97 protein-coding genes, 1 tRNA gene and 1 pseudogene (2 of these 99 running past the window's edge) are annotated in these 115,343 nt (G+C 63.5%); 52 read left to right on the forward strand and 47 right to left on the reverse strand.

Annotated elements, in window-relative coordinates:
• Positions 1-653 carry the 3' portion of a glycosyltransferase family 2 protein gene (locus tag B0G77_RS00310; RefSeq protein WP_243750881.1) on the forward strand. Its footprint begins 136 nt before the window's first position, so only the last 653 of its 789 coding nucleotides appear in the window; its start codon lies beyond the left edge, outside the window; the stop codon is at positions 651-653.
• Between the two features lie 107 nt (positions 654-760).
• Entirely contained in the window at positions 761-1,603 is an 843-nt protein-coding gene (locus tag B0G77_RS00315; RefSeq protein WP_133660341.1) for a glycosyltransferase family 2 protein, read from the forward strand.
• Between the two features lie 198 nt (positions 1,604-1,801).
• On the opposite strand, the gene B0G77_RS00320 is transcribed toward B0G77_RS00315, so the two are convergent.
• From B0G77_RS00320 to dnaE, 3 genes are all read right to left on the reverse strand, one after another.
• The gene (locus B0G77_RS00320; RefSeq protein WP_133660342.1) at positions 1,802-3,073 is read right to left on the reverse strand and encodes an O-antigen ligase family protein; all 1,272 of its coding nucleotides are present in this window, start codon (positions 3,071-3,073) and stop codon (positions 1,802-1,804) included.
• Positions 3,074-3,388: 315 nt separating this feature from the next.
• Complete coding sequence (locus B0G77_RS00325; RefSeq protein ID WP_133660343.1) at positions 3,389-4,585, reverse strand: glycosyltransferase family 9 protein; 1,197 nt, start codon at positions 4,583-4,585, stop codon at positions 3,389-3,391.
• Between the two features lie 10 nt (positions 4,586-4,595).
• Positions 4,596-8,168: a DNA polymerase III subunit alpha gene (gene dnaE, locus B0G77_RS00330; protein WP_133660344.1), complete on the reverse strand. Its 3,573-nt coding sequence runs from the start codon at positions 8,166-8,168 to the stop codon at positions 4,596-4,598.
• 228 nt (positions 8,169-8,396) lie between these two features.
• Here dnaE and B0G77_RS00335 point away from each other — a divergent pair, with 228 nt between their 5' ends.
• The gene (locus tag B0G77_RS00335; protein ID WP_133660345.1) at positions 8,397-9,260 is read left to right on the forward strand and encodes a sulfurtransferase; all 864 of its coding nucleotides are present in this window, start codon (positions 8,397-8,399) and stop codon (positions 9,258-9,260) included.
• Positions 9,261-9,348: 88 nt separating this feature from the next.
• Positions 9,349-10,257 carry a tRNA glutamyl-Q(34) synthetase GluQRS gene (gene gluQRS / locus B0G77_RS00340; RefSeq protein ID WP_133660346.1) on the forward strand — a complete coding sequence of 303 codons (909 nt, stop codon included), beginning with the start codon at positions 9,349-9,351 and terminating at the stop codon, positions 10,255-10,257.
• A 104-nt stretch (positions 10,258-10,361) separates the two neighbouring features.
• Here gluQRS and B0G77_RS00345 read toward each other — a convergent pair whose 3' ends face one another.
• The 6 genes from B0G77_RS00345 to purT all read right to left on the reverse strand — a co-directional run bounded on the left by B0G77_RS00345 (position 10,362) and on the right by purT (position 17,591).
• Positions 10,362-11,819, reverse strand: coding sequence for a DEAD/DEAH box helicase (locus B0G77_RS00345; protein WP_133660347.1), 1,458 nt, complete (start codon positions 11,817-11,819; stop codon positions 10,362-10,364).
• Between the two features lie 361 nt (positions 11,820-12,180).
• Positions 12,181-13,617 (reverse strand): aldehyde dehydrogenase family protein, encoded by a 1,437-nt coding sequence (locus B0G77_RS00355; protein WP_133660348.1) that lies wholly within the window; start codon positions 13,615-13,617, stop codon positions 12,181-12,183.
• An 81-nt stretch (positions 13,618-13,698) separates the two neighbouring features.
• Positions 13,699-15,351, reverse strand: a complete 1,653-nt coding sequence (locus B0G77_RS00360; RefSeq protein WP_133660349.1) for an acetolactate synthase large subunit — start codon at positions 15,349-15,351, stop codon at positions 13,699-13,701.
• Positions 15,352-15,631: 280 nt separating this feature from the next.
• On the reverse strand, positions 15,632-16,000 hold the full coding sequence (locus tag B0G77_RS00365; protein WP_133660350.1) for an MliC family protein: 369 nt from the start codon (positions 15,998-16,000) through the stop codon (positions 15,632-15,634).
• A gap of 59 nt (positions 16,001-16,059) precedes the next feature.
• The gene (locus B0G77_RS00370) at positions 16,060-16,245 is read right to left on the reverse strand and encodes a DUF6726 family protein (protein WP_133663975.1); all 186 of its coding nucleotides are present in this window, start codon (positions 16,243-16,245) and stop codon (positions 16,060-16,062) included.
• Between the two features lie 131 nt (positions 16,246-16,376).
• Positions 16,377-17,591 carry a formate-dependent phosphoribosylglycinamide formyltransferase gene (gene purT, locus B0G77_RS00375; RefSeq protein ID WP_133660351.1) on the reverse strand — a complete coding sequence of 405 codons (1,215 nt, stop codon included), beginning with the start codon at positions 17,589-17,591 and terminating at the stop codon, positions 16,377-16,379.
• Between the two features lie 119 nt (positions 17,592-17,710).
• Between purT and B0G77_RS00380 the strand changes: the two genes are divergently transcribed.
• Together B0G77_RS00380 and B0G77_RS00385 are read left to right on the forward strand one after the other, a co-directional pair.
• A complete protein-coding gene (locus B0G77_RS00380; protein WP_133660352.1) occupies positions 17,711-18,310 on the forward strand; it encodes an META domain-containing protein in 600 nt (199 codons plus the stop codon).
• 192 nt (positions 18,311-18,502) lie between these two features.
• Positions 18,503-22,216, forward strand: coding sequence for a DNA translocase FtsK (locus B0G77_RS00385; protein WP_133660353.1), 3,714 nt, complete (start codon positions 18,503-18,505; stop codon positions 22,214-22,216).
• A gap of 65 nt (positions 22,217-22,281) precedes the next feature.
• Here B0G77_RS00385 and B0G77_RS00390 read toward each other — a convergent pair whose 3' ends face one another.
• Positions 22,282-23,541, reverse strand: coding sequence for a lactonase family protein (locus tag B0G77_RS00390; protein WP_208116374.1), 1,260 nt, complete (start codon positions 23,539-23,541; stop codon positions 22,282-22,284).
• A 228-nt stretch (positions 23,542-23,769) separates the two neighbouring features.
• On the opposite strand from B0G77_RS00390, the gene B0G77_RS00395 reads away from it, so the two are divergent.
• Complete coding sequence (locus B0G77_RS00395; protein ID WP_133660355.1) at positions 23,770-23,922, forward strand: DUF3096 domain-containing protein; 153 nt, start codon at positions 23,770-23,772, stop codon at positions 23,920-23,922.
• 298 nt (positions 23,923-24,220) lie between these two features.
• Here B0G77_RS00395 and B0G77_RS00400 read toward each other — a convergent pair whose 3' ends face one another.
• Positions 24,221-24,466, reverse strand: coding sequence for a hypothetical protein (locus B0G77_RS00400; protein ID WP_133663976.1), 246 nt, complete (start codon positions 24,464-24,466; stop codon positions 24,221-24,223).
• A 234-nt stretch (positions 24,467-24,700) separates the two neighbouring features.
• Here B0G77_RS00400 and B0G77_RS00405 point away from each other — a divergent pair, with 234 nt between their 5' ends.
• Together B0G77_RS00405 and phaZ are read left to right on the forward strand one after the other, a co-directional pair.
• Positions 24,701-26,599, forward strand: coding sequence for a glycoside hydrolase family 15 protein (locus B0G77_RS00405; RefSeq protein WP_279571252.1), 1,899 nt, complete (start codon positions 24,701-24,703; stop codon positions 26,597-26,599).
• A 215-nt stretch (positions 26,600-26,814) separates the two neighbouring features.
• Positions 26,815-28,098 (forward strand): polyhydroxyalkanoate depolymerase, encoded by a 1,284-nt coding sequence (phaZ, locus tag B0G77_RS00410; RefSeq protein ID WP_133660357.1) that lies wholly within the window; start codon positions 26,815-26,817, stop codon positions 28,096-28,098.
• A 162-nt stretch (positions 28,099-28,260) separates the two neighbouring features.
• Here the strand turns inward: phaZ and B0G77_RS00415 are convergent, their stop codons facing one another.
• Positions 28,261-28,893 carry a TetR/AcrR family transcriptional regulator gene (locus B0G77_RS00415; protein ID WP_133660358.1) on the reverse strand — a complete coding sequence of 211 codons (633 nt, stop codon included), beginning with the start codon at positions 28,891-28,893 and terminating at the stop codon, positions 28,261-28,263.
• 288 nt (positions 28,894-29,181) lie between these two features.
• On the opposite strand from B0G77_RS00415, the gene rsxB reads away from it, so the two are divergent.
• The 3 genes from rsxB to B0G77_RS00430 all read left to right on the forward strand — a co-directional run bounded on the left by rsxB (position 29,182) and on the right by B0G77_RS00430 (position 31,328).
• Positions 29,182-30,072, forward strand: a complete 891-nt coding sequence (gene rsxB, locus B0G77_RS00420) for an electron transport complex subunit RsxB (RefSeq protein ID WP_208116444.1) — start codon at positions 29,182-29,184, stop codon at positions 30,070-30,072.
• 9 nt (positions 30,073-30,081) lie between these two features.
• Positions 30,082-30,726 (forward strand): endonuclease III, encoded by a 645-nt coding sequence (nth, locus tag B0G77_RS00425; protein ID WP_133660360.1) that lies wholly within the window; start codon positions 30,082-30,084, stop codon positions 30,724-30,726.
• A gap of 167 nt (positions 30,727-30,893) precedes the next feature.
• Positions 30,894-31,328: a DUF1841 family protein gene (locus B0G77_RS00430; protein WP_133660361.1), complete on the forward strand. Its 435-nt coding sequence runs from the start codon at positions 30,894-30,896 to the stop codon at positions 31,326-31,328.
• Positions 31,329-31,469: 141 nt separating this feature from the next.
• Here B0G77_RS00430 and B0G77_RS00435 read toward each other — a convergent pair whose 3' ends face one another.
• The gene (locus B0G77_RS00435; RefSeq protein WP_133660362.1) at positions 31,470-31,853 is read right to left on the reverse strand and encodes a cytochrome c; all 384 of its coding nucleotides are present in this window, start codon (positions 31,851-31,853) and stop codon (positions 31,470-31,472) included.
• A 46-nt stretch (positions 31,854-31,899) separates the two neighbouring features.
• Positions 31,900-32,268, reverse strand: coding sequence for a c-type cytochrome (locus B0G77_RS00440; protein WP_133660363.1), 369 nt, complete (start codon positions 32,266-32,268; stop codon positions 31,900-31,902).
• Positions 32,269-32,566: 298 nt separating this feature from the next.
• On the opposite strand from B0G77_RS00440, the gene B0G77_RS00445 reads away from it, so the two are divergent.
• From B0G77_RS00445 to yjdN, 6 genes are all read left to right on the forward strand, one after another.
• Positions 32,567-33,409: a MoxR family ATPase gene (locus B0G77_RS00445; protein ID WP_133660364.1), complete on the forward strand. Its 843-nt coding sequence runs from the start codon at positions 32,567-32,569 to the stop codon at positions 33,407-33,409.
• 99 nt (positions 33,410-33,508) lie between these two features.
• Positions 33,509-34,099, forward strand: a complete 591-nt coding sequence (locus B0G77_RS00450) for a GNAT family protein (protein WP_133660365.1) — start codon at positions 33,509-33,511, stop codon at positions 34,097-34,099.
• A gap of 120 nt (positions 34,100-34,219) precedes the next feature.
• Entirely contained in the window at positions 34,220-35,395 is a 1,176-nt protein-coding gene (locus tag B0G77_RS00455; protein WP_133660366.1) for a VWA domain-containing protein, read from the forward strand.
• 57 nt (positions 35,396-35,452) lie between these two features.
• On the forward strand, positions 35,453-36,658 hold the full coding sequence (locus B0G77_RS00460) for a benzoate/H(+) symporter BenE family transporter (protein ID WP_243751083.1): 1,206 nt from the start codon (positions 35,453-35,455) through the stop codon (positions 36,656-36,658).
• 196 nt (positions 36,659-36,854) lie between these two features.
• A complete protein-coding gene (gene tal / locus B0G77_RS00465) occupies positions 36,855-37,808 on the forward strand; it encodes a transaldolase (protein ID WP_133660368.1) in 954 nt (317 codons plus the stop codon).
• Between the two features lie 261 nt (positions 37,809-38,069).
• Entirely contained in the window at positions 38,070-38,498 is a 429-nt protein-coding gene (gene yjdN / locus B0G77_RS00470; RefSeq protein WP_133660369.1) for a VOC family metalloprotein YjdN, read from the forward strand.
• 37 nt (positions 38,499-38,535) lie between these two features.
• On the opposite strand, the gene B0G77_RS00475 is transcribed toward yjdN, so the two are convergent.
• The 8 genes from B0G77_RS00475 to B0G77_RS00510 all read right to left on the reverse strand — a co-directional run bounded on the left by B0G77_RS00475 (position 38,536) and on the right by B0G77_RS00510 (position 47,678).
• On the reverse strand, positions 38,536-39,669 hold the full coding sequence (locus B0G77_RS00475; protein WP_133660370.1) for an FUSC family protein: 1,134 nt from the start codon (positions 39,667-39,669) through the stop codon (positions 38,536-38,538).
• Positions 39,670-39,797: 128 nt separating this feature from the next.
• Positions 39,798-41,348 carry a sodium:solute symporter gene (locus B0G77_RS00480; protein WP_133660371.1) on the reverse strand — a complete coding sequence of 517 codons (1,551 nt, stop codon included), beginning with the start codon at positions 41,346-41,348 and terminating at the stop codon, positions 39,798-39,800.
• A complete protein-coding gene (locus B0G77_RS00485) occupies positions 41,345-41,575 on the reverse strand; it encodes a DUF3311 domain-containing protein (RefSeq protein WP_133660372.1) in 231 nt (76 codons plus the stop codon). Before B0G77_RS00485 ends, B0G77_RS00480 begins: the two co-directional genes overlap by 4 nt.
• 354 nt (positions 41,576-41,929) lie before the next feature.
• A complete protein-coding gene (locus B0G77_RS00490; protein ID WP_133660373.1) occupies positions 41,930-42,841 on the reverse strand; it encodes a spermidine synthase in 912 nt (303 codons plus the stop codon).
• Positions 42,838-43,311 carry a DNA-deoxyinosine glycosylase gene (locus B0G77_RS00495; RefSeq protein ID WP_133660374.1) on the reverse strand — a complete coding sequence of 158 codons (474 nt, stop codon included), beginning with the start codon at positions 43,309-43,311 and terminating at the stop codon, positions 42,838-42,840. The genes B0G77_RS00490 and B0G77_RS00495 overlap by 4 nt, the downstream gene beginning before the upstream one ends.
• Positions 43,311-44,000: a chorismate lyase gene (locus B0G77_RS00500; protein WP_133660375.1), complete on the reverse strand. Its 690-nt coding sequence runs from the start codon at positions 43,998-44,000 to the stop codon at positions 43,311-43,313. The genes B0G77_RS00495 and B0G77_RS00500 overlap by 1 nt, the downstream gene beginning before the upstream one ends.
• Positions 44,001-44,127: 127 nt before the next feature.
• Entirely contained in the window at positions 44,128-46,026 is a 1,899-nt protein-coding gene (gene htpG / locus B0G77_RS00505; protein ID WP_133660376.1) for a molecular chaperone HtpG, read from the reverse strand.
• Positions 46,027-46,223: 197 nt separating this feature from the next.
• Positions 46,224-47,678, reverse strand: a complete 1,455-nt coding sequence (locus B0G77_RS00510; RefSeq protein WP_133660377.1) for a PLP-dependent aminotransferase family protein — start codon at positions 47,676-47,678, stop codon at positions 46,224-46,226.
• 276 nt (positions 47,679-47,954) lie between these two features.
• Between B0G77_RS00510 and B0G77_RS00515 the strand changes: the two genes are divergently transcribed.
• The 6 genes from B0G77_RS00515 (at position 47,955) to B0G77_RS00540 (ending at position 55,912) form a co-directional block, all read left to right on the forward strand.
• Entirely contained in the window at positions 47,955-48,656 is a 702-nt protein-coding gene (locus B0G77_RS00515; RefSeq protein WP_133660378.1) for a VOC family protein, read from the forward strand.
• Between the two features lie 207 nt (positions 48,657-48,863).
• Positions 48,864-50,060: a PLP-dependent aminotransferase family protein gene (locus B0G77_RS00520; protein ID WP_133660379.1), complete on the forward strand. Its 1,197-nt coding sequence runs from the start codon at positions 48,864-48,866 to the stop codon at positions 50,058-50,060.
• A gap of 99 nt (positions 50,061-50,159) precedes the next feature.
• Complete coding sequence (locus B0G77_RS00525) at positions 50,160-50,624, forward strand: RidA family protein (protein ID WP_133660380.1); 465 nt, start codon at positions 50,160-50,162, stop codon at positions 50,622-50,624.
• A 248-nt stretch (positions 50,625-50,872) separates the two neighbouring features.
• Positions 50,873-51,748, forward strand: a complete 876-nt coding sequence (locus B0G77_RS00530) for a PhzF family phenazine biosynthesis protein (protein WP_133660381.1) — start codon at positions 50,873-50,875, stop codon at positions 51,746-51,748.
• A gap of 444 nt (positions 51,749-52,192) precedes the next feature.
• Positions 52,193-54,562 (forward strand): EAL domain-containing protein, encoded by a 2,370-nt coding sequence (locus tag B0G77_RS00535; protein WP_133660382.1) that lies wholly within the window; start codon positions 52,193-52,195, stop codon positions 54,560-54,562.
• Positions 54,563-54,703: 141 nt separating this feature from the next.
• A complete protein-coding gene (locus B0G77_RS00540; RefSeq protein WP_133660383.1) occupies positions 54,704-55,912 on the forward strand; it encodes a chromate transporter in 1,209 nt (402 codons plus the stop codon).
• A 37-nt stretch (positions 55,913-55,949) separates the two neighbouring features.
• On the opposite strand, the gene B0G77_RS00545 is transcribed toward B0G77_RS00540, so the two are convergent.
• The 5 genes from B0G77_RS00545 to B0G77_RS00565 all read right to left on the reverse strand — a co-directional run bounded on the left by B0G77_RS00545 (position 55,950) and on the right by B0G77_RS00565 (position 63,879).
• Positions 55,950-56,414, reverse strand: a complete 465-nt coding sequence (locus B0G77_RS00545) for a CopD family protein (protein WP_133660384.1) — start codon at positions 56,412-56,414, stop codon at positions 55,950-55,952.
• 284 nt (positions 56,415-56,698) lie between these two features.
• The gene (gene parC, locus B0G77_RS00550) at positions 56,699-59,017 is read right to left on the reverse strand and encodes a DNA topoisomerase IV subunit A (RefSeq protein ID WP_133660385.1); all 2,319 of its coding nucleotides are present in this window, start codon (positions 59,015-59,017) and stop codon (positions 56,699-56,701) included.
• A gap of 59 nt (positions 59,018-59,076) precedes the next feature.
• On the reverse strand, positions 59,077-61,062 hold the full coding sequence (locus tag B0G77_RS00555; protein WP_133660386.1) for a DNA topoisomerase IV subunit B: 1,986 nt from the start codon (positions 61,060-61,062) through the stop codon (positions 59,077-59,079).
• A 275-nt stretch (positions 61,063-61,337) separates the two neighbouring features.
• On the reverse strand, positions 61,338-63,263 hold the full coding sequence (locus B0G77_RS00560) for an ATP-binding cassette domain-containing protein (RefSeq protein ID WP_133660387.1): 1,926 nt from the start codon (positions 63,261-63,263) through the stop codon (positions 61,338-61,340).
• Positions 63,264-63,477: 214 nt separating this feature from the next.
• Positions 63,478-63,879, reverse strand: a complete 402-nt coding sequence (locus B0G77_RS00565) for a DUF4399 domain-containing protein (protein ID WP_133660388.1) — start codon at positions 63,877-63,879, stop codon at positions 63,478-63,480.
• 347 nt (positions 63,880-64,226) lie between these two features.
• Between B0G77_RS00565 and B0G77_RS00570 the strand changes: the two genes are divergently transcribed.
• From B0G77_RS00570 to B0G77_RS00610, 9 genes are all read left to right on the forward strand, one after another.
• Complete coding sequence (locus B0G77_RS00570) at positions 64,227-64,412, forward strand: rubredoxin (protein WP_133660389.1); 186 nt, start codon at positions 64,227-64,229, stop codon at positions 64,410-64,412.
• Between the two features lie 480 nt (positions 64,413-64,892).
• Positions 64,893-64,967, forward strand: a tRNA-Arg gene (locus tag B0G77_RS00575).
• Between the two features lie 290 nt (positions 64,968-65,257).
• The gene (locus B0G77_RS43990) at positions 65,258-65,605 is read left to right on the forward strand and encodes a hypothetical protein (RefSeq protein WP_243751084.1); all 348 of its coding nucleotides are present in this window, start codon (positions 65,258-65,260) and stop codon (positions 65,603-65,605) included.
• A 278-nt stretch (positions 65,606-65,883) separates the two neighbouring features.
• Positions 65,884-66,162 carry a hypothetical protein gene (locus B0G77_RS00585; protein ID WP_133660390.1) on the forward strand — a complete coding sequence of 93 codons (279 nt, stop codon included), beginning with the start codon at positions 65,884-65,886 and terminating at the stop codon, positions 66,160-66,162.
• 207 nt (positions 66,163-66,369) lie between these two features.
• Complete coding sequence (locus B0G77_RS00590; RefSeq protein WP_133660391.1) at positions 66,370-66,681, forward strand: hypothetical protein; 312 nt, start codon at positions 66,370-66,372, stop codon at positions 66,679-66,681.
• Between the two features lie 413 nt (positions 66,682-67,094).
• The gene (gene dcm / locus B0G77_RS00595; RefSeq protein ID WP_133660392.1) at positions 67,095-68,381 is read left to right on the forward strand and encodes a DNA (cytosine-5-)-methyltransferase; all 1,287 of its coding nucleotides are present in this window, start codon (positions 67,095-67,097) and stop codon (positions 68,379-68,381) included.
• Positions 68,381-68,827 carry a very short patch repair endonuclease gene (locus B0G77_RS00600; RefSeq protein WP_133660393.1) on the forward strand — a complete coding sequence of 149 codons (447 nt, stop codon included), beginning with the start codon at positions 68,381-68,383 and terminating at the stop codon, positions 68,825-68,827. The genes dcm and B0G77_RS00600 overlap by 1 nt, the downstream gene beginning before the upstream one ends.
• Before the next feature lie 126 nt (positions 68,828-68,953).
• Positions 68,954-69,457 (forward strand): YbhB/YbcL family Raf kinase inhibitor-like protein, encoded by a 504-nt coding sequence (locus B0G77_RS00605; protein ID WP_133660394.1) that lies wholly within the window; start codon positions 68,954-68,956, stop codon positions 69,455-69,457.
• Between the two features lie 125 nt (positions 69,458-69,582).
• On the forward strand, positions 69,583-71,022 hold the full coding sequence (locus tag B0G77_RS00610) for an MFS transporter (RefSeq protein WP_133660395.1): 1,440 nt from the start codon (positions 69,583-69,585) through the stop codon (positions 71,020-71,022).
• 67 nt (positions 71,023-71,089) lie between these two features.
• Here B0G77_RS00610 and otsA read toward each other — a convergent pair whose 3' ends face one another.
• The 6 genes and pseudogenes from otsA to B0G77_RS00640 all read right to left on the reverse strand — a co-directional run bounded on the left by otsA (position 71,090) and on the right by B0G77_RS00640 (position 75,783).
• A complete protein-coding gene (gene otsA, locus B0G77_RS00615) occupies positions 71,090-72,514 on the reverse strand; it encodes an alpha,alpha-trehalose-phosphate synthase (UDP-forming) (RefSeq protein ID WP_133660396.1) in 1,425 nt (474 codons plus the stop codon).
• A gap of 191 nt (positions 72,515-72,705) precedes the next feature.
• Positions 72,706-72,918: a hypothetical protein gene (locus tag B0G77_RS00620; RefSeq protein WP_133660397.1), complete on the reverse strand. Its 213-nt coding sequence runs from the start codon at positions 72,916-72,918 to the stop codon at positions 72,706-72,708.
• 170 nt (positions 72,919-73,088) lie between these two features.
• Positions 73,089-73,295, reverse strand: a pseudogene (locus tag B0G77_RS43995) (hypothetical protein); the annotation flags it as partial.
• Positions 73,296-73,406: 111 nt separating this feature from the next.
• The gene (locus B0G77_RS00630) at positions 73,407-74,813 is read right to left on the reverse strand and encodes a sigma-54 dependent transcriptional regulator (protein WP_133660398.1); all 1,407 of its coding nucleotides are present in this window, start codon (positions 74,811-74,813) and stop codon (positions 73,407-73,409) included.
• Between the two features lie 341 nt (positions 74,814-75,154).
• Positions 75,155-75,427 (reverse strand): hypothetical protein, encoded by a 273-nt coding sequence (locus tag B0G77_RS00635; protein WP_133660399.1) that lies wholly within the window; start codon positions 75,425-75,427, stop codon positions 75,155-75,157.
• 38 nt (positions 75,428-75,465) lie between these two features.
• A complete protein-coding gene (locus B0G77_RS00640; RefSeq protein WP_133660400.1) occupies positions 75,466-75,783 on the reverse strand; it encodes a DUF883 family protein in 318 nt (105 codons plus the stop codon).
• 416 nt (positions 75,784-76,199) lie between these two features.
• Here B0G77_RS00640 and B0G77_RS00645 point away from each other — a divergent pair, with 416 nt between their 5' ends.
• From B0G77_RS00645 to B0G77_RS00655, 3 genes are all read left to right on the forward strand, one after another.
• Positions 76,200-77,258, forward strand: coding sequence for a sigma-54 dependent transcriptional regulator (locus B0G77_RS00645; protein WP_133660401.1), 1,059 nt, complete (start codon positions 76,200-76,202; stop codon positions 77,256-77,258).
• A 354-nt stretch (positions 77,259-77,612) separates the two neighbouring features.
• Positions 77,613-78,173 (forward strand): hypothetical protein, encoded by a 561-nt coding sequence (locus B0G77_RS00650; protein ID WP_243750882.1) that lies wholly within the window; start codon positions 77,613-77,615, stop codon positions 78,171-78,173.
• Complete coding sequence (locus B0G77_RS00655; RefSeq protein WP_133660403.1) at positions 78,170-78,685, forward strand: hypothetical protein; 516 nt, start codon at positions 78,170-78,172, stop codon at positions 78,683-78,685. Before B0G77_RS00650 ends, B0G77_RS00655 begins: the two co-directional genes overlap by 4 nt.
• A gap of 94 nt (positions 78,686-78,779) precedes the next feature.
• Here B0G77_RS00655 and B0G77_RS00660 read toward each other — a convergent pair whose 3' ends face one another.
• Entirely contained in the window at positions 78,780-80,123 is a 1,344-nt protein-coding gene (locus B0G77_RS00660) for a nitrate/sulfonate/bicarbonate ABC transporter ATP-binding protein (RefSeq protein WP_133660404.1), read from the reverse strand.
• Between the two features lie 23 nt (positions 80,124-80,146).
• Positions 80,147-81,898 carry an ABC transporter permease subunit gene (locus tag B0G77_RS00665; protein ID WP_133660405.1) on the reverse strand — a complete coding sequence of 584 codons (1,752 nt, stop codon included), beginning with the start codon at positions 81,896-81,898 and terminating at the stop codon, positions 80,147-80,149.
• A 658-nt stretch (positions 81,899-82,556) separates the two neighbouring features.
• Here B0G77_RS00665 and B0G77_RS00670 point away from each other — a divergent pair.
• Together B0G77_RS00670 and B0G77_RS00675 are read left to right on the forward strand one after the other, a co-directional pair.
• Positions 82,557-84,236, forward strand: coding sequence for a sensor domain-containing diguanylate cyclase (locus B0G77_RS00670; RefSeq protein WP_133660406.1), 1,680 nt, complete (start codon positions 82,557-82,559; stop codon positions 84,234-84,236).
• Between the two features lie 145 nt (positions 84,237-84,381).
• Positions 84,382-84,648, forward strand: a complete 267-nt coding sequence (locus B0G77_RS00675) for a hypothetical protein (RefSeq protein WP_133660407.1) — start codon at positions 84,382-84,384, stop codon at positions 84,646-84,648.
• A 125-nt stretch (positions 84,649-84,773) separates the two neighbouring features.
• On the opposite strand, the gene B0G77_RS00680 is transcribed toward B0G77_RS00675, so the two are convergent.
• Positions 84,774-86,096 carry an ATP-binding protein gene (locus B0G77_RS00680; RefSeq protein ID WP_133660408.1) on the reverse strand — a complete coding sequence of 441 codons (1,323 nt, stop codon included), beginning with the start codon at positions 86,094-86,096 and terminating at the stop codon, positions 84,774-84,776.
• Positions 86,080-86,805 (reverse strand): response regulator, encoded by a 726-nt coding sequence (locus B0G77_RS00685; protein ID WP_133660409.1) that lies wholly within the window; start codon positions 86,803-86,805, stop codon positions 86,080-86,082. The genes B0G77_RS00680 and B0G77_RS00685 overlap by 17 nt, the downstream gene beginning before the upstream one ends.
• 239 nt (positions 86,806-87,044) lie before the next feature.
• Here B0G77_RS00685 and B0G77_RS00690 point away from each other — a divergent pair, with 239 nt between their 5' ends.
• A complete protein-coding gene (locus tag B0G77_RS00690; protein ID WP_133660410.1) occupies positions 87,045-87,587 on the forward strand; it encodes a periplasmic heavy metal sensor in 543 nt (180 codons plus the stop codon).
• Positions 87,588-87,747: 160 nt separating this feature from the next.
• Here B0G77_RS00690 and B0G77_RS00695 read toward each other — a convergent pair whose 3' ends face one another.
• Entirely contained in the window at positions 87,748-88,446 is a 699-nt protein-coding gene (locus tag B0G77_RS00695; RefSeq protein WP_133660411.1) for a pirin family protein, read from the reverse strand.
• Between the two features lie 763 nt (positions 88,447-89,209).
• Here B0G77_RS00695 and hisQ point away from each other — a divergent pair.
• From hisQ to B0G77_RS00715, 4 genes are all read left to right on the forward strand, one after another.
• Entirely contained in the window at positions 89,210-89,899 is a 690-nt protein-coding gene (gene hisQ / locus B0G77_RS00700) for a histidine ABC transporter permease HisQ (RefSeq protein ID WP_133660412.1), read from the forward strand.
• Positions 89,896-90,609 (forward strand): ABC transporter permease, encoded by a 714-nt coding sequence (locus tag B0G77_RS00705; protein WP_133660413.1) that lies wholly within the window; start codon positions 89,896-89,898, stop codon positions 90,607-90,609. Before hisQ ends, B0G77_RS00705 begins: the two co-directional genes overlap by 4 nt.
• A gap of 17 nt (positions 90,610-90,626) precedes the next feature.
• Positions 90,627-91,415, forward strand: coding sequence for an ATP-binding cassette domain-containing protein (locus B0G77_RS00710; protein ID WP_133660414.1), 789 nt, complete (start codon positions 90,627-90,629; stop codon positions 91,413-91,415).
• A gap of 558 nt (positions 91,416-91,973) precedes the next feature.
• The gene (locus tag B0G77_RS00715) at positions 91,974-93,083 is read left to right on the forward strand and encodes a porin (protein ID WP_133660415.1); all 1,110 of its coding nucleotides are present in this window, start codon (positions 91,974-91,976) and stop codon (positions 93,081-93,083) included.
• A 220-nt stretch (positions 93,084-93,303) separates the two neighbouring features.
• Here B0G77_RS00715 and glnK read toward each other — a convergent pair whose 3' ends face one another.
• Both glnK and B0G77_RS00725 read right to left on the reverse strand, forming a co-directional pair.
• Entirely contained in the window at positions 93,304-93,642 is a 339-nt protein-coding gene (gene glnK / locus B0G77_RS00720; protein WP_007587958.1) for a P-II family nitrogen regulator, read from the reverse strand.
• A gap of 120 nt (positions 93,643-93,762) precedes the next feature.
• Positions 93,763-95,451 (reverse strand): NAD+ synthase, encoded by a 1,689-nt coding sequence (locus B0G77_RS00725; RefSeq protein WP_133660416.1) that lies wholly within the window; start codon positions 95,449-95,451, stop codon positions 93,763-93,765.
• A gap of 144 nt (positions 95,452-95,595) precedes the next feature.
• Here B0G77_RS00725 and B0G77_RS00730 point away from each other — a divergent pair, with 144 nt between their 5' ends.
• Together B0G77_RS00730 and B0G77_RS00735 are read left to right on the forward strand one after the other, a co-directional pair.
• Entirely contained in the window at positions 95,596-96,765 is a 1,170-nt protein-coding gene (locus B0G77_RS00730; protein WP_133660417.1) for a GNAT family N-acetyltransferase, read from the forward strand.
• Positions 96,766-96,934: 169 nt separating this feature from the next.
• Entirely contained in the window at positions 96,935-97,285 is a 351-nt protein-coding gene (locus tag B0G77_RS00735) for a GIY-YIG nuclease family protein (protein ID WP_133660418.1), read from the forward strand.
• Between the two features lie 94 nt (positions 97,286-97,379).
• Here the strand turns inward: B0G77_RS00735 and ppa are convergent, their stop codons facing one another.
• A complete protein-coding gene (gene ppa / locus B0G77_RS00740; RefSeq protein ID WP_133660419.1) occupies positions 97,380-97,907 on the reverse strand; it encodes an inorganic diphosphatase in 528 nt (175 codons plus the stop codon).
• Between the two features lie 338 nt (positions 97,908-98,245).
• On the opposite strand from ppa, the gene B0G77_RS00745 reads away from it, so the two are divergent.
• The 3 genes from B0G77_RS00745 (at position 98,246) to B0G77_RS00755 (ending at position 102,005) form a co-directional block, all read left to right on the forward strand.
• Complete coding sequence (locus tag B0G77_RS00745; RefSeq protein WP_133660420.1) at positions 98,246-99,685, forward strand: aldehyde dehydrogenase family protein; 1,440 nt, start codon at positions 98,246-98,248, stop codon at positions 99,683-99,685.
• A gap of 55 nt (positions 99,686-99,740) precedes the next feature.
• Entirely contained in the window at positions 99,741-100,499 is a 759-nt protein-coding gene (locus B0G77_RS00750) for an SDR family oxidoreductase (protein WP_133660421.1), read from the forward strand.
• Between the two features lie 186 nt (positions 100,500-100,685).
• A complete protein-coding gene (locus B0G77_RS00755) occupies positions 100,686-102,005 on the forward strand; it encodes an MFS transporter (protein ID WP_133660422.1) in 1,320 nt (439 codons plus the stop codon).
• 160 nt (positions 102,006-102,165) lie between these two features.
• Here B0G77_RS00755 and B0G77_RS00760 read toward each other — a convergent pair whose 3' ends face one another.
• From B0G77_RS00760 to hemC, 3 genes are read right to left on the reverse strand one after another with little or no spacing between them, the layout of a single operon-like run.
• Complete coding sequence (locus B0G77_RS00760) at positions 102,166-103,356, reverse strand: heme biosynthesis protein HemY (protein WP_133660423.1); 1,191 nt, start codon at positions 103,354-103,356, stop codon at positions 102,166-102,168.
• 2 nt (positions 103,357-103,358) lie between these two features.
• Entirely contained in the window at positions 103,359-105,386 is a 2,028-nt protein-coding gene (hemDX, locus tag B0G77_RS00765; RefSeq protein WP_133663977.1) for a fused uroporphyrinogen-III synthase HemD/membrane protein HemX, read from the reverse strand.
• Positions 105,386-106,366, reverse strand: a complete 981-nt coding sequence (gene hemC, locus B0G77_RS00770) for a hydroxymethylbilane synthase (protein ID WP_133660424.1) — start codon at positions 106,364-106,366, stop codon at positions 105,386-105,388. The genes hemDX and hemC overlap by 1 nt, the downstream gene beginning before the upstream one ends.
• A 387-nt stretch (positions 106,367-106,753) precedes the next feature.
• On the opposite strand from hemC, the gene ppc reads away from it, so the two are divergent.
• On the forward strand, positions 106,754-109,894 hold the full coding sequence (ppc, locus tag B0G77_RS00775; RefSeq protein WP_133660425.1) for a phosphoenolpyruvate carboxylase: 3,141 nt from the start codon (positions 106,754-106,756) through the stop codon (positions 109,892-109,894).
• Positions 109,895-110,004: 110 nt separating this feature from the next.
• Here the strand turns inward: ppc and B0G77_RS00780 are convergent, their stop codons facing one another.
• Entirely contained in the window at positions 110,005-110,757 is a 753-nt protein-coding gene (locus tag B0G77_RS00780) for a class I SAM-dependent methyltransferase (RefSeq protein WP_133660426.1), read from the reverse strand.
• Positions 110,758-110,912: 155 nt separating this feature from the next.
• On the opposite strand from B0G77_RS00780, the gene B0G77_RS00785 reads away from it, so the two are divergent.
• From B0G77_RS00785 to B0G77_RS00795, 3 genes are all read left to right on the forward strand, one after another.
• Entirely contained in the window at positions 110,913-111,728 is an 816-nt protein-coding gene (locus B0G77_RS00785) for a helix-turn-helix transcriptional regulator (protein WP_133660427.1), read from the forward strand.
• Positions 111,729-111,874: 146 nt separating this feature from the next.
• Entirely contained in the window at positions 111,875-113,281 is a 1,407-nt protein-coding gene (gene argH, locus B0G77_RS00790; RefSeq protein ID WP_133660428.1) for an argininosuccinate lyase, read from the forward strand.
• A gap of 357 nt (positions 113,282-113,638) precedes the next feature.
• The gene (locus B0G77_RS00795; RefSeq protein WP_133660429.1) at positions 113,639-114,571 is read left to right on the forward strand and encodes a bestrophin family ion channel; all 933 of its coding nucleotides are present in this window, start codon (positions 113,639-113,641) and stop codon (positions 114,569-114,571) included.
• Positions 114,572-114,618: 47 nt separating this feature from the next.
• Here B0G77_RS00795 and B0G77_RS00800 read toward each other — a convergent pair whose 3' ends face one another.
• Together B0G77_RS00800 and B0G77_RS00805 are read right to left on the reverse strand one after the other, a co-directional pair.
• Positions 114,619-115,338, reverse strand: a complete 720-nt coding sequence (locus tag B0G77_RS00800; protein ID WP_133660430.1) for a lysozyme inhibitor LprI family protein — start codon at positions 115,336-115,338, stop codon at positions 114,619-114,621.
• Positions 115,338-115,343, reverse strand: the 3' end of a protein-coding gene (locus B0G77_RS00805; protein ID WP_133660431.1) for an arginine/lysine/ornithine decarboxylase. 2,280 nt of this gene lie beyond the right edge of the window; only the last 6 of its 2,286 coding nucleotides appear in the window; the start codon falls outside the window, past its right edge; the stop codon is at positions 115,338-115,340. The genes B0G77_RS00800 and B0G77_RS00805 overlap by 1 nt, the downstream gene beginning before the upstream one ends.

Raw genomic sequence — 115,343 nt, forward strand, 5'->3', positions numbered from 1 at the left:
GCAGCACCGACGAGACGGTATCGATCGCGCAGGCGCACGGCGCACGTGTGATCGTTCACACCGACTGGCCAGGCTTCGGCCCGCAAAAGAACCGGGCCGTCGAGGCGCTGTCGGCAGACTGGATTCTGTCGATCGATACCGACGAGATAGTCTCGCCTGAGCTGGCGGCGTCGATCCAGGCCGCGATTCGCGCGCCACGCGCCGAAGTCTACGCGCTCGACCGTCTTTCCAGCTTCTGCGGACAGTGGGTCCGCCATAGCGGCTGGTATCCCGACTGGGTGCCGCGTCTCTTCAAGCGCGGGGCCGCACGCTTCTCGGACGATCTCGTACACGAATGTCTCGTCTTCGAGACGCCTGCCGCGCGTCTCGAAGGCAAGCTGATTCACTACTCGTATGAGGACTTCGAGACCGTGCTGCGCAAACTCGACGACTATTCGAGCGCCGGGGCCCAGCAGCGCCACGCGGCCGGCAAGCGCGGCGGCTTTGGCAAGGCACTTGGGCGCGGCGCGTGGGCGTTCATTCGCACTTACCTGCTGCGGCGCGGCTTCCTGGACGGCCGCACGGGTTTCATGATCGCTGTCTTCAATGCGGAGACGGTCTATTACCGGTTCCTGAAGCTCGATGCAGCGAACCGGCATCACGATGGCGAATAGGCGCCGAGGCGTCTGCGTCGGCGCAACGGGTGGCGGTACAATGCAGCCAGTTTTTTTGCCGGCGCTTTAAATGTGCGCCGTGTCAACGACAACCAATCCCGATCTCGATGTTCTCAATCATCATTCCGACCTGGAACAATCTCGCCTACCTGCAATGGGTGGTCGAGAGCATTCGTCGAAACTCGACACACGAGCATCAGATCATCGTCCACGTCAACGACGGCTCGGACGGCACGCTCGCATGGGTGCACAATGAAGGTATCGAACATACGGCCTCGCCGGCCAATATCGGCATCTGCCACGCGGTCAATCTTGCGGCGGCACGCGCGACGCGCGACTACGTCGTCTACATGAACGACGACATGTACTGTTGCCCCGGCTGGGACGACGCGCTTGCGCGACGCATTCCGCAGATGCCGTCCGACCTGTTCATGCTGTCGGGAACGATGATTGAGCCGGTCGATACAGGCAATCCGTGCGTCGTCGTGAGCGACTTCGGCCGCGATGCGCAATCGTTCCGGGCCGAAGATCTGATCGCCGCCACGCGGCAACTCCAACGCGCCGACTGGCGTGGCGCCACCTGGCCACCGACGCTGGTCCCTCGCGACTGGTGGAACAAGGTCGGCGGCTACAGCAGTGAACTCAGCCCCGGGATGAGCAGCGACAACGACTTCTCGATGAAGATGTGGGATGCCGGTTGCCGTGTCTTTCTCGGAGTGGGCGATAGCCTCGTCTATCACTTCCAGCAGAAAAGTACGGGCAAGATCGTCAAAAACAACGGACGCCGGCAGTTCCTGAACAAATGGGGAATGACGCAGGCGACGTTCGATCGCTTCTATCTGCGCCGCGGGCAACCGGTTGGCGAGCGGCTCGATGTGCCTGAGCCGGAAACGACCGGAGCATTGCGGCGAGCGCTCCTCAAGTCCCGCATCAAACGGGCATTCAGTTAGCGGCGCCAGAGAGCTCGCGGCGCGTCTGCGCCGTCGCACTCGTTGGGGAAAGACGTAGAACGCTGCGCGGGTAAACTGGGCTCCCCTGCTTTGAGATCGCGAGTGGGCACCGGCGTGAAAGACAGGCTCATACGTATAACGCGAGCGTGATCCGACCTGCAAACCACGTGGCACAGGTCCGCCATACTTTCGACCGCGCTAGCCCACCGTGGCTACGTTTGACGTATCGCGTCTGGCAACAGTCTGCGTGCGATAGCCACAGCCAAGGAGAATCCCCGCGAGCAGTACCAGCAGATGACCTTCGGCGAAATCGAGCAGCAGCGAATTGGCGAGGCAGCTGATAGCGAACGCGGCAAGCCAGGCCAATAGCAACTGACGCGAACGCGGGTCCAGTGAGCGCGCGTCGCGTCCGATCTGGATCAGCAGATTCACGAACAGCACAAAGCCGATCGCACCCAACTGCACTGCCATCAGCAGATATTCGTTATGCGGATTCTGGGTCAACTGACCTTCCGCTTCCGTTTTGCCCTGGGTCAACTTTTTGAATTCGACGCCGAGCCCACCTGCCCCGTAGCCGATCAGCGGACGTTCGCGGATCAGCTCAAAACACTTCCGGTACCATTCGAGTCGCAGCCCGGTCGAAGTGATCGCATTGCTTTGCCGGTATTCGTGCACTTCGGTTGCAACCTGGAGCAGGCGTCCTCCCTGCATGGTGCAGGCGACCGCAACCAGCAGGCCCGCGGCAGCGAGGACCGCGCTGACGGACAAACCCGCGCGCAGCGGCGACTGGTCGTGCTTACGCCATGCGAATCGCACCGCAACGGCCAGCATGAACAGCAACGCGATCACCTGACCCGTCCGGCCCTGCATCATCACGAATACGTTGATCAACGCGAGCACTGCGATCGCCGCAAACGCGATCCGCGCCCGGCTGTGGCGCGTCACCATCGCGAGATCCGCGGCTTGATAGAACAGTAGCGCGCCGAACAGGCCCGCCGCAATGTGGTTCTTGAACACCCACGCACGCGACAGCGGCAATTCAGCTGCATGAGCCGGTCCGATCGCGGTCAGTCCGAGATAGTTCGTCGTCGACAGTAGCAGGATTACGCACAGGGTCGCAAACCAGCTCCAGCGCACGACGCCGGCCCAGTCCGAATCCTTGAATGCAACGATCGCGAGCGGCAACAGCAGCAACTTGTCGTACTTGCCGATCCACGACCATGCGTCGCTATGCGGCGCGACGGTATAGGCAACGCTCACGATCAGCGCGACGAGCAGTAGCAGCGCGGAGACCGCAGTCCGGTTTCGGAACATCGACGGCAGATTGCGCCAGAATTCGGGTGCGCTCAGCAAAGCGATGACAAACAGGGCACAGGCTATGTTGGTGAGCGCGGTCGAGACCGGCACCAGACACAGTGCGACAACGGCGAAGATGCGCGAGGCGGTCAATCGGTGCGAAACGTTATACATAGGTAAGAACGCTGAAGTTCGGTGAAGCAGAGGTTGGCTGGACCAGCGCCGCGCGCGGGGCACGATAGCTTTCGTACGACGGTTTCGCTGACCAGCAAGGGGCGAAGTATATCAACTGGCTGCGGGTCCCTGTCCTGGTCGGCGCCGTCAGGCGGAGTTGTATGGGGTCAGTACACGGGATGGAAGGTGCTCATGAAAAAGCAGACTGTCGGAAAAACCCACAACCAGTTTTCGCCAACGAGGCGCATATCACGGCGAAATGCAACGAACGCTTCGTCACGTTAGCAATGTCGTCCGATTCGTCAATGCAACCACCTACGTGCCGTCGCCCAGCCTTAGCAGCGACGTATCGACGATCGACTGGATAACCGCCGGATTCGCGACCGATGGAGCCGGCAAGCCGAGCAGTTCGGCCGCTGCGCCGATAACACGGCTGGCACCGAGATTCGCCAGGCAATCGCTACGGCTTTCGACATGCCCCTCGCAACCTTCGCCCCGGCACGGCACACAGTCGCCCTCTCCCTGGAGCAGATAAACATTGCTATGACGGCCCGACCCGCGCAGAGGCCAGGGATCGACTCCGGCCGGCCATCCGCACGGCCACGGCCCCCAGCGAACTGGGTCAGACGGGCCGAATAACGCGATCGTCGGCGTACCGGTGGCCGCGGCAATGTGCGTGGCGCCCGTGTCCGGACCCACGTAGAGCCTGGCCTGCCGAATCATTTCCGCGCTTTCGCCAAGCGACAATTGCCCGACCATATTGAGCACCGGGCCGCCAGCCGCGGCAGCAACCCGCTCCGCGTACTCCCGTTCCTCCGCAGCCGGGCCGCCGCTCAACGCAATCGCGAAACCAAGCGAACGCAGCCAGGCGATCAACTCGACCCAGCCTTCGAGGTGCCAGCGCTTGTACGCAAACATCGGGTACGGGTGTAACACCACGAACGGCTGGCCGGCAAGTACGGCGGGCGGCGCGTGAATGCGTGCATCGAACTCCGCGCGCCGCACAGGGTCGTCGCCAATGCCGGGCGCAACGACCTCGGCGCGCGGCTCGATCCCCAAAAGCGGCGTCAGCGCGAGGCTGCTGTTGACCGTATGGACCGACTCGTGGTGATTGATGGCAATGCCGTGCAGCATCAGCCGGGTCAGCAGTGTGACGCGGTTGGGATCGACGAGTCCGATGCGCTTCTTGCCCGCGAACCAGCAATAGAAACGCGGACGATCTGAACTGACGGCGGCGCAAGCGAGATCGTAGCGGCGCCAGATCTTCGCTGCATCAGCAATCCGTTCCCGCAGCCTGGCGCGCTGTGCGACGACAATCACGCGGCGCACGTCAGGATTGTGTTCGAGTATCCCTTCGGTGCCGCGGAACACGAGCATGTCGATCGGAGTATCGGGCCATTGAGCCTTCAGTGACCGGACGAACGGCGTCGTGAGCAGCACATCGCCGATGCGGCGGGTGCAGACGACGAGGATGCTGCGCGGCGGACGGGAAGTCGAAAATAATGCAGCCACGGTCGGGGACTCAATAAACGATCTCAATCGCGCTTCCCGCGAACTCGCCGCGCAAAGCGTTCAGCAATTCGTCGGTCGGTTTTACGCGCCACTGGTCGCCGAGCCGCACCTCGCCTTCCGCATGTTCGCTGCGATAGATGATCTGCACCGCAAGACCATTCGGTATCTGCACAGGCGCGCGCTGCCGGCCGCCATCGCCCCCGTAACCGCCATTGCCGCCGCGCCCGCCACCGCCGCGCGATGGGGCGGGTGCGGGTGCGGCCTGCGCCGTCTCCTGCGGACCGGCGCAATGCGCCTCGAGCACGCGACGCAACGCCTGCGCATCGGTATTGCCGTTCATCTGCACCTTGACAGCCTGTGCGTAGCGACTGCGTGCCCGTTCGAGGTCCATGACCGTATCGACGGTAAAGCGGATCCCGCCCGTGAACGCGTCGTTACGCGCCTGCCCTTGCACGACGAGAAGCTCATCTTCCTTGAAGAGCTGCTTGTGTGCCTCGAACTGCTCGTTGAAAACGGTGACTTCGCACTGACCCGTGCCGTCGTCGAGCAATGCGATCAGCATCTTGCCGCGCTGGGTCATCTGCGTGCGCAGCGACGCGATCACGCCCGCAACCAGCTTGTCGCGCCCTTCCTTCAGTTCGCCGATCTTCTGGCGAACGAAGCGGCGCACTTCGCCCTTGTACGCGTCGAACAGATGCCCGGACAGGTAAAAACCAAGTGCGGCTTTCTCTTCCTGAAGCTTCTTCTTTTCCGGCCATGCCGGTTCGTCGACGAGTTCGTGGCCTTGCGACGGCTCATCGCCCATGTCGAAGAGGCCCGCCTGCAACGCATTGGCGCTGGCCTGATCGGCTGCTTCCATCGCGAGCGAAACGGACGCGATCAATTGCGCGCGGTTCTCGTGCAATTGATCGAACGCGCCTGCGCGAATGAGTGCCTCGACGGTCCGACGGTTCACTACCCGGCGGTCGATGCGGTTGCAGAAGTCGAAGATATCAATGAACAGCCCTTCTTCGCGTGCACGGAGGATTTCCTCGATCGCGTTCTGGCCACTGCCCTTGATTGCGCCGAGACCATAGCGGATCGTCTTCGACCGCTTGCCGTCGGCTTCGGCGACAGGCTCGAAGCGATATGCCGACTGGTTGACGTCCGGCGGCAACACCTTCATCCCGTTCGTGATGCAGTCTTCGAACAGGATCTTGACCTTGTCGGTGTCATCCATGGCGAGCGACATATTCGCTGCCATGAATTCAGCCGGATGGTGCGCCTTCAGCCACGCGGTAAAGTACGCGAGCAGCGCGTAGGCCGCCGCGTGCGACTTGTTGAAGCCGTAGCCTGCGAACTTCTCCATCAAGTCGAAGATTTCGTCGGCCTTTTCGGCCGTTAGGCCGTTCTTCGCCGCACCTTCGCGGAACAACGCGCGGTGCTCGGCCATTTCCTCGGCCTTCTTCTTACCCATCGCGCGGCGCAGCAGGTCGGCGCCACCGAGCGAGTATCCGCCGATGATCTGCGCCATCTGCATCACCTGCTCCTGATAGACCATGATGCCGTAGGTCTCTTTCAGGATGGGCTCGACGCGCGGATCCGGATAGTCCACCACTTCGCGGCCGTGCTTACGCGCGCAGAAGCTCGGAATCAGGTCCATCGGGCCCGGACGGTACAGCGCCACGAGCGCAATGATGTCCTCGAAACGGTCAGGCTGCGCGTCCTTCAGCATGCCCTGCATGCCGCGGCTTTCCAGCTGGAACACGGCGACCGTATTCGCTTTCTTGAGGATCGAGAACGACGCGGGGTCGTCGAGCGGCACCTGGGCAAGCGACCAGTCTTTCTTCGACGGATCGAGCCGGCGAATATAACGCTCGGCCCAGTCGAGGATCGTCAGCGTGGTCAGGCCCAGAAAGTCGAACTTCACGAGGCCGACGGCTTCGACGTCGTCCTTGTCGTACTGGCTCACGACGCCGCTATCGTCGCCCTGCGTGTAGAGCGGGCAAAAATCGGTCAGCTTGCCGGGCGCGATCAACACGCCGCCCGCATGCATGCCGACGTTACGCGTCAGCCCTTCGACACGCTGCGCGAGTTCGAGCAACTGATGGACTTCGTCTTCGTTGTCGAAGCGCTCCTGCAGAAGCGGCTCTTCCTTCATCGCGTCGGCAATCGTCACGTGCTTGCCGGGCTTGAACGGAATAAGCTTCGCGATGCCATCCGTGAACATGTAGCCCAGATCGAGCACACGGCCGATGTCGCGCACCGCGGCCTTCGCCGCCATCGTGCCGAAGGTCGCGATCTGCGAGACGGCGTCCGCGCCATACTTCTGCTTCACGTACTGAATGACGCGGTCGCGCCCTTCCTGACAAAAGTCGATATCGAAGTCGGGCATCGACACCCGCTCCGGATTCAGGAAACGTTCGAACAGCAGGTTGTAGCGCAGTGGATCGAGGTCGGTCACGCCGAGCGCATAGGCGACGAGCGAACCCGCACCCGAGCCCCGGCCCGGCCCTACCGGCACGCCGTTGTTCTTGGCCCAGTTGATAAAGTCCGCAACGATCAGGAAGTAGCCCGGAAAGCCCATCTTGATGATCGTGCCGCACTCGAATTCGAGCCGCTGGTAATACGTTTCGCGCTGCGCGTCGCGTTCGGCCTGGTCCGGATACAGCTGCTCGAGCCGCTTCTCCAGCCCTTCCTTCGATAGCTGTACGAGGTAGTCGTCGAGCGACATGCCGTCGGGCGTCGGGAACAGCGGCAGCTTCGGCTTGCCGAGTTCGAGCGTGAGGTTGCAGCGTTTGGCGATCTCGACCGTGTTGGCCAGCGCCGACGGAATGTCAGCAAAAAGCGCCGCCATCTCGTCTTGCGACTGGAAATACTGATCGGTCGTGAAACGCTTCTGGCGACGCGGATTCGCGAGAATATCGCCTTCTGAGATACACACACGCGCTTCGTGCGCGGTGAAGTCGTCCGGCGTCATGAACTGCAGCGGATGCGTGGCGACGACCGGCAGTTTCAGCGCAGCGGCCAGCGCGACGGCCTGCTGGACGTAGGCTTCACCGCCCGGCTGCCCGCAACGCTGCAACTCGATATAGAAACCATTGGGAAACAGCGCGGCCCAGCGCTGCGCATTGCGCCTTGCGGCCTCTTCATTGCCGGCGGCCAGCGCCATGCCGACGTCGCCCTGTTGCGCACCAGAGAGCGCGAGCAGGCCTTCGCCAAGACCCGCTTCGAGCCAGCCGATCTCGACCTCCGCGCGGCCGCGATATTGATTCGTGAGCCACGCCTTCGTCAGTAGCTCGCACAGATTCAGGTAGCCGCGCCGGTCTTTGACCAGCAGCAAAAGCCGCGAAGGCTTGTCGCGATCATCGGGATTCGTGATCCAGACGTCGCAGCCGGCGACGGGTTTGACCCCTTTGCCACGAGCTTCCTTGTAGAAACGGACGAGACCGAACGCGTTGCCGAGGTCGGTGAGTGCGAGCGCGCCCTGACCGTCTTTGGCGGCGGCCTTGACGATGTCGTCAAGGCGCACGATGCCATCGGCAATCGAGAATTCGGAGTGGACGCGAAGATGAACGAAGCGGGGATCTGACATGGGCGACATTGTAACTCTACCCTCCCGAAGATTTGCGCCGAAAGCAAAGCGTTAGCCATTCGCCCAGGAGCGCCTGCGCCGGTTGCCGCGACCCTATGCCATCCGGCCGAATGCGGGCGTATCGGCGGGATGAGGGATAATACGGCTTTGAACCATTCTGCCGTGGCCGCACCGCGCGCCAGCGCGTTGCCAGGGCGCGATTTAGCGCCGCCCGCCACCTCTTGCTGCTGGACCATCATGAGTATCGTCAACCTCGCTGCCTATCAATTCGCGACCCTCGAAGCCATCGTCGAGTGGCGCCCGCTCGTCACCGAACGCTGCAACGCGCTCGGCCTGCGCGGCACCATCCTGCTCGCGCCGGAGGGCATCAACCTGTTCGTCGCCGGCACGCCCGAGGCCGCGCGTAATTTCATCGATTACATTCGCCACGATCCGCTCTTCGAGCGAAAATTTGCGGGCCTTCAGTTCAAGGAAAGCTTCTCGGAAAAGCAGCCATTCCGTCGCATGCTCGTCAAGCTGAAGCGCGAGATCATCACAATGAAAAAGCCGGCTATTCGCCCGGAACAGGGCCGTGCTCCATTCGTCGATGCACCCACGCTGAAAACATGGCTCGACCGCGGTCACGACGATGAAGGGCGCCCTGTCGTGATGCTCGATACGCGCAATGCGTTCGAGGTAGACGTCGGCACTTTCGAGCATGCGCTGGACTATCGGATCACGAAGTTCAGCGAATTTCCCGAGGTCGTCGAACAAAACCGCTCGGACCTCGAGGGCAAGACGGTCGTCTCGTTCTGCACGGGCGGGATTCGTTGCGAGAAGGCGGCGATCCATATGAAGGAAGTCGGCATCGAGAACGTCTACCAGCTCGAAGGCGGCATCCTGAAGTATTTCGAGGAAGTGGGCGGTGCGCACTATCAAGGCGACTGCTTCGTGTTCGACTACCGGACCGCGCTGAACCCGCAACTGGAGCCGACTTCGACAGTGCAATGCTTCGGCTGCCGTGCGGTGGTGAATGCAGAGGCGCAAGAGTCGCCGCTGTACACGCCGGGCAAGACCTGTCCTGAATGCCATCCGCAAAGGGACGGCGCACGCGCCGCGTGATGGCAGCGCCCGGTTTCGAGTCTGAACGGTCGCACGCGCAACCCGACATCGCGGCCGGCATAGCAGGCGCTCGCCAGACGCCTTGCCGATGACCGTGCCGACCTATCGCGGACGCTTCGCGCCGTCGCCCACCGGACCGCTGCATTTCGGCTCGCTCGTCAGCGCACTCGCAAGCTGGCTGGATGCGCGCGCACATGGCGGCGCATGGCTGGTGCGCATCGAAGACATCGACGCGCCACGCACGGTAGCCGGCGCCGCCGAGGATATTCTCGCGACACTCATGCGTTTCGGCATGCATCCTGACGAACCGCCGATGTGGCAAAGCCGGCGCACCGACGGCTATCAGCGGGCACTCGAGCAACTCGAGGCCAACGGATTGATCTATCCGTGCGGCTGCACGCGCAAGGAAATCGCCGATTCACTGCTGCAGGCACACGAACGCAACACGACCCTCGCCTACCCCGGCACGTGTCGTGGCGGCCTGCATGGCAAACCAGCACGCGCGTGGCGTCTGAGGGTCCCGGACGGCGACGCGGCCGTGATCACATTCGAGGATCGCTGGCAGGGACAGCAGACACAGGATCTGGCCACGGAAGTCGGCGACTTCGTACTGAAACGCGCCGATGGCCAATGGGCCTACCAGCTGGCGGTGGTGGTCGATGATGCGGATGCGGGCATTACGCACGTAGTGCGCGGCGCGGACCTGCTCGATTCGACCGCGCGGCAGATCTATCTGCAGCGTTGCCTCGATGTGCCGACGCCGTCATATCTGCACGTCCCGGTGGTCACGAACGAGGCAGGCGAAAAACTCAGCAAGCAGACTGGAGCAACCGCGCTCGATCACGCAGCGCCGTTAAGGACGCTTCACGCGGCGGCCACGCATCTGGGACTTGACCTGGGCTCAAGCATCAGCGGATCGCTGGACACTTTTTACGAGGCCGCAACGATGGCGTGGTCCCGGCGCATGGCGCAGATCGAAAAGCGCGGGCACCAGTAGCCCATTGTGCCGTGATGGCGGCGAACGCAAGATAAACCTGCGCCGCTGCCAGGCCCCCTCTCAGGCAGCAAGCAGGAGAGAGGCAAACACAGCAGCGAGGATGATCAGGAAGAGGTAGGCGTCTTGCGCGGCATCCCGAAGCCGCCGAGCAGGGCGGCGAGCGGTTGCCTCGAAGCCGGTTTCTGCGCAGCGGCGGGCGCTTCGTCTTCCTGCTTTGTCGAGGAAGGCGACGGCTCGTAAGGCTTAAGGAAGAAATCGTCGACAGGCGGCTGCGTGTGACGATGATGATGCGGCCGATCGAACGACGCCCCACCCGTCGGGCGACGACGTCCCGGACGCTCATCGCGCTCACGCCGGCCAACGCGTTCTTCGTGGTGATGGCGCACCGGCACATCGACAGTCAGACGCTGCACATCGAGCGGACGCTTGATCAGCTTTTCGATGTCTGCAAGCTGCTTGCGCTCGTTCGGGCTGCACAGCGAGAGTGCGTCACCCGACGCGCCTGCGCGGCCCGTACGGCCGATCCGGTGCACATAGTCTTCCGCGCTAAACGGCAGATCGAAGTTGATCACCGCCGGCAGTTCCACGATATCCAGACCGCGCGCAGCCACATCGGTCGCCACCAGTGCCTCGATCTCGCCGCGCTTGAACGCGTCGAGCGCCTGCATCCGCTCGTTCTGAGTCCGGTCGCCGTGAATGGCCGTAGCCACCACGCCGTCGCGCTCGAGCTGCCGCGCAAGACGGCTCGCGCCGATCTTGCTGTTGCAGAACACGATCACCTGCTTGAGGCTGCGCTCGCGGATCAGTTGCACCACCGCACCGGTCTTGTCCCCTTCCGCGACCTCGTAAACGATCTGCGTGACGTTCGTCGCGGTCGAATTGCTGCGCGCGACTTCGATCGTCTGCGGATTGCGCAGATAGGTCGCCGCCAGCTTCTTGATTTCGCCGGAGAACGTCGCCGAGAAGAGCAGCGTCTGACGCTCCTTCGGCAGCAGGTTCAGGATGCGCTGCAGGTCCGGCAGGAAGCCCATGTCGAGCATCCGGTCGGCTTCGTCGAGCACGAGAATCTGCACCTGGCCGAGATTCGCCGTCTTTTGCTGTACGTGGTCGAGCAGGCGCCCCGGCGTCGCGATCAGGATTTCCACGCCGCGCCGCAATTCGGCGGACTGCGGGTTCATGTCGACACCGCCAAATACCACCGCGCTGCGCAGCGGCGTGTGCTTCGCGTACGCCTGCACGTTTGCGGCAACCTGGTCGGCGAGTTCGCGCGTGGGCGTGAGGATCAGCGCGCGCACCGGGTGTCGCGCGGGCGAGGCGCTCGTGCTGGCCTGCGGCAACAGGCGCTGGATGATCGGCAGCGAGAAACTGGCGGTCTTGCCGGTGCCGGTCTGGGCGGCGCCCATGACGTCGCGGCCGGCGAGGACGACGGGGATGGCCTGGGACTGGATCGGCGTCGGCGTCGTGTAGCCCGAGTCCGTGACAGCCCTCAGAATGTCGGCGGAAAGGCCGAACTGGTCGAAGGTGGGTGTATCAGTGCTGGGCGTGACGGCTGTGTCGGACATGGTGGCTTTCGCTAAAAATGCGCCTGCGCGGTACGCGTGGCAGCGGACAAGGCCGCGGAGGGCATCAGGATGAAGGCGGAGCCACGGCGTGCCGCACGGGACCCGAATGAACTATGGGAAAGAATGCAGCCGGCTCCGGCCGACGGAAACATCCGCCGGAAAGGGCGGTATTGTAGCACTTCAGCAAAATCGCTCATGGCGCACGCACCCGCTTTCTGCTCCAGCCCCCTGCGACCGGCTTTCCGGGCGCGCGGCGGATTTGGCCCCAGGCAGCGTACGACACGTAGACGACATCTGCGTGACGGCGCTTCCAGCCAGTAGAAACAGCCTGGAAACGGGACGCGCCGCCACCCTGCCCCCGTCACCAGGTTTCGCGCATCACCATCAGCCGGAGTTCAGTCATATCCTCGATCGCGTAGCGGATACCTTCGCGGCCCAGCCCGGATTCCTTCACGCCGCCATATGGCATGTTGTCCACGCGGAACGACGGCACGTCGTTGATCACGACGCCGCCCACTTCCAGCCGATCCCACGCGCGATGCGCATGCGCGAGCGAATCGGTAAAGACGCCTGCCTGCAGCCCGAAGTCGCTGTCGTTGACCGTGTCCAGTGCCTGATCGAAATTGTCGAAGCGCTCGAGAATCGCCACCGGCCCGAACGCCTCCTTGCGATACAGGTCCTGATCGCGCCCGACGTTCTCCAGCACCGTCGCCTCGAACATCGCGCCGTCCACCCTGCCGCCCGCGACGATCTTCGCGCCCGCCTTGACCGCGGTTTCCATCCAGCCGGCGAGCCGGTTCGATTCCGATTCGGAGATCATCGGACCGACGAAGGTCGTCTCGTCCTTCGGGTCGCCCATTTTCAGCGACTTCGTTTTTGTGATCAGCCTGTCGCGTAGCGCGTCATAGAGGCTCGAGTGGATCAGGATCCGCTGCACGCCAATGCAGCTCTGCCCCGACTGATAGAACGCGCCGAAAGCGAGGCGGTCGACGACGTAATCGAGCTTGTTTTGCTGGTCGCCGTCGACGATCGCCGCCGCGTTGCCGCCCAGTTCCAGAATGACCTTTTTCTTGCCGGCCTTTTTCTTCAGGTCCCAGCCGACCGCGGGCGAACCGGTGAATGAAAGCAGCTTGAAGCGCTCGTCGGTGGTGAACAGATCGGCGCCGTCGCGGTGAGCAGGCAGGATCGAGAACGCGCCCTTCGGCAGGTCCGTTTCCGCGAGAATTTCGCCGATGATCAGCGCGCCGACCGGCGTGCGGCTGGCGGGCTTCAGCACAAACGGCACACCCGCTGCGAGACCCGGGGCCACCTTGTGTGCAGCCAGGTTGAGCGGAAAGTTGAACGGCGAGATGAACGAGCACGGCCCGATCGGCACGCGCTTCGTATAACCGTGGTAGCCCTTCGCCCGCGGGGAAATCTCCAGGTTGACGATCGCACCGTCGATGCGCACCGACTCTTCCGCCGCCACCTTGAACGTATCGATCAGCCGCGTGACTTCGCCGCGCGAATCGTTGATCGGTTTGCCGGCCTCGATGCACAGCGCCATCGCCAGTTCGTCGTAGCGTTCGCGAAAGCGCTTCACGCAATGCTCGAGCACGGCCTGGCGCTTGAAAGGCGGATAGTCGCGCAGCGCCGGCAGCGCGTCGACGGCCGCGCCGATTGCGCGGTCGATGGCCTTCGCGTCGGCAAGCGCGACGCGCGTCGCCACTTCGCCGCTGAATTTATCGGTGACTTCGAGATCGGTGTTCGCCGCGACCGGCTCGTTGGCGAGGTAGTACGGGTAAGAATTCTTCAGCATGACACGTTCTCCTTGAAGCGCAGCGACGGACGGGCGCGACCCGCACGACCACCGCGCGATCTGAACAGACCCGCTGCGGCCTCAGAGCTGGGCGCTCAGCCGTTTGATCTCCCGGTTCAAAACCCGCTCGTTATCCGAGTAATCGATCGGCAGATCGATCACGTGCACACCCGGGCTCGCGAAGCACTCGCGCAACAGCGGCGCGAATTCCGCCGCCGACGTGATCCGGTGGCCTTGCGCGCCATAGCTCTTCGCGTAGTCGACGAAATCCGGGTTGCGCAAGGTCATCCCGTAGTCGGGGAAGTTCATGTTTTCCTGCTTCCAGCGGATCATGCCGAACGCATCGTCGCGCAGTATCAGCACGACCAGATCGAGTTTGAGACGCACTGCCGTCTCCAGTTCCTGCGAATTCATCATGAAGCCGCCGTCGCCGCACACGGCCATCACCTTGCGCTCCGGATGCACGATCTTCGTCGCGATCGCCGACGGCAGCCCCGCGCCCATTGAAGCAAGCGCGTTGTCGAGCAGCAGCGAATTCGGTTCGTGCGCGCGGTAATAGCGCGCGAACCAGATCTTGTACATGCCGTTGTCGAGACAGACGATGCCGTCGACGGGCGTCGTCTCGTACACGTCGTTGACGATGCGCACGGGATACATCGGGAAGCGGTCGTCGAGTTGCCCTTTCACGAGATGCGCTTCGAAATGCGCCTTGATCTCCTTGAAGCGCGTGAAGTCCCAGTGCTCCTGGCGCGCCTTCAGGCTCTCCTTCAGTTGCCACACCGCGTTCGCGATATCGCCGACCACTTCGATCTGCGGGAAGTAAACCGTATCCACTTCCGCGCCGAGAAAATTCACGTGGATCACGGTCTTCTCGCCTGCATCGGCGCTGCGCATGAAGAACGGCGGCTTCTCGATCACGTCGTGGCCGACATTGATGATGCAGTCCGCGTGCTCGATCGCGCGATGCACGAAGTCGCCATCGGAAAGCGTCGCGTTGCCGAGCCACAACGGGTGCGATTCGTCGATCACGCCCTTGCCCATCTGCGTTGTGAAGAAGGGAATGCCGATCTGGTCGACGAATTCGCGCAGCATGGGCGTCGTCGTTTTGCGGTTACCGCCCGCACCGATCATCAGAAGTGGATGCTTTGCCTTCGTGATCGCGTCGACCGCGCGCGCAACCGCCTTTTCCTCGGCGACCGGACGCCGGCTGTAGCTCTTCGGAATCGGCTTGCCGTCGCCCTCTTCGTGCGCGACGTCTTCGGGCAGTTCGAGGTGCGTCGCGCCCGGCCGCTCTTCTTCAGCCTGGCGGAACGCTTCGCGCACCGACGCCGGAATGTTGGCAATCGACACGATCTGTCGCGTGTACTTCGTGAGCGGCTCCATCATTCGCACGACGTCGACAATCTGGAAGTGCCCCTGCTTGCTCGACTTGATCGGCTTCTGGCCGGTCACCATCAGCATCGGCATGCCACCGAGCTGCGAATACGCGGCAGCGGTGACGAAGTTGGTGGCGCCCGGGCCAAGCGTCGCCAGGCAGACGCCGGTGCGTCCTGTGAGGCGCCCGTACGTGGCCGCCATAAAACCCGCCGCCTGTTCGTGACGTGTCAGGATCAGCCTGACTTTCGAGCGGCGCAGCGATTCGAGGAGATCGAGATTTTCTTCGCCGGGAATGCCGAACACATATTCGACACCTTCTGCTTCCAGCGACTTGACGAACAGATCCGAAGCTTTCATTGAGAGTCTCGCTTGACGAACGGGCGCGGGCAAGCCCGCGCGATGTGATTCGGGGACGGACAATCGACGACGAACTCACGCGCCACGCACGGCACGGCGAGGCGCGCGAGTCAGACAGCTTACTACCGAGGGAGAAAAGATGTTCGCTGACCGGCACGCCGGCGCGGTCCGCGACAGTGGGAGACAACGATGAAGGAGAGGACGGCGGCAGGGGTTGGCACGCCACCGCATGGCGGCGAACCAGCGGACCCATAGAGCGACGGACTAGCGGACCAGCTGACTACCCAACAATGGTGACGCAATCGGCCAGGATCGGCGGCGTGTTCTCGCCCGCGGTGGCGTCGTAAAGATCGGCGCGCGGGCCCTTGGTCCACCAGATATAGCTGCCCGCCTGATACCTCACGCCCGACGCGGCGATCGTGTTGACAAACAGCAGTTGCTGCCCCTTGACTGGCACGAGCGCGAAACTTTGCCCGTTGGCGGCGTTCCAGTAGGTCACCTGCCGGATCTTGCCGGTCGCACAGGTGTATTTGCTCGTCTGACGGGTTTTCGTCTGGATTTCAGTCAGACGCAGCGGCGCAGCTAAAGCCGCGTTGCACAACAGGGAAACGCCCAGTACACCCGATATGACAAAGAGCCCGTTTTTCATCGAACTGCTCACTCCTGACAACGGATAACCACGGCGAACCACGATGGTGCAACGCTCTGTCATGGATCGATCACGTCCGCGCATGCATCGGTCGGGGCAGCCGCGACATGACCGACCACCGGCACGATCTTCAGGCCGGCCGAAGCAATCCGGCATGGCGCGGCCGCGAGGCCGCAGCCGGCAAGCCCCGCACACAGCGCGACGAGCACGCTCCCGCGGGCAATGCGGCTGCGTCGGTGAGGCACACGATGTTGCGTGCCCTGTTGCGTGCCCTGTTGCGCGCTTTCGCCTGACTTCACAGCGGGGTCCATGCTCGTATCTCCTGCGTCTCCTGGCACCGCAAACGCCCGCGACGGGCGGCTGCGCCATCAACTGCCTACTTTGCCGACACCGGCCGCACCGCCGCTGCCGCCTGTTTCGCCCGCGCGCGCGCCTCGTCGGTGGTCGCGCCGGTGGCGAGCGCCACGCCCATGCGGCGCTTCGTGAAGCTCTCAGGCTTGCCGAACAGGCGCAGATCGGCATTCGGCACTGCCAGCGCCTGCGCGACGCCTTCGAACGCGATACCCGCTTCTTCGAGGCCGCCATAAATCACCGCCGATGCGCCCGGCTCCCGCAGCGACGTATCCACCGGCAAACCGAGAATCGCACGCGCATGCAGTTCGAACTCGGAAAAGCGCTGCGAACACAGCGTGACGAGTCCCGTATCGTGCGGACGCGGGCTGACTTCGGAAAACCACACGTCGTCGCCACGCACAAAAAGTTCCACGCCGAAGAGGCCGCGCCCGCCCAGCGCCGTCGTCACCTTGTTTGCGATATCGCGCGAACGCTGCAGCGCGACCGGGCTCATCGGCTGCGGTTGCCACGATTCGACGTAGTCGCCCGCAACCTGCACGTGGCCGATCGGGTCGCAGAAATACGTGCTGATCTGGCCGGTCGCAGGATCGACGGCCCGCACGGTCAACTGGGTGATCTCGTAGTCGAAGTTGATGAAGCCTTCGACGATCACCCGCCCGCCTTTCACACGGCCACCCGCCATCGCGTACTGCCAGGCAGGTTCAATGTCGGCATCGCTTTTCAGCACCGACTGGCCCTTGCCGGACGACGACATCACCGGTTTCACCACGCACGGATAGCCCACTTTCGCGATGCCGGCTTTCAGATCGTCGAGCGAATCGGCGAATGCGTACGGCGAAGTCGCGAGTCCGAGTTCTTCGGCCGCAAGGCGGCGGATGCCTTCGCGGTTCATCGTCAGTTGCGTGGCACGCGCGGTCGGGATCACTTCGGCAAGCCCATCGGCTTCGATGGCGGCGAGCGCGTCGGTCGCGATGGCCTCGATTTCCGGCACGATCAGATGCGGCTTCTCGGCTTCGACAAGCGCGCGCAACGCGGCGCCGTCGGTCATGTCGATCACATGCGCACGGTGCGCAACCTGATGGCCAGGCGCATCGGCATAGCGGTCGACCGCAATCACTTCGATGCCGAGCCGCTGCAGCGCGATGATGACTTCCTTGCCCAGTTCGCCAGCGCCAAGCAGCATGACGCGTGTTGCGGATGTCGACAGCGGGGTGCCGATCCGTTGACCGATCTGCATGGGGTCTCCAGAAAATATCGAGATAAAAAAAGGGAACAGCGGATGTTAACATGCGCTCGCGTGCGGACTGGGGAGTGCGTTACCCTTACGCCTTCGCCAGTTTGAAGAGGAACGACGCCATGGCCCTTAAGTTTTTCGCACGACGTATTGCGCGTTGCATTGCTCCGTTCCACGACCGCTTTCATAGCCGCGTTCGCAGCCGCTCTATCAGCCCATTTTCCGTCCGGTGGCGCACACCGCTTGCCGCCCTGACCTTCGCTTCGCTGCTCACCGCCTGCGCGATTCCCGTCCATACCGACGCCTCCGCCGAAGCGCCCGATCCGTTCAACCCGGCCGCGACGCAGCTGCTCGACGACACGAAGTGGGAACTGACCAGCTGGAAACAGGCGGACGGCACGATGCGCGACGTACCGCACGGCGACACCGGCGAGCCGGTGTCGCTCGATCTGTCGACAGCTAGCGGCCAGCGCCGCGCGAGCGGCTTCTCGGGCTGCAACCGGTTTATGGGCGCCTATATGCTAAAAGACGGCAAGCTGTCGTTCGGACCGCTGGCGGGCACGCGCATGGCCTGCATGACACCGGGCGGCAAGATCGAAGGCGCCTTTCTCGACGCGCTCGGCCATATCGACCGTACCGGTGTCCAGATGCGCGCACCGCAACAGCTGCAGCTGATCCTCGAGAACGGCGACACGCTCGTCTTCGCTCAGCGCGGCCAATGATCGAAGGGGCCTCGATAGCTGCGCCGGCTGTCGGGATAGCCTGCGCGGCAGCCACTGGCTGCTGCGGATTGCGCACCCAAGGCCGCCGCTATTGGCCCCGGCATTCGCCCGCCTGTCTTAGAAGCGTCCCGCTTCACCGGTTAAACTCGACGGATTGCGTTTCTGAGCTTCCGTCATTCGTTGATGTCTAGCATGCACACGGTAGTTTTCAGCTGGTTCGGCGCCTCGGCCGTCTGGCTTCTTCCTCTTTTGTGGCGCCTCGCGAAATCCGTCCTGCCGGGTGGCACCGGCCTGCGCGGTCCGGGCACGATCCGGCTGTGGCTTGGCTTCGTCTGCGTGATGGTCGCGAGTTGCACGCTGGAGACGTCACTGGTTCATATCGCTGGCGTCGACGGTCTGGGGCACGCGCTCGCGACGGGCTTCGGTCATCTGTTCGGACCAATCGCCACGCCGCTCGTGATGGCCGCGCTGCTGCTGGTGAGCCTGCCGTGGCTCGTCGGCTTTCGCTGGTCGCAAGTGGCGTTGTGGGCTGACGGCGCGTTCGGCCTCGGGCTCTCGCGCACGTTCGCGAAGCGCGACGAAGAGGCTCGCCCGCGCCGCGCCGCCGCCGATGACGCACTGCCGTCGCACGCGGCCACGTCCACCTCCATCAATACGATGGCGCCGAAGTCGAACGGTCGCTATGCGCGGCCGACCGTATGGCGTCCGCCCTCGGTTGCGCGGGGGGCGGCGACGGGCGTTGCCGGTGGCGTAGCGGCAGCGGGTGATACACGCGGCGCCTCGCCGCAAGGCAACGCGAGCTGGGGTGGCAGCGCACGTGTTCAGGCGTCGCAGGCTGCCGAGGCTGCGCGCGGACGGGTCAACCCGCCGCAACGGCAGGATGGACGCGCATCGTGGACCCCGTCCGAACCCGTGGCGCCAGCCGAATGGCTTCGAGAGCCGGGCGCGACGACACGCTCATCCGGGCCGTCACGCGATACAACAACGGCGAACGACGCACGACGCAAGGGCGCGACACCCCGTCCGATGGAGGATGCCGGTCCGGGCGCGGCTTCGTGGACTCCCGGTACGGCAGGGACAGCCGGCTCAGCCCAGACTCCGCACCCGGCTCCCCGGCCCACGCAACCGTACGTTCGACCGCCTGCGCCTGGCAGCGTGCGCGCCCCGGCCTATTCGCGGCCAGCGGTCGGCACGCCACGCGTCCCCCCGACCGCGAGCGTGCAGGAAACGCTGCGCAGCATCGAGGAAAACGCTGCGCGCTGGACAACACTCGCCGGCGCCGGCCTCGCCCGTATCAGCGGGACGGAGGCAATGGACAGCGCGCGTAAGGCGTCGGTAGATGTTCCGGCGGAACTTCCCGAGGCGAATGCACCTGTCGAAAACGCTGGCATCGTTGCACCGGTGCCTGCGTCGGCGAGTGCGTCGGCCGACGAGCCTGTTGCGTCCGGGCGGGACCACGCGCCCGATGCGCGCGCTGCAGCTTCGTCTATCGACACACCACTCGCCACGTTCATTTCAGCTTCGCCAGGCAAACAGGCCGACATGGGGGAGGCCCTACCGCCCGTCCCGGTTACGCACATAGGTTCCCCAGACGCCGCGCCGTCCACCCCGACCACCGGCACCGAATCACAAGCACCCGCGCTGATCAGTGAGGTCGCCGCGGTCGCGCTAGCCAATGCCCCTACGGAACCGGCCGCCATCGTTACCGTTGCGCCGTCGCCTGCGACCGCCGGCGTGGAGGCGCAAGCGGATACCTTGCCGCAGCAAACCGACACCCCCCAAGCCTCCAGCGAAGCCACCCGCGAACCGGCAACGCCCGGCGCGTCTTCGGCCGCACACGTGTCGTCGGCGGCACCCTCGCCAGCTCTCGAAGCAGAAAAACCGGCAGCATCCGCTGCGACCGCTGCGACCGCTGAGGCCATGCAGTCGATCATGACTCACCTCGCCGACGTGACGCCCATACACGCGCCCTCGGCCGCCGCGCCGCTGGATGCGCGGGTCGCGCCATGGGAAATGGCAGACGCTGACGTAGCCGAATTCCGCACGGGCTCATCGATGACGTCGCATCATCACGCCCAGCCGCCGACGCATGCCATGGAACCGTCTGCCCGAGTTTCCGCACCGGCGCTCCATGTTGTGGCCGCACCGGCAGAAACCGCCGCGCCAGCCCAGCCGCCAGAAGCTGAAGCCGAATCAGAAGCCGAAACCGACGACACCCCTGCCCTGTCGAACATTGTCCGCTTCCCGGGTGCGCCGCTCGCAGCCGTCGCAACCCTGATCGAACCCACGCGGGCACAGGAACCGGAACTGCAAGACGACGTGCCGTACAACGCACATGACACGTCCGCCGCCCGGCCCGTGATCACGCCGCCGCCACCTCGTGGCCATGCGCCAACCGGCTTCGAATTCCACGCGCCGGCCGCGTCGATGGTCGAACTGCCGTCGCTCGATCTGCTCGAACGCGCGTCGGCGGACGCCGAGCCGATCCCCGAAGAGCGGCTCGCCGAAACCGGCCAGCTGATCGAGCAGCGCCTCCAGGAATTCAAGGTGCCCGTAACCGTCGTCGGCGCCTCGGCGGGCCCGGTCATCACGCGCTTCGAAGTCGAGCCGGCGCTCGGCGTGCGTGGCAGCCAGATCGTCGGCCTGATGAAGGACCTGTCGCGCGGCCTCGGCCTCACGTCGATTCGCGTCGTCGAGACGATTCCCGGCAAGACCTGCATGGGTCTCGAACTGCCGAATGCCAAACGCCAGATGATCCGTCTGTCCGAGATCCTCGAAGCAAACGTCTACCAGAACTCGCGCTCGAATCTGACGCTCGCGATGGGCAAGGACATCACGGGTCATCCCGTCGTCGCGGACCTCGCGAAGGCGCCGCACATGCTGGTCGCGGGCACGACCGGTTCGGGCAAATCGGTGGCGATCAACGCGATGATCGTGTCGCTGCTCTACAAGGCGACGCCCGAGGAAGTGCGCCTCATCATGATCGACCCGAAGATGCTCGAGCTGTCGGTCTACGAGGGCATCCCGCATCTGCTCGCACCGGTCGTCACCGACATGAAGCTCGCCGCGAACGCGCTCAACTGGTGTGTCGGCGAGATGGAAAAGCGCTACCGGCTGATGTCCGCCGTCGGCGTGCGCAACCTTGCGGGCTTCAACCAGAAGATCCGCGATGCCGAGGCCGCCGGCAAGAAGCTCGGCAACCCGTTCTCGCTGACCCCTGAAGCGCCCGAGCCGCTTGCCCCGCTGCCGCTCATCGTCGTTGTGATCGACGAGCTTGCCGACCTGATGATGGTGGCCGGCAAGAAGATCGAAGAACTGATCGCGCGCCTCGCGCAGAAGGCGCGCGCAGCCGGCATCCATCTGATTCTCGCGACGCAGCGGCCGTCGGTGGACGTGATCACCGGCCTCATCAAGGCGAACATTCCGACACGCGTCGCCTTCCAGGTGTCGTCGAAGATCGACTCGCGCACGATTCTCGACCAGATGGGCGCGGAATCGCTGCTCGGCCAGGGTGACATGCTGTTCCTGCCGCCCGGTACCGGTTATCCGCAGCGCGTACACGGTGCATTTGTCGAAGACGAGGAAGTGCACCGAATCGTCGAATATCTGAAGCAGTTCGGCGAGCCGCAGTACGAAGAAGGCATCCTCGACGGCCCGGCGACCGAAGGCGCGGCGCCGGATCTCTTCGGCGACGCGCCGGATGCCGAGGCCGATCCGCTCTACGACGAAGCCGTCGCGTTCGTCGTGCGTACGCGGCGCGCGTCGATCTCTTCTGTGCAGCGGCAGTTGCGCATCGGCTACAACCGCGCGGCGCGCCTGGTCGAACAGATGGAGACCGCAGGCCTCGTCTCGCCGATGGGCATCAACGGCAGTCGCGAAGTGCTCGCGCCCGGGTCGGCAGAATAAACGCGGTTCCTTTCAAACAAGCCGAACCCGGAGGCGCTGCCTCCGGGTCATGCCCCGCCCCGCCGTCAGGACGGTGACACCAGCTTGAAGTCGACCGGCGAACCGATATCGATACGTTTCGGGTTCGGGTCCAGCAGACCGCTCTGCTGATCGCGCCGGAACACGTACGCCGTATCGCTGTTCTGGTTGCCCACGATCAGCCACTGTCCGCTCGGATCGATCGCGAACTCGCGCGGCGCCTCACCCAGGCTCGACTGGTGCCCCACCAGCTTCAGATGACCGTTCGCCGGGTCGACCGAAAAGATCACGATTTCGTTCGCGTCGCCGCGGTTGGTGGCGTAGAGGAAACGGCCGTCCGGCGACAGATGGAGCGCCGCCGCGCCGACCTCGCCCTTGAACCCCGGCTGGGTGAGCGGCAGCGACTGGAGCAGCGTGAGATTGCCGTCGTCGTAGCGAAAGGTGCTGACCGTCGCCGTTAGTTCGCTCGTCAGATACGCATATTTGCCGTCGGAGCCGAAGACGAGATGGCGCGGGCCCGAGCCGGCCTTCGTCTTGGTGTAGCGCGTGTCGGTCGGTCCGAGCAGGCCGCGGCTGCCGTCAGGGGTGTAGCGGTACGCGTACAGCTTGTCGGCGCCGAGATCCTGCGCGAACAGATAACGGCCATCCGGCGAAAAGACCGTCGAATGCACGTGGGCGCTGTCTTGCCGTCCTTTCACCGGCCCGCTGCCTTCGTGATGAACCGTGAGAACGGCTGTACCGATCTGGCCGTCGGCCTCGAGCGGGAAGATCGCAAAGCTCCCGCCGGGATCGGGAGCGACAGAATAGTTGGCCGTCGTCAGATATCTGTCATCGGGCGACAGGCTCAGATAGCACGGATCGTTGCCTTCGGAAGAAACCTTGTTCAGGAAGGTCAACTGGCCGCTCTTCGCATCGAAGCTGAATGCGCTGATGCCGCCGCGCTGGCCGGCAGGGCCGTTGTCGCCAGGCGACTCGTTCACCGCATACACGTGGCGACGATCGGGCGTGACGACGAGATATGACGGGTTCACCGTCCTCGTCGCGGACACCCGGGTGGCTTCACCGGTCTTCGTGTCGAAACGGTAGACGTAGATGCCTTCGCTCTTACCCCCAGTGTAGGTACCGACGATCAGGTCATAGACGCCATCGGCGGGAGGAGCGGCACTTCCCTCAGCAACGGCATGCGTAGCAACGATAGAGACCATGAGTGCGAAACCCCTTATTATCGAGCGACCGGTACGGAGTGGTGCCGCTTGCGGCACGGACGCTGGCACGGCGAATGCTGCCCGGCAGACAGTGCGATGCATGAACCTCCTTCGACATCGGGCTGGTTCGGTTATGGTGTCGCTGGTCTGCCACGCGCGCTGCGGATTTGTTTTCTTGTCGCGCAAGTATAGGGTGGTTGCGGCGGATCGCACAGCCCGTAAGGCCGACAGGCAGGTTTCGTACATGGTTGCGGGCACTGCGCGTGGTCGGGCAACGCATTCGGCATGGTTGTACTTCTAAAAGGCAGTCTCAAACACAACGGAGTCTTCATGAACGTCACCCTCAGCCTCGGTCCACTCGTTGCCTTGATCGCCGGCATTCTTATCCTCGTCATGCCGCGCCTGCTCAACTACATCGTGGCACTGTATCTGATCATCATCGGCGTCATCGGTATTCTCAACGTGGGTTCGAAGCATTTTTGATGGGGGCGCCTAGCTGGGGGCGCCTAGCTGGGGGCGCCTAGCTGGGGGCGCCTAGCTGGGGGCGCCTAGCTGGGGGCGCCTAGCTGGGGGCGCCTGGGGCACGCCAGGTCACGGACGCCCGACCGGCGACACCTGTCCACGAGAACACCCGAGCGCAAACCACCACCTGGCAGCCGAACAGCGGCCTGAATGACGCGCCATGCAACGGCGGCACGCGATGCAAGGCGCATATCGCTGATAGAGATAGCGTGGACTGCATGAATGGGCGGCGCATCGGGCCGCCTGCCGAAACCAGCCCTTAGCCGTTCGAAAGCTGCTCGAGGCGCAACCTTCCCTGCAACGACAGCCCGCCGACGGCATAATGACCGTCACTTTCCTGATAACACTTGAAGCACGCACGTTCGACGAGAAACGCCGCGGCCGTTTCCATTCCGTTGCGCGTCAAACCGAGCTGGCTGGCGTCGAGTGACAACATCGCGTCGTCGGTGAGTTCGCTGGCGGCGGAGAGGATCGTAATGCAATCGGATTTCGACGGGTTCAGCATGGCTTCAATCCCCAAAAGAGCGTTGCGTGGAAACAATGGAAAGCGCTGGAAAGTGGATTCGGGCCACGGCCCGAAAAATCTGATTGTAGGCAGGCAATATTCAGAACGCCAGTTGTCGTTGCAGTGCAGCGTAATGAACCGGATACCCTTGCAGGTCAAGAGCGACAACGCCTCTGAACGATCCATCTATTACCCCTGAACTCCCGCGACAGGTCACGCACCGGACGCATCTATTTGCTGCCCTCTATGCCCTCTCTCATCGAAGACTACGCACTCATCGGCGACGGTCACACCGCCGCGCTGGTCTCCCGCTCAGGCTCCGTCGACTGGCTCTGCTGGCCACGTTTCGACTCCGGCGCCTGCTTCGCTGCGCTGCTCGGCACCGAGGACAACGGCCGCTGGCTGATCGCGCCCGCGGTCGGCGAAGGTTCATCCGAGCCCGTCGCCACGCGCCGCTATCGTGGCGAAACGTTGATTCTCGAGACCGATTTCGAAACGCCCGAGGGCGCTGTCACCGTCATCGATTTCATGCCGCCGGGGAATGGGTCGTCGGAACTGGTACGCATCGTCGTCGGCAAACGCGGCACGGTGCGCATGCAGATGGAACTCGTGCTGCGGTTCGACTACGGCTTCTCCGTGCCGTGGGTGAGCCGGCTCGCGAACGACAGCGGCATCAAGGCGGTGGTCGGCCCAGACACGACCGTACTGCGCACACCTGTCGAAGTACGTGGCGAGAACATGCGCACCGTTGCCGAATTCACGGTCACGGCAGGCGAGCGCGTGCCGTTCTCGCTGGCCTATACGCCGTCGCACCTGCACGCGCCGCCTGCCCGCGATCCGCACACCGCGCTGGCCCGCACCGAAAACTACTGGCTCGAATGGTCGGCGCGCGGCACCGTCGAGGGCCGCTGGGCCGAACCCATCCGCCGCTCGCTGATCACGCTGAAGGCGCTCGCCTATGAGCCGACGGGCGGCATCGTCGCGGCACCGACAACATCGCTGCCCGAACAGCTGGGCGGCACACGCAACTGGGACTACCGCTATTGCTGGCTGCGCGACGCCACGATCACGCTGCTCGCGATGATGCGCGGCGGCCATTTCGACGAAGCGCGCAAGTGGCGCCAGTGGCTGGGCCGCGTGATGGCCGGCTCGCCGCAGCAGTTGCAGATCATGTACAGCATCGCCGGCGAACGGCGTCTGCCTGAGTTCGAGATCGACTGGCTCCCCGGCTATCAGGGCGCCCGACCGGTCCGCGTCGGCAACAATGCCGTCAATCAGTTGCAACTCGACGTTTATGGCGAAGTCATGAACGCGCTGCATCTGGCGCGCGTCGGCGGCCTGCAGGCGGATGAAACGGCGTGGAATATCCAGTGCGCGATGCTCGAACACCTCGAGAAAATCTGGAGTGACCCCGACGAAGGCATCTGGGAGACGCGCGGCGGCCGCCAGCATTTCACTTTTTCTAAAGTCATGGCGTGGGTGGCGTTCGACCGCGCGATCAAGTCGGCCGAAACGTTTAACCTGCCGGCGCCGCTCGATCATTGGCTCCAGGTTTGCGCACAGATTCACGCCGACGTCTGCGCCAAAGGCTGGAACGCCGGACTCAACGCATTCACACAGGTCTACGGCGGCGATGAGCTCGACGCGAGCGTCCTGCTGCTGCCGCTGCTGGGATTTTTGCCACCAGCCGATCCCCGAATCGCAGGCACCGTCGTAGCCGTCGAAAAATACCTGCTGCGTGACGGTTTCGTGATGCGCTACCGCACCACCGAATTCGACGACGGCCTGCCGCCCGGCGAGGGCACCTTTCTCGCCTGCAGTTTCTGGATGGTCGACAACCTCGCCTTGCAGGGCCGCGTACAGGAAGCGATCACCATGTATGAGCGTCTGGTGTCACTTGGAAACGACGTCGGGTTGTTGTCTGAGGAATACGATCCGGCCGCGAAACGGCTCGTCGGTAATTTCCCGCAGGGCTTCTCGCACGTCGCGCTGGTGCATACCGGGCTGAACCTGATGAAACACGAGCAGGAAATGGCGAAAGCGACTGGCCATCCCGCCCACAATGGCGTACCTGCCAGTGAGACGGCTCACGGTAACGGCGGGGACCAAAGCAATGCCTCGGCTGGATCGTAGGGAAGACCCTGTCAGCCTGGCCAAGCCTTTGATTCGTTGACGTTACTTACGTGCGCTGCGCCACGGTTGTTGCATTGCACAATCGGGGTTTGTCCGATATCATCCAATCCGAATGTCGGCCGATAACCAAAGGTCTGCACCCAATAACGGCCCGCCGCAACGCCTTACGCGTTTTTGCGCCGCCCCATGCGAACAACACCAACGCTGGAGCACCCATGCTCTATCAACTGCACGAATTCCAGCGGGCACTTCTGAGCCCGCTTACCGCCTGGGCCCAGGCCGCGTCGAAATCCTTCGCGAATCCGGCCAGCCCGTTTGCGTACGTACCGGGCGCAACCCGGCTATCAGCGGGCTACGAACTGCTCTACCGGCTCGGCAAGGATTACGAAAAACCCGAATTCAACTTGCACCAGATCGTCAAGGACGGCCACAACATCCCGATCGTCGAGCAGACAATCATCGAGAAGCCGTTCTGCCGCCTGCTGCGTTTCAAGCGCTACGCCGATGACAGCGGCGCGGTCTCGCAGCTGAAAGACGAACCGGTGGTGCTGGTGTGCGCGCCGCTGTCGGGCCACCACTCGACGTTGTTGCGCGACACGGTTCGCACGTTGCTGCAGGACCACAAGGTCTACATCACCGACTGGATCGACGCGCGCATGGTGCCGCTCGAAGACGGTCCGTTCCATCTCGACGACTACGTCGCGTACATCCAGGAATTCATCCGGCATATCGGCGCGAAGAATCTGCACGTGATCTCGGTGTGCCAGCCGACGGTGCCGGTGCTCGCGGCCATCTCGCTGATGGCAAGCCGCGGCGAGGACACTCCGCTCACGATGACGATGATGGGTGGCCCGATCGACGCCCGCCGGAGCCCGACGTCCGTCAATTCGCTCGCCACGCAGCACTCGTACGAGTGGTTCGACAACAACGTGATCCACACGGTGCCGCCGAATTATCCGGGCATCGGACGCAAGGTGTATCCGGGCTTCCTGCAGCACACCGGCTTTGTCGCGATGAATCCGGAGCGGCATGCGGCATCGCACTGGGACTACTACCAGAGCCTGCTGCGCGGCGACGAAGAAGATGCCGAGCAGCATCGGAGCTTCTACGACGAATACAACGCCGTGCTCGACATGGCGTCTGAGTACTACCTCGAAACGATCCGTGTCGTGTTCCAGGAGTTCCGGCTCGCCGAAGGCACATGGGATGTCGCCGGCGAACGTGTACGCCCGCAGGACATCACCCGAACGGCGCTGTTCACGATCGAAGGCGAGCTCGACGATATCTCCGGCAGCGGCCAGACGCGCGCTGCGCACGAGCTGTGCAGCGGTATCCCCGAACAGAACAAGCAGCATTTCACCGCCGAGAAGTGCGGCCACTACGGCATTTTCTCGGGCCGCCGCTGGCGCACCATCATTTACCCCCAACTGCGCGACTTCATCCTCGAGTACACCAAGGCGCCCAAAGCCGTACAGGAAAAGGTCGCCGCGCAGGCGTGAAGAGAAGCACGCAGGGCGCCCGTCACCCAGATGGGATGCGCCCGCGCATGACGCGCCGCTTCGTCTGCGCGTCATGCTGTTCAGTCAGGTGCAATGGTTGTGCGTGCATCGATTGCAGGCAGAATGCGCACCCGGTTGTCCGGGTGCCGCTTCCCTGCGACCCTAGCGTCGCATCAGATAGGCCAGCAGCAGTTCCGTGTTCATCTGGACGATCTCACTGCGCTCGCTCGCCGAGCTGAAATCGCGGCCGAGCGTCGCTTCGAGCGTGAAGCGGTTCGACACGATGTAGTAACCCATCCCCGACAACGTCACATAGAAGCGCAGCGGATCGACGTTCGTGCGAAACAGTCCCGCGCGCTGGCCACGTTCGAGAATACTTCCAAGCGTTGCAACGATAGGCGAGATCATTTCGCGAATGCGCGTCGATTTCTGCATGTAGCGTGCCTCATGCAGGTTCTCGTTGTTCACGAGCCGGAGCAGTTCGGGATGATCGCGGTAGTAGTCCCAGACGAAATGCGCAAGACGGGTGATCGCCTCAACGGGTGCAACGCCGTTCAGGTCAAGCAGGCGCTCGGCTTCGTTGAGCGCGCTGAACGCGTGCTCCAGGACGGCGGTGAATAGCTGCTCCTTGCTACCGAAGTAGTAGTAGAGCATGCGTTCATTGGTTTCCGCGCGGCGGGCGATCTGGTCGACGCGAGCGCCGAACAACCCACCATTTGCAAACTCCTCGGCCGCCGCGAGCAGGATGCGGCGACGGGTGCCTTCAGGATCTCTTTTGATTTTCGGCTGATTCATGGTGGCATCATGCTTCGTGAGCCGCGTTATCCGAATCGTGCCGCCGGCCTTCTCCTCGGCCATGCACCGACAGCACAAACGGGCGCGCCATGTTGGGGGAACACCCTTCTGCGGTCTTTCGAAAAAGCGCTTCGATTATGGCACATGGTTTGCGAAGCACAATCAGGAAAATCGGCGATAATGGCTCATTTAGCGGATGCCTTGCCGCGCAAGCAGCGCAGAACCTGCTCCGCACTGCCGCCGCAACCGGCCTACCCCCATGACTGACAGCCGGCAAGCCCCGAAGTCCTGACCGTGACCGATTCCAGAACAGTAGCTGATCGCATCGAAGATCTGCTCCCCCAGACACAATGCACGAAATGCGGCTACCAAGGCTGCCGCCCCTACGCCGAGGCGATCGCCCGAGGCGAGGCGAACTATAACCAGTGCCCGCCGGGCGGCGCCGAAGGGGTTGAGCGCCTCGCCGACCTGCTCGGCAAAGCGGTCATCCCGCTCAATCCCGACAATGGCGTCGAACGCGTCCGCCCGGTGGCTGTCGTCGACGAAAACCTGTGTATCGGCTGCACGCTGTGCATACAGGCTTGCCCGGTCGATGCAATCGTCGGCGCCCCAAAGCAGATGCACACCGTCATTGGAAAGCTATGCACCGGCTGTGACCTTTGCGTCGCGCCCTGCCCGGTCGACTGTATCGCGATGGTGCCCGTCACCGACGGGCTAACCGGTTGGGACGCGTGGTCGCAGGAACAGGCGGACGCGGCTCGCCAACGTTATGAACGCCGCAACGCCCGGCTCACGCGCGAGCGCGAGGCGGCCGAAGCGCGCGCAGCGGCGCGCCGTGCCGCCAGCGCGGGAGTGGGCGCCGGAGCAGGCGTGTCGGCCACCGCTGCCGCCGACACGAGCGCTACCGGCTCATCCAACGAGGACCCTGAAGCGAAGAAACGCGCCATTATCCAGGCCGCACTCGAACGGGCGCGCAAGAAGAAAGAAGCGCTTTCCACGCAAGGCCAGGGTCCGCAGAATACGGAGCAGGTGAGCGCCGATGTACAGGCGCAGATCGACGCCGTTGAAGCACGGCGTCGCCGCCTTGGCATCGCGCCGGAGGCAACGGATGGGGAAGCCAGGCACTCCACGCAGGAAGGCGCAGGCAGTGCCGACGATACCCACTCAACCCATTCCTGAGCGCCGCGCATGAACGCGAACAAACGCCGCGCCATCTACGAAACGCTGCAGAGCCTCAACCCGCACCCGACGACCGAGCTCGAATACACGACACCGTTCGAACTGCTGATCGCGGTGATGCTCTCGGCGCAGGCCACCGACGTATCGGTGAACAAAGCGATGCGCAGGATGTTCCCGGTCGCCAATACGCCACAGAAGATCCTCGAACTTGGAGAGGAAGGCGTCGCCGATTACATCAAGACGATCGGGCTCTACAGGACCAAGGCGAAGAACGTCGTCGCCACCTGCCGCATCCTGCTCGAACAGTATGGCGGTGAGGTTCCGGCTGATCGCGAGGCGCTGGAGAGTCTGCCCGGCGTCGGCCGCAAGACAGCGAATGTCGTGCTGAACACGGCGTTCGGCCATTCGACGATCGCCGTCGATACGCACATCTTTCGGGTTGCCAATCGAACGGGGCTTGCGCCAGGCAAGGACGTGCGCGCCGTCGAAATCGCACTGGAAAAATTCACGCCCGCCGAGTTCCTGCAGGATGCCCATCATTGGCTGATCCTGCATGGCCGCTATGTCTGCAAGGCTCGCCGGCCCGAGTGCTGGCACTGCGTGATCGAGCCGTTGTGCGAGTTCAAACAGAAAACACCGCCGCCGGACCTTTGACTGACGTCCGCCCGGGTGAGCCCCGCTCTGCGGCACGCCTGAGTCCGCTTCGCGACGTCACACCGCCCAGAGGCCGCCAGCGGGCCTTTTCCGCCCGGCGTAAAATGACGGCTTGCCGTTGCGGACAGCCAGTCTCTCCGCCTCTCACTTCCCCGATCCAGCCCACGATGTTCAATCCCAGCCGCGACGAAGTCCGACATTTTTTCACCGACACCTGGCGCAAACAACGCGCGGGTGAAATCCTCACGCCGCTCGAAGCGATCGCCGCCGACTGGATCGTCGAGCATCCCGAATACCATGCGGATCTGTCAGACACCGAGGCCGCGACTGCGCAGGACTATTCGCCCGAGCGGGAACAAACGAACCCGTTCCTGCATCTCTCCATGCATCTGGCGATCAGCGAACAGCTCTCTATCGACCAGCCGCCGGGCATCCGTGCTGCTCATGAGCGTCTCGCTAGCCGCCTCGGGTCGACCCACGACGCGCAGCACGCGATCATGGACTGCCTCGGCGAAACCATCTGGGAAGCTCAGCGCACCGGCACGCCACCGGACACGGACGCATATCTCGCCCGCATTGAACGCCGCGCTTCACGGGACTGAGCAAGCCGCGCAGGCGCCGCGAGCCACAGGCGTCATGGCGCGCCGCAATCGGCAAGCCTGCACGTACCACTTGGCAGATAACAGAACACCCCGCCGTAGCGGGGTGTTCTGTTATCTGCGAACCAGTCACGCGAGGCGTGCTTACTTCTTCTGCACGAGATCGCCGTCGATCGATTCGATATAGGCCGCGATGTCTTTCATGTCGCCTTGCGAGAGGCTCTGCACCTGCGCCTGCATGATCGCGTTGTTGCGACCGAGGTGCGGGTTGCCGGTGCCCATCTGATACTGGCGCAACGCCCAGTAGACGTAATCGGCATGCTGACCCGCGAGCTTCGGATATTCCGGGCTCACCGGCTTGTTGAGGTTCGGGCCGTGGCAGGCCGCGCAGTTATGGCTGTCGGCGAGCACCTTGCCGTTGGACGCATCGGCTGCGTGCGCGACATTCGACGCGACGAAACCAGCGAAAACGACCGACGCGCACGCAGCCTTGAACACCGTGTGGAGTGCCTGATGGGGCTTCTTCATGAATTCTCCTATCCCGCGAATTGAATGAGCTGGTGACCGACGCCGATCACTTGTTGGGATTGTTCTTCGAAGAGACCGTTTGCGCCGCGTAGTACGCCGCGATGTCGGCAATGTCCTGATCGGACAGCGACGCCGCAACGGCATGCATCGATTCGAAATGGCGGTCGCCCTTCCGGTAGGCGCGCAGCGCGCTTTCGAGGTATGGCGCATTCTGGCCGCCCAGCATCGGCACCCGGTAGACCTGCGGATACGCCGTGCGGTAGCCGGGAATGCCGTGGCAGCCAATACACATCGCGACCTTGCCCTGGCCCGCCTTCGCGTTGCCAACGACATCCGCCGCCTGCGCGCTGGCCGCAAAGCCTGCGAGCGCCGACAGCGCTGCGATCACGAGGTGTTTGCCGACGATTCTGTTCATAGGTTGTAACCTGGCATGAGGGGAAACGGGCGCCCAAAAAGGCAACGGCCTGCGCCGTTATTCTTGTAAAGGAGCCACGCAGGCCAAAAAAATCGCGCTAATTGTACCGCGACGCCACGCCGGACGTCCACCGGGCGGGCGCGAGAGCCGGGTGCACTGCGTTTGTACAGCCGCGCCCGCGAACCGCTGTCGTGTGCGGCATACGCGGGTCACACTGCGGTCTACACCATACGCGAGCCCGTTTCAGGCAGAAAGGGCTTCTGACTTATACTGCAATTTTTCGAGAGAGCAGTTCGCCATGCGTTTCGAAGGCTCATCGCAGTACGTCGCCACCGACGACCTCAAGCTCGCGGTCAATGCCGCGATGACGCTCAAACGGCCGCTGCTCATCAAGGGCGAGCCCGGCACGGGCAAAACGATGCTCGCGGAAGAAGTCGCGGCAGCGCTCGGCATGCCGCTTCTGCAGTGGCACATCAAGTCCACCACGAAGGCGCAGCAAGGCCTCTACGAGTACGACGCGGTCTCGCGCCTACGCGACTCGCAGCTCGGCGACGAGCGTGTGAAAGACATCGGCAACTACATCGTCAAAGGCGTGCTGTGGCAGGCTTTCGAGTCCGACCAGCAGGTCGTGCTGCTGATCGACGAGATCGACAAGGCCGACATCGAATTCCCGAACGACCTGTTGCGCGAACTCGACCGCATGGAATTCTATGTGTACGAGACGCGCGAGCTCGTGAAAGCGAAACAGCGCCCGCTCGTGATCATCACGTCGAACAACGAGAAGGAACTGCCGGATGCGTTCCTGCGCCGCTGCTTCTTCCACTACATCCGGTTCCCCGATGCGCAGACGATGGAGCAGATCGTCGAGGTCCACTATCCGGGCATCAAGAAGGCGCTGGTGGCTGCCGCGCTGCAGAGCTTCTTCGAACTGCGCAACGTGTCAGGCTTGAAGAAGAAGCCGTCGACGTCGGAACTGCTCGACTGGCTGAAGCTCCTGCTCGCGGAAGACATTCCCCCAGAAGCCCTGCGTTCGGCGGATCACAAGCAGATCATCCCGCCGCTGCATGGCGCGCTCTTGAAGAACGAACAGGACGTGAGCCTCTTCGAGCGGCTCATATTCATGAACCGCAACAACCGCTAGACGGCCGATGACGGGGTGCGACAGAATGTCGCGCCCTCCGCCTTGCGCGGGAACCGGCATTGCATCCGCAACAGACAACACGCGCACGGAGACCGTTATATGAGCCGATGGATCGAGCCCGTTATCCTGAAGGGCCAACACGTCAGCCTCGAACCACTGACCCTCGATCACGAGCAGGCCATCGCCGCGGCCGCCGCCGACGGCGAACTGTGGAATCTCTGGTACACGAGCGTGCCGGCGCCGGGCACCGAGCGCGCATGGATCGAAGCAGCGCTCGCGATGCGCGACAACCTCGGCGCGCAACCCTTCGTCGTGCGCGACGTCGGGTCGGGCGACATCGTCGGCTCGACGCGCATGTTCAATGTCGAAGCGGCGCATCGCCGGCTCGAGATCGGTCATACGTGGTACGCGAAGCGCGTGCAGCGCACGCCGCTCAATACCGAAGCCAAGCTGCTGCTGCTCACACACGCCTTCGAATCGCTGCGCGCAATCGCTGTCGAGTTCCGCACGCATTTCATGAACCAGCAGTCGCGCACCGCCATCGAGCGGCTCGGTGCGAAGCAGGACGGCATCCTGCGCAATCACCAGATCGGCAAGGATGGCGTGTTGCGCGACACCGTGGTGTTCTCGATCATCGAATCGGAATGGCCGGCGGTGGGCGCCAACCTGAAGTACAAGCTCGGGCGTTGATCCGCCCGTCGACACACTTATCGAAAGCGCACATCCAGTCACGCGCACACGCGACCAGCAAACCGGACGAAGCGGGACGAAGCGGGACGAGATCCGCACAGGCACCACAGAGGAAACAGCATGTTGATCGACTTCTTCTATTCGCTGCGCGCCGCGAAACTGCCGGTTTCGGTGAAGGAATACCTGACGCTGCTCGAAGCGCTGAAGGCGAACGTGATCGCGCCGTCGCTCGACGAGTTCTATTACCTCGCGCGCCTCACGCTCGTGAAGGACGAGCAGTATTTCGACCGCTTCGATCAGGCTTTCGGCGAGTATTTCCGCGGCGTCGAAGGCAAGTCGGAGCTTGTGCTCGACGTGCCGCTCGACTGGCTGAAAAAGAAGCTGCAGCGCGACCTGTCGCCCGAGGAGAAAGCGCAGATCGAAGCGATGGGCGGTCTCGACAAGCTGATGGAGCGCCTGAAGGAACTCTTCGAAGAACAGAAAGGTCGCCACGAAGGCGGCAACAAATGGATCGGCACGGGCGGCACGTCGCCGTTCGGCAATGGCGGCTACAACCCGGAAGGCATCCGCATCGGCGGCGAAGCGTCGGGCAACCGTACGGCCGTCAAGGTGTGGGAAGCACGCGCGTACCGCGACTACGACGATCAGGTCGAGATCGGCACGCGCAACATCAAGGTCGCGTTGCGCCGCCTGCGCCGTTTCGCGCGCGAAGGCGCGGCCGAAGAACTCGATCTGCCCGACACGATCCGCAGCACCGCCGCGAACGCCGGCTGGCTCGACCTGAAGATGGTCCCCGAGCGGCACAACAATGTGAAGGTGCTGATGCTGCTCGACGTCGGCGGATCCATGGACGATCACGTGAAGCGCACCGAAGAGCTTTTCTCCGCGACCAAGGCCGAGTTCAAGCATCTCGAGTTCTATTACTTCCACAACTGCGTGTACGACTTCCTGTGGAAGCACAACCGGCGCCGCCATGCCGAGCGCACGCCGACGTGGGACGTGCTGCACAGGTTCGCACCCGACTACAAGCTCATCTTCGTCGGCGACGCGACGATGAGCCCGTACGAAGTCGTGCAGGCCGGCGGCTCGGTCGAATACAACAACGCGGAGCCGGGCGCCGTGTGGCTGCGTCGCCTCGCCGATCAGTTTCCGCACCATGCGTGGCTGAATCCGGAGCCGGAGGGCCTGTGGGAATACCGGCAATCGGTGTCGATCATCCGTGAACTGCTCGGTCACCGGATGTATCCGCTCACCCTCGCCGGTCTCGAAGCCGCGATGCGCATGCTCAGCAAATAGCGCCCAATACCCCAGTTACACTCAAACCTTCGAAAGAACCGCATGACGCAGTCTCCTATGCCTGAACTGTCCCCTTCCGCGGCACGTCCCGCGCGGCTCAGGCCCTTTGCCGATACCTCCGTGTCCGCCGTCGTCGCGGGCTTCGTCGCGATGATGACCGGCTACACCAGCTCGCTGGTGCTGATGTTCCAGGCCGGCCAGGCCGCGCATCTGAGCGACGCGCAGATCTCGTCGTGGATCTGGGCGCTGTCGATTGGCATGGCGCTCACCACCATTGGCCTGTCACTGAAGTTTCGTGCGCCGATCGTGATCGCCTGGTCGACGCCGGGGGCCGCGTTGCTCGTCGCGTCTCTGCCGCATGTGGCCTACCCCGAGGCAATCGGCGCGTTCATCGTCTGCGCATTGCTGCTAACCGTCGTCGGCCTGACCGGCTGGTTCGATACGCTGATGAAGAAGATTCCCGCAGGCATTGCGTCGGCCCTGCTGGCCGGCATCCTGTTCGAGATCGGCATCGAGATCTTCCGCGCGGCGCAGGTCCAGACGGCGCTCGTGCTAACGATGTTCTTCGTCTACCTCGTCATCAAGCGCTTCGCGCCGCGCTATGCGATCGTGACGACGCTCGTGGTGGGCACGGCGGTGGCCGGCGGGCTCGGGCTCCTCGACTTCAGCCGCTTTCACGTCGCGCTCGCGCGCCCGGTCCTGACGATGCCGGTGTTTTCCCTCGCCGCGATCATCAGTATCGGGATTCCGCTCTTCGTCGTCGCGATGGCGTCGCAGAACGTGCCCGGCATCGCCGTGCTGCGTGCGGACGGCTATACGACGCCCTCCGCGCCGCTGATCGCGACGACGGGCATCGCCTCGCTGATCCTCGCGCCTTTCGGCTCGCACGGGATCAACCTGGCCGCCATCACCGCGGCCATCTGCACCGGTCATGAAGCCCATGAAGACCGTTCGAAGCGCTATACCGCGGCTGTCTGGTGCGGCACTTTCTACCTGATCGCCGGCATTTTCGGCGCGACAATCGCAGCGCTGTTCGCTTCGCTGCCCAAGGCGCTGGTGGTGTCGGTCGCGGCGCTCGCGCTGTTCGGCTCGATCATGAGCGGCCTCGCCAACGCCATGCAGGACGTGAAGCAGCGCGAAGCGGCGCTCGTCACGTTCATGGTGACGGCCTCCGGGCTTACGCTGCTGTCGATCGGCTCCGCGTTCTGGGGGCTGGTAGCCGGCGTGCTGACCCAGTTCGTGCTGACTGCCCGCCGCACGTGAGCCGGCAGGCGCGAACGAAATGCCGATGCGACATTGTCAAAACCGCATCATCCGATCCGCCATAGAATAGAAGTATCGGGCGGCGCTTTACGGCAGGGTTGCGTAAGCGTCGCATGTGAGCGGCTGCCGCCAGCGTCCCCAGCAGCAGTCTCATCTTTCCCTGGACCACGGCGCGTGTGCGCCCAGAAGGCTCGACATGACTACCGCACTCGATCAGCTCAAGCAATACACGACTGTCGTCGCCGACACCGGCGACTTCCAGCAACTCGCCCAGTACAAGCCGCGGGACGCGACCACCAATCCGTCGCTGATCCTCAAGGCCGTGCAGAAGGACGACTATCGTCCGCTGCTCGAGAAAACCGTACGCGATCACGCGTCGAAACCGGTCGGCGCGATCATCGATCAGTTGCTGATCGCATTCGGCACTGAAATTCTCAAGATCATTCCGGGCCGCGTATCCACCGAAGTCGACGCGCGCCTGTCGTTCGACACGCAAGCGTCGATCGCCAAGGCCCACGAACTGATCGGTTTCTACAAGGCCGCCGGCATCGAACGTGAACGCGTGCTGATCAAGCTCGCGTCGACATGGGAAGGCATCCGCGCCGCCGAAGTCCTGCAGAAAGACGGCATCAAATGCAACATGACGCTGCTGTTCTCGCTCGCCCAGGCCGCCGCCTGCGCCGAAGCGGGCGCGCAACTGATTTCGCCGTTCGTCGGGCGCATCTACGACTGGTACAAGAAGAACGCCGGCGCCAACTGGGACGAGGCGAAAGACGGCGGCGCGAACGATCCGGGCGTGCAGTCGGTGCGCCGCATTTACGCGTACTACAAGAAGTTCGGCTACCCGACCGAAGTGATGGGCGCGAGCTTCCGCACCACCACGCAGATCACCGAACTGGCCGGCTGCGACCTGCTGACGATCAGCCCCGACCTGCTGCAGAAGCTGCAGGACAGCACGGAAACGGTTGAACGCAAGCTGTCGCCGGAGCTCGGCAAGAGCGCCGACATCAAGAAGGTGCCGGTCGACGAGTCGTCGTTCCGCTTCCAGGTCAACGACGAGGCGATGGCGACCGAAAAGCTCGCCGAAGGCATCCGCGCGTTCGCGGCCGACGCCGTCAAGCTCGAAAAACTGATCGAGGGTCTGCGCTAGCCCCCGCAGGCACTTCGCCGATCTGCGCGTGGCCGCCCGGCCACGCGCGCTGTTTTTTGCGCTGTTTTTCCCTCACTTCCGCGCCGCCTCAGACTTCCGCCCCCTCAGCCTTCTGCCCCCTCTTCGCGGAACTTCACACGTCGTCACAATTGGCGCGGCTGCAGCGCCTACAATCATCTGCACTGTCACGTCCCGACTTGCCGCATTGCGGCAAAGAGGTCAGCGGCGCCCCGCCCGCGTGACGCATACCAGGAGATGAGAATGCAAGTCCAGCCTTATGTATTTTTCAACGGCCGTTGCGAAGAGGCGCTGACGTTCTATCGAGAGAAACTCGGCGCCGAGGTGCTGTTCCAGATGCGCTTCAAGGACGCGCCGCCCTCAAACGAACACCCCGTCGCACCAGGCACGGAAGACAAGATCATGCACGCCACGCTGCGGATCGGCACGACCGAACTGATGGCTTCCGACGGCGACTGCAAAGCCCAGGCCACTCCGTATGCCGGCTTCAGCCTGTCACTCACCGCCGACGACGCCGCCGCCGGCGAAAAGCTGTTCAACGCGCTGGCTGACGGCGGCAAGATTACGTTGCCATGGCAAGCCACCTTCTGGAGCAAAGGGTTCGGCATGGTCGCGGACCGGTTTGGTGTCCAGTGGATGGTGACGATTCCGCACGAAGCGAGTCCGCAGTGAGGCGGTGAGGAAGCGTCGCAGTGACTCAGGCCGTGCCCTACCCGAGCGCCAGCACCCGCGAGTGCAGCTCGATGTTCCACTGCGACTCCGTTTCCAGCAGTAGCGCGCGCAACCGGTCCACCTGCTCGGCTATCCTCAGGCCCAGCCAGTAAGGCCCCTGCAGATCGGCAGGCAGACCAGCCGCAAGCGCAGGATCTGGCTCCTTCAGCGCCGACGCTTCTGGAATCCGGAACCGCGTCGCGCCCGCGAAGCGCAGGGCGCGCGCCATCGCGAGCAGGGTCGCGCGCACCGTCCGCACCTCGATCCCGCATTGCCGCGCAAAGGCTTCACGCCCGGCAGCATCGAGATGCGCGAGCGCGCCCGTCGCCATCAACTCGATTGCACTCAGGAGCGCCCGGTGCAACCGTTGAATCTCTTCAAGCCGCGTCTGCGGCACGTCGATTTCCTTTGCCACCGACGGGATCAACGCGCGCAACTGCACCAGCCGCGCGCTCAGCACCAGAAAGATTTTCAACTGCTCGTCGGCACAGAACGGCTTGCCACTCAGCATCCGCGCGTAGACTCGCGCGCACGCGCGCAGATTGTCGGCGAGCAGGTAGCGCCATGAATAGGTTGCGTGCAGCGGTAGTGCGAACGAAAACGCGAGCGCAACCACGATGCCGATCATCACGTTCAACGTGCGCCAGAGACCTGTGTCGATCAGGTTGTCGCCGTGACCCGCGACGATACACATCGTGATCGCCGTCAGGAGCGCGATGTAGCCCGGCTTGCCGATCGCGAACCACGCGCAGATGGCGGCTACCACCGACATCAGCAGATAGGTGAGCGGCAGCGAGCCAATCAGGTCGCGCTGAAGGATCATCACGAGCCCGATGGTCGCGCCAAGCATCGTCCCGAGCGCCCGCTCGGCGGCCTTTTTGCGGATGTTGCCGTGATGCTGCAAGCCGCCGATGACGACCAGCAGCGTCACCGACGCCCAGATGCCGTGCGGAATATTGATCCCGGTCGTCGCGAGTATCGATACCAGCATCGCGAGGCCGACCCGCAGGCTGTGAACGAGCCTGGCGTGCCGATACCGGTAGTAAGGCGAACCGATCACGCGCACCATTCGCCCCGTGCGTCCAAAACGCGTGCGACGTGGCGGAAGGGGGTCGGAATCGGCACTAGCCATGCTGACGGAGCGGTCTGATTGATTCGGAGAGACTTCAGTATCGCCCACCAGAAACAGTAACGCCCGTGACTTTCGTCGCGGGCGTCCGTTTCGATGGCAATGATCAACGCGCCGCGCGCGTCTTTCGATCAGCTTTCGACGACATCCAGATAGTCTTCCGGACGCGTGCGGTCTTCCGCGCGTGCCATGCCGAAGACACGCACCAGCAGGCTCACGACGATCGCCACCACCAGGTTCACGATCAGCGACCAGAACGCCGCATAGCCCGGAATCCCCAGACCGCCAATGTGGATCGTATAGATCGAGCTGGCGAGCTTCAGCGAGATCGCCATCCAGGTGCCGGTCGCAATGCCCACCGCCCAGCCGATCAGGAGACCCCGGTAGTCGAGCACCCGCGTGAAGAGCCCCAGCACGATAGCCGGCAGCGTCTGGATGATCCAGATCCCGCCGAGCAGTTGCAGCTGGATCGCGTACGTGAGCGGCAGGCCCAGAATGAACGCCACCGCGCCGACCTTCACGATGAGCGACACCAGTTTCGCGATGTTCGTCTCCTGCTCGTGCGTCATGTTGCGATTGACGAACTCCTTGTGGATGTTGCGCGTGTACAGATTAGCTGCCGCAATCGACATGATCGCCGCGGGCACCAGCGCCCCGATGCCGATCGCCGCAAACGCGACGCCGACGAACCACGACGGGAAGAAGTGCAGGAACAGCGCAGGCACGGCGAAGTTCGGACCGAACGCCTTGAAGTACGGCACGAATTCCGGCATGTCCTTGACGCCTGCCGCGAGCGCCATGAAACCAAGCAGCGCGAGCAGACCCAGCACCAGCGAATAGGCCGGCAGCATGGCCATGTTGCGGCGAATCGAGTTGCCGGATTTCGACGACAGGATGGCCGTGACCGAGTGCGGATACAGGAACAGTGCCAGCGCCGAGCCGACCGCGAGCGTGGCGTAGGCGCTATAGCCGTTCAGGCTCGAGACGTCCGGCGACTTCAGCAGCAGCTTGGCCGGCGGCACCGCACCGAAGATATGGCCGAAGCCACCCAGCTGCGGTGGAATCACGATAATGGCGGCGGCAATCGTGATGTAGATCAGCAGGTCCTTGACGACGGCGATCATTGCAGGCGCGCGCAGCCCCGACGTGTACGTGTACGCGGCAAGAATCGCGAACGCGATGATCAGCGGCAGATCGCCGACGAACCCCGTCGTGTCGAAGCCGAGCGCGCCGATCACCACTTCGATACCCACCAGTTGCAGCGCGATGTACGGCATCGTGGCAACAATGCCGGTCACGGCGATCGCGAGCGCGAGCATGCGGCTGCCATAGCGCGCACTGACGAAGTCGGCCGAGGTCACGTAGCCGTGACGCTTCGCGATGGTCCACAGCTTCGGAAACACGACGAACGCAAACGGGTAGATCAGGATCGTGTACGGAAGCGCGAAGAAGCCGGTTGCGCCCGCACCGAACACGAGAGCCGGCACGGCGATGAAGGTGTACGCGGTGTACAGGTCGCCGCCGAGCAGGAACCAGGTGACGATGGTGCCGAAGCGCCGGCCGCCGAGGCCCCACTCTTCCAGACGCGCGAGGTCGCCGCGCCGCCAGTGCGCCGCGACGAAACCGAGGATCGTGACACCGATAAAGAAGAGGACGAAGACAAAGGTTGCGGTGGCGTTCATCGCGCGCCCCCTTCCGTCGGGCGTTGCCTGGTTTTGAAGTAGACGACGGCCGTGATGACCGCGCTGATCAGCACCCACGCCAGCTGATACCAGTAGAAGAACGGAAAATCGAACAGCTGCGGTTCGATCCTGTTGTAGGACGGCACCCAGATCATCGCGATCCAGGGAAGTACCAATAACCACAGCCAGTGTTTGCTGGCCTTGCTGGCGTCGGCGTCGTGAGCCATGACGTCTCCTCTTTACTTTTATTGAATTGTCGCCCGTGTTCGACGGGTACCGGCCCCGGAAGCGGATAGCCCACGGGCACCCCGAAAGCTTCGAAAGAGTATAGGAGCCGCGAACCTGTGGTCAAGCGGGGGTGACCCCAAGCAGGCTGGGCTTGTCAAGAGAGGAACACCTGTGATCGCGGACGTACAGGGGCCGCAGAGGGCCGCGCGCGCTGCACGAGGGATCTTCCGATGAGATGCGTGAGGCTCTCGTGCGAAGCAGTCGCATGTGAAATGGCCGCAGCGGCATCGATGCCGTCGCGGCCATGTCTTTCGTCAGCAGACGCGCCCGGAATGCGCCTGCGCTGCGGATTCTCAGATGGAGAACGAACCCGTGTTCTGGCCGGTCGATTCCTGCAAGCCCTTGATCCACTTGCGGGCCGGCAGGCCGAGCTGCGTTTCGATCAGCTTCGCGCGCTGTTGCAGCGTCGCGAACGGCACGTTCAGCGTCGGACCCGAGAACGCGATCGCGACGCGATTGCCGTCGTGCACTTCCGGCAACGCGAAGACGCGGCCGTCAAACGCTTCGTTCAGCCGCTTCATGTTGCGCACGAAGCTCGGATGATCGCCGAACAGGTTGACCGTCGCGATGCCTGCATGGCTCAGGCACGCACGCACCGCGCGATAGAACGCCACGCTGTCGAGCACCGGACCGCGCGCCGTCGCATCATAGACATCGATCTGCAGTGCGCCGATCGTGCCGTGATTCGTCCGGTTATTGACGAAGTCCCATGCGTCCGCTTCGTGTACGGTGAGCCGCGCGTCGTTTGCCGGCAGTTCGAACATCGTGCGCGCGGCGACCACGACGGCCGGGTTCAGCTCCACCGCCTCAACCTTCGCGCCCTTGAGGAAGCGGTGCGCGAACTTCGTCAGCGCCGCGGCGCCGAGGCCGAGCTGCACAATGCGCTTCGGCGTTTCGAGGAACAGCAGCCACGCCATCATCTGCTGGGCGTATTCGAGCTCGATGTGCTGCGGTTTCCTCAGGCGCATTGCGCCCTGCACCCATTCGGTGCCGAAGTGGAGATAGCGAACACCGCCCTCTTCCGAGAACGTAACAGGTGCAAAACGCGGCTTGCGCGGCGCTTCGATGAGCGGAGCGTCGTCGAGATCTTCGTTCAGTGCGCGCTTTTTCGTGCGCGTCATTTTCTGCTTCGAGCCAGCGGGTTCAGCCTGTTTGTTGCGGAAGGCACGCGCCTCGGCAGAAGCGCGCTTGATGAGTTTCGTCATGTAAGGATGTCGCGCCAGAGACGCAATTTTTGGTCGAACGAGAGCATAGCATTCGCCGGACTCGACGAAGGCAATACGAGGGTGGTGTAACCCGCTTCGGCGATGACCGGCGCAAAGCGGCCAGCCGTCTTGCCGTTGAAGCAGACCTTGCTGAGCTTCGGCGCATGGGCGCGCAGCGAAGCGAAATCGTTGGGTGTCGCGTTGCGGATCGCCACGTCGAGACTGCCTTCGCGCTCGCACGCCGCAAGCACGTCCCAGACGCCGATGCCATGCGTCAACAGGCGATCGAGGCGCGCATGATACGGCAGCTCGACGAGCGGCTCTTCGAGGACCGCCCCCAGCAACCGCCAGAACTGGTTGCGCGGATGCGCATAGTACTGCGTCGCGGCAAGCGACGCCTCGCCCGGGAAGCTGCCCAGAACCAGCGTATGCGTGTCAGCGCTGACGGCGGGAGGAAAGCCGCACAGCATCAGCGGGGTGCCTCGTCGCCAGAACGCGCAACGGCATGATGATGTGCACGCGATGTGGTGTGTTCGAGCGGCCGCCCATGTTCGCGCTGGTGGACGCGCGGCGTCTCATGCGCGCCGGTGGCCATGCGCGACCGCGCAGCCAGATGCGCCCACAGTGCGGGCAGCATGCACTCGGTGACCATCAACGGCGCGCCATGTCGCTCGAACACGGAACGGCGCGCGACCAGCGCATGCGGCAGGCCACCGTCGATCTCACGCGCAGCGAGCCGGTAGAGCGGATGCCGCGCCGTGAGCCTGCGGCTCACGAGCGCCGAGCGTGCGACACTGCTATCGCTGTAGAGCAACTCGGCAAGCGGACGATTGCGCAGACGGCGCATCGCTTGCCAGACGCCGATGCTTGCGGCAAGCGGCGCGATGCTGTGGGCAGCGACGAAGGGCGTGCCGTCGACGGAAAGCACGACTTCGCGGACCCATACGGGTGAACGGGGCGCCACGCGCAGCGCCGCATGTTCGTCGGCCCACGGATCAGCGACGATTTCGCGCGTGACACGCACGCTGACCGCGCCAAGCGTGGCCAGATGCGCGGTCAGCGAACCGCCGCGCGTGAGCCAGTCCTTTTGATCGCGGGTGAAGCCGGGCATGGGCGCGACGCACCAGTGCGCGTCCGCGGCATCGAAACGAATAAGCATGGCCCGCATTATAAGATGCGCGCGGCGGGCGTTGCCGCCAGGCGTCCCTGCGCTAGCACCAAAAAAATGCGCTGCCAAAGCAGCGCATTTTCACAACCAGCAAGCTTTCTGGCTTGAGCCTGCTGCGTCAGGCGCCTCGCGCCAGCAGCAATGCATTGGTGCGCTTCACGAAGCTCGCCGGATCTTCCAGCGCGCCACCTTCTGCGAGCAGCGCCTGATCGAACAACAGGTGGCACCAGTCATCGAAGTTCGCGCTATCCGTGTGCAGCCCCTTTACCAGCGCATGCTCCGGATTCACTTCGAGAATCGGATGCGACGCCGGCGCCTGCTGGCCTGCCGCCTTTAGCATGCGCTGCAGGTAGCCGCTCATATCGCCCTCGTCGGCGACGAGGCAGGACGGCGAATCCGTCAAACGGAACGTCAGACGCACATCCTTCGCCTTGTCCTTGAGCGCTTCCTTCATCCGCTCGACAAGCGGCTTCAGTTCTTCGCCGACCTTCTCCTGAGACGCTTTCTCTTCGTCGTTCAACGCGCCAAGATCGAGGTCCCCACGCGCGACGCTTTGCAGCGGCTTGCCGTCAAACTCATTGAGGAACGACAGCATCCACTCATCGACGCGGTCCGTCAGCAGCAGCACTTCGACGCCCTTCTTGCGGAACACTTCGAGGTGCGGGCTGTGCGTCGCGGCCTGCCAGGTGTCGGCGGTCACGTAGTAGATCTTCGTCTGCTCGGGCTTCATCCGCGCGACGTAGTCGGCGAGCGAGACGGTCTGTTCAGCCGAGTCGTTATGCGTCGATGCAAAGCGGATCAGCTTCGCGATGCGCTCGCGATTCGAGAAGTCTTCGCCGACGCCTTCTTTCAGCACCTGGCCGAATTCCGTCCAGACCGTCGCGTACTTTGCCTTGTCGGCATCGTTATCCGAATTCGCGAGTTCTTCGAGCATCGACAGCGCGCGCCTGGTCACGCCTTCGCGGATCGCCTTCACGTCGCGGCTTTCCTGAAGGATTTCGCGCGACACGTTGAGCGGCAGGTCGCTCGAATCGACCACGCCCTTCACGAAACGCAGATAGGCGGGCAGCAGCTGCTCGGCGTCGTCCATGATAAAGACGCGCTTCACGTACAGCTTCAGGCCGCCTCGATGATCGCGATTCCACATGTCGAACGGCGCGTGCGACGGCACGTACAGCAGCTGCGTATACTCGCTGCGGCCTTCGACACGGTTATGCGTCCACGTCAGCGGATCCTGATGATCGTGCGAGAGATGCTGGTAGAACTGGTTGTACTGCTCGTCGGTGATGTCGCTCTTCGCACGCGTCCACAGGGCGCTCGCCTGGTTGACGGTCTCGTCTTCGTCCTTCGTGACCGTCTCGCTCTTTTCGGCGTCCCACTCTTCCTTCTTCATCAGGATCGGCAGTGCGACGTGATCCGAATACTTGTGGATGATCGACTTGAGCTTGTAAGTGGACAGCAGTTCGTCTTCGTCGGCGCGCAGATGCAGCGTGATGGTGGTGCCGCGTTGCGCGCGCTCGATCGTGTCCACGGAGAAATCGCCTTCGCCCGTGCTTACCCAGCGCACGCCTTCGCTCGCCGGCAGGCCGGCGCGGCGCGTTTCGACGGCGATGCGGTCGGCGACGATGAAGCCCGAATAGAAGCCGACACCGAACTGGCCGATCAGCGCCGCATCTTTCTGCTGGTCGCCGGAGAGCTTGCCGAAGAATTCCTTCGTACCCGAGCGCGCAATCGTGCCGAGGTGCGCAACGGCTTCGTCGCGGCTCATGCCGATGCCGTTGTCGTCGATGCTGATGGTGCGCGCCGCCTTGTCGTACGACACGCGGATACGCAGGTTCGGATCGCTTTCGTACAGCGCGCTGTTTTCGATCGCTTCGAAGCGCAGCTTGTCGGCGGCGTCCGATGCGTTGGAAATTAGTTCGCGAAGGAAGATTTCCTTGTTGCTGTACAGCGAATGGATCATCAGGTGCAGAAGCTGTTTGACTTCTGCCTGAAAGCTCATGGTTTCTTGTGCCATGGTCGGATTTCCTCTCTGTTACCAGGTTGTTCGGAACGGGCGCCAAAGTGGCCACGAGCGCCGCACTCGCCGGCCCGGTGCACGCGGCAGGCGCGGTGCCGGGCGGCGCTTTCGGCACACATCGCCCACACAGCGCCACGCGCAAGGCCAGCAGGGCCAAGCGGTCGGCGCTCTAGCTGGGGCCGATTGCGGCCGTTTCAAGAGGCACGCCGCGCGACACTGTCGAGGTAGCGGCACAAAAACGCGGACAGCGCCGGATCGGCGCAGTTGGCAATATTGAAGCGCATCCACGTGGTCGGCGACTGCTGGGGCGAAAAGAGGCTCCCCGGCGTCAGCAGAAAGCCCTCTTCGTGGCCGACAGCGGCAAAGACGTCGGCGTCGACGCCGGTGTCGGCCCACAGGAACATGCCCGCGCCCGGCGCGAAAAACACCTTCATGCCGGCCTTCTCCAGCATCCGCGCGGACTTGTCACGCACGCCGTCGAGGCGCGCGCGCAGGCGCTCTACGTGGCGCCGGTAATGCCCTTCGGTCAGGATCCGGTACAGCACGCGTTCGTTGAGTTCAGGCGTCGTCATGCCGACCAGCATCTTCTGGTCCGTGATCGCCTTCGCCACCTCCGGCGCGCACGCAATAAAGCCGACCCGCAGATTCGCCGCCAGCGTCTTCGAAAAGCTGCCGAGATAAATCACGCGCTTCAGCTGATCGAGGCTCGCGACACGCGTCGCCGGATAGCCGGGTGGGCAGAGATCGCCGTAGATATCGTCTTCGACGACGATGAAATCGTGCTCCTCCGCAAGGCGCAGAATGCGGAAGGCCTGCGCGGCGGTCAGCGACGTGCCCGTCGGGTTCTGAAGCACTGAATTAATCACGAGCATTTTCGGCCGCCACATCTGGATCAGTTGCTCCAGCGCGTCGAGATCCGGCCCATCCGGCGTGTACGGCATGCCGACAAGCCGCGCGCCTTGCGATGCGAAGCGGCCGAACATCTGGAACCACGCCGGGTCGCCGACGATCACCGCATCGCCCGGCTGCACGTAGATGCGCGAGATGAGATCGATGGCCTGGGTAATCCCGGAGACCATCACGATCTGGTCCGGCGAAGCGCCGATCTCCAGTTCCTCGAGCCGCGTCTGCAACTGCTGACGCAACGGCAGAAAGCCTTGCGGCGTGCCGAAGCCGAGCATTTGCGCTCCGCTTTGCCGGCCAAGCGCCCGCAGCGCGCCGGTGATCAGTTCGCCGTCCAGCCAGCGGCTCGGCAGATAGCCGAGGCCCGGGCCCTTTTCCGGACGCGTCGACGTGTGCAGCATGTTGCGCAGCAGCCATACGACGTCGATCGTGCTGGGCGCGGGCGCCGATTCCGGGACGACGCGACGCTCGCCCGGCATCGGCCCGCCGAGCCGCTCGCGTACAAAAAAGCCCGAGCCGCGCCGCGAATCCAGGTAGCCCTGCGCCACGAGCCGCTCGTAGGCCTCGACTACCGTGAAACGTGAGACCCCCTTGTCGAGCGCGAGCTTGCGGATCGACGGCATGCGCATACCGGGGCGAAACACGCGCTCCTCGATTCGCCGCCGCGCCCACTGGACAAGCTGGTCGACGAGGGTCAGCGAGGACGCATCGTGCGGTGCGGGGATCTGGTCGAGCGGAACGGCCATGGCGTGCTCCAACTGTACTGAAAAGTATCGAGTCGATTGTACCGTTACTGTGCTGGTCGCAACCATTAAATTAGGTCCAGTGACGTGCGCTACGGTGCCCTCATAGCCGGCTCGTTCTGGCCCTCGGCCCGCCGATCCGGAGCCGGTTCCGACGACAAGGCGCGGCGCACGATCCGGCGGCCTGGCAAGAGGTTATGCTAACGGCCCCGGTACAGTTGCCCGACAGCGGGCAGGCGTACCGGTCGTCCGCAGAAAACTGTCTCTTTTCGTTCCGCCATGACCGCTCAAAAGCTGCACCTCGATCATCTCGTGATCACCGCCCGCACCCTCGACGAGGGCACCCAGTACGTCGCCGACACGCTCGGTGTCGCGCCGGCCGGCGGGGGTGCGCATCCGCTGATGCGCACGCACAACCGGCTGCTGAACCTGTGGGGCGGCGTCTATCTCGAAGTGATCGCGATCAATCCGGACGCGGAGGCCCGGGCCGCCTCCGGCGCGGCAGGCACAGAGCCACGCCCACGTCTCTTCGCGCTGGACGAACCGGCGACGCACGAGCGTCTCGCCAACGGCCCTTACCTGTCGCACTGGGTAGCGCGAGTCGAACGGCCGAAGAATCTCGAGCGCTGGCAGGAACAGTATCCGGAGCGGCTCGCGCCGGTGGTGCCGTTGAGCCGCGGCGATTTCACCTGGGGGTTGACCGTGCCGGCCAACGGCGCATTCCCGGCGTGGCAAGGCGCAGGCGACGGCATCGTACCTTCGCTGATCCAGTGGGACACGCCCCGCCATCCGTCGGAGGTCTTGCCGGAAACGGGGCTCGCGCTGAAATCGCTCAAGGGTTTCCACCCGCAGGCGGATGTCGCCGGGGCACAACTCGAGTGGCTCGGCGTCGCGCATCTGATCACGCTGTGCATGACGGCAGACGCTCCGTCGCTCGTCGCCGAAATCGAAACACCCGCGGGCCTGCGCACGCTCAAGTAACGTTCAGCGCAGCCCGATACCTGTTGATACGCATGAGCAGCAACATCTGGAGAGACACCCTGCAATGAAGAGCCTCGCGGTGGTTTCGCTCGGCTGCCGCGGTGCGGCTCTGCGCGTCGCGCCGCTACCCGTGCGCGCCGCATGACAAGACGGGCGATAATTAACCTTTTGACCGACCCACTTCCAGCAACAGCAGTCGAGGAGACTATGGACCAAAGCGACCTTCAAGCCCCTACGTGGCAACTTTCCGAACGCGCACGCAAGCTCACGAGCTCGGCGATTCGCGAGATCCTGAAGGTCACCGAACGGCCTGAAGTCATTTCGTTTGCTGGCGGCCTGCCGTCGCCGGCCACGTTCCCGGCCGAACGGATGCGCGAGGCGTCCGACCGGATCCTGCGCGATTCGCCCGCCGCGGCGCTGCAGTACAGCGCAACCGAGGGCTACCTGCCGCTGCGCGAATGGATCGCCGCACGCTATTCGGTGAACGGCGCGCAGGTCCGCCCAACCCAGGTGCTGGTCACGACCGGCTCGCAGCAGGCGCTCGACCTGCTCGGCAAAGTGCTGATCTGCCCGCAAAGCCCGGTGCTCGTCGAAACGCCGACGTACCTCGGCGCGCTGCAATCGTTCTCGATGTACGAGCCGCGCTACGTGCAGGTGCCCACCGACGACAACGGACTGATCCCCGAAGCGCTCACACCAGAGCTGACCGCTGGCGCGCGGCTCCTCTACGCACAACCGAACTTCCAGAATCCGACGGGCCGGCGTCTGCCGGTCGAACGCCGCCGCGCCCTGGCTGCGCTGGCGAAGACCGCGCCCTTTCCGATCATCGAAGACGATCCGTACGGCGCGCTCGACTACGCGGGCGAACCGCTGCCGACGATGCTGTCGATGGCGCCCGATCACATCGTGCACCTCGGTTCGTTCTCGAAGGTGCTGGCGCCGGGTCTGCGGATCGGCTACATCATTGCGCCTGAGGAACTGCACTTCAAGCTGGTGCAGGCCAAGCAGGCGACGGATCTGCACACGCCGAGCTTTACGCAGCGCATCGTCCATGAAGTGGTGAAGGACGGCTTCCTCGACACCCACGTGCCGACGATCCGCGCGCTCTACCGCGACCAGTGCGCGGCGATGCTGGCGGCGCTCGAGCGCTACATGCCCGAAGGTGTCAGCTGGAACCGCCCGGAAGGCGGCATGTTCGTGTGGGTATCGCTGCCCGCACAGATCGACAGCATGAAGCTGCTGGAAGAAGCGGTCGCGCAGAACGTCGCGTTCGTGCCGGGCGGCCCGTTCTTCGCGAGCGAGGCGCAGCACAACACGCTGCGACTGTCGTTCGTGACCGTCCCCCCCGCGAAGATCGACGAAGGCGTCGCGAAGCTTGCCGCGCTGATCCGCGCGCGGGTCTGAGCGCGCGACACGACGCGCGTCGTGGCGCGCGTGTGAGGTTAAAGGATGAACCTCAACGCGCGCCGCCTACCGGATTAACTCAACCTCAAAGGACACGTGATGGCTCAAGCAAATGTGTATGACCGCCTGAAAGAACTCGGCATCGAACTGCCCCAGGCAGGCGCCCCCGCAGCCGCTTATGTGATGAGCGCGCAAAGCGGCAAGACGGTTTATCTGTCGGGCCATATTGCGAAGAAGGATGGCAAGGTGTGGGCCGGAAAGCTCGGTGACTCGCTGACGACCGAAGAAGGCAAGGTTGCCGCGCGCTCGATCGCGATCGATCTGCTGGCTACGTTGCACAACCATGTCGGTGATCTGAACCGCGTGACGCGGATCGTCAAGCTAATGAGCCTCGTCAATTCGACGCTCGACTTCACCGAACAGCATATCGTGACGAATGGTGCATCTGAGCTGGTCGCGGATGTTTTCGGTGAACGGGGCAAGCACGCGCGATCCGCTTTTGGTGTTGCGCAGATCCCGCTCGGCGCCTGCGTCGAGATTGAAATGATTGCTGAAGTAGAGTGATGACGGTTCTGGCTTGAGGGCGTGCCTCAGGCTCCTGTCACCAGGTCCGCCTAACGCGCCGCAGTCGAGGTCTGACTGCGGCGCTTCTGTTTCTGCATTCCGGCTTTTTGCTATTTTCCCGTCATCATTTCTTTTCGATTTATTGACTAAAAAACGACAAAAAAGACCGGAGTACCTTTGAGCCGCCGGATAAAATAAGACGAATGGAAACCGCAGTCCCAACCGGCAACGAAGGCGAAGCAAATCTTATGCTTACCCGATTCAAGCAGGTCGATGTATTCACATCAGTCCCGCTCAAAGGCAATCCCCTCGCGGTAGTATTCGATGCGGATGAACTGACCGCCGCGCAGATGCAGTCCATCGCCCGGTGGACGAATCTGTCCGAAACGACTTTCCTGCTCAAGCCGACCGATACGTCGGCGGACTATCGGGTACGCATCTTCACAACGCATGGCGAGCTACCGTTCGCGGGACACCCGACCCTCGGCACGGCACATGCATTGCTCGAAAGCGGTCATACACCGAAACAGCCCGGCAGGCTCATCCAGCAGTGCGGTGTGGGCCTCGTGGAACTTGCCGCGCAGGCAGCTGGGAAATGGGCTTTCGCGGCACCGCCAGCAAAGGTCACGCCACTGCCTGCGGATCAGTACCCCGCATTGCAGGCGGCGCTGAAAACCGCCGTGATCGACTTCACCGCTCCACCTTGCGGCGTCGACAATGGTGCACCGTGGCTCGTCGTGCGACTGCAATCGGCCGACGCCTGCCTCGCGCTTGAACCCGATGCACAGAAGCTGGCCCAGATCGCGCATACGGTCGGCGCCCATGGCCTTGCTGTCTACGGGCCGCACACGTCAAACGGCCCTGCCACCTTCGAAGTACGTTGTCTGATGGCGGGCGGGAGCCTGGGGATTGGGGAAGACCCTGTGACGGGTAGTGCGAATGCGGCGCTGGCCGGGCTGCTCACTCAGCAAAACCGACGCCCGGGCAACAGCTACACCGCACGTCAAGGCACGGTCATTGGCCGCGATGGCCGCGTCTTCGTCACCTATGACGACACGGCCGGGAAAACGTGGATCGGCGGCGCATCGGTAACGGTTGTCGACGGCACGTTCAGGCTGCCATGACTTACGTCGCCGTGGCCAAAACAACGCGCCAGGCACGGCACAGCGCCACCGCTATCCACAAAACGCCGCAGCAATACACGTTGACTCATGATGCATAAGAAGCTGGATGCGGAGAAACCAGAGCGCGCCACAACTGGGGCCCGCGCCCTGGACAAAAGCCTTGAAGCACACAACGGCCCCAAGCCATGCTGCATAAGGGCCTGGCGGCGACAAATCAGCTTTCTTATGCCCGGCAAGGCGCGCGTATACCCGATGCGCGGATGCTTCCTTAATCTATTCGCATTCAGTAATATCGAAAGGTCCAGGTGACCGACGGACTTCGGCGCAATACCACGCCTTCCCACCCTGTGCACCCGGTACCCAGTTCATCATGCAGCCACCCTCGAATCTCGCGCAGTCGATGCATGCAGAGCCGCTGCCGGGCACATGGACCTTGCGTTGCCGATGAACTATTCGCGCACATCCATGAGGCACGACGCGAGGCTTCGCCGCGACCCGGCAGTGTCGCGCCGGCGTGCTCTCCTTGTGATCCCCGCCCTCGGCGTGCTGGTCCTGATCCTGCTATGGACGGTGATCTTCGCCCGGCTCTCAGTCGAAAAGGACACGACCTATCGGGAAGCGATGGCTTCAAGCGCGATCCTGTCGGCGGCACTGGAGCAGCACACCGTCAAGGCCATCCATCAGGTCGACCAGATCACGCGCTTCGTCAAATACGAATTCGAGAAGTCGCCTGATCATTTCGATCTCGCAAGCACTGTCGAAAAGGGTGTCGTGCAGAGCGAGACGCTCGTGCAGGTGTCGCTGATCGACGAGCACGGCATGCTGATCGCGAATACCGCCGATCCGAATCCAAAGCGTATCGATCTGTCGGACCGCGAACACTTCAAGGTGCATGAGCACGAGAACGACGACGCGCTATACATCAGCAAGCCGGTGCTCGGCCGCGTATCCGGTCACTGGACCTTGCAGATGACGCGGCGACTCAATCATCCCGATGGTTCGTTCGCGGGCGTCGTGGTGGTGTCGGAAGATCCGAGCTACTTCACGACCGACTTCTACAACAACGCGGCGATCGGTCGTGACGGCGTGATCGCGGTGATCTCCGACACCGGCACCGTACTCGCGCGACGCACGGGCGGCGCGGAAAACGCAGCCGGCGCGTTCTCGGCGAGCGGCACTTATCCCACTTCGGAACATGTGTCGGGCACTTACGTCGACCCGATCGATAACGTCACGCGCATCGTGTCCTATCGCCATATCGACGGCTATCCGCTCGGTGTGCTGGTCGGCCTGTCGCAGGCAGAGGAATTCGCCGACTACAACCACACGCGCAACGTCTATCTGCTGATGGCGGGCTTCATCTCGCTCGCGATGCTGAGCTTCTTCGCGGTGGCGACAGGCCTCATCGGCAAGCTGCTCGGCCGCGAACGCGAGATGACCCATCTCGTCGAATACGATCTGCTGACCGGCTTGCGCAATCGCTATGCCACGTTGCGCAGCCTCCGGCACGACGTGGCGCTGACGGCCAACGTCGGGCGCCTCGCGATCCTCTTCATCGACCTGGACAACTTCAAGACGGTCAACGACACGCTCGGCCACAACGCCGGCGACATCGTGCTGCAGATGACCGCTTCGCGCCTCGCCGATGCAGTGGGCGCCGAAGGCGCGTTGAGCCGCATCGGCGGCGACGAGTTCGTCGTGATCGTCAAGGGCGATAACGTCGAGAAGCGTGCCGTCGAACTCGCCGAGGCCGCGGCCGAGGTCTTTGCGAAACCGTTCGAGGTGCGCGGCAGTTCGTTCGTGCTGCATGCAAGCATCGGCATCGCGCTCTATTCGGTGGCCAACGAAAGCGAAATCGATCTGCTGAAGAAAGCCGACCTCGCGATGTACAGCGCGAAGGACGCGGGCAAGAACTGCTATCAGTTCTATTCGCCGCAGCTGTCGCATCGCGCGGACCATCTGATGAAGTGGGAACAACAGCTGCGCGTCGCGCTGGCTGAAGGCCAGCTGTTTCTCGCCTACCAGCCCAAAGTCGATCTCACGCGGCGCTGTATCACGGGCTTCGAGGCGTTGGTGCGATGGAATCATCCGCAGCACGGCCTGATTCCGGCCAACGAGTTCATCCCGGTTGCCGAATCGACGGGTCTGATTGTGCCGATCGGCGACTTCGTGATCCGCACCGCATGCCGCCAGCTCGCCCTGTGGCAGCAGCAGGGCTACGATCCGCTGTCGCTCGCGATCAACATTTCCGCCGTGCAGTTCTGGCGCGGCGACCTGTATGAGACGGTGTCGCGGGCCATCGAGGAAAGCGGCGTCCCCGCGCGCCGCCTCGAACTGGAAATCACCGAAACGGCGATGATGGAATATCCCGACCTCGTGTCGGAGAAAATCTTCGCGTTAAAGCGTCTGGGGGTACGCATCGCGCTCGACGACTTCGGCACGGGCTATTCGTCGCTGTCGTACCTGAACCGCTTCTCGGTCGATACGCTAAAGGTCGATCGCTCGTTCGTGCAGGCCATTCCCGGCGACCGCAGCGTCTGCGTGATGGTGACGGCGATCGTCAACCTCGCGCGCTCGCTGGGGCTGACGGTGGTGGTCGAGGGCACCGAAACAGAAGAACAGATCGCATGGCTCGCCGCGCTCGGCCATATCGAGGCACAAGGGTTCCTCTTCTCGCGTCCGGTGCCGGCCGAAGGCATTTCCGCCCTGCTCGAACGCTTCGGCGTTTGTGGGATGCACGACCGGCGCGTCACGCAGGAACCCGACGCCGACAGCACCAGCGACACACCGAGCACGAGCGGCCTGTCCGCCTGAACGTTCGGGCAGGCTGGGCGGCATCCGGCACACAAAGATACGACGTCACGACGCATGCCGGACTGGCCACGCGGCGCGCGTCGAATAACTGCCAGGCCCGAAGATAGAATACGCGTACGGCGCGCCCGGCGCGGATTTGCCATGCACATGACCACGACGAGGGAAGCCACGCGGCTCGGTGAGCGCGAACCACTGTGGACGCTCTTTCGCGTCGTGTGCGGCCTGTCCGCGCTGTCGTGGGGCGGCCTCGCACTGATGGCACAACTGGAGCATCACTACGTGGAACGCGAGGAGCGGCTGTCGCGCCTCGCATTCTCCGACCTGATTGCGCTCGCGTGGATGGTGCCAGGGCCGGTGGGTTGCAACGTCGCCGTGCAGTTGGGTCATACATTGCGCGGACGCGCGGGCGCATGGGTCGCTGGCATCGCAAGCGTGCTGCCCTTCTTCATGCTGATGACCCTGTTCGCAATCTTCTATCGCACGCCGCTGATTCGCGCGGCCGCTTCGGAAACCCTGCTCAATCACTTCAGCGTCGTGCTCGCGACGCTGATCGCCGTCACCTGGTACAAGCAGACGCGCGCGCTCGTGCGCGGTCGGCTCGAGTGGAGTGTGGCGGTACTCGCCTGTATCGCGCTCTTCTTCGCGCACAGTCCGGCGGCGTATGTCGTGATACTGGGCAGCGCGTTCGCGTCGGGCTGGGTGACAAGCCCCGTGCAGAAGGCAAGACTGGAGATATCGGTCGGCTCGGGCGACCGTCAGTTGCTGTTGTGGCTCGGCGTGCTGGTCGTGCTGTTCGCTGTCCCGTTGCCGCATGATTACGAGTTAGCGCTTCTGTGGCCGCGCCTTGCCGGCGCCGGGATGACGCTCTTCGGCGGCGGCTTCTCGGCGCTACCGGTACTGAAGACCCTGTTCGTCACGCCCGCGATCGGCGTATCCGACAACGATTTCACGCTGGCATTCTCACTCTCGCCGCTCTCGCCCGGGCCGCTCCTGAATGTCATTCCGTTCTTCGGCTATCTGATCGACGGCTGGGTTGGCGCGCTGATTGCAACGGTCGCGCTATTCGTGCCTTCCGGTTGCCTCGTCGTGCTTGCCCAGCGGCATCTGTACCAGTTGAAGACACACCCGCGCTTCGAGCACGGCATGCGGGTGTTGCGGGCGGTGACGACAGCGTTTCTTGCCGTCGCCGTGTTGAAGATCGGCTATCGCGTGCCGCTTCAGCCGGTCTACCTTGTCACTGCGCTGTTCTCACTGGTGTGTTTCGCGAAGCTCAGGCTGCCGGTGTATGCGGTATACGGGACGGTCGGTCTCGCGTGTGGACTGTGGCTCGTTTATCGACACATCGTGTGAGCGCGTTCAGGAGACGCACCTCGCCACGACGCGACGCCTAAAACCCGCGCGACATCACCGCGACGCCGATCGTCACCACACCGAGAACCAGATTGATGACGACCAGCCGGCGCACTGTACCGACTGCGCGTGCGCCGTCCGGCCAGTTCTGCGCCTGTACCGCGCGACGGATGCGCGGATACACCGCAAAGCGGATGTGTCCGAAGATCAGCATCATCACGATGCCGAGACCGGCCATCGCGTGCAGCGTCCAGGATGCGTGACCGCCGCCGAACTGCATCAGCAGGAAACCACCCGACAACAGGATCACCAGCACAGCGGCCGCGACCCAGTTGAAGAAGCGCGCAAACACGGATTCCCAGAGCGGCAGACGCAGTTGCGGAGACAGATCGGCAAGCGCCGGCCGCAGACAGAAATGCGCGAAGACCATGCCGCCGACCCACACGGCCACACCGAGCAGATGCAGAAAGAGCGCGACTTCAATTTCAATGGCTTTGGTCATGGTTATTTTCCTTTCTCGATGGCGGGGGCCGCGCTCCGTTGGCGCGGCTTATGAGCGCGTTCGACCACTGTCTCGCACCGCAGTTCATCTTTGTGTTTGATTTACATACAGGCGCGCTACAGCTACGTCGCCTGTGCAAATGTTGAATGCAGGTCAGACGCAGAAGCCAGTAGCGCACACGCTCCCCCGAACGCATGTGCTACGTCAATCGCGCCGATGACGGGGTGACTTGATGAGCCGGTGCAACCCCTGCCACCGGCTAACCGCCTGACCCGCGCTCAGCCTCAGCCTGCCAGCGCCGGCCGCAGACCCAGCAGCTTCAGCTTCGTATCCGGCGCACGGCCCTTGCGCGCCCGCTTGCCGATATGCGGAGCCAGTGCTGCACCAGCCAGCGTCTCTTCCTGCGGTTTGCCGCCACGGCCCGTACCGACCAGCACCACGCCCGCCTTGCCGATCGCCAGCGCCTGCACGAGCGTTTCCTTCGGATCGAGCGCTATCAGCGTGACGCCGCGTCCACCGCCCGACAGCGTCTTCATTTCATCGAGGCCGAACACGAGAATGCGCCCAACGCTCGATAGACACGCAACGTGCGTCGCGTCCGGCAACATCGGCATCGGCGCGAGCGGCGTCGCGCCTTCGTCGATGGTCATAAATGACTTGCCCGCCTTGACACGGCTCACCATGTCGCCCACCTTCGCGATGAAGCCGAAGCTGTTGCTCGACGCAAGCAGCAGCGCCTGCTCCGCCGACGCCGCGTAGTAGTGCATCAGGTGCGTGCCCGACTCCAGTTCGATCAGCGACGTGACCGGCACGCCATCGCCGCGACCGCCCGGCAACATGGCGACCGCAACCGAATAGACGCGCCCTTTGCTGCCCCACGCGATCAGTGTATCGGGCGTGCGGCACTGGAACGCCGCGTAGAGGCCGTCACCCGCCTTGAACGTGAAGCCAGCCGGATCGAGGCCGTGGCCCTTGAGCGAGCGCACCCAGCCCTTCTGCGAGACAACAACCGTGACCGGCTCGTCGACCACGCGCGCCTCGAAGGTCGCGCGCTTTTCCTGCTGGATCAGCGTGCGGCGATCGTCGCCGTACTGCTTCGCGTCGCCTTCGATTTCCTTGATGAGCAGACGCTTCATCGCGGATTCGCTACCCAACAGTTCTTCGAGCCTCGCCTTCTCGTCGCGCAATTCACCGAGTTCCTTCTCGATCTTGATCTTCTCGAGCCGCGCCAGCTGACGCAGGCGGATTTCAAGAATGTCCTCGGCCTGGCGGTCCGACAGACCAAAGGCCGAGATCAGCGCAGCCTTCGGTTCGTCCGACTCGCGAATGATGCGGATGACTTCGTCGATATTCAAAAAGACGATCATCCGGCCTTCGAGGATGTGAATCCGGTCGTTGACCTTCATCAGCCGGTGCTGCGTGCGGCGCGTGACGGTCGCGAAGCGGAAGCTGATCCACTCCTGAAGGATCTCGATGAGGCCCTTCTGACGCGGCCGGCCATCGCCGCCCACCATCACCAGATTGAGCGACGCGTTCGATTCGAGGCTCGTATGCGCGAGCAGCGTATTGACGAATTCCGTCTGGTCGATTCGGCTCGACTTCGGCTCGAACACGAGACGCACCGGCGCATCCTTGCCCGATTCGTCGCGCACCGCGTCAAGCAGGGCGAGCATCGTCTGCTTCGTCTGCAACTGCTCGGGCGTGAGGGTTTTCTTGCCGAGCTTGATCTTCGGGTTCGTCTGCTCCTCGATTTCCTCGAGCACCTTCTGGCCCGACGTGTTCGGCGGCAATTCGGTGATGACGAGCTGCCACTGACCCCGCGCGAGGTCTTCGATCTTCCAGCGCGCGCGCACCTTCAGGCTGCCGCGGCCGGTTTCATAGGCCGCCGAGATTTCCGCTTCGCTCGAAATGATCTGGCCGCCGCCGGGGAAATCCGGACCCGGGACGTGCTGCATCAGTTCGGCATGCGGGAGCGTCGGATGCCGGATCATGGTGACTGCCGCCGCCGCGACTTCGCGCAGGTTGTGCGACGGGATCTCCGTTGCCAGACCCACCGCGATGCCAGATGCACCGTTGAGCAGCACGAACGGCAAACGCGCGGGCAGCAGCTTCGGCTCTTCGAACGAGCCGTCGTAGTTCGGCATGAAGTCGACCGTACCCTGGTCGATTTCGTCGAGCAGCAGTTTGGCGATCGGCGTGAGGCGCGCTTCGGTGTAGCGCATTGCCGCTGCGCCGTCGCCGTCGCGCGAGCCAAAGTTGCCCTGCCCGTCGATGAGCGGATAGCGCATCGAGAAATCCTGCGCGAGCCGCACGAGCGCGTCGTACGCGGACTGGTCGCCGTGCGGGTGATACTTGCCCAGCACGTCGCCGACCACGCGCGCCGACTTCACCGGCTTCGCATTGTCGGCGAGACCCATCTCGTTCATCGCATACAGGATGCGGCGCTGCACCGGCTTCTGGCCGTCGCAGACGTCGGGCAGCGCGCGCCCCTTGACGACGCTCACCGCGTAGTCGAGATACGCGCGTTCCGCGTAGTTGCCGAGCGTCAGGGAGCCGCCGGCGGGCACCGCCTCGGTGAAAAGATCGGGAGTGTTATCGTCCATCTAGATGTCGTGTCCGTGGTTTGGCGTGAGAGCAGCGCTCGCAGGATGCGTCAGCGCGCTCAAATGTCCGCTTCGACTTCGTTGCCCTTCTCTTCGAGCCAGCTGCGCCGCGACGCCGCTTCGCCCTTGCCCATCAGCATCGTCATGCGTGCGACGGTCGCGTCGAAATCGAGTTCGCCGAGCGAGACGGGCGACAGACGCCGCGTGTCCGGGTTCATCGTCGTGTCCCACAACTGCTCGGCGCTCATTTCGCCGAGGCCCTTGAAGCGGCTGATGGTCCATTGCGATTCACGCACGCCGTCCTTGCGCAGCTTGTCGAGGATCGCTTCGAGTTCGCCTTCGTCCAGCGCATACAGTTTCTGCGCCGGCTTCTTGCCGCGCGCCGGAGCATCGACGCGAAAGAGCGGCGGCCGCGCAACACACACGTGCCCGCGTTCGATCAGCTGCGGAAAATGCTTGAAGAAGAGCGTGAGCAGCAGCACCTGGATGTGCGCGCCGTCGACGTCCGCATCCGACAGGATGCAGATCTTGCCGTAACGAAGGTTCGACAGGTCGGCGTTGTCGTCGGGACCATGCGGATCGACGCCGATCGCCACCGAGATATCGTGCACTTCGTTATTCGCGAAGAGGCGGTCGCGCTCGGTTTCCCACGTGTTGAGCACCTTGCCGCGCAGCGGCAGGATCGCCTGATATTCTTTGTCGCGCCCCATCTTGGCCGAACCGCCTGCCGAATCACCTTCGACGAGGAAGAGTTCATTGCGGCCGATTTCGGTCGATTCGCAGTCTGTCAGCTTGCCTGGCAGCACAGCGACACCCGAACCCTTGCGCTTCTCGACCTTCTGGCCGGCGCGCGTGCGCGCCTGGGCCTGCTTGATGACGAGGTCGGCGAGCTTCTTGCCGTGCTCGACGTGCTGATTGAGCCACAACTCGAGCGCCGGACGGGCAAACGAAGAGACCAGCTTGACCGCGTCGCGGCTATTCAGGCGCTCCTTGATCTGCCCTTGAAACTGCGGATCGAGCACCTTCGCCGACAGCACGAACGACACGCGGGCGAACACGTCATCCGCGAGCAGCTTCACGCCCTTCGGCTGAAGATTGTGCAACTCGACGAAGCTCTTGACCGCCTGGAAAAGACCTTCGCGCAGACCGGATTCATGCGTGCCGCCGGCGGGCGTCGGAATCAGGTTGACGTACGACTCGCGCGTGAGCGGACCTTCCTCGCTCCACGCGACGACCCACGCTGCGCCTTCGCCTTCGGCAAAGGTCTCCTCGTTCGAGCGCGAGCTTTCCGCGTAGCGCTCGCCTTCGAAGAGCGGAATCAGCAGGTCGCTCCCGGCCATGCCTTCGAGCAGATAGCCGCGCAAACCGTCTTGGTACTTCCAGCTTTGCTGCTCGCCGGTTTTCTCATTGATGAGCGTGACTTCGACGCCTGGCAGCAGCACTGCCTTTGAGCGCAACAGGCGCTGCAGGTCGCCGATTGGCAAATTCGGCGAGTCGAAATATTTCGGATTGGCCCAGGCACGCACGCGCGTGCCCGACTTCTTGTCCGAACGCGTGGCGGGGCGCACTTCCAGCGGCTTGACGACATCGCCGTCGGCAAAGCCGAGTTCGGCGACCTTGCCGTCGCGCCAGACCGTGACGTCGAGGCGCGTAGACAGCGCGTTGGTCACCGACACGCCAACGCCGTGCAGGCCGCCCGAGAACGTGTACGCGCCGCCGGCGGCCTTGTCGAACTTGCCGCCCGCGTGCAGGCGTGTGAACACGATCTCGACGACCGGCACACCCTCTTCGGGGTGCATCCCGAACGGGATGCCGCGGGCGTCGTCCTCGACGGACACGGACTGATCCGTATGCAACGTGACGATGATCTGACGTCCGTAGCCGCCGAGGGCTTCGTCGGCCGCGTTGTCGATGACTTCCTGAATGATGTGCAGCGGATTTTCGGTGCGCGTGTACATGCCGGGCCGTTGCTTGACCGGCTCCAGGCCCTTCAGCACCTTGATCGACGCTTCGCTATACGCGGCGTTTGGCTTTTTCGTAGACATGGCTTGCTGTGGTCCGTCGGTTCATCGTTGTCCACAGGTCCTGTGGACATCTGCGTGGACAAACCGTTGAGTTTTCAAAAAAAGCGAAACGAAACAACGGGGTGAATGGCGTGCCCGCAACACGGGCAATCCTTTTATTGCCTGCAACCTGCGTGGCGGTCGTGCGACGCGACCGCCACAGGAAACAGGTTCGCGGGGTATTTTACTGATTTCGATGCGCGCGGCAATTTGGGTGATATGAACCGCAAGCGACCGCCCACGGTTCGCCCGGCACCTCACTTCCGCTTGCTCTCCAATTCTTCCCAACGTTCCAGGGCGAGCAGCAATTCGTCGTCGATCGCAGCGTAACGCTCGGTCAAGCGCGCGCCTTCCTGCGCGTCTCTTGCAAAGATCGAGCCGTCTTCAAGCTGGGCGCCGATGGTCTTCTGCTCCGTTTCAAGCTTTGCGATCTGCTCGGGCAACGCTTCCAGTTCGCGCTGCTCCTTGAATGAAAGCTTCACCGTGCGCTGCGCGTTGCGGCCAGCGGCACTGTCCTTCGGTGCCGCTTCCTTCACTGCCTCTTTCGGCGTCTCGTTTTGCGCGAGCTGCTGCGACCGGGCGCTCTGCACCTGCCAGTCCGTGAAGCCGCCGACATATTCGCGCCACCTGCCCTCGCCTTCGGACGCGATCACCGACGTCACGACATTATCCAGAAACGCGCGATCGTGGCTCACCAGCAGCACGGTACCGTCGTAGTCGGTCAGCAGTTCTTCGAGCAGTTCCAGTGTCGGAATGTCGAGGTCGTTGGTGGGTTCGTCGAGCACCAGTACGTTGGCCGGCCGCGCGAACAGTCGCGCGAGCAGCAGGCGGTTGCGCTCACCGCCCGAGAGCGACTTCACCGGCGAACGCGCCCGCTCCGGCGCGAACAGGAAGTCGCCGAGATAACTCATGACGTGCTTCTTCGTGCCGCTGACTTCGACCCACTCGCTGCCCGGGCTGATGGTGTCGGCAAGACTCTTCTCCTGGTCCAGTTGCGCCCGCATCTGGTCAAAGTACGCGACCTGCAGGTTCGTGCCAATACGCACCTTGCCCTCGTCGGGCGCAAGTTCGCCAAGGATCAGCTTCAGCAGCGTCGTCTTGCCCGCGCCATTCGGCCCGATGAAGCCGATCTTGTCGCCACGTATCACCGTCGTCGAAAAACGGTCGACCACCGTGCGTGCGCCATAGCGCTTCGTCACGTCAATCAGTTCCGCGACGATCTTGCCGGACTTCTCGCCCTGCCCTACATCCAGCTTGACGTTGCCAAGCGCATTGCGGCGTTCCGCGCGTTCCTGGCGCATCTGCACGAGCCGCCCGATGCGGCCGACGCTGCGCGTGCGGCGCGCCTCGACGCCCTTGCGGATCCAGACTTCTTCCTGCGCGAGCAACTTGTCGAACTTCTCGTTCTCGATGCGCTCGACTTCCAGTTGCTGCGCCTTGCGTGTCTGATAGGCAGAGAAGTTACCCGGGTACGACAGCAGCCGTCCGCGGTCGAGCTCGACAATGCGCGTCGCGACCCGGTCGAGAAACGCGCGGTCGTGGGTAATGAAAAGCAGCCCCGAGCGCTGCGCGATCAGCAGATCTTCAAGCCAGCGGATGCCATCGAAGTCGAGGTGGTTGGTTGGCTCGTCGAGCAGCAACACGTCCGGTTGCACCACCAGCGCACGCGCAAGCGCCACCCGTTTCTGCATGCCGCCCGACAGCGCGCCCACGCGGGCATCACCGTCCAGGCCGATCTGCGCGAGCGTCGTGGAGACACGCATGCGCCAGTTCCACGCATCGATCGCATCGAGCGACGACTGCAGCGTGTTCATCCGCGCGAGCAGCGCATCGTGTTCTGCGCCTTCGGGCGTTTCGGCAAGACGGTGCGCGACCACGTCGTATTCGTCCAGCAGCGCGCGTGCGTGGGTCAGCCCGGCGGCGACGGTATCGAATACCGACGCGTCGCCATCGAACTCGGGCTCCTGCGGCACGTAGACCGTCGTCAGGTTTTGCTGGCGCGTAACGAGCCCGTCGTCCGGCTTCGTCAGGTCGGCGACAATCTTGAGCAGCGACGACTTGCCTGCGCCGTTGCGGCCGATCAGCCCGACGCGCTCGCCCGCCTCGAGAGAGAAATCCGCGTGATCGAGCAACGCGACGTGACCGAACGCCAGTTGCGCCCCGGTAATGGTGTAAAGCGACATGGGGAAAAAGAAGAAGACCGCGATGAATCGGAACTGCTCATTGTACCGGGCGCCGAAGTCTATGCCCGTCCGCCGGATGGCATAGGCCGTCTGGCCAGCTTGATTCAGCCCGGTTAGTGCGGATAATGCGCTCGCACACCGCCAGAGGCGAAGGCGCCGGCGCGCAGAAACCCCATGCGATCATGAGTTCTCATGCGCGCCCGGCCGCAGCCTGTTACTTCACGTGTACCGTGATCGTCTTGCTCATCTCCGGGCCATACGAGCGATGCGCGCCGTCGCCAAACTGCAATGTAAGCTTGTGATCGCCCGGCGGGAGCGTCAGGTCCGTTTCCGTCTGCCCCTTGCCAAAGTGGAGCGACCTGTCGCCGACCGGGATCACTTCACCCTTTGGCAGCGGTGCGCCATCGACCAGCAGATGGTGATGGCCCGTGCCTTCGGTCATCGTACCGGCGGGTGCGATCTTCATTCCATCGACGGCAAACACCACGTGCACGGGATTGCTGACGGTGGCGCCGTCCGTCGGCGCCACAAACGACACCCCGTTTGCCCGCGCCACACCAGACACGATTAGCAAACCGGCAAACACGGCGCTGGCCAGCCATTTGTTCTTGAGCATCGTCTTCTCCTTGAGGAAAGCGGCCGACACCGTGCGAATCCAGACGCGCAAGGCACACTGCAAGTCGCAGACAGGCGGCTCACCTGGTGCGCAACTGCCGCCCCGAGGCTGGAGATCCATCGATGGTTGTCGAGCAGGCGAGCGAGGCCGCGCTGCAGAGCATACACCGGGCGTATGACGGAGCGGAGCACCGCGCTTCGTAACAGCCCGCGCCCATGGGGCGCCGGCAAGCGCGACAACGCTATGCAGAAGGCATTTTGCGAATTCCTGTAAGATTGCGGCTCGCCGCGCACCTCGCAACTCGGGGGCAGAACGCGCGGGTTATTGAACTGAAGAAAGAGTGCGTCGTGAGCGAAGTGATCATTGAGTACAAGAGCTGGGTCTGCCTGATTTGCGGCTGGATCTACAACGAAGAAGAAGGCCTCCCGGAAGAAGGCATCCCGGCAGGCACGCGCTTCGCCGACATCCCGGAAGACTGGCGCTGCCCACTGTGCGATGTGGGCAAGGCGGAATTCGCCGTCGTCGAATTCTAAGGACGATCCTGCATCGGGGTGCGGGGGCAGGTTCGCGCCTTTCGTCGACAGAATCGCCTCGGTACATATGTATGGCCCGACAGGCCCGGATCTGTCGGGCCATTTGCTTTATGGGGCGGCTTGAACTGATCCGTTTGAGGTGGTCACCATTCAGGTGCTCGCGGTTCCGCCATAGCCTTTGTGTCGAGCGTCTTTGCTATACTCCTCCCTCGCTGGCGAATTTGGGCACGCTGGCGCTTGCCGAGCAGCGTGATTCAAGCCATATTTATCCGGTCCGGCAACTGAATCACAGTGCAGGATCGATACCCCGGCCAGAGAGTCGTCTCGCAACGAAAGTCTGACCGGTGATCCGATAAAGCTGGCAGGCAGTAATGGTTCGCGGCGCTTCACTTAGGATGAAGCTGACATGCCGAAACGCCCACGGGATTAGACATCGGCCAAAAGCGGCAAGGCTCCGATCCACCCTGTTAGTTTTTCTATCTCCCCGTAGTTCAATGGATAGAACAAGTGCCTCCTAAGCGCTAGATACAGGTTCGATTCCTGTCGGGGGGACCAGTCAGATTCCCGCCTTCCTCATCCCATTTCCCAGATCCCACGCCGGTCATCCAGCGCCGGCGAACTGCATTTCACCCCCACCGCGCGAACTGGAGAGCTAGTCGCCCTTTGATCATTGAATTGCCGCTCCGGGTGTCCCGGTACGCTTTGTCCATACGATGCCTGGACAGCTGCGAAACCATCATGGGCAATCTGCCCCACGCGGCGTAGTCGCCGAAAACGAGCCCTCCATATGAGGCGCTCGTCACCACCAGGTCATTGACCAACCAACCAGGACACGACGGATGCACATGCCGACATTGATCGATCAGGATATTGCGCACATCGAACGCGTGATGCGACCGTCTCTGTATGGCGACGCTGCTGGACCCATCCTGTCTACTGCGTACTGGCGCAGGCGCCTCCATCAACTGCTCGACGAGCACCACGTGACGAAAGCCCAGCTTGTCGCAATCGATAGCCTCCTGCTTGAGCTGGACCATTTCGACCGGACGACCGCCCGCCCCGTCACCCGTCAGACGCAGATATATCCAGCACAAACGGCTGCAGCTTCGCGTCCGGGTTCGGCACCGGTCAAGCGCGCGTCCGACTGCCGCCGAAGCAGGGTAAGAAAGTGCCGACGCGTAGTTGCCGCGTGACACGCGCCGTATCGCCGTAATTGTGGCCTATGGTGATGCCACAGCGATCCGATCCTTCCGCCGAGGCACATCGCATGTTGCCTGGTAACAATCTGCTTCCTGTATCCACGCCGATGACGGAAGCGAGCTTTCACACCCCCGCCTGACCAATCGTCCATTCCCGATCATGAATCCGATCACCACGCCTGGAATGTGACGCTTCGCAATGTCAAAATGCACGGATGTCGGCCGCGAGGCCATCCGCATTCACTCCATTCGCACAAGACACAGGGAACCCCGTGGACACCAGCAAGCAGATCGCCGCCCTCACCGTTTCAGGCATGCAGACAGCCGGCGCCAGCCAGGCCACCGCGATAGCGCTGCATGTATTGATTCGTCACCTCAAATCGCCCGAACTACGCGCCGAGTTGACCGCAGCGTTCGAGCAGCATCAGGCGCTCATGCTGCAAAAGCCCTGGCCGGAGCAGATGCTCGCCTCGTTCGAAGCGACGCGCCGGTTTCTCGAAAGCGCAACCCAGGACCTGACAAGCCCCGACAGCCAGACCGGGTCAGTCTGAGGCAACGCTAGGTGATCGGTCGCGCGCTTGCAGTATGCCTCACGCCCGTAGTCGTTACCTCAGCGCTGGCGCTGGCATTGATCTGGTCTGCCAGCTTCCGCGTCCTGAGTTGGTGTCGAACGGACGATCGATATGCCCCCAAAGCCACCCCTCAAAAAATCTTCACTTCGACCCTAAAGTGATCTGCCATGGTGCCGTTAACGGGGCATGGACCGCATACCTAACGCACCCACCGGCTCGTTCCGGGCGACGCTGATCGACCAGGACATCGCACATATTGCACGCGTCATGCGGCCTGCGCTGCACGGCGACCTTGGCGGGCCGATCCTGCCGGCGTCCTACTGGCGGCAGCGGCTCCACAAGTTGCTCGACGCCGACCACCTGACCAAATCGCAGTTGTGCGCTATTGACAGCCTGCTGCTGCAACTGGACCACTTCTGCCTGCACGATCTGCCGCCAGGCATCAACGTGCGCTCCGGGTCCCCTGCTGCCGCGCCAGATCTCGCGCGACACGGCTGAAGCGGGGAAGCCCCAGCCGCTCGTCCGCCGCCGACGAAAAAAAGCCGCGGACGAACTGCCGCGGCTGAGCCACACCCCCCAACGCTGAGGATCTTGCGTCACTTCCTCAAGCGTATACAGCCGTGTGTGACAACCTCAAGACCACGCACGGCGAATTGACAATCGTTGACCATCCCATGGGCAATCGCCCATGCTTCCCGCGCAGCGCGAACAACTGGCGGCCGGCGCGAGCGTCCTGCTCCCCGGCCGCCAGGGCTGCTTCCTGCGGTTTCCGCAGCTTCACGTGGATCGGCGAACCGAACGCTCTTCCATTCGGCGCGTGAACTTTTTTCATCGCGAGATCTACACCGCTCGGTTAAAAAGGGACGGCTATAGGTCATAATGTCCGCAAAAATCCCCAGCAAGGACCGATAGTGACCCAGGCCACGCTGCTAGCACTGCTCAGACAGGCTCGCAACCGCTACACACAACGAGAAATCGCCGGACACGTCGGCAAGGACATCAAGACCGTCCGACGCTGGGAAAAGGCCGACACCCCTTGCCCCGCCATGCTGGGGCCCGCCCTTCGCGCGCTGCTCGCAACCGGCAACTCCGGCACCGGCGTCGGCGGCATCGCTGCGGCACCCTCACGTTTCCGGTTCATCGACCTGTTCGCCGGCATCGGCGGCATTCGCATGGGTTTCGAGGCACAAGGCGGCGAATGCGTCTTCACGAGCGAATGGAACGAATTCTCGAAGAAAACCTATTTGGACAACTACTGCAGCCGCCATTCCTTCATCGGCGACATTGTCTCGTTTCCCGCCGACGACGTGCCGGCTCATGACATCCTGCTTGGCGGTTTCCCGTGCCAACCGTTTTCGATTGCCGGGGTCAGCAAGAAAAACGCGCTCGGCCGGCCGCACGGCTTCGAGTGCACCACCCAGGGCACGCTATTCTTCGATGTCGCGCGGATTATCGCGGCGAAGCGTCCGGCGGCGTTTCTGCTCGAGAACGTGAAGAACCTGCTGTCGCACGACAAAGGCCGCACGTTCGACGTGATCCTGCAAACCCTGCGCGACGAACTCGGCTACGAAGTGCACTACCGGGTCGTCGATGGCCAACATTTCACACCGCAGCATCGGGAGCGGATCATTATCGTGGGCTTTCGCGGCGAAACGAATTTTTCGTGGGACGACCTGCGTCTGCCGACAGAAGGTCCGCGCCTCGGCTCGATCCTGCATCGGACGGATGGCAAGGAACCGGTACTCCCCTGGGACGGCGAGCGCTTCTTCGATCACGCCGCGCGACGCATCCAGCCGAAGTACACACTGACGCCGAAACTATGGGCTTATCTGCAGCACTACGCCGAGAAGCATCGTGCTGCAGGCAACGGTTTCGGCTTTGGCATGGCGTATCCGGAGAGCGTCACCCGCACGCTGTCCGCGCGCTATCACAAGGACGGCAGCGAGATTCTGGTCCATCAGGGCCAAGGGCTGCGGCCACGACGGCTCACACCGCGCGAATGCGCGCGTTTGATGGGCTTTCCGGACACGTTCCGGATTCCGGTCAGCGATACCCAGGCTTATCGCCAGTTCGGCAACAGCGTTGTGATGCCGGTGATGCAGGAAGTCGCCCGCATCATGGCACCCCACGTGGAAGCGCTGCTTTCCGGCAGCGGGGCACTGGACGACACGCCGCAGGACGTCGCACTGGTGGCCTGATGGTCGACGTCGTCGACGCGGCCACCCGCAGCCGGATGATGTCCGGCATTCGCGGCCGCAACACCAAACCGGAAATCCTGATCCGCTGCCTGCTGCATCGACGCGGGTTCCGCTTCCGTCTGGATGCCCGCGATCTGCCCGGCCGGCCCGACATCGTGTTGCCGCGCTACGGCGCCGTGGTCTTCGTGCATGGCTGCTTCTGGCACGGTCACGACTGTCATCTGTTCAAATGGCCGCAGACGCGCCCCGAGTTCTGGCGCGACAAGATCGGCCGCAACCGCAGCAACGACGAACGCGCACAGCTCGCACTTCACGCGGGGGGCTGGCGCGTCGCCGTGGTGTGGGAATGCGCCTTGCGCGGCGCGAACCGGGACGTTGACGGCGTCATCCAGCGTCTCGCCGACTGGCTGCACAGCGACATCGACGCGCTCGACCTGCGGGGCTGACCGGTTTCGTCGTTGCACGCAGAAACCGCGCAGATTATTCGACATCCGGTGCTAAACTCGATTGATAAACCGACGGTCACCCGGGGCGTCCGCCCACTTTGAGACCATCTTCGAAGGAGACATCCGATGGCTGATTTCCGACTCTGGTCCGATGAGTTTCCCACCAACGGCTTCATGTCGAAGGCGCAGGAATACGACGACAAAGCATTTGGCTGCGCCGGCGAAAACATCTCGCCGGCGCTTCAGTGGGACGCGCCGCCACCCGAAACCCAAAGCTTCGCGCTGACCGTCCACGATCCCGATGCGCCGACTGGCAGCGGCTTCTGGCACTGGGTCGTCGTCAACATTCCCGCCGAAGCCCGTTCGCTGCCGCGCAATGCCGGCAAGGCCGACGGCAGCCTGCTGCCGCAAGGCGCGCTGCAGGTGCAAAACGACTACGGCACGGTCGGCTTCGGCGGCGCCGCGCCGCCGCGTGGCGACAGGACGCATCGCTATATTTTCCGTCTGCACGCGCTGAAGGTGCCGAATCTGCCGGTCAGCGCAGAGACCACTAACGCGGTTGCGCGCTTCATGACGCACCTGAACGAAATCGACTCGACGACGCACACGGGTCTGTACGAGCTCAAGTAACCGGACATCCGGGTACAGGCTCAGATCGAAGCGAGGCAGGAAGACAATGCATCGTGTTCCTGCCTGATGCCTCAATGACCCAGGTGTGCATCGGGCGCCCTCGCCTGCAAACAAACGATAGAACGATGCGCGTACAACCCTCCTGTAAGGACGGTTCCGTACAATCGGGCGCTTCCTCACCCGCCCGATCCGTACCGATGGCCGACGAACAAGGCTTGCCCTTGCCGCAACGTTACGGCGCCATTCTCGTCGTCGCGCTCGGCATCACGCTGGCGGTCCTCGATAGCGCGATCGCCAATGTCGCGCTGCCCACGATCGCGAGACATCTGCGCGCCAGCCCCGCTGGCTCGATCTGGATCATCAACGCCTATCAACTGGCGATCACCATCTCACTGCTGCCGCTCGCCTCGCTCGGCGACCGCATCGGCTATCGACGCGTCTATCTCTCCGGTCTCATTCTCTTCACAGTCGCGTCGCTCGGTTGCGCGCTCGCCCATTCGTTGCCGATGCTCGCACTCGCGCGCGTGATTCAGGGCTTCGGCGCCGCCGGGATCATGAGCGTCAACACCGCGCTCGTGCGCATGATCTATCCGCCCGATCATCTCGGCCGGGGCATCTCGATCAACGCGATGGTCGTGGCGATCTCGTCGGCCGTCGGCCCGACGGTCGCGTCCGCCGTGCTGGCCGTCGCGTCGTGGCCCTGGCTCTTCGCGATCAACGTGCCGATCGGCATCGCGGCCGTTATCGGCGGCTTCAGGGCGTTGCCGCGCAACAAGCCGCACAACTCTCCCTACGACTATCTGAGCGCCGTCATGAACGCGTTCGTGTTCGGCCTGCTGATTTTTGCCGTCGACGGTCTCGGCCACGGGGAGCATCGCAGCTACGTGATTGCAGAGTTTGTCGCTGCCGCGGTGATCGGCTACTTCTTCGTGCGGCGGCAGTTGACACAGCCGGCGCCGCTCCTGCCCGTCGACCTGCTCCGGATTCCGGTCTTCTCCCTGTCCATCGGCACGTCGATCTGTTCGTTTGCCGCGCAGATGCTCGCGTTCGTCTCGTTGCCGTTCATGCTGCAGGAGACACTCGGCTTCTCGCAGGTGCAAACCGGCCTGCTGATGACGCCATGGCCGTTCGTCATCATCTTCGCGGCACCGCTTGCGGGGATACTGTCGGACCGCTATTCCGCCGGGATACTCGGCGGCATCGGCCTCATCGTGATGACCTGCGGCCTGTTACTGCTGGCCACGCTCGGCGCACACCACGAGCCGTTCGACATCGCGTGGCGCATGGCGCTATGCGGTGCGGGCTTTGGCCTCTTCCAGTCGCCGAACAACCGCGCGATGCTGTCGTCCGCCCCGCGCGAACGCAGCGGCGGCGCGAGCGGCATGCTCAGCACGGCGCGGCTCACCGGCCAGACGCTCGGCGCCGCACTGGTCGCGCTCATCTTCGGCGTTGCCCCGCAACACGGACCCACGATCGCCCTGTACGTGGCAGTGGGCTTTTCGATTGTGGCGGCCATCGTCAGCATGATGCGCGTGGTGCAGCGCGGCACACCGGCTTCTGCCTGAAGCACGCAGACCGAGGGCCGCCGCGAAGATTGTCTTGCGCGGGTTCTGCGCAGTGGACGCCGGCTTTCTACGTCGCCGTCGCGTCCGCGAGCTTGACCGCCTTTGCCGTCACCGACGACGCCGTCGCCACGTTGCGCAGATCCGCAAGGAAGTTGTCGCGCCACACAGACAGGTTGTTCTCGCGCAGCGCGGCCATCATGTCCGCGTGACGCGCCTGCCGTTCCGCGAGCGGCATCGATAGCGCACGCTCCAGCGCCTCGGCCATCTGCGACAGATCGAACGGATTCACGACCAGCGCGCCCGGCAACTGCTCGGCCGCGCCGGCGAACTGCGACAGCACGAGCACGCCCGGATCCGCCGGGTCCTGCGAAGCCACGTATTCCTTCGCGACAAGGTTCATCCCATCGCGCAGCGGCGTCACGTATCCGACCTGCGACTGGCGGAATAGCGCCATCAGCAGACTGCGTTCGTACTTGCGGTTCAGATACTGGATCGGCGTCCAGTCGAGTTGTGCGAAACGACCGTTGATCCGTCCGGCTTCCCCTTCGAGGTTCTGCCGGATGCGTTGATAGGTGGCGACGTCGGCGCGCGTCGGCGGCGCGATCTGCACCAGCGACACACGGCCGTGCCAGCCCGGCGCGTTCAGCAGCAGCCGCTCGAAGGCCTGGAAGCGTTCGACAAGCCCCTTCGAGTAGTCGAGCCGGTCGACACTCATGATCAGCTTGCGGCCGCGCATGCCGTCGCGCAGGCTGCGCACCGGCTTGCGGTCGATGAACTGCTCGGCTGCTCTCGCAATGGCGTCGGGATAGATGCCGATCGGATAGGCGGCGACCTTCAGGAAGCGGCCGTAGGCGTGCACCATGCCGTCTTCGCTTGATGTTCCGTGCCGCCCGCGTTCGATGTAGTCCACAAACGACTGGCGGTCCGCCTCCGTCTGGAACCCGACCACATCGAAGCTGCACATGCACTTGACGAGTTCTTCATGCGGCGGCACGGTGCGCAGCACTTCGGGGACCGGAAACGGAATGTGCAGGAAGAAACCGATGGGATTCTGCACGCCGAGGTCGCGCAGGCACCGCGCAAACGGCAGCAAATGGTAGTCGTGAACCCAGATGATGTCGCCCGGCTCCAGCAACGCCTTGAGCCGCCTGGCGAGCGTCACGTTGACGCGCAGATAGCCGGAATACTCCTGCCTGTCGTAGCGCGACAGATCATTGCGATAGTGGAAGGTCGGCCACAGCGTGGTGTTGGAAAAGCCGCGGTAGTACTGGTCATAGTCGCGTTTCGTGAGGCCCACGGTGGCGTATGTCACGCTGCCCTGCTTTTCGATGACGGGCGCCGACGGTTCGCCGACGATCTCGCCACTCCAGCCGAACCACACACCACCGGTTTCCTTCAGCGCGTCCAGCACGCCGATCGCCAGACCACCGGCGGCCGGACGGCCTTCCTGGGTCGGTGCGACACGATTCGATACCACGATCAATCTGCTCATTCGGCTCCACCTCATTCAGTTATGCATTGCATGCGGGGACATTCAGCGCCTGGGGTAATGCAAGTCGCGTGCCGCGTTGCACAAAATCGGCAATAAAAATGTGTGGAAATGTGACAAACGAACAAAACCGCGCCGCGCAATCCGCGCCGCGTAGAAGTTTTTTTTAACCCCCTTCCGCGCTCGTGGAGCGCTCAGGCGTCCTGTTCAGAACCGAGATCGCGCTGGTACTCAAGACCTTCGGGACGGGCGCCGCCCTGGTTGTGGTCACCGTCGGGCGGGGCGTGAGGTGCTGGCCGGTTCTGTGCCGCCGGATCGACGGCAGGAGGTGGGGCGCCCACTCCGCTTGCCGGGCGCGAATCGCGCTTCGAATGGCGGGCGGAGCGCCGCAATGCAGGGTGTCTCATGTCGAAGCCTCCAACGGAAGGCCGCCACCGAAGCGGTGGCACTCAAAAATAGTCTAGCGTGCTGGACCGAAAATTGCCGGTAAAAACGTGGGCCGCCTTGTAACAAGTACATTAAAAGCTGGATGCGCTGAAGTGCGCCTCACTACACGGTGCGAGCGGACATAAATGTGAGGCGTCTGATTGGGTTGCGGCGGAGGATCGCCGATGGGTGGAGTCTCCGGTTCCGGAGGTTCGCGCGTCGGGTCTGGAGCCGGATCGGGCTGACCGGGCGGGTCGGGCTCAGGCGGCTCGTACGGTGTCGGCGGCTCGGTAGGCTCTGGCCGATGTGCAAAAAGCGACCCCGCATCGGATGTCACGAATGCATAGGGTTGTGGCATGAAAGGCTCCTCGTGCAGGTTCACCGTTTCAGGCAAGCCATATGCCGCCGCAAAAAAACGGGCCATCACGCACACGATAGCCCACTTCTTCGACTCGAGCTTCGCTGCGCCTCAGGCGTCGGCATCGCCCAACGCGCGAGACTCATCGTCTGCTTCGCCATCGGCGGTCCGGTTTGCATCATTGCCGTATTCGACGAGTCGGTTATACAAGGTCTTCAGGCTGATGCCGAGAATCTCCGCCGCGCGCGTCTTCACGCCGCCGCACTGCTCCAGCGTCGCGAGAATCAGCTGACGGTCGGCCTCGGCGAGCGACGTGCCGAACGGAATCGTGACCGCCGTTCCCACCGCCGGCTTCGACAGTGAAATCTGCAACGGTACCGTCGCTGTGCTGTCCGAATCGGTGCCGGACATGATGTGCGCACGCTGCACGTAGTTCTTCAATTCACGCACATTGCCCGGCCAAGGATACGAAAGCAGCATGTCTTTCACGGCATGCGGGAAGTGCTTCTTTGTGCCATGACGCTCGTTGAGCTCGTCGAGGAATGCCTGCGCCAGCAGTTCCACGTCCTTGCTGCGCTCGCGCAACGGCGGCAGGCTGATCGGGAATACGTTCAGACGATGGTACAGGTCAAGGCGCAGCTTACCTTCCAACACGGCCTGCTCTGGATCGCGATTCGTCGCGGCGATCAGGCGCACGTCGGTTTCGATCTCCTTCGTCGTGCCGACGCGCATGAACATGCCCGTTTCCAGCACGCGCAGCAGCTTGACCTGCAACTCGATCGGCATTTCGGTGATTTCATCGAGGAACAGCGTGCCACCGTTCGCGCGCTCGAAATAGCCCTTGTGCTGACGATCCGCGCCCGTGAACGAGCCGCGCTCATGACCGAACATTTCCGACTCGATCAGATTGGGTGAGATCGCGCCACAATTCACAGCAAGGAAGGCATGCTTGCGACGCAGGCTCAGCTGGTGCACGGTCTGCGCGGCGACTTCCTTGCCCGTACCCGATTCGCCGACCAGCATGACGGAAGCGGCCGTCGGCGCCACGCGGCTGATCTGGTCGTAGACCTCCTGCATGACCGGCGAATTGCCGAGCATCAAACCGAAACGGCCCATCCGCCGCAGCTCGCCACGCAGTGTGCCGATCTCCGCCTTCAGGTCGCCCGCGCGCGGAAGTCGGCTCAGGATCGCCTTCACACGCTGCATGTTGATCGGCTTCACGAGGTAGTCGGTCGCGCCCATCTTCAGCGCGTTGACAGCCGACTCGACCGTCGCATGGCCGGTAATGACGATGACCTCGACGCCCGATTGCGGATCGAGATCTTCGAACAGGTCGACCCCACTGCCGTCTGGCAGCTTGAGGTCGGTGAAAATGACATCCGGCGTTTGCCGGACCAGCTGGATGCGGGCTTCGCGCAGATCGCCAGCCGTGACCGTGGTCAGGCCATCCTCGGCGATGATGGTGGCGAGCGCCTCGCGGGTACCAGGATCGTCGTCGACAATCAATACGTGTGGCATCTCGTCTCGAAGGCTTTAAAAGCGTTAGGGAAAACGCGCGGCGAGCGCACGGCAGACGATCCGGAGGCAAGCGTCCAGTCGCGGCTCAGGCTGGCGCAATGCGACATCGGCACACGCCAACCTGTTCATCCGGGCTCGCAGATTCGCCCGACCAAGTTCATATGACTTTGCTCATCGACGCATCAACGGGTTTATGAGCCGTGAAAAAGACATCGTGGTTGGTTTTCCACTATACAGAGTCATTACAGTCAATCGACAACATCTTATTGCGTCAGGGCGTATCGGCGCCAGCCCCGGCCGACCGCCTGAAACGGCCTTGGCCGGCGCCGCTTCTCAGCAGGTCAGCTATGCGGGAAAGGCCAGGCGTCGCCGGATCCGCCAGGGTGGGTTGAACCGTTCCCGCCGGCAGCGCCGGGCGCAGGCGGTGTCGCCCCCACCTGCATGCCGGGCGCCGTCTGCGTCGTGGCCGCAACCGCGCCGCCTTCGCCTTCCCAGCGGTTCAGATCGCGATTCAGATAGGTCTGGGACGCGCGATGCCGCTGCGCCCAGCGCCACGCGAGTACACTGCCTACGGCCACCAATGCACCGAAAATGCCAATTCTTGGTCGTGCCATGTCGAACTCCTCGATAGCGCGAATCGGGATGTGAAGACTCAGCGTGCCGCCAGCACACCCAGCAATAGACCCATCCCGGCGGCAATGCCTACCGCCTGCCAGGGGTTGTCGCGTACATAGCGATCGGTGTTGTCGGCAGCGACGCGATAGCGCTGCCTGGCTTCGGACTGCGCATCGCCAAGCGCCGACTGCAGCGTATCGACGTGCATGCGCAAACGTTCGCGCAGCGCTTCGATACCCTCCCCCGGTACGGTGGATGCGAGCCGCAACATTTCTTCCGAGTCCGTCAACAGGACCCTGAGGTCCTCAACGATCTTCTGCTTGCCCAGTGCAAGCTGTACTGTGGTCTCGTTCATCTTCAAGAATTCCCTCCGTTCTGTTCAGGAATGCGTTATGCAGTGCAGCGTCGTGATGCACGGCGGGCTAAAGGTTCATGCAGCAATCCGCGGGCCTGCTCTTTCATGTCGATCCATTTGGGCACGTTGAGTTCCGGCGGCAACGACGGCAACGCGACAGCGCGCGTGAACCCGTAAGGATCCGGTCGATATTGCCGATTGTGCGCCGGAAACCCGTCGTTCATACCGCTCAGGGTTCGCGCATCGACGATCCTCGATTGTGAGCCGCTATCGACTCCCAACATGCGCTCACGCACATTGCGGTGACCCGCGTGCGAGTGGTTAAATCGTATTTGTGAGATTACGAATCGATGCAGGCTCACGATTCGCCCCGAGCCTGCGCCGCTACAACGAAGAACGTTTGCAGGACACTCCATATGGCGTCAATCGATCTGGACTCGCCGGCCGTCGTCTCAGCCGACGGCGCGTCGGCGCAGACGAAACAGCGCATCGCGGGCGAAGTTGCGGGACTGAAGTCATACGGCCTGTTGTACGGCTCGTCGCCGGCGATGCTGGAGCTTTACGAACAGATTGAACGCGTCGCGGCCACCGACGCGACCGCATTGATCATCGGCGAATCCGGCACTGGCAAGGAACTGATCGCCCGAACCATTCACGAGCGCAGCGCACGTCGTGAGGCGCCCTTCATCGCCGTCAATTGCGGCGCGATTCCTGACGAGTTGATCGAAGCCGAACTCTTCGGCCACGAGAAAGGCAGCTTTACCGGCGCCGTGCAGGGCCGCGTTGGCTATTTCGAGCACGCGAACGGCGGCACGCTGTTTCTCGACGAAGTCACCGAGATGGCGCCCGTGCGCCAGGTGAAGTTGCTGCGTGCGCTCGAAACCGGCACGTTCTTTCGCGTTGGCGGCACGGAACTGATTCATGGCGACGTGCGCGTGATCGCGGCGACCAACCGCGACCCCGTCGTCGCGATGAAGGAAAACGGTCTGCGCGAGGACCTGATGTACCGGCTCGCAGTGTTTCCGCTTCGCGCCCCGCCGCTGCGCGAACGCGACAACGATCGCGAACTGCTTGCGCATCATTTCCTCGCGTCGATGAATCAGCAGGAAGGGACGAACAAGACGTTCAGCAAACGCGCGATCGAAACGCTACGGGCCTGGTCGTGGCCCGGCAACGTGCGCGAACTGAAGAATGCGGTGTATCGGGCATTCATCCTCGCGGAGAAGACAGTCGAACTGCCGCATCCGCACATTGCGTCGCGCGTGAAGAAACCGGTCACACAGGGCGATTCGATGAGCGTATGGATCGGTACGCCGCTCGCCGACGCGCAGAAGCAGATCATCCTTGGCACGCTGAAGTACTGCGGCGGCGACAAGCGGCGCGCAGCGAAGACGCTCGGCGTGAGCCTGAAGACGCTTTACAACCGCCTTGGCGCTTACGGCAGCGAAGGCGAAGCGGACGCCGAGGAAGAATAGCCGCGGCAGGCCGGCGTGTCCTGTCGGCACTATCCCGTCGCCCTGCTACGCAAGGGCCGCGCGCAAGCGGCAGCTTCGCGAATTGTTCAAGTTCTCATGCAGTGCGAAGCAGTACGTTTTGGCAGAAAACCACGCCACGCGCAACGGCGCGAAGTACTTTCCAAAACGGAAAAGAGCCTGGAGAGAGCCCACAACATCTTTTGCAATTGTTTGCACTTGCCCACTGCCAATTACAAATCGCATCCTGCACAATGCTGCGGCGTAACACGATGCATTCGCGCGTCGTGTGACCGCCGCCTGAACACGAGGCATCAAGCCCCCGGCAGGCAGCGCATGCAGGAGCAAGACAGGGAAATGCAAAACAGGAATCAACGGGCCAGTTGGGCCCTGCGTCCGGGTATCACGATACTCGCGACGCTTGCTGTCGCCCTGGCGGCGACGTTGAGCGGATGCAGTTCGCTCTACTCGGAAGGCGCGGCCACCACGGCGGGCATCGCGGGTGCAGCGATCGCCGGACAGGTCACCCAGAATGCCGCGGTCGCAACCGGTATCGGCCTTGGCGTCGTCGCCGCGGCGCGGGCCGGCGTCCAATATTCGCAACGCGTGGTCCATCGCGATACCCAGGACCGCATTGCCCAGGCCGCGGGCCCGCTCGAGGTGGGCGGCGTCGCACCGTGGAGCGTCACGCACTCAGTGCCGATCGAAGATGATGAACATGGTCGCGTCACGGTCAGCCGTACGATCAGCAGCGGCGCGCTCGACTGCAAGGAGATCGTCTTCTCCGTCGACACGAAAGCCACGCCGAACGTACCGGCCAGCAGCGCGTTTTACGTTGCGTCGGTCTGCCGCGACGGCAATGCGTGGAAATGGGCCTCGGCCGAACCGGCCACCGAACGCTGGGGTGCGCTGCAATGAGCGGCCGGCGAGGCGCAGGACTGCTTGTAGCCGGCGCGCTTTTCGCGAGCACCAGCATCCTGATGAGCGGCTGTGCGTCGGTCGGCGCGGCGAGCGGTGCGGCGGCCGGCGTCGCGACCGGCCTTGTCACGGCGAACCCGGCGGTCGGCATCGGCGTCGGTATCGCGGTGCAGGCCGCCACCGATGCAACCGTGAAGCGCTACATGCGCGAGATGCACGGCGACCAGCAGAACCTGATTGCCGCGCTCGCGGGCGCGATGCCAGTCGGCGAAACGCGGCCGTGGAGCGTGAAGCATTCGCTACCGATCGAGAACGGCCACGGCCAGGTGCGCGTGACGCGGGCGTTCGCTTCGGCACTCGCGATCTGCAAGGACTTCGTCTTCTCTGTTCAGGACAGCGACGGCCCGGGCGCGCACGAAGCGTGGTTCACCGGTAGCGCGTGCCACGACGACAAGGGCTGGAAATGGGCGTCGGCCGAACCGGCCGTGGAGCGCTGGGGCAACCTGCAATAGGGACGCCGGGTCCCGCGCATGCGCGCCGTCCACGCAAAAAGGCCGTGCGGTTCATACATCGCACGGCCTTTTCTTTGCGCCAGCAGGCTGACGATCAGGACTCGACGTCCTCAAGGCTGAAGATTTCCGTCTGGTCGTTGTACGAGAAGATCTCGCCATAGCGGCCCCAGTTGATCACGGCGTCGAGCGTCTCTTCGGCGGCGCTGTCGGAGAGAAAATCTTCCAGTTCCTGCTCGAAGCGCACGCGTGGCGCACGGTGTCCCGGACGCTCGTTCAGCACCTTCTTGATCCGTGCAGCGAGCGGCACATGTCGCAGCAGATGCTCGGCGAACATCATCTTGCGCTCCTGCGTGCCGAACTCCGCAAAGACGCGCGCTGGCGGCGTGAGGAAAATATCGCCTTCGCGCACGTCCGCAAAACCGAGATGCTGCAGCACTTCGGCGACCGGGAACAGATCGTCGACCTCGAGATGCAGCGAACGGGCAATTTCCGGCATGTCCGCGCGGCCGTGATACGGCGCGGCGGCCAGCGTTTCGATCAGGCCGGCCATCAGGTTGGTCGACACATGCGGCAGCCAGCTGCCGAGTTCGAGCCCCTTCCTGGTCGCTTCGCCCGTCTGACGCGCGGTCATCTTCGCGTAGATGTCGTCGACGAGACGGCGGAACGTCGGGTCGAGACGGTTGCGCGGATGCTTGAACGGCACCTTGATTTCTGCGATCACACGGCCAGGATTGGACGACAGCACGAGAATCCGGTCGCACATGAACACCGCTTCCTCGATGTTGTGCGTGACGATCAGCACCGACTTGATCGGCATGCGGCCCTGCGTCCAGAGGTCGAGCAGGTCGGTACGCAGCGTTTCGGCGGTCAGCACGTCGAGCGCGGAAAACGGCTCGTCCATCAGAAGCAGCGTCGGATCGACGACCAGCGCACGCGCAAAACCCACGCGCTGGCGCATGCCGCCCGACAGCTCGCGCGGATACGCGTTTTCGAAGCCGTCGAGGCCGATCAGGTCGATCGCCGCCAGCGCGCGCTCGCGACGCTCGCGTGCGCCCACGCCCTGCGCCTCGAGCCCGGCTTCCACGTTTTGCAGCACGGTGAGCCACGGGAACAGCGCGAAGGTCTGAAACACCATCGCGACGCCTTTGGCGGGGCCGTCGAGCGGTTTGCCCATATAGGTGACTTCGCCTCCCGTCGGCTCGATCAGCCCGGCGATGATGCGCAGGAGGGTCGACTTGCCCGAGCCGGAACGGCCAAGCAGCCCGACGATCTCGCCCTCGCGCAGCGACAGATTCGCGTCGTCGAGCACGAGCAGTTCGCCCTGCGTCTTGTTAAAGCCACGGCACACTTCCTTGACGCGCAAGATCTCTTCGCCGAGGCGAGGGGGCATCGGCGGCGTCTGGATCGGCGGGGCGGTTACGGCTTTGGGATTTTGCATCGCGGATTGCCCTAAATTTGCTCTCAATCGAGCCGGAGCTTGGCTTCGGCATAGGCGTACATCGGACGCCACAACAGGCGGTTGAACAAGGTCACGAACAGCGACATCACGGCAATGCCGAGAATGATCTTCGGATAGTCGCCTGCCGCGGTGTTCTGCGCAATGTAGGCGCCAAGGCCGTGCGCAACGACCTTCGTGTCGCCCCACTGGACGAATTCCGCGACGATGCTCGCGTTCCACGCGCCGCCCGAAGCCGTGATCGCACCCGTCACGTAATAGGGGAAAATGCCCGGCAGCATCGCCTGACGCCACCATTGCCAGCCGCGAATGCGGAAGTTGGCAGCGGCTTCACGATAGTCGTTCGGATACGAGGTCGCGCCGGCAATCACGTTGAACAGGATATACCACTGCGTGCCGAGCACGATCAGCGGCGACAGCCAGATATCGGGATTCAGGTGAAACCGCACGATCACGATCACGAACACCGGAAACAGCAGGTTCGCCGGGAACGCCGCCAGGAACTGCGCGAGCGGCTGCATTTTCTCGGCGAGCGCCGGACGCAGCCCGATGAGCACGCCGATCGGCACCCACACCACCGAGGCGATCGCGATCAGCAGGCCCACGCGCAGCAGCGTGATGAGCCCGAGCACGAACACATGGCCGACCTCGTCCATCGAGACGCCCGTGCGCACATACATGACCACGCGAGAGACCACGTACACCGTGGCGAGCAGCACGATGACCGACCATGCGATGTCGCCGGCCTTCGACGACTTCTCGCTTTGCGGGATCTGGAAGCGCGCCCGGTCGATCGTCGGCAGTTGGAGCGGCACGCGCGCCGCCTTCGCGAACATCCAGCCAAGCGGCACGAGCAGGCGGTGAATCAGCCGGGTACGCCGCACCAGGTCGAGCAGCCATGACTCCGGCGCGTTGCCCGAACTGGTGGTTTCCATGCGGAACTTGTCCGCCCACGCGACGAGCGGCCGGAACAGCAACTGGTCATAGGCGAGGATCACGACGGTCATCGCGAGGATCACCCAGCCGATCGCCTGCAAATTCTTCTCCGTGATCGCCTGCGCGAGATAAGCGCCGATCCCCGGCAGCGTAATGGTGTTGTTGCCAACCGTAATCGCTTCCGACGCCACGACGAAAAACCAGCCACCGGACATCGACATCATCATGTTCCAGATGAGGCCCGGCATCGAGAACGGCACTTCGAGCTTCCAGAACCGTTGCCAGGAAGTCAGGTGAAAGCCGCGCGACACTTCATCCAGATCGCGCGGCACCGTGCGCAGCGATTGATAGAAGCTGAACGTCATGTTCCACGCCTGGCTCGTAAAGATCGCGAAGATCGCCGCGAGTTCCGCGCCCAGTACGCGCGCCGGGAACAGCGCGAGGAAAAAGGTGACCGTAAACGAAATGTAGCCGAGCACCGGCACCGACTGAAGAATGTCCAGAATCGGCACCAGCACGAGCCCGGCACGGCGACTCTTGGCAGCCAGTGTTCCGTAAACCAGCGTGAAGATCAGCGAGGCGACCATCGCGGCGAGCATCCGCAGCGTGGTGCGCATTGCATACTCCGGCAGATTTGTCGGATCGAGCGAGATCGTCTGCGTCTTCAGTGTGGAGATCGGCGCCATCGTCTCGTGGAAACCGATCGCCGCCATCGCGATGAGGCAGATGATGAGCGGAAAGGCGACGAAGTCCCAGCGATTAGGCAGCACCCGCCATGCGGACGCATTGGCGGTGCGGTTCAGGTTGAAGGTGAAGTCCATCAGGCGCCCTTCCTGTGTGGTTGAGCCGGAGCAACGCCAGCGGAAGAAGCCGCAGCAGTTCGTGGCAGGCGCGAGGCCAGCGGGGCGCGAGCGACGCAGCGGTCGAAAGATCGGTCCGGAAAGCGGAATTCAGGCATGGCTAAACGCTTGTGCGGGATAAATCGTTGGCGTTGGAGACGCGTTGGCCGGTTGAGCCCTGCGGCGAACCACACCGGCTCATGCTTCCCCCGGCTCACCGGCCGCCGCTGGCGCCGCCCGAAGGCTGGCGGGCTTTCCTTGTTTTGGACGGCACGACACTACTACAACCTGTGTTTCAGGCACAACCTCGCGCGCTCAAATTCGCGCAATCGGGCGCCATTTGACGTGCGACGCGCCCGCTTCCCGCGACCGGCGTCGCGTGCAAGCCACATCCGGTAAACCCGTGAGCCCATTCAGAAAATGACGCCTGCAGCCGATAAGGAACCTGATGGGTACCTGAGTTGCGGAATAACGCTCTCTCGCCACGCTGTCTGGCGGTTAAAATCCCGTGATGGCCAGCGGCACCCGCTTTTCCCGCGTGCTTGCGACACCTCGCTGCCCGGGTCCGCAGGTACGAACCAGCGCCGGCGCGCTGCAACGCATGACCTCGCATGTAACAGTCAGACGGATCAGAGGGTTGATGAACAGGACAATCTTGCGCCAGGCAACCGGACCGGTCAGTTTCGTACTGATCGTGTTCCTGTGCTGGTTCATCGCGGGCATGATCGCCGACCGGATGGTACAGCAAGAGCTGGACGCCGCGATGCGTTCGCAGCAACAGATGTCCTCGTCGATTGTCGACAACATGGCCGAGGTGATCGCAAGCGACCTCGCAATGTCGCGCGCCATTCCGGCCACGATGGCCGAACTGGGCGTGATCCAGCACGCGCTCGCGCAAACGCAGGATTATGCCGTGAAGAGCACCGACGGGGAACCCTCGCACCGCGATGAGTTGCTGAAGGTGCCCGAGCTGATCGCCGTCAGCAACTTCCTTCACGACGCGCAGGGCTTCTCCGGGCTCGACTCGATCTGGCTTGTGAACGCTAACGGGCTGTGCGTCGCGTCGAGCAACTCCCAGAACTCGCAGACCCTGATCGGCATCGACATGCGCGCGCGCAGCTATCTGGCGAACGCGCTGCTCGGCGCGTTCGCCGAGGCCTACGGCGTCGGCCGGGCGAGCGGCGAGCCGGGCATCTTCATCTCGGCGCCCGTCTATGACGACGGCCTGCTGGTCGGCGCGGTCGTCGCCAAGGTCGGGATCGCGCGGTTGCGCCACTGGGTCGCGCACGCGGGCACCTTCGTCGCCGACGACAACGGCGTCATCATCATGGCGCACGACAGCTCGCTCGAAGGCCGCGCACTGCCCCACTCACGGGTCACCCGGATGCCGGTTGCGGAACGCCTGAGCATCTATCGCCGCGACGCTTTCCCCGAGATTGAAATCCTCCCGGCCACGGAACAGGTGCGCCAGCGGGCGCCATGGATCCCGGAGGCGCTTGCCGCACAGCTCTTCAACATGCCCGAGCAGCATATGCCGGCGCTGTATGAATACCGCATCGGCCTGAACTCCGGGCTGTCCGCCCATCTCGTCGACCCGCTCGCGGCGTGGCCCGAACTGCTGCGCAATCACACCCGCGACCGGTTGCTGGTGTTCCTGACGCTTGCTGGCACGGTTGCGCTGGCATGGGTGATCGCCGTGTCGTACATGCGCGAACGGCGCCATCACCGGGCGACGCGCGATCTGGCCGAGCAGCTCCAGTCGGCCAATACGCTGCTGTCGGCCGAAGCCCGGCACGACGCGCTGACAGGCGCGCTGTCGCGACGCTACTTCCTGGATCTGCTGAGGGGTGAAATCGATACCGCTCGCGCCAAACGCGAGCCGTTGTGCGTGGCGATCGCCGATCTCGACCATTTCAAGCAGATCAACGACCGCTTCGGCCACGCCGCCGGCGACCGTGCTCTCGAACATTTCGTCGACACCTGCCGGGCCGAACTGCGCGGAGGCGATTCAATCGGCCGGCTGGGCGGCGAGGAGTTCGGCATTCTGTTGCCCGCAACCACACTCGCGGCCGGGCTCGAAGTCGTGGAACGGCTGCGCCAGCGGCTGAAGGCTGCGCCGTCGGCGAAACTGCCGTCTTCGGCGGCACTCAGCGTGAGCATTGGAATAACGGAGCTTTCCGCCGAAGATCTCCCCGAACGAATCATGAGCCGCGCCGACCTCGCACTTTACCAGGCGAAATCGGCCGGCCGCGACCGCAGCAAGGCCGTCCCGCCGGACGACACCGCGCCGCCCGCGCGGGCGGCTGCTTCAGTCTGGTAACCTGGTCCGGTAACTGAGCCTGACAAGCTGGTCCGGCAAGTCAACCAGAAAGTAAGCTGACCATCCTCCTGATCCACCCGGAAGGAAGCAGGTATCATCGACTTTCGTACGAAGGTTACTGTTACCGCTCTACCGGGAGATTCGCATGAAGGGAAATCTGGTCATCGTCTGTCGCGATCAGGATGCTGACGCGTTCGACCATCTGCTGGCCGAATACGGTTCGTTCCAGACCCGGCTATCGTCGACCACCTGGTATCTGAAGCTCGAAGTGGCGCCGGAAGTCATTCAGGAGGAAATCCTCGCGCGCCTCGGCAAGTACACCACCCACTATATCTTCGAGGCGGATACGGTGACCTGGAACACGGTAGACAGCGACGCAGCCACCGCGTTGAACACACTTTTCACGGAATAACGTTCAGGGCGCGAGGCCAGAGCATGACTGCGGGTCACCCGCCCCTACGTGGGTGGCGTTGCCGGTTGAAGGAAGCTGCCATTCGCGCGAATGTCGCGCGATTGCCTGTTCAGCCCGCCGACGGCTCACCTGCCCCAGGTGTTCTCGGCCGCGGATGCTTCGCGCGATACCGCGTCGAAAGGAAAACGCATCAGGACACGCAGGCCACGCCCCTCATGGTTACCAATTTCCCACTCTCCGCCCGCACGCCGCACCAGCCGCTCGACGATCGCCAACCCGAGCCCGCTATGGCCGTTACCGCCGCGCGCCGGATCCAGCCGTACGAACGGACGGCTTGCGCTGATCAGATCGTGTACGGCGATGCCGCCGCCATTGTCGCTGACAGCGAGCGTGAAACCGTCGGGAGTGCGCGCCGTCTCTACAACGATCGGCGGCGCGCCGTACGCATGGGCGTTGTCGAGCAGGTTCGACAGGACGCGGTCTAGCGTCGCGGCAGGCAGGCGAAAGCCCGGACCGGCCTCCAGCACGGTTTGCACAGCAGGTGCGCCGGCGGCGACCGCACGATAACTGCGCACGACACGCTCGCACTGCATGTCGACCTCGACCGGCTCGCTGCGATCGGCGCCGTCATGCGCAAACACCAGAAACTGGTCGACGATATGCGCCATCGAATCGACGTCGCGCACGACGCCGTCGCGCAGCTTCGCTTCCTCCATCATTTCGGCGCGCAGGCGCATCCGGGCAAGCGGCGTCTTGAGATCGTGAGCAACGCCCGCGAGCATCACTGCGCGGTCATTCTCGGTACTCGCGACTTCCTGAACCATCTGGTTGAAACCGTGCGTCAGCTGACGCAGCTCCCTTGGACCGCGTTCTGGCACCGGCGGCACAGGCAGGCCGCGGCCGAACCGCGCGACCGCCTGGGCCAGCGAGCGCAGCGGCTGCTGCAACTGCCAGGCGGCAAAGAGTGCCGCCATCACGGCGGTGGAAAAGATGATTACGAGCCACCACACCATCCGGTCGAGCGGACGCGGCGGCCGCAACGGCTGCACGGGAACGACGATCCAGCTTTGGTCACTCGCCGCGCGGACCCACAAGGTAGGCGGCTTGCCGGGCGAACCGACGCGTACCAGCGTGCCTGCCGGCATGCGATCACGCACATCCTCGCGGAAACGCTGCAACGGGGCCGGAAGATCATTGGTATCGGCCGGAACGTCCGTGCTGGTCGGATCGACCAGCCGCACGCGTGACGGCAGCGGCTGATCAGGCGTCCGCGCAACGTGCTGACGCACGGCGTCGACGAGGAACGTCGCTTCTTCGACCGCGTAGCGAGTCTGCAGCTGGTTGCGCTCGAGCCGCATCAGCCCATACCACGCGAAGTGCGAGATCAGCAGCACCCCGACGACCAGCACCGCCAGCCGTCCGAACAGCGAATCAACTGGTCGGCGCATGCTGCTCGCCGTCGGGCACGAACACGTAACCGCGACCACGCACGGTCTGGATGAAACGCGGCGTGGAAGGGTCGGTTTCGAGGATGCGGCGCAGGCGCCAGACCTGCACGTCGATGCCACGGTCGGTGCCGTCGTACTCCGGGCCGTGTAGCAGCTCGAGCAGACGTTCGCGCGTAAGCGTGCGCATCGGATGGTTGACGAAGATCTTGAGGAGCGCGAATTCGCTGCCCGAAAGCGTCAGCGGCCGGCCGTCGTGATTCAGCGTGCGCGACTGGAAGTCGAGCGTGAAGCGGCCAAACGCGAACGGCTCGCGCTGCTCGGGCGCCGCCGCCGACGGCATCGTGCGGCGTCGCCGCAGCACCGCCTGCACGCGGGCAAGCAGTTCGCGTGGGTTGAAGGGCTTGCCAAGATAGTCGTCCGCACCGAGTTCGAGGCCGACGATACGGTCCACGTCGTCCGCGCGGGCGGTCAGCATGATCACCGGGATATCGTCGCCCGCGGCGCGCAGCTTGCGCAGCGCCGTCAGGCCGTCTACGCCCGGCATCATCAGGTCGAGCACGATCAGGTCCGGGCGCTCGCGTTCAAGCCGGCGCTCGAGAGAGCCGGCGTCGTGCAGCACCGATACCTCAATGCCCTGGCGGGCGAGATAGTCGCGCAGGAGATCGCGCAGTTCGACGTCGTCATCGACGACAAGAATTTGAGTAGCCATGGAACGAAGTTTAACGCGCGCGCCTAACCGTTTCTGACACAAACCCTCCGCAAAGGGTTACCGGGTGTTACCGCGAAAGGCGCACGTAATGTCGCGTAACGGCGGCAAGCGGCCGTGTAACACGCCGGGTCCTGGACAACTCTACGCTGTGTCTTACCGAATGCAGGCCGTCACACGCTAACCCAGGGAGCTGAAGTCGAATCTGCATCGTCGGCTAGTTCAATACAAGGAGTTGTTCCATGTCTACCAAAACATCACGTTTTCTCGCCGTTGCTGCTACTTCGCTTGCGCTGAGCCTCGGCATCGCCCATGCCGCTCAGCCCGATGCGCCGATGGGTGGTCCCGGCGGTGCCGGCGGCTGGCACGGTCATTTCATGAAGGAGCTAAGCCAGTTACACAGCCAGCTCAACCTGAACGCGGATCAGGAAAAGCAATGGCAGTCCGCACTCGACACGATGAAGCAGACCCATGAGGCTGAGCGCGCCAACCATGAACAGATGAAGCAGCAGTTCAAGGCCATGCAACAACAGCCTATCCTCGATCTGAACGCACTGCACGCTGCGCATCAAAAGGTCGAGCAGCAGGATGCGCAACTGCGCGAACAGAGCGCAAACGCATGGCTCGCTTTCTACAACGGCCTGAACGATCAGCAGAAAACGACCGTGAGCACGGCACTCAAGCAACGTTTCGCGATGATGGAGCAGCGCCACGAGAAGATGCGCGAGCGCTGGGAGCAACATCGCGGTGCGGCGCCGGGCGGCGCTTCGACGCTCAAGCCGTAGCGCAACCGCTCCGCCCTGCCTGAGGCAGGCGGGCCGCACCGGGCCCGTCTGCCGCAAAGCCCATGCGGACCGGTCAAAAGGCTGGGTCAAAAAAAACGCCACGGAAGCGATTCCGTGGCGTTTTCTGCTACTGCGCCTGCCTGCGAGCAATCGCGACCGATCAGGCGAGATCGAATAGCAGCACTTCTGCGGCATCCCCCTTTTCCAGCGTGACCCTGTCGACATCCGACAGCATGACGGCATCGCCGGTGGCGAGCGCCTCGCCGTTCACCGTCAGGCCACCTCGCGCCACGTGCACGTACACGCGCCGACCCGCCGGCACGGCATAGTCCGCCCGTTCAGCGCCGTCGATCAACGCTGCATGGATCGACGCATCCGAATGAATCGTCACCGAGCCGTCGCGTCCATCCGGCGACGCCACCACGCGCAGGCGACCGCGCTTGTCAGCATCGTCGAAGCGCTTTTCTTCATAGCCCGGCTGATCGCCGCGGCGGGCCGGCAGCACCCAGATCTGCAGCAGGTGCACCGCCTCGTCCTTCGATGCATTGAACTCGCTATGCATCACGCCCGTGCCGGCGCTCATCCGCTGGACGTCGCCGTGACGGATGGTCGAGCCGTTGCCCATGTTGTCCTTGTGCGCGAGCGCGCCGGCTAGCACGTAGGTCACGATCTCCATGTCGCGGTGGCCATGTGCGCCGAAACCCTGACCGGGCGCGATCACGTCTTCGTTGATCACGCGCAGCGGACCGAACTGCATGTGGTCGGGATCGTAGTAATCCGCAAACGAGAAGCTGTGATACGAATCGAGCCAGCCGTGGTTGGCATGACCTCGCTCAGCCGAGCGGCGAATCTGAAGCATGTCGGTCTCCCGTCAGTGATTGGCGATGCGTGGAATGTATGGGCAATTGACCTCGAGGACAATCCGCACCGACGCACCGCATCGTTCCATCCGTGACGGCAATGCCTTGCGATGCAGCTTGCGGCACGCGGCTTTGCCATACGAGGCGGCCGGTCACGCTCCAGGTCAGGTCTTCGGTGGCGCCGCCCGGCTCTTCGGGTAAAATACCGCGCTTTTCGGTCGGGCTGGGTCAGGCGGATGCGCGCGCGCGGCATACCCGGGCCGCACGCCGGATCAGGCGACATAGCGCCCGGCGCCGCAATTTTGTCCGCCTAGAATAGCGACGGCCGGCCACCAGCCGGCGGTCGTCGTCCGGACCCCGACGATCAGTCAGAATCAGGAGAATCATGCACCATACAAAGCGTTGCACGGCACCGGGCAATTTCGGCAACGCGGACCCATCGGGGCGTGCACCGATGGGCTGGATAGGGTTCCGGTAATACAGTCGCAGTCAGTGAAAAGCAGTAGCAGCAGTTAAAGGCAGTCGCTAAAAAAACGCGCTGCTCCGCCGGCGGCAGTTCGGCATGCGCCTCAGTTGAAACGAGACAGCGTGTCGTGCTTCGCGGCCCCGGGATCCGGGGCACGGAGGAGCGGTCATGATTCGCACAGCGGCACGCTGTGCGCCGGGCGTCCGGCCGGATCGAGGATCCACCACCGGTCAGGGACGCACGGCGCGGGCAAACCGCGTCTTTCGCGGCGCTTCGGGCGCCGACGAGGACTTCATATGCTCTTTCAAGGCTACGGCCCGCTGATCCTGGCCGGCACCTGGCAGACCGTCAAACTGGCGGTGCTGTCACTGGCATTCGCATTTCTTCTCGGGCTGCTCGGTGCAGCGGCGAAACTGTCGAAAAACCGCGTGTCGTACGGCGTCGGTACACTATATACGACGCTGATTCGCGGCGTTCCCGATCTCGTGCTGATGCTGCTGCTGTTCTACAGCATCCAGATCTGGCTCAACAACCTGACCGACATGCTCGGCTGGGACCAGATCGACATCGACCCGTTCATCGCCGGCGTGATCGTGCTCGGCTTCATTTACGGCGCGTACTTCACCGAGACCTTCCGCGGTGCGTTCCTGTCGGTGCCGCGCGGCCAGCTGGAAGCAGGCTCCGCGTACGGCATGAGTTCGTGGCAGGTGTTTTCGCGAATCATGTTCCCGCAGATGATGCGCTTCGCGTTGCCCGGTATCGGCAACAACTGGCAGGTGATGGTGAAAGCCACCGCGCTGGTGTCGATCATCGGGCTTGCCGACGTCGTCAAGGCTTCTCAGGATGCCGGCAAAGGCACCCTGCGGTTCTTTTTCTTCACCTTGCTTGCGGGTGCGATCTACCTCGTCATCACGACAGTCTCCAACTTCGTGCTGATGTACCTCGAAAAGCGTTACTCGACCGGCGTGCGAAAGGCGGACCTATGATCGGGCTGATCCAGGAATACTGGCGCAACTATCTTTTCACGGACGGCTATCGCTTCACCGGTCTTGCGATCACGATGTGGTTGCTGGTGGTGTCGATCGGCCTGGGATTCTGTCTGTCGATCCCGCTTGCCGTGGCGCGCGTGTCGAAGAAAAAGTGGCTGTCCCGTGCAGTGTGGCTGTATACGTATATCTTCCGCGGCACGCCGCTCTATGTGCAGTTGCTGCTGTGCTACACGGGCCTCTACAGCCTCGAAATCGTCCGCTCGCATGAGCTCACCGACGCGTTCTTCCGTAGCGGCATGCACTGCACGCTGCTCGCGTTCACGCTGAACACCTGTGCGTACACCACCGAAATCTTCGCCGGCGCCATCAAGGCCACCCCGTACGGCGAGATCGAAGCGGCACGTGCGTACGGCATGTCGCAGTTCACACTGTACCGGCACGTGATCCTGCCGTCGGCGCTGCGCCGCGCGCTGCCGTACTACAGCAACGAAGTGATCCTGATGCTGCACGCCACGACCGTCGCCTTCACCGCGACCGTGCCGGACATCCTCAAGATCGCGCGCGACGTGAATTCCGCCACGTATCAGTCGTTCGGAGCATTCGGCATTGCCGCCCTGCTCTATCTCGCCATTTCCTTCGCGCTCGTGTGGCTGTTCCGCCGTGCCGAGCGCCGCTGGCTCGCTTATCTGCGGCCGCAGGGCAAGTAAGCCAGACAAGGATCCAGATGAACACCCAGAAATCAAAACAGCAGAAACTTTTCGTCGATGAACTGCACAAGCAGTACGGCGATAACGAAGTCCTCAAGGGCGTCTCGCTCAAGGCGAATGCCGGCGACGTGATCAGCGTGATCGGCTCGTCCGGCTCCGGCAAGAGCACGATGCTTCGCTGTATCAACTTCCTCGAACAGCCGAACTCGGGGCGCATCTTCGTCGACAACGAGGAAGTGCGCACCGCGAAGGATCGCAACGGCGCGCTGCGCGTCGCCGACCAGAAACAGTTGCAACGCGTGCGCACCAAACTGTCGATGGTGTTTCAGCACTTCAACCTGTGGTCGCACATGTCCGTTCTGGAAAACGTGACGGAGGCGCCGGTCAACGTGCTCGGCCTGCCACGTCGCGAAGCCGAAGAGCGTGCACGCCAGTACCTCGAAAAGGTGGGTCTCGCTCCCCGTGTCGAGAAGCAGTACCCGTCGCATCTGTCGGGCGGCCAGCAGCAGCGCGTGGCGATTGCGCGGGCACTGGCGATGCACCCGGACGTGATGCTGTTCGATGAGCCGACGTCAGCGCTTGATCCGGAACTCGTGGGCGAGGTACTGAAAGTGATGCAGACGCTGGCCGAGGAAGGCCGCACGATGATCGTCGTCACGCACGAGATGGCGTTCGCGCGCAACGTGTCGAATCACGTGATGTTTCTGCATCAAGGGCGCGTCGAAGAAGAAGGACATCCCGAAGAAGTCTTCAAAAACACCAGGAGCGAGCGGTTAAAGCAGTTCCTTTCGGGCAGTCTCAAATGAGTCTGTAGTTCATGTAGTTTTACAAGGCGCTTACAGCGCCTTTTTTTATTCCCGCCTCCTCACGTTTCAAGTCATATCTCCCAATATCTGAGATTTCAAAAACTGAAACGCTCTACTCCCGAAGATTTATATCGTCAATAGTGGCAATCCTTGACGCTCCCTCCTTCGATCCGTGATTCCCTTGTCTGACAAGGCTTTCGGCGCATTTCTTCGTACCAGCCGCAGGCCGGCACGCATACCAGTATTGCAATTTGGCGACACCTGTTTGGGAGACGACGATTTTCTTCGCCACGTAGGGGTATTTTTGCTAAATTAGTAACCAAAGTAGCAAAACAAAGTTCGATAAAAGTAGTTTCACTTCATAGGTCACAGGAGATACCGGTCGACGTGGGATCGGAAATGACGAACAGACGGCCACTCACACAGGCTGCACGTCATAACAACAAGCCCCCGGCCGTAAAAGCTCTCTGGTACAGAAATTCTGTTCGGCGCCTCTGGCGTCCGGACACCATTCGCAGTACTGGGTTTACTTTTTGACAGGGTATGGAGGAGGAGAAGATGAAGAAAGCTTTGCTCGCGGCATCGCTGCTGACGTTCGGCGTGGCAGCACACGCACAGAGCAGCGTTACGCTGTATGGGCGCCTGGATGCCGGCCTTGAGTACATCAGCGGTCTCTCAAACAGCACTGGCGGTACAACTAGCCGTTTCAAGGCTGAAAGCGGCGACTGGGGCACCAGCCTGTGGGGCATGAAGGGTGTCGAGGACATCGGTGGCGGCAACAAGGTCCTGTTCCAGTTGGAAGGCTCCTTCAACACGATGACGGGTCAAGGCCCGGGCGGCGGCGGCCTCTTCAATCGCTGGGCAACGGTCGGTATGTCGAACGATATGTACGGTACGCTGACGGCGGGCCGTATGCTCTTCATCTCGAACGGCGTGTGGGACTTCGATCCGTTCGGTCAGTCGAACTGGTCGTCGGCTTCGCTGGTGCGTGGCCGCAACTGGCCGCAATCGAGCAACAACATTGCGTACCAGTCGCCGAAGTTCGCAGGCTTTGACTTCTACGGTCAATACGCCCTGTCGAACGCCACGAACTGGAACGGTAACGGCACGACGCCGCAAGGCCGCGAAGCTGGCGCGCAGGTTACGTACACGGCATCGCTCTTCCAGGTCCGCGGTATCTATGACGAAATCCGCAACAAGGCAAACGGTCAGTTCACCGACCCGTTCAACTACTCCCGCGAATACTCGGCATTGGTCAACGTGTTCCTCGGTCAGTTCAAGGTCCAGGCCGCGTACCAGGCAATTCGTACGGCCAACGCAGCAACGCTGGCTAACGCGTCGCCGACCTCGCTCGATCACGAATGGGGTGGCGTGACGTGGCAGGCAACACCCGCCGCAGCCCTGATCGCAGCGGTCTATCACGTGAACGCGAACAAGGGCGGCGGCAACGCGACGATCTACACGATCGGCGGTTCGTACAACCTGTCGAAGCGCACGCTGCTCGACATCCAGGTCGCAACCGTGCGTAACAGCTCGACTGCAAACTTCGGTCTGGAAGCGAACCCGGCAGGCACCGGCGGTGTTCAATCGGATGGCACGTTCAACGACAATCCGCCGGTCGGCAAGCACCAGACGGGTGTGTACGCAGGCATCCAGCACTCGTTCTAATCGAACGGTGTAATCAGAACAGTTAAAGAGAAGTTTTCACGCTGCTGCGAGAGGCGCGTATCGGTGCGGTACCCGAAAGGGTATCGCACCGTTTTTTATTGTGGCTAAAGAATAGGCGCGCACCGGGTTGGTGCAGTGGCGATGTCTGATATCCAGCGAGGTCAGCCCGGATCAGTATCAGTTGTTGTGATCGAACGACGCTGCCCCGGGAAGAGCCGCATCACACCGCCGCTTCGTTCTCCTCACCCGTGCGGATGCGGATCACACGCTCGACGTCCGCGACGAAGATCTTGCCGTCACCGATCTTGCCGGTGCGCGCCGCGCCGATGATCGCATCGATGACCTGATCGCACTGGTCGTTGGCGACAACCACTTCAATCTTGACCTTCGGCAGGAAATCGACAACGTACTCCGCGCCGCGATACAGCTCTGTGTGACCCTTCTGGCGTCCAAAGCCCTTCACTTCCGTCACGGTCAGGCCTGTCAGCCCCACTTCGGCGAGCGCCTCACGCACTTCGTCGAGCTTGAATGGTTTGATGACTGCTGTGATGCGCTTCATGGCGTACCTCGTCGAGGGTCAGAAATTGAACAGATTGAAAACCAGATGAATGCTTTTGATTCTACGCCGCGCAAGACGCATTGCGAGTAGTCAAGCGCACGTATCTCACGTCCAGCGATCTCATTCGACGGGTTCCGTATAGCGCGACGTGATCGGATAACGCCAGTCGCGGCCAAACGCGCGATGCGTCACGCGGATGCCGATAGGTGCCTGACGCCGCTTGTATTCGTTGATCTTGATGAGGCGCGTGACGCGCTTCACGTCTTCGGCTGCAAAGCCGGCCGCGATGATTTCCGCCAGCGACCGGTCCTCCTCCATATACATGCGCATGATCGCGTCGAGCACTTCGTACGGCGGCAGGCTGTCCTGGTCGGTCTGGTTCTCTCGCAATTCCGCCGACGGCGCGCGCGTCAGGATCCGCTCCGGGATGATGTCCTGCTTCCCGAACGTGGCCGCCATGTTGCGGTAGTGGCACAGGCGATAAACGAGCGTCTTCGCGATGTCCTTGATGACCGCGAAGCCGCCGGCCATATCGCCATACAGCGTGCAGTAGCCCACGGCCATCTCGCTCTTGTTGCCGGTGGTGAGCACAATCGAGCCGAACTTGTTCGACAGCGCCATCAGCAGCGTGCCGCGAATGCGCGCCTGGATGTTTTCCTCGGTGGCGTCTTCGGGGCGGCCGGCGAATTCGTCCGCAAGCGAGGCGCGAAACGCGTCGAACATCGGCGCGATGGCGATTTCGTCGTAGCGCACGCCAACCCGGCGAGCCATGTCGGCCGCATCGGTGGTGGAGATGTCGGCGGTATAGCGCGACGGCATCATCACCGCGCGCACCCGGTCCGCGCCCAGCGCATCGCACGCGACGGCCAGCACCAGGGCGGAATCCACGCCGCCCGACAGGCCGATGATTGCCCCCGGGAAACCGTTCTTGTTGATGTAGTCGCGCACGCCCATCACGAGCGCGGCGTAGACCTGCGCTTCGACCGGCAGCTCCGGCGCAATCGTCGAAGGCACCGGGGCCGCGCCGTCGAATTCGACGATCGCGCACCCTTCTTCGAACTGCGTCATCTTTGCCACCACGTCGCCCTGGCCGTCGAGTACGAATGAGCCTCCGTCGAACACGAGCTCATCCTGTGCGCCGACCATGTTCACGTAGACCATCGGCAGACCGGTCTCGCGGATGCGTGCGCGCAGGATGTCGACGCGCACCGCTTCCTTGTTCAGGTGATACGGCGAGCCGTTCGGAATCAGCAGCACCTGCGCGCCCGCCGCCTTCGCGATCTGCGCCGCCGACGCATGCCACACGTCCTCGCAGATCACCACGCCGTACTTGACGCCATCGAGTTCGAACACGAACGGCTGCGGGTCGGTGGCGAAATAGCGCTTCTCGTCGAAGACTTCGGTGTTCGGCAGATCCTGCTTGCGATACGTACCGACAACGGTGCCATCGACGATCAGCGACGCCGCGTTGAACGTATCGACGGGCGGTACGCCGCGCTCGATTGGCGCGTTTGCATTACCATGGCCGTTCGCCGTGTCGCGATGCGGATGCCCGACGATCACATGCAGGCCCTTGAAGGGCTTCAACTGTGCGGCGAGATCGGCGAGCGCCGCAGCGCTCGCCGTGTAGAACGCGGGACGCAGCAACAGGTCTTCTGGCGGATAACCGGACAGCGCGAGTTCCGGCGCGACCAGCAGCTTCGCACCATCGTTGTGCGCAGCACGCGCCGCGTCGACGATTTTCGCGACGTTGCCGGCGAAGTCGCCGACGGTGACATTGAGTTGGGCTAGAGCGATTCGGGTCTTCATGGCAGGAGCAAAGGCCGGGAGGCAAGCCCGCGGCTTGCCGGCGACGGCGGCAACAGTAGTTCGATGAACGGACAACGGACAACACGGACGACGGGCCGCATACCACGCGGTTAAAGGTCGAACAAAGTGGAACGGTCACACAGATTGAATCAGGAACGCTTTGATTATCGCACGGGCATTCTGGCGTCGCCGCTCGAGGTCAATGCCACCGAATGGAATGCACTTCTCGCGCGGCAGACGCAACCCACGCCGTTTCTGCGCCATGAATTCCTGAGTGCGCTGCACGCGACACGCTGCGCCGCCCCCGATACGGGCTGGGCCGCGCAGTTCGTCACGCTCACCGACGCGCGCACAGGGCGCCTCGAAGCGGCCGCGCCGCTGTACCTGAAAGGGCACTCGTACGGCGAATATGTGTTCGACTGGGCCTGGGCAGATGCGTACAAGCGCAACGGCGTGCCCTACTATCCCAAGCTGCTGTGCGCGGTGCCGTTCACGCCCGTGCAGGGCAACCGCCTGCTCGCGACGGGCGAACACGCGCTGCGCCACCTCGCCGCGACGTTGATGGCGTTTGCCGAACAGGCGGATGTCTCATCGCTGCATGTGCTGTTCCCGACCGAAACCGAAGCCGATGCGCTCACCGGCCTCGGGATGATGCAGCGCGAAGGCGTGCAGTTTCATTGGCTCAACGACGGCTACCGCCACTTCGACGATTTTCTCTCGACGCTCGAACAGAAGAAGCGCAAGAACATTCGCGCCGAGCGCCGCAAGGTGCACGACGCGGGCATCAGGTTCCGGCGCGTGCGCGGCGAAGACGCCACCGACGCCGACTGGCGCTTCTTCAGCAAATGCTACCGGCAGACGTACCGGGAGCATTTTTCGACGCCCTATCTGAACCTCGATTTCTTCCGGATGATTGGCGAGTCGATGCCGGAGAACCTGTTGCTCGTGATCGCCGAGTTCGAAGGCAAGCCGATCGCCAGTTCGCTCGTGGTGTACCAGCGCGACGCAGCGACCGGCGGCACGCTGTATGGACGCTACTGGGGTGCACTCGAACACGTGCCGTGCCTGCACTTCGAGACCGCGTACTATCAGCCGCTCGAATTCTGCATCGAGGAAAAGCTCGGCGCGTTCGAAGGCGGCGCGCAGGGCGAACACAAGATGGCGCGTGGTTTTCTGCCGACCGTCACGCGCTCGGCGCATTGGCTCGCGCATCCCGCTTTCGCGGATGCGGTCGCGCGATTCCTCGAAGGGGAAACGAACAACATCCACGCTTACGTCGATGAACTGCGCGAGCACAATCCGTTCAGGATCTGACTGAAGAGCTGATCGAAGAGCGGGTTGAAGGGCCGAATGAAGGGCTGAGTGCAGGGCCGGTTGAAGCACAAACCGAAGGCGACAGCAGCAGGTTACGGCGGCGGGTTTCTGTGGGAAACTTGCGCCCGCGCCGCCCTCACTTTCGACGACTTACGTTTTCATCGCCGCCATGCCGTGGTTTCTCTACCTGATCGAATGCGAAGACGACAGCGTCTATACGGGCATCGCCACCGATGTTCAGGCGCGCTTCGACAAGCATGTCAGCGGCACCGGCGCGCGCTACACGCGTTCGCGCAAACCCCGGCAGTTGCTGGCGTGGTTCGAACTGGCCGACCGCTCCAGCGCATCGCGCGCCGAGTACTGGGTCAAGCGGCTTCCGGCAGTCGAAAAGCGCGCGCTCGCGGCAGGGGTCCGCTCACTTGAATCAGTGTTGCCCGCGCCTCTTGCCGACGAGGAGCAGAAGTCGGAGCCCGACTCCGAAATCGCTTCCGCGGAAACCGACGCCTCCAGAGCGGCGTAAAAAAAACCGCGCGGCCCGTTAGGGGCACGCGCGGTTTTTCCATACTGCGGCGCGAGGCTGGCTGGAATAACGAAAGCCGCGCGAGGCGAAAACTTTACTTCCCGTAGTTCGCCACGCCTTCGCTGATTTCCTTGTGCGCGGCATCGATGCCCGCCCAGCCGTCCACCTTCACCCACTTGCCCTTTTCGAGCGCCTTGTATTGTTCGAAGAAGTGCTTGATCTGGTCTTTCAGGTACGACGGCACGTCGTCGATGGACTTGAGGTCAGCGGTCATCGGGCAGATCTTGTCGTGCGGCACGGCGATCAGCTTCGCGTCGACGCCCGATTCGTCCGTCATCTGCAATATGCCGAGCGCGCGGGCGCGCACCACCGAGCCGGCCAGCAGCGGAAACGGCGTGATCACGAGAACGTCGACCGGGTCGCCGTCACCGGACAGCGTTTGCGGAATGAAGCCGTAGTTGGCCGGATAGCGCATGCCCGTGCCGATGAAGCGGTCGACGACGAGCAGGCCCAGATCCTTGTCGGCTTCGTACTTCACCGGATCGCTTTGCGCGGGGATTTCGATGATGACGTTGAAATCTTGCGGGAGATCTTTGCCTGGGGGGACGTGATTGAAGCTCATGAGCGTTCTCTGGTCGGGATGAAATTCGGAGCAGGACGTACGGCGCGACACCTGACAGACATCAGGTGCATCACGCGCATGAGGCGTGGATAACACCTCACGCGCGGCGACGCGGCGCGAACCGTGCGGAATGCGCCATTATAGCCAATCGGCCGATGGCACCCGGCGCGGGATCGGCGCGATAATCGTTCTGCGTCCTGCGAGTTGCTTCCGGGTATTTCCGGTCAGATCCGGAAGTCCCGGCGGCGTCCGCACCGCCCGCGCCAATCGCTGGCCGTTGCATCCGGCGGTTCGGCTGTCGGCTCGCCCTGTCTGTGGCTTTTCAACCAGGAGCATGCATGGAAGAAGCGAAACACTTCATCGGCAGCGAATGGATCAATCCTGCGGGCGGCGAGGCGATCGACGTCGTCGATCCGTCGGACGGCCAGCCGTTCACGCGGCTCGCCCGCGGCACTCCCGCCGATGTCGACCGTGCCGTGCAGGCGGCGCGGCGTGCCTTCGAGGGCACATGGGGCGCGGCGAGCGCCGCCGAACGCGGTCGCGTGCTTTACCGGCTGTCGATGCTCGTCACCGCGTGTCACGAAGAACTCGCGAAGCTCGAAGCGCGGGACACCGGCAAACCGCTGAAGCAGGCGCGCACGGATGCTTCGGCGCTCGCGCGTTATTTCGAGTACTACGCGGGCGCCGCCGACAAGCTGCACGGCGAAACGCTCCCGTACCAGGCCGGCTACACGGTCTTCACGATCCGCGAACCGCACGGCGTCACGGGCCATATCGTGCCGTGGAACTATCCGATGCAGATCTTCGGCCGCAGCGTCGGCGCGGCGCTCGCGGCGGGCAACGCATGCGTCGTGAAACCCGCCGAGGACGCGTGCCTGACGGTGCTGCGCGTCGCCGAACTGGCCTCCGAAGCTGGGTTGCCGGCGGGCGCGCTGAATGTCGTCACCGGTTATGGACACGAAGCGGGCGCGGCGCTCGCACGTCATCCGGGCATCGATCACATCTCGTTTACCGGATCGCCGGAAACCGGCAAGCTCGTCACGCAGATGGCGGCCGACAATCATGTGCCCGTCACGCTCGAACTCGGCGGCAAGTCGCCGCAAATCGTGTTTGCCGACGCGGACCTCGACGCCGCGCTGCCCGTGCTGGTCTCGGCCATCGTGCAGAACGCAGGACAGACCTGCTCGGCAGGCAGCCGGGTGCTGATCGATCGCGCGATCTACGAGCCCTTGCTCGACCGGTTGGTCACGGCGTTCAATGCGCTGCGCGTCGGGCCGTCGCAGGCCGATCTCGATTGCGGGCCGCTTATCAGCGCGAAGCAGCAGCAACGCGTGTGGGACTTCCTGTCCGACGCGCAGCACGACGGCGTCGCGATGGCCGCCCATGGCGAAGTCGTCAGCGAAGCGCCCGAAACGGGCTTCTATCAGGCGCCGACGCTATTACGCGACGTGCCGCCCGCTCACCGGCTCGCGCGCGAAGAAGTGTTCGGCCCGGTACTTGCCGCCATGTCATTCAGCAGCGAGGACGAAGCCGTCGCGCTTGCCAACGGCACGCCGTACGGGCTTGTCGCCGGCATCTGGACGCGCGACGGCGCGCGTCAGCTACGCCTGGCACGCCGGGTGCGTTCCGGCCAGGTTTTCATCAATAACTACGGCGCCGGCGCCGGCGTCGAATTGCCGTTTGGCGGCGTCCGGCATTCCGGCCACGGACGCGAGAAAGGCTTCGAGGCGCTGTACGGCTTCACGGTTCTGAAAACGGTCGCGATCCGTCACGGCTAGCCGGCACGCTTCACATCACTGCAGTTCGAACACTGACCAAAACACAGGAGACATCATGCGGTTGACAGGCAAGACAGCCATCGTGACAGGTGGCGGCTCGGGTTTCGGCGAAGGCATTGCAAAAACCTATGCACGCGAGGGTGCGAACGTCGTCGTCAACGATCTGCACGGCGCGGCAGCCGAACGTGTCGCAAGCGAGATCGCGCTGGCGGGTGGCAAGGCGATCGCCGTGGCCGGCGACGTCACGAAGAGCGATGACTGGCGGTTGCTGCGCGAAGCGGCACTCGAAGACTTCGGTAGCGTGCAGATCGTCGTCAACAACGCCGGCACAACACACCGGAACAAACCGGTACTCGACATCACTGAAGCCGAGTTCGATCGCGTCTACGCGGTGAACGTGAAAAGTATCTACTGGAGCGTGCAGCAGTTCGTGCCGTACTTCCGCGAAAGAGGCGGCGGCGTGTTCGTCAATATCGCGTCGACGGCGGGCGTACGTCCCCGCCCCGGGCTCGTCTGGTACAACGGCAGCAAGGGCGCCGTGATCATCGCGAGCAAGGCGCTCGCCGCTGAACTCGGGCCAGAGCGGATTCGCGTGAATTGCGTCAGTCCGGTGATGGGCGAAACCGCCCTGCTCTCAGAGTTCATGGGGGTGGAGGACACGCCGGAAAACCGCACGCGCTTTCTCGCGGGAATTCCGCTCGGTCGCTTCTCCACCCCGCAGGATGTCGCCAATGCGTGCCTCTATCTTGCCTCGGACGAAGCGGAGTTCATCACCGGCGTGTGCCTCGAAGTCGACGGCGGGCGCTGCGTCTAGCCTTGGGTCTAGCCCTGCGTCTCGTCCTGCATCTCGCGTCGCACGGCAACATGCGACGCTCTGTGTTCGTGTGGCCGTCACATCTCGGTGTTTTCCCCGGCGCCATATGCCGGGGATTCGTATGAACCGTGTATAGAATGCGCGAGACACGGCACTTCTTTTACCTAGAAAAAATGAGGAGACTCCATGGCCAGTCCCGCGAATCCGCTACACCATCCCGGCGCCGGCGCGCCGCCTTCCACCTTCGAAGAAGCGACCTACCGTAAGGTCGCATGGCGGCTCACGCCGCTTTTGATGCTGTGTTATGTGGTCGCGTATCTCGACCGCGTCAACGTCGGTTTCGCCAAGCTGCAGATGACCACCGACCTCGGTTTGAGCGACGCCGTCTATGGCTTTGGCGCCGGTATCTTCTTCGTCGGGTACTTCATCTTCGAGATTCCGAGCAACATCATCCTCCACAAGGTCGGTGCTCGCGTGTGGATCGCGCGGATCATGGCATCGTGGGGCGTCATCTCGATGCTCACGATGTTCGTTACCACGCCGACGATGTTTTACGTGATGCGCTTCCTGCTCGGTCTCGCCGAAGCAGGCTTCTTCCCCGGCATCATCCTGTATCTCACGTACTGGTATCCGGCGCATCGGCGCGGCCGCATGACGACCTGGTTCATGACGGCGATTGCGCTCTCAGGCGTGATCGGCGGCCCGGTGTCGGGCTACATCCTGAAGACGTTCAATGGCGCAAACGGCTGGCATGGCTGGCAATGGCTGTTTCTGCTGGAGGGGGTGCCTTCGATAATCGTGGGCGTGATGGTGTTCTTCATGCTGGACGACCGGATCAGCAAGGCAAAGTGGCTGACCGACCAGGAACGGCAACTGCTCGAACGCAACATCGCCGCGGAAGACGCGACCAAGCATGACATGCCGATCAGGAAGGTCCTGTCGAGTCCGCGTGTGTTGCTGATGAGCCTGATCTACTTCTCGTTCGTGATGGGGCTTTATGGCGTGAGCTTCTGGCTGCCGACCATCATCAAGGCGACGGGCGTCACCGACGCGTTCGTGATCGGCCTGCTGTCGGCGATCCCGTTTGCGGCGGCCGTGGTCGCGATGGTGCTGGTCGCGCGCAGCGCGGACCGCATGCGCGAGCGTCGCTGGCACGTCGCATTGCCGGCTTTCGCGGGAGCGATCGGGCTGGTGCTATCGGTTGTCTGGGCGCACAACACGCTACTCGCGATGACCGCGCTGACGCTCGCGACGATGGGCATCCTCACGACGCTGCCGCTGTTCTGGAGTCTGCCGACGGCCTTTCTCGCCGGCACAGGCGCCGCGGCAGGCATCGCGATGATCAATTCGCTCGGCAATCTCGCCGGCTTTCTGAGCCCCTATGCGGTGGGCTGGCTCAAACAGGTGAGGGCTGCCAACGACTCCGGCATGTACCTGCTGGCCGGATGCATGATTCTCGGCGGCCTGCTGGCGATCAGTGTGCCCGCGCGGGTCGTGAACAAATAGCGCTTACGTTGCCCGCAACCTTCCCAGGCGCTTGATTGCACGCGCCGCGCCTGCAGAAGCGAGTCAGCGAATCGAAACAACGACGCGAGCCGTCGAAAGAAACAAGCCTCCGGGGATTCAATCCACCGGAGGCTTGTTTCAATTCACCTTCCAGAACAGCTCAAACCACATTCATCGCCAGCGCGCTTTCCCGATAGTGCTCGCTCGCCTTGGCGGTATCGCCCAACTGCTCGTGCAACCGCGCGAGCGCCCGATGCGAGCGGATTTTCAGCGGCTCATTGTCGGCGAGCTTCAGCGCCATTTCGAGGAACGACTGGGCTTTGCCCCAAAGCTGCTGACGCAGGCACAACCTTCCGAGCGCGAATAGCAGATCCGCATCCTCCGGGCGCTCGTTCTTCCACGCCTCGGCCTTCTGGATGAGCGGCAGCGCGTCGTCGCCCGCGGTATCCGGGTAACGCCGCAGCAGGCGCGCGTCCCAGTTCTGCGCGAGCGCTTCCTCGACGATTCTGCGCGCGTCGTTCGGACGGTTCAACGCGATCAGCAACTCGGCCGCCAGATCGGCAAGACGCGGCGAATGCCGCTCGGTCGCCGACAGGGAATGCCACAGTTCAAGCAGCGCATCCGCATTGTGGCGACGGTCGCGCAGCAGATTCTCGGCTGCCAGTTGACGCAGCCGCACCGCGACTGCCGGATGAATTGCCTCGCGTTTTTCCAGCGTCTTCACGAGCTTCAGCACCTCGCCCCAGTTCTTCAACTGCTGCTGGGCGCGCAGTGCGATCTGCTGCGCGTGAATGCGCCGGCCCCCCTGCGTCTGCATCTGCTTGAGCGCTTCCAGCGCACCGTCCGCGTCGCGGCCGTCGGCGCGCATGTCGGCGGTGGCCATCTGACGCGCATCCTGCAGGTCGGCCTCGTCGATCTGAGCAAGCCATTCGTCGCGGCGCGCATATTCGCGCATACGGTGTGCCGCGCTTGCGGCGATCAGACCGGCCGCGCCCTTGTTGTCAGGGTTCGCGAGCGAATCGCGCGCCGCCTTTTCCGCACGCGAGAAACGGCCCGCGTACAGATTGCCGATCGCATCGCGCAATGCCGCATGCGCCTTCGCGACACGAGAGCGTGCGCGGAAGGCCGCGACACGTTGCGGCATGCGCCAGATATTGCGGATGGCGCGCAGGAGTGCGTACAGCACGATAAACATCACGATCAAACCGAGGACGAACAGATTCAGCGAGATGTCGACGCGGTATGGCGGATAGACGAGCAGCACCTGGCCGGTGTCGAAGCGGCCGGCTGTCGCCAGCACGACCGCGATCACGAACAGGAAGGCCAGCCAAAGGAGTCCCCGGATTGCCATGATTACCCCCGGCTCCGGTATTGATGAATAGCCTGCAGGCTCGTGTTCAGGTTCGGCAGTTCGACGGCGGCCGAGCCTGTATCGACGTCCTTGATCAGTTCACGCACCGTCTGCACGCGCTTCGACGCGTTGTCGAAGTAACGTCCCAGCGCGACGTCAGCCGCACGCAGGTCGGACTTGAGCGTGGTCTGGTTGCGCGACAGCAGCGCAAGCCGCGCCGACAGCAGGCGCAGCTTCAGGTTCTCGCGCACGAAGTAGCCCTGATCGGGCGACACGAGCATCGCATCGGCATTGTCGATGCGGCGGATCTGAACGAGGCTCGTCAACTGTTCACCGACGCCCTTCGTGAATTCGAACCACAACACCTTCCAGCGCGGCTCGCCGGTTGCGGCCGCGACCTTCGTCGAATCGGGCGGCGTGGCGGCGTGCGCAGTGGCGTGGCCGATCGGTGCCTCACCCGCAAGCGGGAGCGCGTCGATCTGCTCGATCGCGTTGTCGAGCTTGATCGCGAGGCCCGTGAGATCGGTGGACGGCGCGGCCTTCAGCTTGTCGATGTCCTGCGCGATGGCTTTGCGCACCGCGATCACCTGGGCGCCATCCGATGCCGCGAGACGCGTGTCCGCACTTTGCAGGGCAAACAGCGCAAGTTGCGTGTTGCCGGTGAGCTGCAGCTGCTGGCTTGCGGCCGACAGCATCTGCCCGACTTCGGCGAGCGTCCAGTCGTCGCGGTTACGGGCGAGGTCCGCGTATTGCTGCTGCAACGCCTGCTGTCCGGCCTGGGCATCGGCAAGCCTGCCCTCGAGCTGCGACACCTGCGAATCGGACTGATGCACGGTCGCGAGCGCCTGTTCCGTCTTCACGTTCAGCGCGGCGGTGAGTGCGTCGTTGGCCTGCTGGCGCTGCGCCAGCTGCTGCTCCATACGATCGACCTTGCGATTCAACGCGAACGCGCCGACACCCACCGCGCAGATCACCACTACGAGTACGAACCACAGCAGCGGTCCGCTTATGCTGCGCGGCTTCTGCGCTTCGAAGGGCGTGAAGGGAGGGTTCGGCGGCAACGGAGGCATGGCAGCCGGCGAGGTTGGGGCGTTCGTGGAAGCGTTCGATTCTGTCATGCGTGAGTGAGCCGGGTTGGACGGTACCGGTTTAACAACGGAAGTAACGGAAGCTGCGGAAGCAAGCAACGAGCGGGCGATACGCTCGTCGCCCGCACCTGACACCGTAATCCTATCAAAACCCACTCCCCGCGCGGTCTGCGCGATGCGTGGGTGTGGCGTGACGAGCGCCGCGTGTTTCAGTTGCGTGATCTCGCCGGCGGTCAGGTGGTCCTGCGCGAGCGCGTCGAGATTGCGCACCCCTTCGGAACTGGTGAGGAGCCACGCGTGCGGCTCGCCGGACAACAGCCGGTGCACGCGCGCCCAGGCACTGATTGACGGCTCGGGGACGATGCGCCGGTAAGCCGCGACCGTGTCGACCTGCGCGCCCGCTTCCCGCAGCCGGTCCGCGAGCCATTCGCGGCCGCCGTCGCCGCGCACGATGAGAACACGCCGCCCTTCAAAACCGCTGGTTCCGAGCGAGGCCTCCAGCGCCGCGAAGAGCGCCTCCGAATCGAAACGCGCGGCATCGTCATCGGGCGCGACGTCCGGGCTGATCACGCGATACGCAGGCGCCTCGACGCCATGGCGCGCGAGCGCCGCAACGCTGCCCGGCCCGACCACGCCAACCGGCAGCGCATGCGGCCAGATCGAGTCATGGTGGGCGAACGCCCGATCGACCGCATTCGGCGAAACCAATACCACCAGCGCAAAGTTTTCGAGCGACGCCAGTGCGGCGCGCAGCGGACCGGCGTCCTCGACGTCGGCGATATCGATCAGCGGGAACTCGAGCGTCTCCACGCCTGCCGCAGCGAGCAGCCCGATCAGTCCGGCCGATTGCCCGGCCGGGCGTGTAACGACGACGGTGAACACCGGTGCAACCACGCCGGCAGGAGGATCGATGCCCGCTTCTGGCGGCGCGCTGGATGACATCACGCGCCGGATGCGTTGCCGCTCGCGGTGGCGAGCGCGCGGACGATGTCGAGCGCGCCCTGGCTTGCGAGCTGGGCTGCCACTTCGCGCCCCAACTCGATCGCAGCGCCGACTGTTGGCGCGGGCGCGGACGCCTGTGCGTGCAGCACGCGCTGGCCGTCGGGCGTCGCGACGATACCGCGCAGATGCAGCGCGCCGTCATGCCAGGTTGCGTAAGCCGCGAGCGGCACCTCGCAACTGCCGCCCAGCGCGCGCGACACCATCCGCTCAGCCTCCACCGCCGCGGCCGTGTGTTCGTGATGCAGCGGCGCAAGCCACCCGGCGAGGTCAGCTCGATCCGCGCGGATCTCGATGCCGAGCGCGCCCTGGCCCGCGGCGGGCAGGCTGTCTTCGGGATCAAGCAGCGCGCGGATGCGCTCAGCGAGGCCAAGCCGCTTGAGGCCGGCCGCCGCCAGGATGATCGCCGCGTAGTCGCCGCGGTCGAGCTTCGCGAGCCGCGTGTCGAGATTGCCACGCAACGGCTGCACGACGAGGTGCGGATAACGGGTCCGCAGCATGGCCTCGCGCCGCAGGCTGGAGGTGCCGACGACGGTGCCGGCCGGCAGCGCCGCCAGCGAGTCATAGGTGTTCGACACGAATGCGTCGCGCGGATCTTCGCGTTCCATGATCGTGGAAAGCACGAAGCCTTCGGGGAGTTCCATCGGCACATCCTTGAGCGAATGGACCGCCAGATCGGCGCGGCCATCGGCCAGCGCGTTTTCGAGTTCCTTGACGAAGAGCCCCTTGCCACCCACCTTCGAAAGCGTGCGATCGAGAATCTGATCGCCACGTGTTGTCATTCCGAGGATTTTTACGTCGCAAGATGGATATAATTTGTGCAGCGCACACCGCACGTGCTCAGCCTGCCACATGGCAAGGCGGCTTTCTCGCGAAGCGATCACAAGCGTGCGGGGTAGCGCTGAATTGGTCTCGGAACTCATTGCAAGGTCTTTGGAAGACGGGATCGAATAACAATCAATGTTAGCACGCACGCCAGAGTCTCTAACTCGGCCAGATGGCCGTACTGGCGGGCATCGATGGAGGAGACGGGCCCGTCCCGGGCGTTGCCGCTGTATCCGCCCCCATGCTTCACGCACGGTCGTTCGCGCGCCATGCGCCAGCATGCGGGATGATGCAATGCGGCGGACCGTGGGGCGAGCCATTTCCTTCCTCGAATGCATCCGCGCGTGCATGTCGTTCCGGCAGTCCCCGCGCTGTCGTGCCCCGGCGCATACCGGCGCACGACAGCGAGCGCAGCTCGCCTGCGCAGTTGGCTCGTAACAGCAGTCCATCATCAATAGACCCTGGCTTCCCTGAGGAAACCCATCGTGACGTCTTCCGGATCGGCGCGCCCTGCCCGCCGCAACACTGTATCGCTCAATGCTTCGACGACTGTGAACGCCACTCAGGCCACCCCGGCCAAAGCGAGCAAATCCGCAAAAGCCAATAAAGCCGCCACCAAGGCCGCTGCCAAAGGCGCAAAACAGGCTAAACCCGCGAAGGGCCTGAAACCCACCAAAGCGGGCGCGAGCCGTACTGCGCCCGACGACGCCCGGACGCCGGCGAACGCCATGGAACAAAATGGCGCCGCCAATGACTATGCCGACGCCGCCGCGCTCGCGCCGGTCGCGGACGCGGCACCGGCAAAAACCGGTGGCCGCACACGCGACGACAAGGATCAGCCGCTCTTCCAGGACATCCGCTATCTGGGACGGCTGCTCGGCGACGTCGTGCGCGAACAGGAAGGCGACGCGGTATTCGACGTGGTCGAGACGATTCGCCAGACTGCCGTGCGCTTTCGTCGCGAAGACGACAGCGCCGCTGCGCAGACACTCGAAAAGAAGCTGCGCTCGCTGAGCCCGGAACAGACCGTGAGCGTCGTGCGTGCATTCAGCTATTTCTCGCATCTCGCGAACATCGCCGAAGACCGCCATCGCAATCGTCGCAACCGTATTCACGCGCTGGCCAGCGCGGCGGCGCGGCCCGGCACGATCGCGTACGCTTTGGAACGGCTGATGGACGCCGAAGCCGCGCCAACGCCCGTGCTGCAGCAGTTCTTCAACGATGCGCTGATCATGCCCGTCCTGACGGCCCACCCGACCGAAGTGCAGCGTAAGAGCATTCTCGACGCCGAACACGACCTCGCCCGCCTCCTCGCCGAGCGCGACCAGCCGCTGACGGAGCGCGAACGCGCACGCAACGAAGCGATGCTACGTGCCCGCGTGACATCGCTCTGGCAAACGCGGATGTTGCGCGACGCGCGCCTGACGGTCGCCGATGAGATCGAAAACGCGTTGTCGTATTACCGTGCGACCTTCCTCGAAGAAATCCCGGCGCTGTACGCCGACATCGAAGCCGCGCTCGCCGAGCACGGCCTGTCGGCGCGCCTGCCGCCGTTCTTCCAGATGGGCAGCTGGATCGGCGGCGACCGTGACGGCAATCCGAACGTCAGCGCCGCGACGCTCGAAGAAGCGATCACGCGCCAGGCAGCGGTCATCATCGAACACTATCTTGAACAGGTGCACAAGCTCGGCGCCGAGCTGTCGGTGTCGAACCTGCTCTCAGGCGCGAGCGATGCGCTGAAGGAACTCGCGGCGGCCTCGCCGGACCAGTCGCCGCATCGTGTCGACGAGCCGTACCGTCGCGCGTTGATCGGCATGTACACGCGGCTCGCCGCGAGCGCGCGGGTCCGCCTCGGTGAAGGCGTCGTGCCCGTTCGTAGCGCGGGCCGCGGCGCGCAGCCGGTGCGCGCGACGCCATACGCCGACGCCTCGGAATTTGCGCGCGACCTGCACGTGCTGATGGATTCGCTGACCGAGCATCACGGCGCCTCGCTCGCCACGCCGCGCCTGTCGCCACTCGCGCGGGCCGCCGAAGTGTTCGGCTTCCATCTGGCCAGCATCGATCTGCGTCAAAGCTCGGACATCCACGAGGCCGTGATCGCCGAGCTGTTAATGCGCGCCGGTGTCGAGGACGACTACGCGGCGCTCTCCGAAGCCGACAAGCTGCGCGTGCTGCTCACCGAACTGGAACAGCCGCGCCCGCTGCGCCTGCCGTTTGCCGAGTACTCCGATCTCGCGAAGAGCGAACTCGGCGTGCTCGAAATGGCACGTGTGACGCGCGAGAAGTTCGGCCCGCGCGCGGTGCGCAACTACATCATCTCGCATACGGAGACAGTGAGCGATCTGGTCGAAGTGATGCTGCTGCAGAAGGAAACCGGCCTGCTGACGGGCCTGCTCGGCAATCCGGAACAGCCGGCGAGAGCTGGCCTGATGGTGATCCCGCTGTTCGAGACGATTCCCGATCTGCGCGACGCACCGCATATCATGCGCGATCTGATCGCGTTGCCCGGCGTCGACTCGCTGATCGAACATCAGGGTGGCGAGCAGGAAGTCATGCTCGGCTACTCGGACAGCAACAAGGACGGCGGCTTCCTGACGTCGAACTGGGAGCTGTATCGCGCGGAACTGGCGCTGGTGTCGCTCTTCAACGAGCGCGGCGTGACGCTGCGTCTGTTCCATGGCCGCGGCGGCACAGTCGGCCGCGGCGGCGGCCCGACTTACCAGGCGATCCTGTCGCAGCCGCCGGGCACCGTCGATGGCCAGATCCGTCTCACCGAGCAGGGCGAAGTGATTGCGAGCAAGTTCGGCAATCCGCAGATCGGCCGGCGCAATCTCGAAACCGTGGTGGCCGCGACGCTCGAAGCGTCCCTGCTGCCGCACGGCAATGCGCCCGCGCAACTGCCCGCGTTCGAGGAGACGATGCAGCAGCTCTCGGATACGGCGATGGCGTCATATCGTGCGCTCGTGTACGAAACGCCCGGCTTTACCGACTACTTCTTCCTGTCGACGCCAATCTCCGAAATCGCCGAGCTGAACATCGGCAGCCGGCCGGCTTCGCGCAAGCTGCAGGATCCGAAGCAGCGCAAGATCGAAGACCTGCGCGCGATCCCGTGGGGCTTCTCCTGGGGCCAGTGCCGTCTGCTGCTGACCGGGTGGTACGGCTTCGGCAGCGCTGTCGCGGCGCACCTCGACAGCGCACCGTCTGAAGCCGAACGCACACGGCGTCTGAACCTGCTGAAGAAGATGCACAAGACCTGGCCGTTCTTCTCGAACCTGCTGTCGAACATGGACATGGTGCTGGCCAAGACCGATCTCGCGGTCGCGTCGCGCTACGCACAGCTCGTCACCGACAAGAAGCTGCGCAAGCACGTGTTCGAACGGATCGTCGGTGAATGGGAGCGCACGTCGAAGGCGCTCTCGGAGATCACCGGCAAGACCGAGCGGCTGGCGGATAACCCGCTGCTCGCACGGTCGATCAAGAACCGCTTCCCGTATCTCGATCCGCTCAATCACCTGCAGGTGGAACTCCTCAAGCGCTACCGCGCCGGTGATACGAATGCGCGTCTGCGGCGCGGGATTCACCTGACGATCAACGGCGTCGCCGCGGGGCTACGCAATACGGGCTAAACGCCGGGTCAAGCGCGACAGGATGCTCCATCTTGAGCAAGGGCACGCGATCCTTCATCGGGATCGCGTGCCTTTTTGTTGCCCGTGTTGTTTCGTGCCGCGCCCCGATATCAACGCGCTTCGATCATCAGCGCGTCGAGCTTGAAGGAGCCGTCGTCCTCCACCTCGAAATACTGACGCACTTCATCCGGCGCACCCGCCCACAATGAACGGATCGCGACGACACGAGGCTCCGGCGTACGCATCCGCGCCACCCACGAAGCGAAGTCGATCGGCAGGCGCCAGCGTTCGCGGATCGTCGCCTTGAAACCAGCCGCTTCGAACAGTGCGATCCACTCGTCGCCGCGATAGTCGCGGATGTGTGACCCGTCGCGCAGCAACTCGACCGCCTGCACATGCGTGTCGAGCAACGGATGATCGCTGCCGGCGATATCGATGAAGAGCACCCGGCCGCCCGGCTTCAGCACGCGCCGCACTTGCGCCAGCGCCTTCGGCACGTCGTGCCAGTGGTGCGCGCTCATCCGGCTGATGACCCAGTCGAACGAGGCGTCGTCGAACGGCAGCGTTTCCGCCGCGCCCTGCTGCGTGCGGATCGTGTCGAGCCCGCGTTCACGCGCCGCGGCGGCCACCGTTTCGAGCATTGGCGGCGCGATGTCGTACGCCACCACCGACTTCGCATGTGGCGCCACCGCGAAACTCGCGTGCCCCGCGCCGCAACCCATATCGAGAACCGTCGCCCCGGGCGTCGACTGGACCGACGCCGCGAGCGTCTGCAGATCGGCGCCCGTCGCGTGCACCTGACTCGTCAAGTAAGAGGCGGCGGTCGAGCCGAATGCGTCGGCGACCTGATCGTGATGCTTCATGAGGTGCTCCTTGCCCGTGTAGGGGTCGAGTTGATGTCGGCGAGCGGCCCGTCTGTGCGCTTTCTGCCGCCCGAGCCGCTACAATAGAACCCGAGCTGTACCAGTACAAGCTAAGCAATTATCCTGGTATCGACAACACCCCCTTCACGCACACGATGACGCCGCCGTCTCCTTCCGACCTCTCGCCGCCACCGCTCGACGCCACACCGGCCCGCGCGCTGGGCGATTTCATCCGCGCCCACCGCGAACGTCTGTCGCCTCAGGCGGTCGGCCTGCCGCCCGGCCCGCGCCGCCGTACGCCTGGCCTGCGCCGCGAGGAAGTCGCGCAGTTGTGCGGCGTGAGTCCGACCTGGTACACGTGGATCGAACAGGGCCGGCCAGTGTCCGCTTCTGCCGATGCGCTCGCGCGGATCGCCGTCGCGTTGCAGCTTTCGCGCGCCGAGCGGGCGTATCTGTTCGAGTTGGCCGCCCAGCGCGACCCCGCCGAACCGGACCCGGCCGCCGCGGATGCCCCCGCCACGCTGCTCGAAACCGTCCAGTTGATCGACGCACCCGCGTACGTGCTCGACCGGCAATGGACCGCCCTCGCCTGGAACGCGCGGGCGGCGGACCTGTTTGTCGGCTGGCTGGACGGCGAGCACGACCGCAATCTGTTGCGCTTCACGTTCACCGAGCCCGGTGCGCGCGAACTGATCGCCGACTGGGAGATCCGGGCGCGAAGGCTCGCCGCCGAGTTTCGCGCGGATTCTATCCGGCATTTGAACGATGCGCCGACCCGCGGGCTGATCGACGCCCTGAGCACCGCCAGCGATGCATTCGCGCGGTTCTGGGCGTCGCAGGACGTAGGTGGACGCGAAGGCGGTCGGCGCGAATTCAACCATCCGCGCCACGGACACATCGTGTACGACCAGATCACCCTCAAGCCGGCGCATCGCGAAGACCTGAAGCTGGTGGTGCTGGTGCGGCTGTAGTGCTTCGGGCGCGGGTCGCTGAAACTGAAATGCGCCCGGTGCGGCGGGGTCATGCCTGCGCCGGATGTTAAAATCGCTCTCTTCTTCGCATTCGCGACGCCTGTACGCGTCGCACGCCTCTCACCGCATCTTCACTGCCAAACATCATGACGTCCCAACTGCACAAAAAAGGCGAAGCCTGGTCGGCACGCTTCTCGGAGCCGATGTCTGAACTCGTCAAACGCTATACGTCGTCGGTTTTCTTCGACAAGCGTCTGGCGCTCGTCGATATCGAAGGGTCGCTCGCGCACGCCTCGATGCTGGCCGCGCAGAAGATCATCGCCGCCGACGACCTCGCCGCGATCCAGCGCGGCATGGCGCAGATCAAGGGTGAGATTGAACGCGGCGAGTTCGAGTGGCAACTCGATCTGGAAGACGTGCACCTGAACATCGAAGCGCGCCTGACGGCGCTGATCGGCGATGCGGGCAAGCGTCTGCATACGGGCCGCTCGCGCAACGACCAGGTCGCCACGGATATCCGGCTCTGGCTGCGTGGGGAAATCGACCGTATCGGCGATCTGCTGAAGGATCTGCGTGGCGCGCTGATCGATCTGGCGGAACAGAACGCCGGAACGATCATGCCTGGCTTTACGCACCTGCAGGTCGCGCAGCCGGTTACGTTCGGGCATCACCTGCTGGCCTACGTCGAGATGTTCACGCGCGATGCCGAGCGAATGCGCGATTGCCGCACGCGCGTCAATCGCCTGCCGCTGGGTGCGGCTGCGCTGGCTGGGACCAGCTATCCGATCGATCGTCATGCGGTTGCCATGACCCTGGGCTTCGACGGCATTTGCGCGAATTCGCTCGATGCGGTTTCGGATCGCGATTTCGCGATCGAGTTCACGGCGGCTTGCGCGCTAGTGATGACGCACGTGTCGCGGTTTTCCGAAGAGCTCGTGCTGTGGATGAGTCCGCGGGTCGGCTTTATCGATCTGGCCGACCGGTTCTGCACGGGCTCGTCGATCATGCCGCAGAAGAAGAACCCCGATGTCCCCGAACTGGCGCGTGGCAAGACCGGGCGTGTGAATGGCCATCTGATGGCTTTGCTCACGCTCATGAAGGGTCAACCGCTCGCCTATAACAAGGACAATCAGGAAGACAAGGAACCGCTGTTCGATACCGTCGATACGGTCGCGGATACGTTGCGGATTTTTGCTGAAATGGTTGCGGGAATTACCGTCAAGCCGGCTGCCATGCGCTCTGCAGCGTTGCAGGGTTTTTCGACGGCGACCGATCTGGCTGACTATCTCGTGAAGCGCGGCCTGCCGTTCCGTGACGCTCACGAAGCCGTGGCACTCGCTGTGCGGATCTGCGTCGATCGCGAATGCGACCTGGCCGATCTCTCCCTTGACGAGATGCGCCATGAACTGCCGAACGTGGCTCACCTCATCGGTGAAGACGTGTTTGAATACCTCACGCTCGAAGGGTCGGTTGCAAGTCGTAAACATCCAGGAGGCACTGCGCCTGAGCAGGTGCTGCTCGCCGTTCAGGCTGCGCGGGCCAGGCTTGGCTGAAAGTGGTTTTGCGCCTTGAGCGCGCGTCGGGTTTCAGGCTGAAGGCGGTTTCTTTATAAGGGATCCGCCTTTTTCTTTTGGGTGAATCAGCCGCATGACTTCGTCAGGTTTCCTCAACAGAATCTGATCCAGAAAACCTGCGCTCAGCATCACCACTCTATCGGCGCATCATCAATTGATCTGCCATCCCTGTCACGGGGCATCGGCCGCCTGCTCATACATGTGTCGCCGACAGGCACGCCTTGTCCCGGCCCCCGTGCCCCTTCTCTCCCCCGGACAATGCGACGCACGCAGAAAGCCTCATCCTTGCCCGCATTTTCGAGATAATGGGGCTTCGTTACGCCCGGCTCCGTCCCCATGATCATCCGGCCGCACCTGCACTGGTTTCGTATGCTCCTCGCGTGGAGAGGCTCTGTCCTCCCGCAACTGCTGCCGCGTCTCCTCGTGATTTTCTGCATATCGATCGTCGCTGTCGCCGCGCACGATCACATTCTCAAGATCACCGTCAATCTCAACCCCACGCCGTTTTCCCTCATCGGCATCGCACTCGCCATCTTTCTCGGGTTTCGCAATAGCGCCAGCTACGACCGGTACTGGGAAGCGCGAAAACTCTGGGGCCAACTGCTGAACGAGTCCCGCTCGATGACGCGTCAGGCACTTACGCTCCCTCGCCGTACGGACGACGCGGACGATGCAGCCGAAACGCGCGAATTCGTGCGGGTGCTCGGCGCGTTTCCGCACGCGCTGCGTCATCAACTGCGCAGGAGCGATCCGCGCGAGGATCTCGCCGCGCGCCTGCCGGCGCCGCTGCTGGAACGCGTGATGGAGTCACGCTATCGTCCGGCGACCATCATGCTCTGGCTCGCTGAATGGGTGCAGCGGCGCGCGCGTGAAGGCAAGGTCGAGTCGTGGACGGTGCTCGCGTTCGACCGCAATCTGAACGGGCTGTCGGATATCATCGGGGGATGCGAGCGGATTGCGTCGACACCTCTGCCGTTTGCGTATTCGGTGATGATTCACCGCACTGTCTACTTCTTCTGTGCGGCTCTGCCCTTCGGGCTCGTGGATAGCATCGGCATCTTTACGCCGATCTTTTCGGTGTTCGTTGCGTACACCTTCATGGCACTGGAAGCGATCGCGTCCCAGATCGAAGAACCATTCGGCACTGAGGACAACGACCTCGCGCTAGGCGCGATGTCCCTCTTCATCGAGGATGCCACGCGCGACCTGCTCGCCGAACCGGCGCTCGAAACCCAGGCGCCCGGTCAACCACCGTTCTCGCTCAGCTAGCGGGGTGTGCGGCCATGCCGGCGATGCCTGCCCTGGCCTGATCTGAATCACGACGGCTGACCTGGCTCAGTCGTTGCCGACGTCTCCGAGAGACGCTTGATTGTCGCCACGCGCGCGCCAATGATATCGACACGGCTCCGTTCGTCGATCAATAGCGTCATCGCATCGCGATATCCCATCCAGGCGTGCTGCGCGCGCGACAGCGTCGAACGCGAGCCTGGCGGCATCTTCGCCCGCAGTTGCCGGAGGTAGCGGTTCAGATCGTAAGTGGCATGTTCGCACTGGGCGTCCATCGAACACGGGCGCAGTTGGGGGCTGTCGTCCCGGCTGGCATTCGCCGCGGCAGCGCGCAGCGCCAGCGCGCGGTCACGGACCGGCTGCAACTGCATGTCCGCCTCGGACAGCACATACATCGTCCCATGGGTGGTCTCGAAGACGGCCTTCAGGAGCGGCGCTTCAGCCTCGCGCCATGCCTTCCAGCGCCGCTGGCTGGTTTCCCAGCCCCTGCGCCGCGAGGCCGGCGTCACAGCCTGCAACTGCAGCCACGCGGTATCCACCGCGGCCTGCCACGCAGCCTGCGCCGCGTCCATGCATTGCACCTGACCCGCGGTCGACGACCGGTCGCTGCGCGCGAGACACTGACGCATCGCCGCGTCGATCGGATCGGCCGCGGCGACCTCCGCGCGGGCCGTGCCGGCCGCGAGGATCAGCGCTACGCCCGCCGTGCAGAGCAAGGCGCGCGCAGCCCGTGTCGAGCGCCCGAACATCAGCC

It is taken from the genome of Paraburkholderia sp. BL10I2N1 (assembly GCF_004361815.1).
GTDB lineage: Bacteria > Pseudomonadota > Gammaproteobacteria > Burkholderiales > Burkholderiaceae > Paraburkholderia.

Coding starts and splice junctions, on each gene's coding strand:
- gluQRS (WP_133660346.1), top strand. CDS start 9,349: ATGACCGTGCCGACCTATCGCGGACGCTTCGCGCCGTCGCCCACCGGA.
- B0G77_RS00520 (WP_133660379.1), top strand. CDS start 48,864: ATGGACCAAAGCGACCTTCAAGCCCCTACGTGGCAACTTTCCGAACGC.
- B0G77_RS00445 (WP_133660364.1), top strand. CDS start 32,567: ATGCGTTTCGAAGGCTCATCGCAGTACGTCGCCACCGACGACCTCAAG.
- B0G77_RS00545 (WP_133660384.1), bottom strand. CDS start 56,414: ATGACCAAAGCCATTGAAATTGAAGTCGCGCTCTTTCTGCATCTGCTC.
- B0G77_RS00480 (WP_133660371.1), bottom strand. CDS start 41,348: ATGAACGCCACCGCAACCTTTGTCTTCGTCCTCTTCTTTATCGGTGTC.
- B0G77_RS00400 (WP_133663976.1), bottom strand. CDS start 24,466: ATGCTGAACCCGTCGAAATCCGATTGCATTACGATCCTCTCCGCCGCC.
- B0G77_RS00745 (WP_133660420.1), top strand. CDS start 98,246: ATGGAAGAAGCGAAACACTTCATCGGCAGCGAATGGATCAATCCTGCG.
- B0G77_RS00760 (WP_133660423.1), bottom strand. CDS start 103,356: ATGGCAATCCGGGGACTCCTTTGGCTGGCCTTCCTGTTCGTGATCGCG.
- B0G77_RS00710 (WP_133660414.1), top strand. CDS start 90,627: ATGAACACCCAGAAATCAAAACAGCAGAAACTTTTCGTCGATGAACTG.
- B0G77_RS00435 (WP_133660362.1), bottom strand. CDS start 31,853: ATGAAGAAGCCCCATCAGGCACTCCACACGGTGTTCAAGGCTGCGTGC.
- glnK (WP_007587958.1), bottom strand. CDS start 93,642: ATGAAGCGCATCACAGCAGTCATCAAACCATTCAAGCTCGACGAAGTG.
- argH (WP_133660428.1), top strand. CDS start 111,875: ATGACGTCCCAACTGCACAAAAAAGGCGAAGCCTGGTCGGCACGCTTC.
- B0G77_RS00535 (WP_133660382.1), top strand. CDS start 52,193: ATGAACTATTCGCGCACATCCATGAGGCACGACGCGAGGCTTCGCCGC.
- B0G77_RS00430 (WP_133660361.1), top strand. CDS start 30,894: ATGTTCAATCCCAGCCGCGACGAAGTCCGACATTTTTTCACCGACACC.
- B0G77_RS00675 (WP_133660407.1), top strand. CDS start 84,382: ATGAAGGGAAATCTGGTCATCGTCTGTCGCGATCAGGATGCTGACGCG.
- yjdN (WP_133660369.1), top strand. CDS start 38,070: ATGCAAGTCCAGCCTTATGTATTTTTCAACGGCCGTTGCGAAGAGGCG.
- B0G77_RS00560 (WP_133660387.1), bottom strand. CDS start 63,263: ATGTCGCTTTACACCATTACCGGGGCGCAACTGGCGTTCGGTCACGTC.
- B0G77_RS00390 (WP_208116374.1), bottom strand. CDS start 23,541: ATGCATCGCACTGTCTGCCGGGCAGCATTCGCCGTGCCAGCGTCCGTG.
- B0G77_RS00620 (WP_133660397.1), bottom strand. CDS start 72,918: ATGAGACACCCTGCATTGCGGCGCTCCGCCCGCCATTCGAAGCGCGAT.
- parC (WP_133660385.1), bottom strand. CDS start 59,017: ATGGACGATAACACTCCCGATCTTTTCACCGAGGCGGTGCCCGCCGGC.
- B0G77_RS00510 (WP_133660377.1), bottom strand. CDS start 47,678: ATGGCCGTTCCGCTCGACCAGATCCCCGCACCGCACGATGCGTCCTCG.
- purT (WP_133660351.1), bottom strand. CDS start 17,591: ATGCAGATCGGTCAACGGATCGGCACCCCGCTGTCGACATCCGCAACA.
- B0G77_RS00680 (WP_133660408.1), bottom strand. CDS start 86,096: ATGCGCCGACCAGTTGATTCGCTGTTCGGACGGCTGGCGGTGCTGGTC.
- B0G77_RS00315 (WP_133660341.1), top strand. CDS start 761: ATGTTCTCAATCATCATTCCGACCTGGAACAATCTCGCCTACCTGCAA.
- B0G77_RS00640 (WP_133660400.1), bottom strand. CDS start 75,783: ATGAACGAGACCACAGTACAGCTTGCACTGGGCAAGCAGAAGATCGTT.
- B0G77_RS00515 (WP_133660378.1), top strand. CDS start 47,955: ATGACCGCTCAAAAGCTGCACCTCGATCATCTCGTGATCACCGCCCGC.
- B0G77_RS00655 (WP_133660403.1), top strand. CDS start 78,170: ATGAGCGGCCGGCGAGGCGCAGGACTGCTTGTAGCCGGCGCGCTTTTC.
- B0G77_RS00660 (WP_133660404.1), bottom strand. CDS start 80,123: ATGCAAAATCCCAAAGCCGTAACCGCCCCGCCGATCCAGACGCCGCCG.
- B0G77_RS00795 (WP_133660429.1), top strand. CDS start 113,639: ATGATCATCCGGCCGCACCTGCACTGGTTTCGTATGCTCCTCGCGTGG.
- B0G77_RS00695 (WP_133660411.1), bottom strand. CDS start 88,446: ATGCTTCAGATTCGCCGCTCGGCTGAGCGAGGTCATGCCAACCACGGC.
- B0G77_RS00335 (WP_133660345.1), top strand. CDS start 8,397: ATGAGTATCGTCAACCTCGCTGCCTATCAATTCGCGACCCTCGAAGCC.
- B0G77_RS00525 (WP_133660380.1), top strand. CDS start 50,160: ATGGCTCAAGCAAATGTGTATGACCGCCTGAAAGAACTCGGCATCGAA.
- B0G77_RS00650 (WP_243750882.1), top strand. CDS start 77,613: ATGCAAAACAGGAATCAACGGGCCAGTTGGGCCCTGCGTCCGGGTATC.
- B0G77_RS00635 (WP_133660399.1), bottom strand. CDS start 75,427: ATGGCACGACCAAGAATTGGCATTTTCGGTGCATTGGTGGCCGTAGGC.
- B0G77_RS00490 (WP_133660373.1), bottom strand. CDS start 42,841: ATGACGAAACTCATCAAGCGCGCTTCTGCCGAGGCGCGTGCCTTCCGC.
- B0G77_RS00355 (WP_133660348.1), bottom strand. CDS start 13,617: ATGCTGAAGAATTCTTACCCGTACTACCTCGCCAACGAGCCGGTCGCG.
- B0G77_RS00555 (WP_133660386.1), bottom strand. CDS start 61,062: ATGTCTACGAAAAAGCCAAACGCCGCGTATAGCGAAGCGTCGATCAAG.
- B0G77_RS00600 (WP_133660393.1), top strand. CDS start 68,381: ATGGTCGACGTCGTCGACGCGGCCACCCGCAGCCGGATGATGTCCGGC.
- B0G77_RS00530 (WP_133660381.1), top strand. CDS start 50,873: ATGCTTACCCGATTCAAGCAGGTCGATGTATTCACATCAGTCCCGCTC.
- B0G77_RS00345 (WP_133660347.1), bottom strand. CDS start 11,819: ATGTCCGACACAGCCGTCACGCCCAGCACTGATACACCCACCTTCGAC.
- B0G77_RS00565 (WP_133660388.1), bottom strand. CDS start 63,879: ATGCTCAAGAACAAATGGCTGGCCAGCGCCGTGTTTGCCGGTTTGCTA.
- B0G77_RS00605 (WP_133660394.1), top strand. CDS start 68,954: ATGGCTGATTTCCGACTCTGGTCCGATGAGTTTCCCACCAACGGCTTC.
- B0G77_RS00455 (WP_133660366.1), top strand. CDS start 34,220: ATGTTGATCGACTTCTTCTATTCGCTGCGCGCCGCGAAACTGCCGGTT.
- B0G77_RS00450 (WP_133660365.1), top strand. CDS start 33,509: ATGAGCCGATGGATCGAGCCCGTTATCCTGAAGGGCCAACACGTCAGC.
- B0G77_RS00735 (WP_133660418.1), top strand. CDS start 96,935: ATGCCGTGGTTTCTCTACCTGATCGAATGCGAAGACGACAGCGTCTAT.
- hemDX (WP_133663977.1), bottom strand. CDS start 105,386: ATGTCATCCAGCGCGCCGCCAGAAGCGGGCATCGATCCTCCTGCCGGC.
- B0G77_RS00610 (WP_133660395.1), top strand. CDS start 69,583: ATGCGCGTACAACCCTCCTGTAAGGACGGTTCCGTACAATCGGGCGCT.
- B0G77_RS00780 (WP_133660426.1), bottom strand. CDS start 110,757: ATGAAGCATCACGATCAGGTCGCCGACGCATTCGGCTCGACCGCCGCC.
- B0G77_RS00320 (WP_133660342.1), bottom strand. CDS start 3,073: ATGTATAACGTTTCGCACCGATTGACCGCCTCGCGCATCTTCGCCGTT.
- B0G77_RS00415 (WP_133660358.1), bottom strand. CDS start 28,893: ATGAATCAGCCGAAAATCAAAAGAGATCCTGAAGGCACCCGTCGCCGC.
- ppa (WP_133660419.1), bottom strand. CDS start 97,907: ATGAGCTTCAATCACGTCCCCCCAGGCAAAGATCTCCCGCAAGATTTC.
- B0G77_RS00475 (WP_133660370.1), bottom strand. CDS start 39,669: ATGGCTAGTGCCGATTCCGACCCCCTTCCGCCACGTCGCACGCGTTTT.
- B0G77_RS00630 (WP_133660398.1), bottom strand. CDS start 74,813: ATGCCACACGTATTGATTGTCGACGACGATCCTGGTACCCGCGAGGCG.
- B0G77_RS00500 (WP_133660375.1), bottom strand. CDS start 44,000: ATGCTTATTCGTTTCGATGCCGCGGACGCGCACTGGTGCGTCGCGCCC.
- B0G77_RS00670 (WP_133660406.1), top strand. CDS start 82,557: ATGAACAGGACAATCTTGCGCCAGGCAACCGGACCGGTCAGTTTCGTA.
- B0G77_RS00690 (WP_133660410.1), top strand. CDS start 87,045: ATGTCTACCAAAACATCACGTTTTCTCGCCGTTGCTGCTACTTCGCTT.
- hisQ (WP_133660412.1), top strand. CDS start 89,210: ATGCTCTTTCAAGGCTACGGCCCGCTGATCCTGGCCGGCACCTGGCAG.
- B0G77_RS00495 (WP_133660374.1), bottom strand. CDS start 43,311: ATGCTGTGCGGCTTTCCTCCCGCCGTCAGCGCTGACACGCATACGCTG.
- B0G77_RS00645 (WP_133660401.1), top strand. CDS start 76,200: ATGGCGTCAATCGATCTGGACTCGCCGGCCGTCGTCTCAGCCGACGGC.
- B0G77_RS00395 (WP_133660355.1), top strand. CDS start 23,770: ATGAACGTCACCCTCAGCCTCGGTCCACTCGTTGCCTTGATCGCCGGC.
- B0G77_RS00540 (WP_133660383.1), top strand. CDS start 54,704: ATGCACATGACCACGACGAGGGAAGCCACGCGGCTCGGTGAGCGCGAA.
- B0G77_RS00750 (WP_133660421.1), top strand. CDS start 99,741: ATGCGGTTGACAGGCAAGACAGCCATCGTGACAGGTGGCGGCTCGGGT.
- B0G77_RS00365 (WP_133660350.1), bottom strand. CDS start 16,000: ATGAAAAACGGGCTCTTTGTCATATCGGGTGTACTGGGCGTTTCCCTG.
- htpG (WP_133660376.1), bottom strand. CDS start 46,026: ATGGCACAAGAAACCATGAGCTTTCAGGCAGAAGTCAAACAGCTTCTG.
- B0G77_RS00715 (WP_133660415.1), top strand. CDS start 91,974: ATGAAGAAAGCTTTGCTCGCGGCATCGCTGCTGACGTTCGGCGTGGCA.
- B0G77_RS00800 (WP_133660430.1), bottom strand. CDS start 115,338: ATGTTCGGGCGCTCGACACGGGCTGCGCGCGCCTTGCTCTGCACGGCG.
- dnaE (WP_133660344.1), bottom strand. CDS start 8,168: ATGTCGCCCATGTCAGATCCCCGCTTCGTTCATCTTCGCGTCCACTCC.
- B0G77_RS00685 (WP_133660409.1), bottom strand. CDS start 86,805: ATGGCTACTCAAATTCTTGTCGTCGATGACGACGTCGAACTGCGCGAT.
- tal (WP_133660368.1), top strand. CDS start 36,855: ATGACTACCGCACTCGATCAGCTCAAGCAATACACGACTGTCGTCGCC.
- phaZ (WP_133660357.1), top strand. CDS start 26,815: ATGCTCTATCAACTGCACGAATTCCAGCGGGCACTTCTGAGCCCGCTT.
- B0G77_RS00440 (WP_133660363.1), bottom strand. CDS start 32,268: ATGAACAGAATCGTCGGCAAACACCTCGTGATCGCAGCGCTGTCGGCG.
- B0G77_RS00380 (WP_133660352.1), top strand. CDS start 17,711: ATGGCCCTTAAGTTTTTCGCACGACGTATTGCGCGTTGCATTGCTCCG.
- B0G77_RS00785 (WP_133660427.1), top strand. CDS start 110,913: ATGACGCCGCCGTCTCCTTCCGACCTCTCGCCGCCACCGCTCGACGCC.
- B0G77_RS00460 (WP_243751083.1), top strand. CDS start 35,453: ATGCCTGAACTGTCCCCTTCCGCGGCACGTCCCGCGCGGCTCAGGCCC.
- B0G77_RS00360 (WP_133660349.1), bottom strand. CDS start 15,351: ATGAAAGCTTCGGATCTGTTCGTCAAGTCGCTGGAAGCAGAAGGTGTC.
- B0G77_RS00665 (WP_133660405.1), bottom strand. CDS start 81,898: ATGGACTTCACCTTCAACCTGAACCGCACCGCCAATGCGTCCGCATGG.
- B0G77_RS00590 (WP_133660391.1), top strand. CDS start 66,370: ATGGACCGCATACCTAACGCACCCACCGGCTCGTTCCGGGCGACGCTG.
- B0G77_RS00385 (WP_133660353.1), top strand. CDS start 18,503: ATGCACACGGTAGTTTTCAGCTGGTTCGGCGCCTCGGCCGTCTGGCTT.
- otsA (WP_133660396.1), bottom strand. CDS start 72,514: ATGAGCAGATTGATCGTGGTATCGAATCGTGTCGCACCGACCCAGGAA.
- B0G77_RS00705 (WP_133660413.1), top strand. CDS start 89,896: ATGATCGGGCTGATCCAGGAATACTGGCGCAACTATCTTTTCACGGAC.
- B0G77_RS00755 (WP_133660422.1), top strand. CDS start 100,686: ATGGCCAGTCCCGCGAATCCGCTACACCATCCCGGCGCCGGCGCGCCG.
- B0G77_RS43990 (WP_243751084.1), top strand. CDS start 65,258: ATGCCGACATTGATCGATCAGGATATTGCGCACATCGAACGCGTGATG.
- B0G77_RS00725 (WP_133660416.1), bottom strand. CDS start 95,451: ATGAAGACCCGAATCGCTCTAGCCCAACTCAATGTCACCGTCGGCGAC.
- hemC (WP_133660424.1), bottom strand. CDS start 106,366: ATGAGTTCCGAGACCAATTCAGCGCTACCCCGCACGCTTGTGATCGCT.
- B0G77_RS00485 (WP_133660372.1), bottom strand. CDS start 41,575: ATGGCTCACGACGCCGACGCCAGCAAGGCCAGCAAACACTGGCTGTGG.
- nth (WP_133660360.1), top strand. CDS start 30,082: ATGAACGCGAACAAACGCCGCGCCATCTACGAAACGCTGCAGAGCCTC.